The organism is Anaerocolumna aminovalerica (genome assembly GCF_900115365.1).
In the GTDB taxonomy this organism is placed as follows: domain Bacteria; phylum Bacillota; class Clostridia; order Lachnospirales; family Lachnospiraceae; genus Anaerocolumna; species Anaerocolumna aminovalerica.
The window spans coordinates 1-115343 of record NZ_FOWD01000010.1 but is presented as its reverse complement, the minus strand read 5'-3'; the positions used below and the strand labels follow the sequence as shown (position 1 = coordinate 115343).

Below are 115343 nucleotides of genomic sequence, written 5' to 3'. Positions count from 1 at the left end.
ACTGATATTATCTAACCGCAACAGCTGGACATCTACCCATAATTCTTCTGCTGCTACCAATAAATTAGCAAGGCAGACTCCTATATCAATTAATTTTATTTCACTTAATACACTGGATAAAAATATATTCTTTTTACAAAAGACATGAATTCTATTATTGTAAACAACAAATCTCCAAGGTTGGCTGTTCATGCTGGAGGGTGCAAGGCGTGCAGCTTTAATTAGAGTTCTCACCGGCTTTTTCACTTCGGTTTTGTATACTGCAATATCACTTTCAGGTAAACGCTTTGCTTTCTCAGCAGTTCTGTATACCTCCTGATCTCCCTCCCCAAAAGCCAGTGCCATCACATATTCATGTTGCAGACCGGCTAATATATCTTTTTTAGGTTTTGCAGATCCAAGATAACAGGAACCTAATCCTTTCGCAGTTAGGTATAAAGAGATTTGCTGCAATAAATATCCACTGTTAATTTTATAATTTTGGGAAGTATCAGATGCTATAATAAGATAATACGGTGCTTTTACCAGAAAAGCTCCGGACAACCCTTGATTTTGCTCCGTATTATCGATAATTTTATATTCCACTGATATACCCTCAAATAACATGGGCAAACTTTCAGCAAAATGAAGGATACCATCCAATCTTGTTTGATCAATTGCCTGCATTTTATATTTTCTTACACTTTTTCTCACAAATATAGCCTCGTATAAATTCATATGGTTCTCCTTCCTTAAGTATTTTTATACTAGTTCCAGATATATATTATGCTCAGAATACATGAAAGATATATTGTATTATAATAAATTTTTAAAATTTAATTAATAAGTTCGAAATAATATTAGAAAAATCTTGATAAATAATTTTCGTCTTAAATTAAACTGATTATATCACTTTTTTCCAAAATGAGAAACAGTATTTCTATAAAAATAATAGGACTTTTTTCTTATTTCTTTGTTTAAAATTAAGGTTTTAGTCTATATGATGAATGCTGCATGCTTAAAAAGGGTATTTTTTCCATTTATATATCCTTGTAGTTAAAAAATAATATTATAAAGAAATTATCTGAAGTATAAAAAATGTGGAAACTTATCATTATAAATAAGTTTCCACATTTTATGTATTTTACGATTACTTATGGTTATCAGGAGAAAAATTAAGTTATATAAATTTAACCTCCTGGTTTACAAGTAATATATTTATATTATTTCTATTTAGTTTGGTAATATTTTAAGCTTCTGGCCAATTTGGATTTGATCCGGATTCTTAATGATGTCTTTATTCCATTCATAGATCTTCTTCCATTCGCTCTCTTTACCAAATAAGGTTTGAGCAATCTTCTTTAAATAATCACCTTTCTTAACAACATAAATTTTAACCTTATCTGTTTTTTCTTTTTCTTTCTCTTTTTCCGTTCCTTTTACTTCTTCCTTCTTCTCTTTTTTCTCTTCTTTCACTTCTTTAGCCGGTTCTTCTTTCGTTACTTCCGGCTTTTTAGTTTCTTCTACCGGTTCTTTCACCGGTGCTTCAGCAACAACTTTAATACGTCCGTCTGTCTGAATATTAACAACACCTAGTTCTTTAATATAAGCCATAAGGATTTCTTCTAAAGCACCAAATTCATTTTCTGTTGCAAAGTCTTTAAACATTGTATATCCGTCACCGCCTACTGCCATAAAGTCATTGGTAGCTAACAGATATTTTGCTTTTAAATCAACAGGTGATCCGTTTACTTTAACATCTTTTACTCTGCTTCCGGCAGGTTTGGATGCATCAATACCAAATGATATACCAGATACCTGAGGGAATGGACCTGATGGTGCAGGATATCCGCTTACACCTAACTCAAGAGCCTGAACTAATGCTTCGCCTGTAACGTATTTTGTAACAACATAGTTACCAAATGGGAATACGGTTACCATATCAAGTTTTGTAATATCACCAATATCTATGGAAGCACGAATTCCTCCGCCATTAGTTATGGCAACATCTGCTTTGGTTCCATGTCTCATTGCATCAGCAGTTAAATCACCAAGGTTTGTTTCCTTTGTACGGGCATTTTCACGTACACCATCTAACACAACTTTGGTTTTACCAATTACTTCTGAAAGTACGGATTCATTCTCTTTACTTAATTTCTCAATAACTTGGTCTACACTTGGATCAGTTTCTGTAAATGTTGACGCATTAACAGTACCTGCACTTAATTTTCCTTCTTTATTAAAAACTGCAACACCGATATTTTTTAAGTGTTCACCTGTACTTACAATTAAAGTATCTTTTACTTTCAAACCTTCCTCATGTAATGAGTGGCTATGGCCATCAACGATTAAGTCAATTCCATCTACTTCTTTTGCAAGTCTTTCCGTAGTAAATTCACTGCTTCCATCGGTTCCTATGTGTGCTAAAGCGATAATTACATCAGCACCGGAAGCTTTTAAATTAGCTACTTCCAACTTAGCTGCTTCTATTGGATTCTTAAATTCCAATGTCTCTACATTCTTAGGATTGGTTTTATAAGCAGTTTCCGGAGTGGATAAGCCAAAAATACCATAATCAACGCCATTTTTAGTAATGATTATATGATTCTTTAAGAAGTTTTGACCATTTTCTTTTACCAATACGTTAGAAGAAAGCAATGGGAATTTCATAAGTTTTGATAATTCGCTTAATCTAGCAGAACCATAGTTAAAATCATGGTTTCCTGGAGCCATAGCATCATAACCTATTAAATTCATAAGTTCAACTATACTTTCTCCTTTTGAAACTGTAGCAAAAGGTAACCCATGTAAGGTATCACCTGCATCAAGTAGAATAACTTGTGCACCTGCTGCTTCAGCAGACTTTTTTAATGCACTGACAGCTGTATATCCCATGTTGCCGCCAGAACTATCAGGTATAGCTCTTCCGTGAGTGTCATTGGTGTGTAAAATTACTGTGTAACCGGTTAAGTCTGTGTCCTTTGTAGATATCGCCGCTGCAGATGCAGGAGCAACTGGTGTTAAAACTAACACAAATACTAGGATTAAGGATAAGAACTTCCAAATCCGTTTCATAAAACTACCACCTTCCTGATTCATAATAGTAAAAACGAAAAGACGAACACGTCTTTTTTACATTATATAATATATTTGTAAGAAATTCAACCATATTCTGGTACTATTTTGTTAATTTTATGTATTATTTTCGTAAATTTTAATGTTTATTTATGCATAATTACTAATATTTATATTCTATCAGAAAACTTACATTTCTTATTAAATACCTTGACAAATACTCCAATACCCTTTAGAATAAATTTGATTTATATTAACAATTTATAATGTATAGAATTGTTTTTATAAAAATGAATTTGAACGCTTCCTGAAAGGAGTGATTTATTATGACAGTATTTTATATGGTGATTTTAATCTAACTAAATACGGATGAGCATATGAGGTCTTATTCTATGCTCAGCATAATACCTTTCATGAAATGTAAAAATAGTTCTAATATTAATTGCAAAATCTATTTTAAATTACAACATGCTTAGGCGTGTTTTTTTTATGCTCTTTTTTACCTAATTTCTAATAATTTTTTTCAATATCCCATTTCTGAAAGGTAGAACTAATCTGGTCATTTGTGCTATTCATAGAATCGGATTAACCCAATGAATAACAAATGGCAAAAGCAAACCTGAGTATCTGAACCTGAGGTGAAGGAATCAAACTAAATTTTATTTTTTAATTGGAGGAATCAAAATATTGATCAATTTAAAGGAATATGGATTTTATGATTATTTTGAGAAACAAATAAATAGCGAAGAAAAAGAGGAGGGAATAATTCCGGCAAGAGTTGTCTCTGTACAAAAAGAGTCTTATAAAATTGTTTCTGAATATGGCGAGAACAATGCAAAGCTGAAAGGTTCTAATTTTTATCAGGATTCCAAATATCAAATCTATCCGGCAGTTGGTGACTTTGTACTGATAAAACCCAACAGCATGGGGGATGACATTATTTACCGTGTTTTGAACCGGCAGTCATACTTTTCCCGCCTAAATCCTACTTTGCGAAATAACATTGCCAGCGCAAGCGAACAAATTGTTGCTGCCAATTTTGACTATGTATTCATTATGGCCTCTCTAAACCATGATTTTAATATAAGAAGATTGGAACGTTATCTGGCTGCTGCCTGGCAAAGCGGCGGAACCCCCGTTGTATTGCTGACTAAAGCGGATTTATGCAATAATTATGAAGATATGGTGTATCAGGTAAAAGAAATTGCCCCGGCTGTGGAGGTACTTGCCATCAGTGCACTGACAGGACTGGGAATGGAAGATCTGAACCGGTTTTTAAAACCTTGCAAAACATTAGTTTTCTTAGGTTCTTCCGGAATCGGTAAATCCTCCTTGGTAAATGCTTTAGCAAAAGAACAATTAATGAAGGTAAATATCATTCGTGAAGAAGATAGTAAAGGGCATCATACTACTACTTACCGCCAATTATTTAAATTGGAGAATGGGGTTCTTATTATTGATACCCCGGGTATGCGGGAACTTGGAATGTGGGATGTAGAAGTCGGACTTGGGGAAACCTTTTCTGATATTGAAGAACTAACAAATCAATGTCGTTTTCATGATTGCAGCCATAAGGCTGAACCTGGCTGTGCTGTGAAAGAGGCTCTGGAAAATGGTACTTTAACCACAGAAAGATGGAAATCTTATGAGAAATTATTAAAGGAATCAAAATACAGTGCAAAAAAAGCAGATTTTATGAAACGAATGTCCAAAAATAATAAAAACGCTATGAAGCTTCAACATAACCCAAAGATAAAATATGATGGAGAGTAAGATATTGACTTGTGTTTAATTTAAACAATTAGCCTGTCTGGAGTCTTATAATAAATCTTCCCCCTGTACCTGACTTAGGAATTAACAAGGCTAATCCGCCGATGTTTAAAGAACTGCATGAATCGGAAACTCCATGTAGTTCTTATAAAGTATGCCGGATATTAGTTACAATATCCGGCATAATCACTTTTGCAATAAGCACCTTTGTGGTTCTTATAAACTAAAAATATCTATTCTATCGGAATAATTTCTTATAACATCAACAGATTTCTTAAACTTCATAAATTCTTCATCCGTCATATGAACTTCTACTATGTCTTTTACTCCACCCCTGTTTAAAATAACCGGAACACCACAGAATACTTCATATTCACCAAATTCACCTTCCAGAAGTGTAGAAACCGGGATAATTTTATTTTCATCGTTTAAAATGGCTTTTGTAATACCTGCAACGGTGGTTGCTATTCCGTAACAAGTGGTACCTTTAACCTCCAAAATTTCGAAACCCACACGGGTAACTTTTTCTACTATTTCATTTAAATCAACATTCTTATACTCATCATTATCTTTCAGAATATCCACGATTCTTTTTCCACCAACTGTTACATGGGACCAAGGACACATTTGGCTGTCACCGTGTTCCCCCATGGTATATCCTTGCACGCTCCTTGGATCAACATGAAGCATTTCCCCAATAAAAAACTTTAATCTCGCTGAATCCATAGCCGTACCTGATCCGATAACCTGATTCTTTGGTAAACCGGATAGTTTATACACATAGAAAGCTATAATATCTACCGGGTTGGATACTACAATAAAATGTCCTTCAAAGCCGCTGTTCATCACTGGTTCAACTATGGTTTTTACAATCTTAGCCGATTGTTCCAGTGTATCCAGCCTGGTTTGATTCGCTTTTGGCGGGGCACCTGCTGTTATCACAACTATATCTGCATCACCACAGTCTTTATAATCTCCTTCTGTCACTTTAACATTGCGATTCAAATACTCAACACAGTGACACAAATCCGTGACTTCTCCCCTGGCTTTATCCTTATTAATATCAACAATCATTACTTCATCACAGATGCCTTGAGTGATCAGGCTGAATGCAGTAGACGAACCAACTAATCCAGCCCCTATAATAACAACTTTACTTCTGTTAACAGTCATATATTTTTAACTCCCTTTTCAAAATAAAAAGTATTTAATGCAAATGATACTTATTATATAATATTTAATTATTGGAAGTAATTTATACCTGATTCAAATATATGTTGATTCTGTTCTCCCCTAATATTAATCCCAACTCCATCTCCCCGTCTTTCAGAGTGAGTCATCTTACCTAGTACCCTTCCGTCGGGACTTGTAATACCCTCAATAGCATAATATGAACCATTGGGGTTAAAATCTTCTTCCATTGTAGGATTACCGTCTAAATCTACATATTGTGTGGCAATCTGTCCATTGGTGATTAATTTATCAATCCATTCTTTACTTGCAACAAACTTTCCTTCTCCATGGGAAGCCGGGATGGTATAGATTCCTTCAAGCTGTGCCTTTTGCAGCCAAGGTGATTTGTTGGAAACCACTTTCGTATATACCGATTTTGAAATATGTCTTCCTATGTTGTTAGAAGTCAATGTTGGTGAATCCTCCAGTTGGGGCATAATTTCACCATATGGTACTAAGCCTAGTTTAATCAAAGCTTGAAAGCCATTGCAAATTCCTAAAATCAGACCATCTCTTCTGGTCAGCAGATTGTTCACTGCTTCCTTAATTCTTTCATTACGAAATATAGTTGCAATAAACTTACCGGAACCGTCCGGTTCATCTCCTGCTGAGAAACCGCCTGGAAACATAAGAATCTGTGCATCATTAATAGCCGTTTCAAAGGCTTCTATAGAATCCCTGATATGCTCTGCATTGAGATTCTTAAATACTGCCGTTTTTACAGAAGCTCCGGCATGCTCAAAGGCTTTCCTGGAGTCATATTCACAATTAGTCCCAGGAAATACCGGTATAAACACTCTGGGTTTTGCAATTCTTTCTTTGGATACATATATATTCTTTGCCTGATATAAAACAGGTGCTATTTTTTCTCCTCCCTCATTAGAATGGGTTGGAAATACCTTTTCAAGAGTACTGTTCCATGAAGTCAAAGCTTCTTCCATAGTAATCTTATTATTGCAATATAGGAATTCCGGATAGGATATAACGGTTCCAATTTTTTTATATTGTATATTTAATTCATTTAATTTATTTAAATTAGCTTCCTTAATTTCAGCAATAATATCTCCAAATGCAGGTGCAAATAATTCCTCCTGACTTACTGTTTCTGATATTTTTACTCCTAGCTGATTTCCAAATGCCATTTTACTGATTGCTTCTACAAGACCGTAGCCCCCTAATGCATAAGCGGATTGCAGGGCTTTCTTTTGTGAAAGGGTATGGATTTTATGGTACAGTACTTTTAGATATTCATAATCAGGAAGGTGGTATTGGTCTTTCTGGATGGGGAATCTTATAAGTACATTTCCGGCATTTTTTAATTCCGGTGACACCACATCCTGCACTTTTCCTGTTGTAATTGCAAAAGATACCAAAGTAGGCGGAACATCGATATTATTAAAGGTACCTGACATACTGTCTTTTCCTCCGATAGAGGGCAGTTCAAGATTCATCTGGGCTGAATATGCACCTAAGAGTGCAGTTAAAGGTTCTCCCCATCTTTCAGGATCCTTTCCAAGTTTTCGAAAGTACTCTTGAAAAGTGAAACGAATCTTTTTATAATCACCACCGGAAGCTGTAATTTTAGCAACAGATGAGATAATGGCATAAACAGCCCCATGGAATGGACTCCAGCTGGACAAATACGGATCAAATCCATAACTCATCATGGTTACCGTATTACATTTACCTTCTAATACAGGCAGCTTGGCAACCATAGTCTGAATTGGTGTCAACTGATACTTGCCTCCTAAAGGCATGGTAACTGTAGCCGCTCCAATGGAACTATCAAACATTTGAATAAGGCCTTTCTTGGAACATACATTCAGATCTTTTAAGGTATCCAGCCATTTTTCTTTTACATCAATCTCTTGATCCTGATTTAATATTTGATTATTTGCTAATTCAATTTCTCCGGTACTATTAACCTTTTGATTCTTTAATGAATTCCTGCCATAAGCCTTTTTAGTAAAGTTCTCTTTATTAAAGTAATTATCTTTTTCTTCCGGCATAGTGAGAAAAGCCCTGGCTTCCTGGTGGGCACCATTGGTATCTAAAAATGCTCTTGATATATTAACGATATCAGTCCCTCGCCAATTCATAACCAGCCTTGGCTCCTTCGTAACTTCTGCCACAACTACAGCTTCCAGATTTTCTTCATCTGCAAAGCTAAGCATCTTCTCCACATCAGCTGCATCCACTACAACAGCCATTCTCTCCTGGGATTCTGATATTGCAAGTTCCGTTCCATCAAGGCCGGCATATTTTTTCGGCACTTTATCCAGATTAATATTTAAGCCATCTGCCAGTTCACCAATGGCAACAGAGACGCCCCCTGCACCAAAGTCATTACATTTTTTAATTAATCTGCTTACTTCTTCTCTGCGAAATAGTCTTTGTAATTTTCTTTCCGTAGGAGCATTTCCTTTTTGTACTTCTGCCCCGCAGTTTTCAATAGATTCCGTAGTATGAACTTTCGAAGAACCAGTAGCACCTCCAATACCGTCCCGACCGGTTCTTCCCCCTAATAAAATTATCTTGTCCCCCAGCTCTGCTTTCTCACGAATAACATTTTTTCTGGGAGCAGCACCCATAACTGCTCCAATTTCCATTCTCTTTGCTGCATAATTTGGATGATATATTTCATCTACCAAACCGGTAGCAAGTCCAATCTGATTTCCATAGGAACTGTATCCCCTTGCTGCTCCCGTAACTATTTTTCTCTGAGGTAATTTACCTTCTAAGGTATCTTTAATTGGAATATTGGGATCTGCTGCACCGGTAACACGCATGGCCTGATATACATAGCCCCTTCCTGATAAAGGGTCCCGAATGGCACCTCCAAGGCAGGTGGCAGCACCCCCAAAAGGTTCTATTTCCGTTGGATGATTATGTGTCTCATTTTTAAAGAACACCAGCCACTCTTCTTGGATTCCGTCTATTTCAACAGGTACCACAATAGAGCAGGCATTTATCTCATCAGAAACTTCCATATCCTCCAGTTTTCCTTCCGCTCTTAATTTTTTCATAGCTATAAGAGCAATGTCCATAAGAGAAATATACTTATCTTCTCTACCTTTATACAGTATGTTTCTATCCTCTAGATATTTATTATATGCATCCAAAATCGGCTTCTGATAAAAACCCTCACCAATTTCAATCTCTTTTAATTCTGTTAAAAAGGTGGTATGACGGCAGTGATCAGACCAATAAGTATCTAATACACGAATCTCCGTAATAAAAGGCTCTCTCTTTTCTTCATATCTAAAGTAATTTTGTATATGACAAAAATCTTTGAAAGTCATGGCAAGATTCAAAGATTGGTACAGTTCTTCTAATTGGTCTTCTTTCATGGAAATAAATCCATCTACTAAGGACACGTCTGCCGGCTCCTCAAAATAGGACTCTAACGTATCCGGTTTCTTTTCCCCGGCTTCTCTGGAGTCAACCGGATTGATGCAATAGGCCTTTATTTTTCTGAATTTTTCTTCATCAATATCTCCTGTAAGAACGTAGGTAATTGCAGTCTTAATAATAGGCTCTTCATTTTCATCTAATAATTTTACACATTGTTTGGCTGAATCCGCCCTTTGATCAAATTGTCCGGGCAGATACTCCAAAGTAAACACTTTATCTTCTTTATCACACGGAAAAGTCTCTTCAAACAAATAATCAATCGGCGGTTCTGAAAATACAGTACCCAAAGCTTTCTCATACGTTTGCATACTGATATTTTCCACATCGTATCGTGCTAAAACTCTAACCTTTTGTAAGGTATCTATGTCCAAGTAATTGATTAGTTCCTCTTTTAATTCCTTTGCCCGAATTGCAAAAGGTTCTTTTTTCTCTACATAAATTCTTTTTACTTTGCTCATAATGTATCCGCTCCTTATTTGATGATACAATTCCTTCATTCCGTTTGTATTATATCATGAACAAAAAGAGTGTTCATGATCTTGGCACTACACTCAGAATTACAAGCAAGCTTGCAATTCTTCATTCCGTTTGTATTATATCATGAACGAAAAGCGTGTTCATGATCTTGGCACTACACTCAGAATTACAAGCAAGCTTGCAATTCTTCATTCCGTTTGTATATATCATGAACGAAAAGCGTGTTCATGATCTTGGCACTACGCTCAGGATTTACAAGCAGGCTTGCAAATCCTTCGCTCCGTTTGTATTATATCATGAACGAAAAACGTGTTCATGATCTTGGCACTACACTCAGAATTACAAGCAAGCTTGCAATTCTTCATTCCGTTTGTATTATATCATAAGAAACTTTATAAATAAAATTAATAAATGTTTTTTATTTCATTAGTCATGCTAATAAAATATGTAATATATCTGTACAAATCAAAATAATTGAGGTAAAATGATAATAAAAGCGGAAGGAGGAAACCTATGCATATAACCTATATTCACCATAGCTGTTTTAGTGTTGAAATGGAGGATGTTGTATTATTATTTGATTACTATAAAGGAAATCTTCCAGCCTTTGACTCTAAAAAACATATTTTTGTATTTGCAAGTCACAAACACCCTGACCATTTTGATTTAAAAATATTTGATTTAGCTAAGGAATATCCTCATATATCCTATATTTTATCCAATGATATTAAAATGAACGATACTTACATGAACCGAAAAAACATACCTGAGAAAGCTCGTAGTAACATCTTTTATATCGGCAAAAATGTATACTCTTCCTATCCCATCACCATTGAATCCAATTTGCATATAAAGAACGGGGACATCTCAGAAAATCCTGCTTCTATTAAGGTTGAGACGCTAAAATCCACTGATGCAGGTGTTGCTTTTATTGTTTCCCATAACGACAAAGTCATATATCACGCAGGAGATTTGAATTGGTGGTCTTGGCAAGGGGAAACGGCAGAAGAATATCATAGTATGACAGATGGTTTTCAAAAGGAAATGGATCATATAAAAGACAGGGAATTTGATGCCGCCTTTGTTCCGTTAGACCCCAGACAGGAAGAACGTTTCTTTTGGGGATTTGATTATTTTATGAAAAATACCAATACCAAAAAGGTTTTTCCTATGCATTTTTGGTTGGACTATTCTATTATATCCAAACTAAAAGAAATGGACATTGCAAAAGATTACGTTGATAAGGTAATGACTATTTCTGAAGAAGGCCAACATTTTAACATATAATTTAAATAAGGCTGATACTAATCTCTCATTAGAACCATACTAAAAACTATTAAAGAAATTCAAGGGTTTTAAACAAGCTTTATTCAGGAATTTTAGAGGTTTTAATCGAGATAAGTATAAGACTGAAAGAAAATAAAAATGGAAAGGAAGCCACAAATAATCTTTCAGTCTATATATTGTGGCAGTATCACATTTGTAAATCGATGTGATATGGGTTTAAAAAATGAAATTTACATTTGCTCATAATAACATTAACGTTCGAAACTTAGAAACTTCTATTCAGTTTTATGAAGAAGCCTTGGGCTTAAAAGAAACCCGCAGAATCACACCGGAAGACGGAAGCTTTATCATTGTATATTTAGGTGACAATGAAACCAGTCATCTGCTGGAACTAACCTGGCTTAGAGATTGGGATAGGCCTTATAACCTGGGAGATAATGAATTCCATCTTGCTTTTGTTGTAGATGACTTTGAAAGTGCCCTAAAGAAACACAAAGAAATGAATTGTGTATGCTTTGAAAATCCTGGAATGGGAATCTATTTTATTAATGATCCGGATGGTTATTGGTTGGAAGTATTGCCAAAGAAACACTAACTAAATGATAAGATTAGAAAGGAGCTTACTATGGATATTAATTATGAATTGTATAAAGTTTTTTATTATGTAGCAAAGACTCTCAGCTTTTCCGAGGCTGCTTCCTCACTTTTCATCTCACAATCTGCAGTAAGCCAATCTATTAAAGTATTAGAGAAGCGTCTAAACCAAACCTTATTTATTCGAAGTACTAAAAAAGTTGCTTTGACAAAAGAAGGAGAACTTTTATTTAAACATATTGAGCCGGCAATTAATTTAATTAATCGTGGGGAAAATCAGCTGTTAGAGGCAATTGCACTTGGGGAAAGCCAATTACGCCTTGGGGCCAGTGACACTATATGCCGATATTATCTGGTTCCTTTTCTGGATGAATTTCACAAAAAGTACCCGGATGTACACATTAAAGTAACAAATGGTACCTCCTTGCAATGCGCCAAAATGTTAGAGAACAATGAGGTGGATATTATCGTTACCAATTCTCCAAATTCAGCGCTGGTGAATAGTATGCACATTGATCCCATTTATGAATTCCAGGATGTATTCATTGGCAATCCAGAATTTTTTAAAATTGGAAAAGAACCTCTTACTTTTGATGAATTGCAAAAACATCCTATTTTAATGCTTACAAAACAATCTACAACCAGTGAATTTCTTCATAACTTATTTATTCAGCACTCCTTGGAATTAGTTCCTGCTGTTGAATTAAGCAGTAACGATCTTTTAATTGATTTAGCTAAAATCGGCCTCGGTTTAGCCTTTATTCCCGATTTTTGTTTAAAGGATGAGGATATAAAACTTGTGAAAGTGCCAATCACAGAGGAATTGCCAATAAGAAAATTAGTGGTCGCTTATAACGAAAACATACCTTTATCTTCTGTTACACAATATTTTATAGAGCTTTTAGGCAAATAATCCAAACCTCGATAAACTTGTTAATTCCAAGCTTATCGAGGTTTTTATTACTCAAAACCTATGAATAAGCTCTTTAATCAATCTTATAATTAACTCTGTTTCATCTTTTGTTGTCAATTCAATGGCAATGAGCCTTGAATCTTCTGTAACAAAGTTGGAGTAATTTAACTTGCACAGTCTGATTTCGTCAACAATTTCAATATTACTTTCATTTGTGCATTTCCCGCAACGAACACATCCAAATCTCTCAATACATTCCCGAATATTTTGAGGAAGTTTATCCCTTGTCATAATCAACTCTTTAGCCAATTCGTATGATAAAGGCAGTCTTACGAATAACCTGTCAACGCCAATATTGAAAGTACAAACCGTTTTCTTTTTATTTAAGAATTTGAAATTCCAACCGGGAAAGACATAAGGATTCAGCAAAATATCATAGTTCATTTTCAGTTGGTCGCACAATGTGCTCATTATAAAGGACCAAAGCTCCCCTTGTGTACCTAATGTTTTGGATATACCGTATCTGTGGGGGCACATTTCTTTTCTTCTTGTAGTTTTATTCAGTAATGCACTATCATAATCAGCTATGTAAAATAGTATATTGGTTTGTGCATAATCTTCCTTCACATTTTTTTCAGTTATGTTCTGAACGAAATATTTCATAGCACTTACAAGAAAGTTACTATTATCATAATAAACATTAAATGTATCGCATAATTTGTAAGAGGAAACCTCTTTTCCGTTTTTCAGGTATCTGAAATAAAAAGAATGTTTTTCAAGGATTTCAAATGGAAAACTAATTGATTTTTTAAATTCTTTCTTAAAGACATCTTTCTGAACAATAAGATAAGAATCCATTCCATCTACTTGTAAAATGCCACCTTTAGCAATACCGTATAAGCAGTCTATTGTTTCGGTAAGATTGTGATAATTCTCCAAATCATCTGCCATAATACCGATTTTTGTTGGTACCCTTTCAGCAGTTGAGATCTCAAAAGAGCGGTAATCACTGTATATGTTTCTTAATAAGCTGCTAATTTCCCGTAATCCATCTACCATACTATTATCAACATTATTTTTTTGTTGAATGGCCTTAAGGTCGCTTTCGCAAACATTTCTCAGCCAAAACATTGCTTGGTATTCAATGGACATATTTTTATAACCTCCCTTCGTCCCCTAATATGCATTTTTACAGCTTGCATATTTCTTTTGTGAATATTTTATCATATTCGTATCTTTTTGAACATAATTTTTTATTAGATTAAACTTATTCATAAAATTTATGAATTTATACACAGGAAAACCCAAAATATTTCAATTTAATTATACATACTAGTTATTTTCGACATATATACTGAATTATGATTGTTTTTTCTGCCATAACATGCTATGATGATAGTTGGTTCTTAATATCATTTTTAAGGAGAATTTTAGCATGGATATACTTCATCACGTTTTAAATAATGTTGTAGATTATACAATATTATTATTCGAATTTATGGGGGTTTGTGTTCTGATTTTAACTGGAATAAAAGGAGCCTTAAGTTACATACAAAAAAACCCCTACACAAGATTAAATCTTGCCAAGGGAATGGCCATGGGTCTGGAATTTAAATTAGGCGGTGAAATTCTTAGAACTGTAGTCGTACGTACATGGAAAGAAATATTAACAGTAGCCGGAATTATTGCACTAAGAGCTAGTCTTACCCTTCTGATTCATTGGGGAATAAAAAATGAAGAAGCTCAGCACGAAAGTGCTGAATTATTAGATAAACAACATAAAGATTCTAACAAGATTAAAATAAAAAATAAGGTAAATGGATTAGAAAACCTTAAATTGTCTATAGTAAAATTATCTAATAGGAGTAGAGTATAATGGTAGAAGTATTACATAATTTATTATCAAAAGTAGTGGACTATGCAATTTTTTTCTTTGAATTTATGGGTGTTATAGTACTTATCCTGGCAGGTATCCGGGGTGTAATTAATTACTTCCGCAAAAATCCACTAACACAGCTTTATCTGGCTAAAGGCATGGCAATGGGTCTGGAATTTAAATTAGGTAGTGAGATTCTTAGAACTGTAGTTGTCCGTGATGTTCAGGAATTTTTAACCGTTGCTGGGATTATTGCTTTAAGAGCAACTTTAACTTTCTTAATCCATTGGGAAATTAAGAAAGAAGAAGCCAATGGTGAATTAGAAGAAAAATAAAATTAAAAAAGGACTACCATGACCAACGAGAGTATGTGATGCTGCGTGGTTTTTGGGACTTTGGGAAATTCGTTATTGTTTTTATACTACAGGAATCGCGCCAATATTGTTTGACGAAGCGAGGCTGAGGAGTTAGCAATTTTTAAACATACTCTAAGCGATTACTGTAGTATTAGAACAATCGAATTTTCCTATGGAACAAGAACCATACAGTATCACATACTCTCGTTGTCTTGATACCTCTATTGGGCAAAGCTTCCTACTACAGTGAATTATTTACCACTTTCCATCATACTTAATCGGATTTGCCTTCTCATGACCTGCTTTCGCTTTTCCTTGGATCTCAGGAACTGGTTTTACTATATTCTTTGGTATGTTAATTCCTGGTCTGTTTTCCGTTCCGTGAGGTTCTTTGGGATCCGGACGTCTCATTCCTGCTTTTGCCATATATACCTCCTGCTATACATCATTATTTGGTATAGATTGTTTCTTTGCATTCTTATTATGATTTTGATTTTCACGTGTAATTGGTGTTTGTCCATTGGATTTTTGCATTCTTACCTTCTTATTATCTGGTTGACTATCTTTTGGCATAATAACCTCGCTTCCGGCATTTTAGTGCCTTTTAATAAGCTGGATAAACTAGTTTCACTAAAAAGTATCCCAAATATACTGAAAGTATATACATGCAATAAGAGGCTGTCGCAAACAATGCTGTCATTTCGGGAGTGCAGATTCAGAATAATGAATTCTATGTTTTAAGCTCTCACTTTTATGTGATTCTCACTTAAAATTCAACTATGCTGAATGTACACTCAAAACGACAGTTTTGCAACAGCCTCTTATTGTATATATTTTTTTATATATTTTTATTTTAAAATTTCAACTTTCAATTGATAAGAAACTATAAATCATAGTCCATAAAACTTATTTATGCTCTTTAGAAACGCATAGGTAATATATCACAATACTCTTCCAGAGAACCGTCTCTCATAAAGCAGTCAATAATTTGCTTTCCTAATGGATTCAGATCTTCTGTATTATATTGAGCAAGTTCTTTCTTAAAGAAATCTGTTAATATCTCAGCTCCTTTATCATAACCTTCCAGACCAACTTCGCTTTGCATTTCCGGTTGTAAGAATGCTCTGCGGATATAGTGTCCGTCTAATTTTAAGGTATTATGACAATATCCTAGTAATTTGCAGCGGGCTTCTGTTAAATGTTCTTGTTTGAATTTAGCACTGCCTCTTCTTGCAATATACTCTCTTGCAATCCATTCCGGCATAAATCCAACCTCATATGCACCGATATGCTGGTTAGGAATCAATACATATCTGGTATGGGTAGAACTTGTAATTTGATTTAACAGCAGATTAGCCTGTGTTACTTTTTTACCTGTTGCAAATGGCCAGTAAGAACCAACACCTTCACTGGTCATGCCCTGAGTAGAAGTTATACTTGGATTATTATATCCTCTTGGAGCAACTAATCTCCATAACCATGCAATAGCAGGAGGAAGAATATGGAACAGTCCTATAATTCCATAACTTGGCTGCTCTTTCGTACAAGGCGGTACTCGAACACCAAAACTTCTTACATCGACCTCTACCGGTTCACTTACAATACCCTGTACCATTTTTCTAGGTAGAATAACCCTTGGATTAGGGCAAGGTTTTCCGTTAGAATCTAAAGTATGTTCCCATGGAAGACAGGTTGCATTGGATACCCCGTCTAAATTAAAGAATAAAAGTTTTTCAGAAGGCTGAACAATGATGCTTTCATACTTGGGTGAAGAACCATATTTCTTAATATTATCAAGTCTTAAGAACCAGCCTTGTTCTGCATCTTGTACAACTAACTTTTTGCTTTCATTTTGCATTTTCGGATGACAAAGAGCCATATCGTCCGTAACCGGTTGCACTTCACAAGTATCAACTATATCAATATAATTCTTTTCGCCGGTTAGTGTATTTGTTCCTAATACAATCCTTCCGTCTAATTCACGGTGAATATCTTCTGTCATTTCACTTTTACCGCCACCGGAAGCACCTTCATGTAAAATAACAAGTTCATTATCATAAGGTGTAATCACTCTTACTGTAGAAGCATGAACTGTTGTCCACCCTTCTCTTTCACCAATATTTAAAAGAACTCCATAGATGCCTTTCTTAGCACTTGGTCCCGGGTAAAGGTTATAGGAAAATACTTCATGAAGTTCCATTGATCGATTATGAACTACTACTTGTTTTCCGCCAAAATGTGTGTGTCTGAAGGGTGGTGCCAGATAAACAATTGCTTTTGGTGAAAATCCTTCCGGAATTTCATCAACACTTATATAACCTTGTATATCTGCTACTGCACATGCAAAGAAAGCTGCATTCAAAGGTGCAATAAGCAAGGATTCATATCCGTATTCCTTACCACCGGACATAAATGGCAATACAATTAGTTCCTGTTCCTTTAACCAATCAAATGTTTCCTGGCGCAATGGTTCAAAATCCGCTTTATAAAAATCCTTAAATTTAGGTTTGTCCGTTCCAAGTTCATCGGATACGATTAAACAATCCGGATCTCTTCTGCGCATATAATCTTCAAGATAATTTACTACTGCTCCATTTTTACAGCGATTAACGGTTACTTCCTGTACAGACCCTTTACCTTTTACATCATAGGAAACATGAAATTCATCATTTTCAGTACTGCCGTAAGATAATTCCAATAATTCTTCCCTATTTTTAGCTACAACAACTTTTTTGCTGTTTTGGATAATGCTTTGTACTTCATTCGGCAAATTTAACTTTTCTAATAAACTTTTCATTGTGTCCTCCCTTTCCAGCTTTGTATATAAAAAGGGGCCGCTGCATAACCATCATTCTGAATAAAAATTCTACGAAATTGAATTGTCGAAGGATCCTTTTATAATATAGGTGAACTTCTTCCTGTACAGAATTCATACAGCTGTAATCACCCTTTCAGAATACAGTTTAATGTCTTGCGGCAGCCTTTAGCTTCCAAGCAGCTAATTCAATATATTATCTTCAATTTTATATATTTTAATAAAACACAATATCCATATTGAATTATCAGTATTTTTATACAAACAAATGTGATTTTAATCACAACGTATATTAGGTTAGATTGTATCGTATTTATCAATCTATGTCAATATAGCATTTTATAAAACCAGATAAAATGAAATCTATTTTCCTATATTATTCATATAAAAGCAGGGAATATAAACTTATTATAAATAAATTATAGATTTTTACAATTTATTTTCATTAGTAGCATATAATTTAAAATAACATATAATAATAAAAACTGTATAAAGGGATATGACCTATGAGATCTAAGAACAGCCTGACTGCCAAAATAAATCTGATTAATCTTTTTAGGGAACTTTGGCAAGAACATATTTTTTGGACAAGAAATTTTATAATTAGCGCCGTGGCAGGACTAGAGGATTTGGAATTTGTGACAAATAGGCTACTTCGTAATCCAACTGATTTTGCTAATGTACTGAAATTGTACTACGGTACTGAAATTGCAAAGAAATTTGAAAGTTTATTTAGAGCACATCTGACTATTGCGGCAAGTTTAGTTAATCACGCAAAAGCCGGAGACACAGAAGCTGCAAATGAAGACAGAAGAGATTGGTTTAAAAACGCTGATGAAATTATAGATTTACTTGGAAGTATAAATCCATATTGGAATATGAAGAAATTTAAGTCTTTATTCTATCAGCATTTAAAGATGACAGAAGACGAAGCTACATACCGGTTAAACGGGAAATACGCTCAGGATATTATTAATTTTGATTTGATTCAGGCAGATGCTTTAAAAATGGCGGATATTATGTCTTATGGAATATTAGAACAATTCTATTATTAGAACTATTTGAACAGGTTTCTCTTTAAACTAAAACAGCAGTTGAAAATATGATAAATTATTTTCAACTGCCTTGTTATTTATTTATATTTTAAACAATTTCTCTTATGATTGTTGAACTATTTCTTCTCTTGGTCCAATATAAAGTTTTATTTTATCTATGCGCTTTTTCTTTACACTTTCAATCTTAAATACCAATCCATCCAATTCAATGGTACGGTCATCATGGTCTCTGGGTATTTCTCCAAGTGTATCGATTAATAGTCCAGATATGGTTTCAAAATTTTCCGAACTAATATTTAAATCCAATTTATAATTTAACTCATCAATTGGTATCATGCCATCAATTAAATAAGTAGAATTATCGATTTTTTTAATTTTAGGTGCATTGTTATCATATTCATCATCAATATCACCCATTACTTCTTCTACTAAGTCTTCCAGTGTTACAATACCGGAAAATCCACCGTATTCATCAATTAATATGGCAATTTGCGTCTTAGATAACTGCATTTCTTTAAATAACTCATCAATATTTTTACTATCCGGAACTAAAAAAGGTTTATTCATAATAGATCTTATATCAATTTTGTCAAATCCTTTTTTGATAGCTTCACGCATAAAATCTTTCATATATAAAACACCAATAACGTTATCAACATCATCTTCATAAACAGGAATCCTTGAATATTTTACTTCCAATAATTCATCAAGATACTCTTCCATGGGTTCTAATACATCTATGGCAAAAACATTAATTCTTGGTGTCATTACTTCTTTTGCCAAGGTATCATCGAACTCGATAATAGAATCGATCATCTCTTTTTCCTTTTTATTAATTACGCCTCGTGCTTGTCCTTCTTCTACAAGGGACTTTATTTCTTCTCTGGAAATCATGTCCTGTACATTTTCATTTTCGCTACCGAAGATTTTCATTACTAAATTGGTGGTTGCCGTTAACAGCCTGATAAAAGGATATGCAAATTTGGAAACGGCACGAATCGGTTTTACTGAAAACATGCTGATTGCTTCCGGATTATGCAATGCAATCCTTTTTGGTACTAACTCACCAAAAACCAAAGTAAAGAATGAAAGTATTAAAGTAACGGTTATTAAAGAAATTTGTCCGCTGTATGGAACTTGCAGTTCAGTCAATCGTCTGCTTAAAGGATCTGAAAGTCCTGTTGCAGCAGATGCACTTGAGAAAAATCCAGCAAGTGTAATTGCAACCTGAATCGTTGATAAAAATTTGGTCGGTTCATCATGAAATTTTTGAACCAAGATGGCTTTGTTGTTTCCAGCGTCTACTAACTTTTTAATCTTATTCTTGTTAACAGATACCATAGCCATTTCGGCACATGAGAAAAAACCATTGATTAGAGTTAAAAATAAAAGCAATAGTATTTGTATGAAAATACTATCCCCGTCGGGGTCATCGTCCATGTATCGTTTCCTCCTAAAAAAATAAAAAATATAATTGGTTAATAAATGATTATGTATTATATCATATTTAAATTACTTTTGCAAGTTTTGCGAAGAATAAATAAAAAAAGGCCCAGAATTACCACATAAAAACACTAGCTAAGATATAGTTTAAATATGTGATAATTCTGATAGCCTATAGATTTATATTAACCAAATAATGAAAATGTTAAAAATAAGGTTGCAGTTAAAGAAGCCACTAAGGAAACTACTGTAATCTGGGTATTAATGGACGGTCCAGCAGTATCTTTAAAGGGGTCACCTACCGTATCACCTACTATCGTTGCTTTGTGAGTTTCTGAATTCTTTCCTCCGTTATGGCCGGCTTCAATATATTTTTTGCTATTGTCCCAAAGTCCCCCTGCATTAGACATAAATAATGCAAAAATTAAACCACTGACAATGTTACCTGTAATAAAGCCTCCAATAGCCTGTACTCCCCCGATAAATCCAACTATAATCGTTGCCAGTATGGTCATTAATCCTGCCGGTATTAATTCTTTCAAAGCACCATCTGTAGCTATACGAATACAATTATCATATTCGGGAACCGCATCTTTATGCCCTTCTTTAAGACCTTTAATTTCTCTGAATTGACGATGGATTTCTTCCACCATTCGTTGGGCATTCCTGTCTACACCAAGCATTAACATAGCGGAAAAAACAGGGGGTATTGCTGCTCCTACTAATAATCCAAAGAAAACAGCAGGATTTAATACGTCAAATCCAGTCAGTACTTCTTTTCCCATCTCTAATGCACTTGCATTCACTTCACTAATAAAGGCCCCTAACAAAGCAATGACCGTAAGCCCTGCTGCTCCAATAGAAAACCCTTTTGTAATTGCTTTTACCGTATTTCCTGCGCTGTCTAAAGAGTCTGTAATTTCAAGCGCTTTATCTCCAAGGTCACCCATTTCAACCAGGCCTCTTGCATTATCAACTATAGGCCCATAAGCATCGTTGGATATAATCATACCTACGATAGAGAGCATTCCTACTGCTGCCATAGCGATTCCAAACATTGGATATCCTTCCCCTAAAGGTTCGCAGATTTTATAAGCTGCCAAGGCAGATAATCCAATACCGATCATAGAAGGCAACGTACTCATTAGCCCATAAGAGATGCCGGATAATATAGTAAATGCAGGTCCTGACTCAGAGGCTTTTGCCACTGCATGAACGGGCTTTTTTGTATCATTGGTAAAGTAATCACTGGCAATACCAATCAGAACACCTACGCATAAGCCAATTGCACTGGCTAACCAAATCCGCCATTCAAAATCAAAAAGATAAGTAGCTAAAGCGGTGAGAACACCATATATAATTGTAGTCACATATGTATTACTGTTTAATGCTCTTGTAGGGTTTTCTTTGTCATTCATCCTTGCTGTTAATACACCGATAATGGATGCAAACAAACCAATTGCAGCATAACAGAAAACCATGCTCATATTCAGGCTTCCACCGGTAATTTTATCTAAGGCAGATGCCATAACCAAAGCAGCTGACATGGAAGCAACATTGGAATCAAATAAATCTGCTCCCATTCCTGCTACATCTCCAACATTATCGCCTACATTATCCGCTATAACAGCGGGATTTCTTGGGTCGTCTTCCGGTATTCCAAGTTCCACTTTTCCCACTAAGTCTGCACTAATATCCGCTGTTTTGGTAAAAATACCGCCCCCTGCCTTTGCAAATAATGCCATAGAGCTTGCACCAAAACTAAATCCCAAAAGTGCAGTCGTATTATCGGTAAGCATCAGAACCAGGGTTACACCAAGCAAACTGGAGCCAACTACAGCCATACCCATAACTGCTCCCCCGCGAAAACCGGACATAAAAGAAGGTTTGATCCCCTTTGTAGAGGCTTCCGCTGCTTTAATATTTGCAATGGTTGCAATACTGATACCAACCTTTCCTGCAATAGCAGAGAAACAGGTTCCAAACAGATAGGATACAGCCATAGATATATTATCCCTAAAGTTACCAACCCATATAGGAACAGGTAATAGGATAAATATAATAATAGCCGCAACTGCACAAAAACGTCCTAATGTTTTGAATTCCTTTGTTAAAAAGGTATTGGCACCATTACGAATCAATTTACCTACTTCCTCTATCCTTTTGTTAGAGGAGGGTTGGGAAGCCACCCATTTGTAAAGCCAAAAAGCAGCTCCAAATGCAAGTAATGAAACTATAATCGATGCATAAAAGAACCATGAAACTTCAATTTTCAAAATACTCATCTCCTTACAATTTATATAATTGTTTATAACAATAACGCTCTGGTATTTTCAAACAAGTTCATTTTTTCTTTCTGCAGTTTATTATGTCTTAATCTATTGGCATCTGTGTCCCTATCCGCTCAGACCTGTATGCCCGTCTCCTTATTTTCTAATATTTACATTACATATATATTATGATTTGTAAAATTTAAATAGTATTACAGATAAAACAAACTTATCTTCAACAATTATTACAAATTTCTGGAAATAATTATTCATAATTTACAAATCATCGATATTTTTATGTTATGTATCACTAGTTATTACTTATATTTCTTCGCTCTGAATAGCCGGTTTTAATTTCGTCCAATCCGTATAACACAAATCAAAAATCATGCCGCCTTTGCTGTTTTGATAAACCGACTGAAAACCGTTACGTAGTTCCTCCGGTGTTTTCAAATCAGGAAGGCTGATAGAACCTATTAAATCTACTTTCTCATTGGTCAATATATTACCAAGAGTTACATATTTTTCAATTTGCTCTTTGGTATCATAATAACATCCAATCATAATAAAATCAATATTATTTAAATAACTTGTTTTAGCATATTCCCTTGTATAAAGTGCCGGCTGGGGAAAATCCAGTCTTTCATTATAAACAAAACTTTCGTCAGCCCAATTGACACCATTTTGATAGTAGGTTTCATACCAGGAACCTACATATGCAGCAAGTTTTATGTCTCTGTTCTGATCTCTGCCATATTGATCAACCAATGTCCTTAACCGTTTGGAGAAACTACAAATTACCGAACTTCTAAAGGTTATCCATTCAAAATAATGCTTTCCAAGTACCATGGTACCGTCCGCCCCGATGGAATAAATATCGGCAGGCCAATTATCCAAATTCTTATTCTTGCTTGCTAAATAAGCTATAAACTTTTCTTTTGTTTCTTCGCTAAAGTCCGCATATTGATGATCATATCTGGCTCTATCCATAATAACACCATCTATAGGATAGTTCATAAGAACTTCTTCTACTCTTTTCAATTGGAAATCCTGTACTTCATCATTAGCGGGATTAACATACAAAAGCATAGAATTTCTCTTGGTTTCTAATACGCTTTTAAGTTCACCCTTATCTTCCGGTGCCTGAATTACTTCTGCCCACCCCCGGTGTTCTTCCGGGACATTAATAGCATAGTCTTCCTTGGATATATTGCCTTCCACAAAGAAATTAAAACTGGCATACACTTTCATATTATATTTATGAGCTACTTTTAAGAATTCCTCCAAGAAATCAATATCCATCTCCGCTTTTTTTCCGGGATCCCTTGTTTCAGTCATGTAAGGAGCATGAGTGAGGGTAGTTTTTTTATATGCGGCAAATCCTTCACAACCCTTTACATCAACAGCAAATTCAGTAATTCCTGCATCTTTGGCAGTAGCAACTACTTTTTCCATTTTCTCCACCGTATTTAAGGTTTTGGCGTTCACAAACTGCTCTACCCACATAATAACTTTTTTATCTTTATTTAAAGTTTTTTGTTTCTTTTTAAATACAATCCGTTTTTGATTAGCATAGCTTAATAGTTGTCCATCTTCATAAAGAAGCAGGTCTATGTAATTCACACCATTATTTAGTTGAAGAGTTATAATAAAACCATAATTATCCTTATTGGTAATCTCTGTAGTTTTTTCTTCCAATAGTTCTTCGGAAGCACCATATTTCTTTGCCTTAATTGTATATTCAGATGATTTTAAAGGATTCCTTATGAAACCTGTAATTTTTAGATCCTTTTCCTCTATAGTACAGTATTCGTTGTTTAACAAAGACATGGATGCTTTCTTATCTGCCTGTCCTGTTAATTGCAGAATTTCTTCCAAAGAGATTTTTGTATTGTTAATTCTTAATTTTACAATATCTCCATTGTTAAATTTCTCAGCAAAGAAACTTCGGATTCCTGCATTTTCATAATCTGAATCATAAGAAAGAACTGCGAACCCACCACTTGGAATCTCTACATCCGGGGTTTCGGTAAAAGAAGGTCTTATACCCTTATCAGGGGCCTTGTTAATAACTTTTGTTACGGCCATATTAGAATCTACGATTACCCCAACACATTTGGATGCAATCTCACTATTTATATTAATGGGATTCCCTTGGGTAAATAGAATAACTGCATTTTCTTTATCCTTAATAATATCCCTATTATCAGGATTAATATAATCGATTGATTTTACTTCACCTTGACTGATAAAATCATATACAAAAGAAGTTTCTATTAATAATCCCGGTAGACTGTAATTTTTATTCATATTCATATCCAGTGTCAAATCTGCGACACTGCCACACAAAATCAAGTTGAAAGATCTTTTCGTGGCAACCTTTCTTATGATATATTTTCTTTCAACCTTTCCAATACAATGCTGTTTAGGGTGCAAAACAAAAGGCTGCTGCAAAATTGTTATTCTCAGATCGCAAATTCAGAAAATTGAATTTTCAGTTCATAAAATCTTACCTTTATAAGATTCATCCCTTAAAATTCAGCTATGCTAAATTTAATCTCAGAATGACAGTTTATGTTTTGCAACAGCCTCTCTGAATTATAACAACTGATTTGATATAGATTCCGTTGTTCTTGATTTATTTTCTCTTGATTGATTATAGTGCTTAATAAAATATTGCAGATACAATACATCCAATATATATAACTGTACCATGGTTGTAGAAGAAGCTCCGCCCTCCAATGGTCCTTCATTGGACCCGCATAATAAAACCACATCAGCAATATTGGTTAAGGAAGATTTCGCGAATCTTGTTATACATATTGATTTACATCCATTCTTCTTAATAAGCTTATGAATTTCAATCATGTCTTTTGTTGAGCCGGAGTATGAGACTATTACCGCTAAATCTCTGCTATCAAGTAAAGATGCAGCCATATATTGCATATGACAATCAGAAACATATTCCACATTAGGAAGAATTCTCATGAACTTTTGCTTTCCTTCTAAGGCAATTACACCGGAAGAACCCATTCCAAAAAAATGGATTCGTCTCGCTGCAGAAATTAAGTCTACTGCTTTCGAAACAGCATCAAAATCCAGAACATGAAAGGTTTCATTTAAAGCTGCAATGTTGGTGGATAACGCTTTCTCACAAACGGTTTTTACATCATCATCCGGATTTATAGTTCCAACCAATACATTATTACTACCGTTGGAATTGGATATATCCTGGGCCAGCAGCATTTTAAATTCCTGATAACCATTTAACTTAAGGGCTTTGCAAAAACGAAACACGGTAGTATCTCCTACTCCGCACATTTCTGCTAAATCTGTTATAGAAGTATATAATACTCTCTGTGGATTCTCAAAAATAAAATCTGCTACCCTCTTTTCAGATTTTGTAAATTTTGCATAGTTTCCTTCTATGGTTGCAAAAATCCCGTTCATTATCCAACTCTCCTTTTATCCTTTAAACTTCCTGATATAACTCCGGTATAAAGATGCTTTTTCTTCACACTTGTGTTATGGCCTCTCTAGTTACCACTTTACAGTTTCCGTCTCACACTTTTATAGCGTTAACAAATCTCTTAGTAATCTCCATAGGACGAGTGATGGCAGTTCCGACTACAGCAGCATGTACACCGCTATCAATTGCCGCTTTTAATTCTTCCGGAGACCATATGCCTCCTTCAGCAATAACTGGTATCTTTAATGTACTGGTCAGTTGCTTCATTAGGGATATATTAGGAAGTTCTGTATCTTGTGTATCTTTTGTATACCCGCAAAGAGTAGTCCCCACAAGATCAAATCCTAATTCTTCCGCATGAATTCCATCTTCTAAGCAAGAACAATCACCCATGAAAATCATATCCGGATATTTACTGCGAATCTTTTTAAAAAACTCATCCAATGTGATACCAAAGGGACGAAGTCTATTTGTGGCATCTATTGCAATAATATCCGGCTTACTTTCTATAAGTGCATCTACACATTCTTCTGTAGGTGTTATGTAAACCTCGCTGTCATTAAAATTATTTTTATATAAACCTATTACTGGCAAATCAACTGTTTCTTTAATCTTTATAATATCTTCAGGAGAATTTGCTCTGATTCCGCAAGCTCCTCCTAACTGAGCTGCATATGCCATTCTGGACATTATATAAGAGCTATATAGAGGCTCATTATCCAGTGCCTGGCAAGAAACAATTAACCCGCCCTTAATTTTGCTAAAAACTTCTGTCTTCTTATTCATTGCTTTGACCTCCAGATATATATATATACCTAAGCGTTGGGCTAAAGCTTAAGCTTGGTCCAATCCGTCAAATCAATTCTACCTAATTTTACTATATAGTATATTCTTTTACAATAGATATTGATTTTATAGTATATATGTAGTTTATTTTTATATTTTATAATTGGCATCAATGCCAATCTCAAACATTCTTCTCCACGGCATATATACTTGATTGATACATACCTTTTCTGCTATAGAAGATAATTTTGAATCAACAAATTCCTGTAACATTTCCCGAATTAAAGTACTTGCAATACCATTACTTTCTTTTACATCAAAGTAATTCATTCCAAGACCTTCTAATTTATGTTCGGTTATATATTTTCGAACAACCCCACAGTAACCTGCATCTTCAATATACCTTTCCACCAGAAAATCTCTGTGCTCCTTACAATCATTTCTATAAAGATATAAGACACCCTGACTGATAGCAGTTCCAAGTGTATTGGATGAAGTATTCCATCCCGCATATCCTGCAACTTTCATTAACAGATTTCTCTTATTGAGTAATGCAATTAATTCTAAATCTGCTCCATTTGCAAAGGCATTATCACCAATAGTAACAGCCTTACCTTTTTTTAGCTGTTCTTCAATATACAGAACAAACTCTGTCAGATTTCTTTCTACACAATAATTCTGGTTTTTTACCGGCTGTGCAGATGCTTCCAACATTTCACCAGCAGGTGCACTGACTGCAAGAATAAGATCCGCTTCCGGGGAGGATTCTGTTTGCATACATCCGGCAGCCATAATCTGATATTTTAAAGTTTCACCTAATGATCTGTCTTCATATGCAGGGATTATATATGGAGCATGAATGGAAGCATATTTTATATAAATATTAGGTGTTCTTCCATTTAAATTATTAATTACCCTTGTAAGGAGAGTCATCGCAACTTCATCTGCACCAGGATACATAAGTACCTGGTCTTGTAGTAATTCCTTGGTTATCTTTTCTCTTACAATTTCCTGATCCATTGCAGTAAAACCATATTTAGCGGAATCATCCTGGGGTATAATCAGAAAATCAATATAACCTTCTTTTACATAATCCAATGATAATAAATTCAAAGATAGATTAACTTTACGTCTTCCTGTATAATCCTCCAGATACTGGCTTTTTACTTTTTTGTATAAATCGTCCAGCTCCTTACCAATATCCATGCCTAATCTGGCTTTATGTTCTAATTCGCCTATTTTGTGAATTTCTGCACCGCATTCTTCATAATAATCTGGTTCTTCATCATTAGAGGAATATTTAGGGCATCTCATAATACAATGGAAAGCGTAGATTTTTAATTTTTCATTATCTTTCTTTAATTCTTTGATAATTTCTAATCTTTCCCGGATTTCTTCTGCACTGGAATGATGAAGTCTGGATGGAATCAAGCCACCGTAGGCAAGAGTATCAATAGAAATTACTAATCCATCCGCATCTTTACAGGATTCTTTAAGAAATTTCTGTATTTCCATTGTATTTGCAGGTGTTTTTTTATCTCCTAATTTATCCGGTTTTATAATCTGAAAATCCAAATCCATATTAGATGGTGCTAAAGCACCGGTATTGCGGTTTTTATTAAATAATTTATATGGAAAATTATAATTACAAGGTCTCTCATCAAGCGGAAGTAATACAATTTTCTTCATAATTTAGACCTCCATCTTCGTATAATCCCAATGTAATTGAATTCCCTCTTTAACTAATACTTGTTGGAAATCCTCCATTCTATTTTCTAAAATTTCTTCTAAACTTACCTTGCAATCCAATGCATATGCTGCTAATAAGCCGGCAACTTCTCCAACATTCCATTCCACCGGATGAAGACGGTAGCATCCATTGGTAAGATGGGTACATCCAATATTCTTACATGCCGGAATTAAATTCTTAAGTCTTACCGGAATCATAGCAGACAATGGAATTTCAAAAGGATAAGTGGCATCATAAAGGAAAGAGTGGGTTTTGGTAGTCAGGTGAATATCAATAGCATAATGTCCCACTCCAACAGAATCTTTCACAGTAGGAGGTGTTTTATTAAACTTTTTACTTACATCCTGTTCACAAATAGTTTTCTTTGCAACGATTCTTCTGGATTCTCTTATATATGGTGCTTTGGCAATCCCATCCTCTGTTCCCATAATATCAGGTCTTAATCCAACCGGATATCCGAACCCGCCATCTGCCCTTGGTGCGTCATTTTGAAGCCAATAAACAAGACACATGGTTTGTTCTTTGGCCAGCCTTTTGTTTTCCTCTGCATCTTTGTCGTCATATATATTACCCAGACTAAAATCATTTTGAGGTATATTAATCAGTGAAACTTCCTTCACAGATGGGTCTTTATAATTCTTTGTATCAATAATTCTTCTATAGCTCCATAAACCTAAAGGTTTTCCGGGCACTTCATTGTCAAACATAGAAAATAATACTTTTTTCTGGGTTTCTGCTTCAGGAGCATACCAGCTGAATAATTTATTATCATCATAAGATACATCTAAATTCTTAAAGTACTCATACTTTTCCGGTTTTGGAATCTTATAATCGCCTTCTGGGTTCAACTCCAATGCTACAACCCATGTAATCGGCTGCATATCATGTGGATTTCCAACTTCCGGAGCATGAAGTTCTCCTGTTTCTTCTTTGCTTTCTGCACCGGTTCTATATTCAGCATGAACAATTGGCAATAAGTCTCCGCAATCGGTAGCATCTAAGAAATAATCTGCTTCTATTACTTTTGTTTCATGATTCTTTGTGCTTTTCACGGTAACTGATTGAATTACATCGTTAACCACCACACTATCTACTGGGACGGTATGATAATCAATTATCAGGTTTCCATTTTGTATAAATGGTTCTAAATAGGAATTTAGAATCTTAAGTGCTACTTTGGGTTCGTGTGCAATTCTGGATACCCAGGAATTACCCGGACAAAATCTGTCCTTATTCTTAATTTCATCACTAATATTCGGTAAATTCCTATAATGATCCCTTACATCCTGTCTGTATTTTAAATAGCTCCCTGCGGCACCAAATTCTTCTATCCATTTATGCTCGTCAGGTGGAACTGCCTGAGTAGTCAACTGACCTCCTACCCAGTCCGTTTCTTCACACATATATACTTTCTTTCCTTTTTTTGCGGCACTTATTGCTGCCTGCACTCCGCCTAAACTGCCACCTATTACGGCAATATCAAACTTCATCAATTCTCTTTCCCCTTTTCTTTATTCTTTCGATGTTTACATCCATCTGCTTGCAGATGTTATATTTATCCTATCAGCCTTTTACAGCACCTGCAGATACATCATTTTTGATATATTTGAAGATAAAAGGATATGCACATAGGATTGGTATAATGGAAATTAAAATGTAACTCATCTTAATGTTATCCCAAAATGGTAATAACTCCGGCATAGATTGAGCTACGTCCATAGGATTTCTGCTTAAAAAGTTCTTAATATACATAGGAACCGGATATATACTTTGATTTGAAGTAACATAAAGTATGGAACTGTTAATATTGTTCCAAAAACTGATTGCAGTAAAGAAAGTTACAGTTGCAATCATAGGTGATGCAATTGGGAATATAATTTTAAATAGTATCTGGAAATTATTTGCACCATCTAATTTTGCAGATTCCTCCAGTTCAGCAGGAATACTTTCATAAAATCCTTTTAGTAAAAGTAAATAGTAAACCATAACTACTGTAGGCAATATAAGTCCCCATATGGTATCTGTTAATCCAAGTGCATTAACTACTAAAATATTAGGAGCAATTCCGCCTGAGAATAACATAACAATCATAAAGAACAGCATCATTGTTTTTCTAAGGGGCATATCCGGTTTTGATAAGGGATATGCAGCCATTGCCATTGAAGTTACCGATATTAAAGTACCTACAACGGTAATAAATATAGAATTTCCGAAAGATTTTATAAATCCCATATCTGTTAGTACATATTTTAATGCAAAGAAATTAATTTTTTTCGGGAAAATATTAATGATTTGTCCCGGTGATGATAAACTTACTGCTATTACATTTAAAAATGGTACGAAGAAAAAGGCTATTAACAATACACCAATGATTTTAGTTATCACCTGGAATACCTTTTCATCATTAAATCTTCTAAATAGATTTGGCAGTTTTAACAGAATAATCCACCTTACTGCTTTTAATGACGGTATCACAAAAGATAAAGGTACTATAATAAGTGAAACAATAAAGTATAGAATTTCAGCTTTTTCAAATTTTACATAATAAATTTTATCTGATTTGGTTTTTAATTTTGTAAATCTATTAATATTTTCAAGTGCAAATACCAGCCAAAATACTGCATAGACCATATCCAGCTTAAAATTAACAGATGCACTTAATTTTGCATAAATGATTTGTTCTAATAGAATTCCTAAGGAGATAATACCTCCTGTTAATAAAACCCTATCAAGAATTCTTTGTTGTTTTTCAGCTTTCGTTAATAATTCTTTACGTCTTGACTTCTCCATGATCACGCCTCCTTTTACCAAATACCTTTGTTGAAGAATTTTTTAGAAATAAAATTACCTCCAACAACAAGCATCAACGCTACTATAGAATTAAAGAATCCTACAGCTGTGGATAGGGCATATTGAGGGATTAAAGCGGATTGACGAATTAAGCGGTAAGTATAAGTACCTAATATATCACCAGTTTCCTGAACGAATGGTGAATAAAATACAAAAACTTGCTCGAATCCGGCATCCATCAGGAATCCGATTCTTAATATAAACATAACCGCAACCACCGGCATAATTCCGGGAAGTGTGATATATTTGATTTGCTGCCATTTTGAGGCACCATCAATTTTTGCAGCCTCTATCTGATTTCTGTCCAGAGCGGTGATAGCTGCCAAATATGTAATGGTACTCCAGCCAATATCTTTCCAAGCTGTTGTTGATACGATAACAGACCGGAAAGAAGCGTTGCTGGTTACAAAATTAAATCTTCCATGTCCCAGCCATTCCAGAATGTTATTTACTAAACCGGTCTCTTTATTCAAAATTGCAATAAAAATACCTCCTATGGTAGCCCAGGATAAAAAGTAAGGAAGATACATGGTAAGCTGTAAGGATTTCTTTACGATCTTTCCTTTCATTTCACTAATTAAAATAGCAAGTACAATAGGTATAGGAAAGACTATTAATATTTTCATTGTACTGATAATTAAAGTATTACGAAGAGCATTTAACACCTGGGGATTACTAAAAATCGTTTTAAAATTTTTAAGTCCCACCCAATTCGCCTCCAAAATACCTGCTAATGCTGAGCTGCTGCCAAATAAGTTTGGATTTTCCTTAAACGCCATAACCAATCCAAGCATTGGAGTATAATAAAATAAGATGGCAAACAATACCGCTGGTATGTAGAATATAAACAAGTTACCATTGCGCTTTAATTGCTCACCAAAGCTAACCTTTACTTTTTTCTCTTTCATCTTTTTCACCGGTTTTACCTCCTGTTTTTAAATTTTATAACTCACCAAAATACGTAGTGGACAAATGTTATAATTCACACCATTTTAAAGTTGTCACCTACGTATTTTGGTGAATCCATCTGCCTGTAAACAGGCAGATGGTAATAACAAGTACAATATTATCTAGGTTCTACGGCATTAAAGGAATCTTTTAATTCCCAATTCTGGTACCATTCATTTACAGAAGCTGTAATTTCTTCACCTTGTAATCCGTTAAATACAGCTTTAATATCATCAACAGACAAACTAGTACCCTTTTCAAATAAAGTAGTTACTAAAGTATCTTTTACCTCAATATTAGCAGCTGTGTAGTAAGTATCATAAGCTGTATTTGGAGGCATTACAGTAATTGGATTTTGAATACCGGTTTTTTCAATATTGTAGTTTGCAATACTAAACATCTTATCTTGAGCTTCTGTTTTTCTTGTACGGCATAACCAATAGGTAGCATAGTCGTCTTCTCTTATACCGTCCATGAATTTGTCAGCCAAACCTTGTTTTTCATCAAATGTAGGTAATATTGGATAATACTCTCCGTTTTCCACAGTATAAGTTTCACCTTCTGTACCTAATACCATTTCTAAGAAGAAATCTTTATCAAGTTTTTTATCTGCCCAGTCAATAACTGCTGCAGCTTGTTCTGGTGTTGAATACTTAGGAATAACAGTATAAAAACCGTAGCCTTGTTGAGCAAATACTCTAACTGCGTTTGGATCTCCTTTGCTTTCATCTGGTACAAGTGCCTGAATGTAAGAAATGCTGTCATCTGTAGCAGCTGTATCAGTTGCTTCTATAGTTGCTGCATTCCAATGAGGAATACGTCCTGCACCTACGGTTCTGGCTTGTAAAGATTTAGCAGCACCTGCATCATTAGCAGTAGCCTGGTATTGGATTAAACCGTTATCAAACAGATCTTCCATGTACTTCATGTAATCTTCAAATCCTGGCTGATTAATAGCATATTCTAATTTACCATCTACTTCAGCCCATTCATTGTAGATACCAAAAGCAGGCAGGATGTTTTCCTGATAAACAGTCTGTACATCAATTGCCATTGCTTTTCCACCAGCAGGTACCTTTGTAGCAAAGTATGTTAACATAGTTTTGAAATCAGATAAGGTCATAGAATAATTGTTTTCTTTTGACGGAACTGGAATCTGAGCATTTGGATTTGCTGTATTGTACTCATTTAACCAATCTAATCTGAAAGCAATTGCTGTATTAGATGCTAAACGTGCATTTTTTTGTGGAATTGCATAGATTTCACCATCTTTTGTTGCAGTTTGCCATCCAAAATCTGTTATTACTTCTTTTAAATTAGTAGAAGCATTTACATATTCAGTAATTGGAAGTAATGCATCCATTTCAAGTAATGTATAGAATTGCTCTTTAGATACTTTTACAGCTTGATAATCAGACTTTAACATAAAAATGTTAGTGATTGCAGTCTGTGCATCAATTGGATCAGCCGGTGCCTGATCATAATATACATCGTAACCGGTATGCTCTTTTACAAGCTGTGCTGTTGGGCTATTGTTGAATTGATCTGTTTCAACCCCTGAACCCATACCGAAATACTTAAAAGTATTTACTTTTTCGTAATCTGCTAATGCTTTTGCAGTTCCCTCTCCCTCTTTAGAGGTTTCTGCAGTTTCTGTTTTTCCTGATGTTTCTGTCTTTGTTTCAGTATTGTCCTCCTCACCTTTTTTGCTGCATCCAACCATAGAAAACATTGTTGCTAAAATAAGCAGCATAGTTAATACTTTTGCGATTTTTTTCCCTTTCATCACAATACCTCCATATAATATTTATTTTAATTATTATTCAATACAAGAAAAGCAATCCGTTGTATGTAATAAGAATAGATTTTCTTCTATATGGAATAATAATTAGAATCACATGTTACATAACAGATGGTGTTACAATTACATTCCATAAATTGTAGATTATTTTGTTATTATCTAATGTTTCAAAATAGCCAAAGGGTTTTCTTGGAATTTCTAATTCTTCTATGTTAAGTATCTCTCCTCTTAAGTACTGCTCTATGCGTTTTTGAACATATTCCATTCTGGTTTTCAAGCCGCCCAGCCTTACAACCTGAACCTCAAAACCAAAAGATTTGTTTTCCTTATGCCATTGATAAAAGAAGCTGTCATAGAAGGAATCTAATTTACTAATTAACCGGGGTAAAACGGCATCTTTAATCTCTAATAGCATTTGCCTGTCATTTTTGTCATAAGCAGCTTTTAAATCCACACCTAATTTTGCTTTTAATGAAAGTACATCACATAATTTATACAGCGTATCAAACAGGTACCCGTATCTATCTGTTTTCTGACAGATTTCTTTTAATTCCATTGCATTTTTTTCATATACTTCGTCAATCTTATCAAATACCAAAGAATCAAAGGTACCTATAAGCAAATCGTTATACAATAAAAACTTACTCGCATTGTTCCTGTCATAATCGGAAGGTTCCATAATTCTGTTAGGTAGATCCAGCTTCATAAAATCATCAAAATCAATTCCGGTTAAAGATAAAAAGGAATCTTTTTCAAACTCATTGGAATATGCTTCTTCCGCATAATAGTAGATAGAAGGCAGTATGGAATATACACTTGCTTCCGCTCCATTATCACCCCAGCAGGTTAATAAAAAGCTGTCTGTTCCAACATTCTTGCATGCTTTCATGGATTGCTCTCCTGTCTTTATGCTAAACAGGTTATCCGGTGCAAACCCGGTCCACTTCCATGCACCTCCTGCAAACCCTACATTATCTGAAATCTTTTTATGCAGCTTCAGGTTATTCTCATATCTGCTAGAATCTAAGGAATAATAATCCCAATAAATAAGTTTCACTTCTTTTGGAATCTTATCAAATAACTCTTTTACCTCCCCATCAATTTGGGTGTTATAGTAATCTCCTCCGGAAACCAGTCTGAAGAACATATCACTCCACATTCGTGGTTTAAAACCATATTTGTCACATAGCTCCAAAACTTTTTTCAGATGTTCCAGCATAATGTCAAAGCGGTTTCTATACCCGTTCTTATCCAGATATTTGCCAAGCCCCACCATATGGGCTTCATCCATACCAATATTAATATTTCTGCTGGTAAAATGTTTGGATGCTGTCTTAAAAATATTCTCCAGCAATTCATAGGTTCTTTCTTCACCAACAAGGAGAATATCTGCATAATCTATAATCTTATCGTATCTTTCGTATCTGGTTATCTGGTTAAGATGTGCCAAGGTCTGAATACAAGGTATTAACTCAATTCCAAATAACTTACAATAGTTATCAATTTCTTTTATTTCCTCTCCTGTTAAGGCACCCCTCATATAACCGAAATATTCTTCATTCTCAACTTCCAGGGTATCCTCCGTGTATAACTGCAAGGAATTATACCCAAGCAGTGCAAGATGCAGGACTATATCTTTTATGGTCTCTGTTTTTAATACAGCATTCCTTGATACATCCAGCATAATTCCAAAATCTTTGAAACTGCACTCTTGTGTTATATGTAAGTCTTTCTTATCTCCTTTTGCATATAAAAGGAATATGCCCCGGAATAAGGTATGTAAACTACTGAATTTTATTTTATAACCTTCTTCAGTACTGTCAACTGCAAGCCCCGATTGAGTATTTTCAAGTTCCACACAGATTCCGTCACTTGAAATTGTAAATGGTAATAGTCTTTGTAATTCTGTAATAGCATTCATCTGCAGCTCATTGCAGTTTTTAAAATGATACTTTCTCATAACCATGCTCCTTTCAAAACCTGGAAACATTGTGCATTAGCACAAATCTCCGGTTGAGAGAATTTCAACCTTTGAGAAAATGAAATTCTCTAAAACCTTTCATTTAAAAAAGAATTTTTTTAAGTACTTCATGTAAACCTTCTGCCATTTTCCAAAAACCTAAATCTGTGGGATGAATGAAATCTACCGTATATTCATCAAAATAATCATCGTAGAGGTCATTTCCATTATAAAAATATATATTATTATCGCCCTGTTTTCTCTTTTCTTCTACTGTATCTAATTGGAATTTACGATAATGTTCTCTTCTTTTCTGTAAAGTTTCATCATAAAAATCAGCTAAATATTGTATTCTTGATAAAACAAGAATTGGAATGTGAGGGTGTTTCTTTCGGATAATATCTATAAAACCAGAAAGAGAGGCTTCTAACCTGCCGGTTGTAGCTGCGTTAGCTTCATAATCCAGTACTACCATAGAGGCATCTTCAATATCTGCAATTAATTCTGCCATTTCATATTCTCCAAGTCCATTGGCGGAAAAACCCAGATTAATAACTTCTCTATTCAGCCATCTGCTTAATATATTGGTATAGGCCATTCCCGGACGAGTAGCACAGCCTCCCTGAGTTATGGATGTTCCATAGAAAACAATTTTTCCAGGTGCAGCAAAGGGTTTTGGCGGCAATACTTCTGCCCCATCATCTACACCTATTTCTACATATTCCACACCATCATATAAAGGGAAGTTAAGAAGTACATCTCTGATTTGACCCACAGGTAAATTTGCAATAATTTCACATTGGTACTCTTTGTATTTTACATCAAATTTGGTAATACCGTAAAACTTAAGGCGTTCCCCGTTTTGTCCCAGATATAAGTCAAATCCATTCTGTCCGCTTGCAGCCATATTAACCATATCATGGCCGATTTTATTCTTTGCTCTTACCAGTATTCTAGAAGAATTGGTCCGGAAAGCAACTTGCCCTCCGGCAGTATCTTCACTTAATATGTTTAAGTTATTATTAACCCTCTCAAACAGCACTTTTTTACTAAGAGGCAATCTTCGATAAACTCTGTCCTCTGAAAAATATTGAAAGCCGCTTAATCTTAATGGCTCTTCATATGGTTTAAACCATTTAATACCTTCTGTTGCAGTCAATCCGTTATTCGACATATTCTTATCAATATCTCTAATATCTTTTTCCATAATAGCTACCGACTTCTTTCCAAATTATTATTAATTTGCCTAAAATTGTGAAAATAATTTTTATTTCGACTTCATAAATGAAAAATATTTTTTTTATTAGTATTATCCTATAACTTTTTCACCAATAAGTCAATATATTTCATAAAAATAAATAAAAATTATTTTCAAAACCTTTTATTTTGAAAAATATTTTTATTTTCGCTTGCTTTTTCCTATATTTATACTATAATTTTTAATAAAGAAGTATTGGATAACTTATATGTTTTAAGAATTTTCAATGTGAAAAAGCAAAAATGAAAATATTTTTTTTCAAACCAGGTGAAAAAGAAAATTTTGAATGAAAGGCTGCCACTAGAATTCTTTTGCACCTATATTAGGCAGTGTCGTAAGTACTTCTTACGATATGGATTTGGTCTTGTTATGAATATATTAGCCTTAGATGTTGGGGGTACTGCAATTAAGTCTGCACTGATTAATAACGGTGAGATATTAAAAGGGGATGAATGTTTATCGGAAGCCAGGCTTGGTGGTCCCAGGTTAGTTGAGAATATTATGAAAACCATTGATTCTTATTCTGATTATGATGTAATAAGCATAAGCACTACCGGGCAGGTGGACAGTGAAAAAGGATGTATTATATACGCTAATGAAAATGTACCTGATTATACAGGAACTAAATTAAGTATGATCATAAAGAAAAAATATAATAAGCCAGTTTTCCTAGAAAACGATGTAAATGCTGCTGCCATTGGAGAAGGGTTCTATGGTGCCGGTAAAGGTGAAAAAAATTTTCTATGTCTTACTTATGGTACCGGCATTGGAGGTGCTATTGTTTTTAATGGTAAGATATACAAAGGCAGTAATGGCGTAGCTGGAGAAATGGGCCATATGGTCACTCATATAAATGGCTTATCCTGTAATTGCGGCCATAAAGGATGCTATGAACAATATGCATCCACCACTGCCCTTTTACGTAATGCCATGGCCTATGATAATACTCTAAATAATGGATATCTGATTTTCTCAGAATTGGAACAAGGCAATAAAGAGATAAAAGATATAGTAGATAACTGGATTGATGAAATTATATATGGTTTAGTTAATTTAATACATATTTTTAATCCTTCCTGTATTATATTGGGCGGCGGAATTATGAAACAAAAGTACATTATCAATTCTATTAATGAAAAAATCTTAAATAAAATTATGGATAGCTTTCAGGGAATAAAAATAGTTCCTGCCCAATTAGGCAATAATGCAGGCGTTTATGGTATGGCTGCCATAGCCGAACAAAGGTTGAAAAAATGATATTTTTTTGCAATTCATACAAAAAGACAGTTTTTAAAATTTTTCCCCCTGTTATAAATACAAGTTTTATATTATAATCTGTTATAATAGGAATTATTATTTAAATAAGCATAAGAAAGGAAATAGAAATGAAAATTATTGAAGCAAAAGATTATAAGGAATTAAGCAGAAAAGTAGCAAACATAATCTCCGCACAGGTTATATTAAAACCAAATTGTGTATTAGGCCTTGCAACCGGTTCCACTCCTATTGGAACTTATAAGCAGTTAATTGAATGGTACGAAAAAGGAGATATTGATTTTTCTAAAGTTACCAGTGTAAACTTAGATGAATATTGCGGTCTAGAAACCACCAACGAACAAAGTTACCGTTATTTTATGAATCACAATCTTTTTAGTCACATAAATATAGACATTAAGAATACAAATGTACCTAATGGGTTAGCTGCTGATGCAGAAGCCGAATGTAAAAGATATGATCAATTAATTGAAGATTTAGGTGGAGTTGATTTACAGATACTTGGAATCGGACATAATGGCCACATTGGCTTTAATGAACCGGACAGTGTATTTGAAAAAGGAACCCATGTTGTTGAGTTAGACGAAACTACCATTAAAGCAAATGCAAGATTCTTTGAATCCATAGACGAAGTTCCAAAGAAAGCTATCACTATGGGTATCAGATCCATTATGTCTGCAAAGAAAATTATTTTAGTTGCCAATGGTCCGGATAAGAAGGAAATTATAGACAAAGCAATCTACGGTCCTATAACCCCGGAAGTTCCTGCTTCTGTTCTGCAGCTTCATCCGAATTTAACAGTGGCTTATTGCTTTAATGCTTAATGGCATAAAGATTTTAAAAGAAAGGATGTGGAAAGTATGAAATTTATAAATGCAGAAGTATTTGTAGATGGTAAATTTCAAAAAGTGGATTTCGAAGTGAAAGAGGATAAATTTACACTTATTAAAGATGGTTTGACCTCTGATGACCACAAGGATTGTGTAGACTGTGAAGGTAAATTAATTTTACCCGGATTTATTGATATCCATTCCCATGGCTGTGTTGGTTACGATTTTATTAGTGCCAATGTGGATGAAATTGAAAAAATGTGTGAATTTTATGCCAGTAATGGTATTACTTCCATCTTAGCAACTACTATGACCATTGATCCTGAAATTCACAAACAGGCAATGAGAAACATTAAGGAGGCTATTGATACTAAAGTAAAGGGAAGCCGAATTGTAGGAATCAATATGGAAGGTCCTTTTCTTGGAGTAGACAAAAGAGGTGCTCATGATCCAAAGTTTTTAATGGATATTGATAATAATTTTTTTGATGAATTAAACCAGTTATCCGGTAACAACATAAGAATTGTGGACATTGATCCAAAACTCCCACATTCCAATGAATTTATTGAAAAATACTCAGATTCCCTAACCGTTTCTCTTGCACATACAAGCTGTACTTATGATACAGCCAACAAAGCAATTGAATCCGGTGCATCCCATGTAACCCATCTGTTTAATGCAATGAACGGTTTGCATCACAGAGAACCGGGAATTGTAGGGGCTGTTTCTGATAACGATGTTCATGCAGAAATTATTTGCGATGGCATACACATTCATCCAAGTGTTATCCGTCTTATGTTTAAAGCAGAATCAGATAAACTGATTCTTATTTCTGATTCTATGTGTGCAGCCGGTCTGGAAGACGGTATTTATGAACTTGGTGGTCAAAAAGTTATTGTAAAGGACTACAAAGCAACTTTGGAAGACGGAACCATTGCAGGTTCTACCGTTAATGTTTACGAAGCGTTAAAACGTGCCATTCATTTCGGAGTACCAAAAGAAAAAGCAATCCTTAGCGCAACTATGATTCCTGCCAAGTCTATTAAAGCAGAAGATCAAATTGGTTCAATTGCAGTTGGCAAAAAAGCTGACTTTGTAATATTAGATCAGGATTACAATATTGAGAAAGTTTATCGGGATGGTCTTTTAATATAATATTTTTTTATAATAGAAAGGGTACCCTGTCAGGTAACACAACCTCTTATACTGTGTCTGACTGACAGGGTACCCTTTTTCTCAATTTATTTTAAATATTCTCTGCTATTACTGATCCAAGTATAGATTCATAAGACATGCATCAAAGTACTTTCCATCAATAAGAAAGAATTTCTCATAATATCCTATTTGTTTAAATCCAAACTTCTTATAAGTATGTATGGCCCTTTCATTATCTGCTTTTACAGTTAATTGAATAACAGAAAGTTTCGCTTTCTCTTTTCCAAATTGTATCAGTTCTTTTAACATAGCTGAACCAACACCTTTATTCCAATATTCTTTTTTAACTGAAATAGCCAATTCTCCCCGATGGGATATTCTTTTTCTCCCAAAGCCAGATAAGCTACCTACAGATACAATGGCATCATTATCTTTCGCCAATAACATAACGGAGTTTAAGGAACCATTGAACTCTTTTATAAACTCCTGTTCCTCTTCTACTGTCATATAAAACTCATTTTTACCAAATAAAAGATTATCACTTTCTCCGCCTACTATATTTAAATATTTTATAATAGCTTCTGCATCTGCTTCTGTAGCTTTCCTAATTAATATGTTTTCCATGAAATCTCCTCCTCTTTACCATGAAAATCTATATTCTTTCTCTTTCACGGCTATTTAGCAGTCAGCTGGAAGTTGTAATTACTTATCTTTTTTTAAGATTCGGTTCTTAATGAATAAAGCCGCGCAAATAAGGAAAATAAGCCCCAAAACAACAATAGTAATCTGGGTAAAGGTATCTGTTCCCTTAACTATCTTTTCCCAGGAAGCACTGGCTACTACACCTAAAATTACTAATACCGTATTCCATATAAGAGAACCTATGGTTGTAAAGATCATAAAAATTCCAAATTTCATATTTGCCATTCCGGCAGGTATGGATATTAAACTTCGAACAATTGGTATACATCTGCAAAATAAAACGGTGCTTTTACCTTTGCTGTTAAACCAATCACAAGCTTTATATACATCCTCTTTTCTAAAATGCAGTATCTGACCAATTTTTCCATCCAGAATTTTACCCAGACGTTCCGCTGATAAAATACGTCCTACTCCAAATAAAACAACCGCACCCAGTAAAGAACCTATGGTAGATGCCACCACAACCCCCCATGCATGTAAGTTTGTATATGTTGTCATAAATCCGCCAAAGGTTAATATTACCTCAGAAGGTATCGGCGGAAATATATTTTCTAACATAATTAACATGGATATTCCCAAATACCCAAAATCGTCCATAATGTTAATAATCCAATCCTGCATAATCAAACTCCTCTTACTTTTTTTATTAATTCAATTCATTATATTGTATATTGTTATTTTTTACAACCCTTAATATATTAAGATACTGATAGCAAATATAAACCTTTTGTGTTATTATTTACATAAACAATTGTAAAATATTTTTGACTAATTTGAAGAGAATGGAGAGTTTTTATGGGTTTTTTAGATAATATGGGCATATGGATTTATTTTATTATTTTCTTTGGTAAAATTCTGGAAGTAACCGTTGCAACCGTCCGTGTTGTACTCATTAACCGGGGAGAAAAAAAGATCGGAGCATTTATTGCATTTTTTGAAATTTTAATATGGTTATTTGTTACCGGAACCGTTTTAGATGGATTTCAAGAGGACATATTGCGAGTTGTAGTGTTTGCATTGGCGTTTTCCATAGGGAATTATTTGGGTTCCTGGATGGAAAACAAATTAGCTTTTGGACTCAGTTCTATTCAGGTTATTGTACCAAATAATGAACAAAGCCATGAGTTGTTAGATGATTTAAGACAAAGTGAATTTGCTGTTACAATAATTAAAGGACAAGGTAAAGATGGAGAAAGAGACTTAATGGTACTTCATCTGCTTCGTAAGCGAATACCGGAAGCAATGAAAATAATTCATTCTCATTTAGAAAATGCCGTAATCATTATCAATGATGTAAAAACCTTAAAGGGCGGATATATTAAAAAGTAACAAAAAATAATTTTTATTCTACATAAAAAATCAAATTAGAAAATGGTTTCGGAAAATAAGCCCGGAACCATTTGTTTTATAAAAATTTGATAAAAGAGTAACCTAATAAAATGTTTACTTGTTGACTAGTATACCAGTTGAATGATATAATTATTCCCATCATAAAAACAGCTTATAATACAAATCCTATTAGTGTCCTAAAAATCTGCATTTCAATAGGAGGAATCTTATGAACAGAATACACTATAATGTATCCGGACTACTGAATAATTCTATAAAAACTCAGGTTAAAAACGTTTTAAGTGAAATTGACGGAGTTCATAAAATTAATGTGGACTTAGGCAGAGGTTCTATAGAGGTAGGTTATAATGATTCCACGAATGAAAATGAAATCAGAAATAGTATTGAACATGTAGGATGCAGAATTGAATAAGTGTTATCATATCACTATAGTAATTCAATAAAAATTTACTATTTGAAGCTGTTGCAAAAAATAATTTATTCAGAGAATTCAGTATAACTGAATTTATTCAGAATAACAATTTTGCAGCAGCTTCATTTTTTACATTATTGTTATTGCATTTTACCAGGAGGGTAAGTTTATGAATTTAAAAGAAGAAGCTAATAGATGCTTATTATGTAAAAATCCAAGATGCTCCAAAAGATGTCCTATCAGCACTCCTATTCCGGAAATTATTCAACTTTTTAAAGATGATCAAATTGAAAAAGCCGGTGAAATGTTATTTGAAAATAATCCATTATCTGCAATATGCGCCATTGTCTGTGCCCATGAAAATCAATGCATGGGTAATTGCATAAAAGGTATTAAAGAAACACCTGTTGAATTTTATGAAATTGAAAAATATATTTCATCTGCTTACCTGGATTCCGTCCAATTAAAAGCTAAAACTCAGCTTGAAGACAGAGTAGCCATAATAGGCTCAGGACCTGCCGGCCTTACTATATCTTTCATGCTTGCTTCCAGGGGTTATAAAGTAACCCTGTTTGAAAGTAAAGAAAAAATCGGCGGTGTATTAAGATATGGTATTCCGGAATTTAGATTACCTAAGAGATATCTGGATCAAATAGAGGATAAATTAATTCAATTAGGAGTTAAAATCAGACCTAACCGTTTGGTTGGTCCTGTACTTACCATTGATAAACTTTTTGAAGATGGTTATAAAGCAATTTTTCTCGGAACCGGTGTATGGAATCCAAAGCGGTTGAATATTAAGGGCGAAAGCTTTGGTAATGCACATTATGCCATTGATTACTTAAAGAACCCAAATGTTTATAGATTAGGCAAAAAAGTATGTGTTATTGGAGCAGGAAATGTTGCAATGGATGCTGCCAGAACTGCCAAAAGAAGTGAGGGTGTTGAAGAAGTACGTGTCTTTTACAGAAAAGATTTTGAAGATATGTCTGCAACAAAGGCAGAGATTCAGGAAGCAAAAGAAGACGGCGTTTTATTCGATCTATTTAAAGCTCCTGTTGAAATATTAGACAATGGTATAAAATATATTAATACCAAAAAAATAACTGATGAAAATAACAAAGTAAGTATAGTTAATGTTCAGGGTTCTGAGGCTGTTTATGAATGCGACTCGGTAATCATTGCTGTCAGCCAGTCTCCCCGTAATAATATTGTATCTAATACAACCGGTTTGGACACAGACAAACTGGGATTACTCCTTGCTGACGAAACCGGACATACTACCCGTGAAGGAGTATTCGCTTCCGGAGACGTAGTTACCGGTGCCAGAACCGTTGTTGAAGCAGTAAATTATGCCAAGATGGTAGCCCAGCATATTGATGAGTATTGTAAAAAGACTCATCAGAAGGTATAACACCTCTTTACAAATTCACTGAAAAACCTGTTTTGTCATTCCTTCTATTTTAATTCTGAATCTTTAACAAGCATTTCAGAATACTTAGATCCGCTGCGTTTTTTAATTTCAGCTTCACGGAACAGGCTTATTATGACAAAGCAGGAGTTTTTCAGCTCTTTCTCTTCTTGTTTTTCCACAAAAGAATCATATTAATAGTTCTACAGCATCCCTTCCGGAACATTTGTGTTTGTGTAATTTTCCTTTATCAACCTATATTATTACAAAACAAAGGTAATTTTTGATATCTTTATACATATATTTTCAATTCTCTTCGATTTTTTAATCTATTTCTAATCTTACTCTTATTTACTCACTCCAAATATTATAGTAAAATTATTAAATAAGTATAAAGAAATTAGTTTAAAGGGAATAATGTAGTATAACTTCCTTTAATTAATTTATTATTTTCTTTTACACAAAAAACTAAAATTAGAGAGGTGTTTTTATGTGGTTTTCAAAATCAAAAGATGACGTTACAAAAGAATTGAACGTCAATCCTTCAACCGGTTTGACCACTCAGGAAGCGAAAGCCAGACTTGAGAAATATGGTCTTAATAAGTTGAAGGGAAAACCAAAGAAAAGTTTAATTTCCCTTTTCTTTGCACAACTTAAGGATATGCTAATTTATGTTCTGTTAGCAGCTGCTGTTATTACAATATTCATTGGTGAATATGTTGACTCCATTATCATCCTTTTAGTTGTACTTATTAACGCAGTCATCGGTGTAGTTCAGGAAGCTAAAGCTGAAAAAGCAGTAGAAGCTCTTCAGAAAATGACAACGCCGAAATCCCTTGTTAGACGTGATGGGGAAGTTAAAGAAATTAATTCCGAGGAAGTTGTTCCTGGTGATATTGTTATATTAGATGCAGGTAGATTCATCCCTGCTGATTTACGTTTGTTGGAAAGTGCGAATCTACAAATAGAAGAATCTGCACTTACAGGTGAATCTGTACCTTCTAATAAAGATGCAGATGATATACATGAAGATCCAAAAACACCAATTGGTGATAAGTCAAATATGGCATTTATGTCTACCCTTGTTACTTACGGCAGAGGTGAAGGTATTGTTGTAGCCACTGCCATGGAAACAGAAATCGGTACCATTGCTAAAATTCTGGATGAAGATAATGATGAATTGACTCCATTACAAAAACGTTTAGAAGAATTAGGAAAAGTCCTGGGATATTTATGTATTGGTATTTGTGTTCTTATCTTTGGTATTGCTCTTTTACAAGGAAGAGATTTATTTGAGATGTTCTTAACAGCAATCAGTTTAGCAGTAGCTGCAATTCCAGAAGGTTTAGCTGCTATCGTTGCTATCGTTTTAGCATTAGGTGTTACTAGAATGTCTAAGATCAACGCAATTGTTAAGAAACTTCCTGCGGTTGAAACCCTTGGTTCTGTTAATATTATCTGTTCTGATAAAACAGGTACATTAACGCAAAATAAGATGACCGTTGTAAAAAATTATACAATTGGCAATTTAAAAGATGTTTCCGTTACAGGTGAAAATCTTACACCTTCTACCGACGAGGCAGAATTAATTCGTTCCTTAGTACTTTGTTCTGATGCCACTTATGAGAATGGAGAAGGTACCGGAGATCCTACTGAAATCGCACTTGTTGTATTAGGTGATAAATATAACATGAAAAAATCGGATTTAAATACAAAGCATAAGAGAGTTTCTGAAAATCCATTTGATTCAGATAGAAAATTAATGTCAACTCTAAATGTGGAGGGTTCCGGTTACAGAGTTCATACAAAAGGTGCTATTGATAATTTATTAAAAATATCTACTACTGCACTTGTTGATGGAAAAGTAGTTCCATTAACAGAAAACTTAAAATCTGATTTATTAACGAAAACAGAAGAAATGTCCGACGGGGCATTAAGAGTTCTTGGTGTTGCTTACAAAGATACCACAAGTATGATTGCACCTGAAGATATGGAAAAAGATTTAACTGTTATTGGTATTGTAGGTATGATTGACCCTCCAAGGTTAGAGGTAAAAGATTCCATCAAAGAAGCAAAACTTGCAGGTATTACACCTATTATGATTACAGGTGACCACAAAAATACCGCTGTTGCTATTGCAAAAGAATTAGGTATTGCCGAATCAATTGAACAAAGTTTAACAGGTGCTGAAATTGATGAATTATCCGACGAGGAATTCTCTGACAAAATTAATAATTACAGAGTATTTGCCAGAGTTTCACCGGAGCACAAGGTTAAGATTGTTAGAGCATTTAAAGCTCATGGAAATATTGTTTCTATGACAGGTGATGGTGTAAATGATGCTCCATCCTTAAAATATGCTGATATCGGTGTTGCTATGGGTATTACAGGTACAGACGTTGCTAAGGGTGCCAGTGATATGATTTTAACAGATGATAACTTTACAACTATCGTAAATGCTATTGAAGAAGGTAGAAATATCTATAATAACATTAAGAAATCTGTTATTTTCTTACTATCCTGTAACTTAGGTGAAGTTATTACCGTATTACTATCCATCATCTTCAAATGGCCGATACCTTTAACAGCTACCCAACTCCTTTGGATCAACTTAATTACTGACGCACTGCCAGCCATTGCATTAGGTGTTGACCCAGGGGATAAGGATGTAATGAAGAAGAAACCAAGAAATCCTAAGGAAAGCTTTTTCGCAGGCGGTGCCGGTGTCAGAGCAGTAATTGGCGGCGTGTTAATAGGTTCTCTAACCTTACTTGCCTTCTATTTTGGTTTAACAGAACGGGGATATTTATTCGGTGCCGGAGATCCTACTGAAGAACAGTTATTGTATGCCAGAACAATGGCTTTTGTGGTACTTGCCGGTTCCCAATTGTTCTACTCTTTATCTGTAAGGAATTCATCAAAATCCATTTTCAAAATTGGTTTATTCTCTAATATGAAATTAATCGGTGCTATTATAGTTGGATTTATACTTCAAGAAGTTGTTATTTCTATTCCGGTATTAGCAAATGCATTTAACGTACACAATTTACCGCTTAATGACTGGGCAATTGTACTTGGATTTGCATTGATTCCTCTTATCGTAAATGAAATTATTAAATTTATCATGAAAATTCGTGAAGAAAAAGAAGAAGCAAACTCTAATTAATAACAAGTCTTATTTAATTTTAAATAACTTATCCTAACAGTGCTTTGGCTCTGTGTATGGAAATGAGGTGGGATTCCCTGAATCCCACCTCATTACTGTACTTAGAGACATTCACTTAAGTCTGTACCTTCTTATATTTTTGTAATATCTACTAAGGTAATATGATCTTTATCTGCATTTTCCAGACTGGTAAGCAGGGCATTGGCCGTATCAAGAGAAGTTAAGCAGGTTACCCCGGTCTCAATGGAGGTACGGCGAATCAAAAAGCCATCCCTTGTCTTATCTCTGCCCTGGGTTGGGGTATCAATGACTAAATCAATTTCATGACTTAGTATTAGATCTAATATAGTTGGTGCTTCTTCATCCACTTTATGAACGGGAATGGCTTCAACTCCATTCTCATTCAATACTTTTGCAGTATTTCTTGTTCCGTAGATTTCATATCCCAAAGCTTGAAAGCGCCTTCCAACTGTAACAGCTTCCTGTTTATCTCCATCTTTTACCGTTATGATCATTTTTTTATTCTTAGGAAGGTTTATGCCTGCTCCTAAAAAAGCTTTGTATAGGGCTTCATTGAAAGTCTTTGCGATACCTAAGCATTCTCCGGTGGATTTCATCTCCGGTCCCAGACTGATGTCAGCACCCCGTAATTTCTCAAAAGAGAACACCGGCATCTTAACAGCTATATAGTCAGCTTTCGGAGCAATTCCAGTTCCATAGCCTAAATCAGATAATTTAGCTCCCAATATGACTTTTGAAGCAAGCTCTACAATTGGTATTCCGGTAACTTTACTTATATAAGGAACGGTTCTGCTTGAGCGGGGATTTACTTCTATTACATACACCTGATTATCAGATACTATAAATTGTATATTTATCAGCCCTATAACTTGAAGGGAGCGTGCCAGTTTTCTTGTGTAGTCTACAATTATTTCTTCTGTCTCATGGGATATGCTCTGTACCGGATATACGGAAATACTGTCGCCGGAATGAACCCCTGCTCGTTCCACATGCTCCATAATGCCTGGTATTAATATATCCTCTCCATCACAAACTGCATCCACTTCCACTTCTTTACCCATTAGGTACTTATCTACCAGAATGGGATGTTCCTGCACATTCAGATTAATAATGCTCATAAACTCCCTGATGCCTTCATCAGATATGGCTATCTGCATTCCCTGACCTCCTAATACATAGGAAGGCCTTACCAATACCGGATAACCTAATTCATTGGCAGCTATAACAGCTTCCTCTGCTGTAAATACCGTACGACCTGCAGGCCTTGGTATTCTGCATTTTTCTAATATTGCATCAAATAATTCTCTGTCTTCCGCAGCATCTACATTCTCAGCCGATGTACCAAGAATCTTAACTCCCATTTTCAACAGGGCTTCTGTTAATTTAATGGCTGTTTGACCACCAAATTGTACCACTGCACCTTCCGGCTGTTCTAAATCCACGATATGCTCCACATCTTCCGGTGTTAAGGGTTCAAAATATAGTTTATCTGCAATATCAAAATCTGTACTGACTGTTTCCGGGTTGTTATTTACAATAATAGTTTCATAGCCACTTTTACGTAAAGCCCATACACTATGAACAGAGCAATAATCGAATTCAATACCTTGTCCAATTCGAATAGGGCCGGAACCTAAGACTAATATTTTTTTCTTATTATTAATTGCTGCCCCTTCGTTTTCACTTTCATAGCAAGAATAATAGTAAGGTGTAGCTGCTTCAAATTCCCCAGCACAAGTATCCACCATCTTAAAACTTGGAATAATCTTATATTCTTCTTTGCGTAATTTCTTAACTTCCTCTAAGGATTTTCCTGAAAGTTCAGCAATTACCCGGTCCGGATATTCCAGTCTTTTGGCTTCCAGCAATAATTCTCTTGTTAAAGGCTTTTGCTTTAAATCCGATTCTATTTCCAGTAAATACGAAATTTTATCTAAAAACCAGATGTCTACTTTAGTGATGGAATGGATTTCTTTAAGGGAAATACCTCTTCGAATGGCTTCTGCTATTACAAATATTCTTCTGTCGTCTATAATATGTAATTTTTCTCTTATTTCTTCCCTAGTAAATACTTCATAATTACCATGGCGGAAACTATAAATGTTTTGCTCCAACGAACGGATGGCTTTCATCAAAGCACCTTCAAAATTGGTACAGATGCTCATAACTTCCCCTGTTGCCTTCATCTGAGTCGTTAACGCTCTTTTTGCCATAATGAATTTATCAAAGGGCCATTTTGGTATCTTAACAACAACATAATCAAGCGCCGGTTCAAAGCTGGCATAGGTTTTACCGGTAACGGCATTCTTAATTTCATCCAAATTATAGCCTAAAGCAATTTTTGCTGCAACTTTTGCTATAGGATATCCGGTAGCTTTGGAGGCCAAAGCGGAAGAACGGCTTACTCTTGGATTTACTTCTATTACACAATATTCAAAGGTATTGGGATTAAGTGCATACTGTACATTACATCCGCCGGTAATATTTAACTCTGTAATAATATTCATGGCAGAAGTTCTTAACATTTGATATTCTTTATCAGAAAGTGTTTGAGAAGGAGCTACAACAATACTGTCTCCTGTATGAATTCCCACGGGGTCCAGATTTTCCATATTACAGACTATAATACAATTCCCCTGACTATCTCTCATTACTTCATATTCTATTTCTTTCCATCCTGCAATGCTTCGTTCAATTAAACATTGCCCCACACGGCTTAGTCTAAGACCATTGCTGCAGATATCTGCAAGCTGCTCTTCGTTATCTGCAATTCCGCCACCACTTCCACCTAATGTATAAGCAGGGCGTACAACAACAGGATAACCGATTTTATCTGCAAAAGCTTTTGCCTCTTTCACAGTGTTTACCACGGTACTTGGAGCGCAAGGCTCTCCTATTTTCTCCATGGTATTTTTAAACTCCTGACGGTCTTCTGCTTTTTTGATAGTTTCTGCTGTAGTTCCAATGAGGCTAATCTCATTTTCCTTTAAAAATCCGGATTCCTCTAATTCCATAGCTATATTTAATGCTGCCTGGCCTCCCAGTGTAGGCAATACACTGTCCGGTTTTTCTTTCAGAATAATCTTTTTTACCAACTCAGGTGTTAAGGGTTCAATATATACTGCATCTGCAATATCTTTATCAGTCATAATAGTAGCTGGATTGGAATTCACCAATACTACCTTAATACCTTCTTCTTTTAAGGATCTGCAGGCTTGTGTACCCGCATAATCGAATTCTGCTGCCTGTCCGATTACAATTGGACCGGAACCAATTACTAATACTTTCTTAATATTATCTATTTTGGGCATTATTTTGACACCTCCATCATCTGCATAAACTCATTAAAGAGAAACTCCGTATCCTGTGGCCCGGAACAGGCTTCCGGATGGAATTGGACAGTAATTATATTCCTTCCCAAATAATGAAGTCCTTCTATAGTTCTGTCATTGGCATTTATAAAGCTTGGTTCGGCTATGCTGTCACTTATATCCTCCACTACATATCCATGATTTTGTGTAGAAATATACACCCTTCCGGTTTTTAGATCCTTCACCGGATGATTGGCACCTCTGTGGCCATATTTCATTTTTCTTGTATTACCGCCGTTAGCAAGAGCCATTAACTGATGTCCTAAACAGATTGCAAAGATAGGTATATTACTATCATATAATTTCTTTACTTCCTTGATAATATCAGCGTATTCTTTAGGATCTCCAGGACCATTGGATAACATAATTCCATCCGGACTATCTCCAATAATTTCTTCTGCTTTTGTAAATGCCGGGTACACCGTAACATCACATCCTCTTTTTAGCAGACAAGCTGCTATGTTATTTTTAGAACCAAGATCCAATAATGCTGTTTTAAATTTACCGGTTTTATAAGGATGTACTTTAAGTCCCCTTCTTGCTTTTTCTGCCTCTGTTAACTTGTAGTCTTCTGAAAGAATAGTTTTCTTCTCCTTACAGGTCACTAAATTCACTGTATTAGTAGAATGGTGATTCTTTAATTTTTCAACAACTTCCTGTAGGTTAAAGTTCCCGTTGATAGTAATCATACCATTCATGGTACCTTTCTCTCTTAATATCTTTGTTAATGCCCTGGTATCAATACCTGCTATTCCGGGAATATCTTTTTCTTTTAAGAATTCCTCAATACTACTCTCACTTCGGAAATTACTTGGATGCCTTGCTAATTCTTTTACAATATAGCCCCCTACCCATGGTTTTGTTGATTCCATATCTTCATAACAGATACCATAGTTGCCTATCAACGGATATGTCATCACAACGGACTGACCGGCATAAGAAGGATCCGTCAGTATTTCCAGATAACCGGTCATAGAAGTATTAAATACAATCTCGCTAATTATTTCCCGGGTTGATCCAATACTTTTTCCCATAAAGACATTACCATCTTCCAGAATCAAAAATGCTTTCATAATTTTCTCCCTTTCAAAAACTTGTCTATAGTAACAATAAATTTGCAAATTTATAAAAGTAAATACGATTCTATTTTCTTATTACCGGTATTTTATTTGTAATACTAATTTCATGAAAAATGTTATATAACATGATATTTACTTACGCAAAGAATAGGTATGAACCCAATTGTTATACTTCTATTCCTATGCTAATTATAGGTACCCAAATTGATAAGATTCTATCACAACTTTTTTTTAAATACAATAGTTTATTAATTTTTATTCAAATGTATTTATTATTATTCATAATCTTATTTATAAATATATATAATAAATAATTTAAGTTTCATTTGTTTTTTAGATTAAAAACTGAGTAATTTTTGAAAAAACCCACTCGATTTAAAGTAATCGAACCTTTTGAAATGATATAACTTTCCTTATATCTTAAAGCTTGTCTTTTAATAAATTATTGACATTCTCCCGCTGATATATATCCGAATAATTCCCTTTTATTTCTTCCTGTTTCAAGACCGGTTTAAATACAGGGCTGTAAATATTAAGAGGCATATAAATGGATGCTATTATCTTTCTAACTAATACATCTATTTATATGCCTCTTAATTATTTTAATTATCTATCAATCTATTTTATTAAGTCCTTGAATAATTTGTTTTTATAATTCTGCAATACGGGTTACTGCTACATATAATTCTGATATTCGATACCATGTAGGTAAATCAACAATTCCATTAGCAGGCAAACCAAAAGTTCTTTGAAACGCTCTTACTGCCTCGGCAGTACCTTCACCGAAATTTCCATCCACTGCAACTTTTGGTATGATGCTATAGACATTGGCAACTGCATTTAGCTGTTCCTGAATGGTTCTTACCGGCTGCCCGGTGGATCCGATGGTCAAATTACTGCCCGGCCAGGAGGAAGGTACCCCTGCTACTTCCGGTGCTGTATTAATGAATATAGTATCGCCGTAATAATTACGTAGGATTTGGATGGCTTCATAACCCTGATCTCCAAGATATTTACTTCCCCATTGGGTCATCCTTGTAGTAATAGGGTATGAATTATAAAACGTATTATAAAGAATATAGTGTGTATTGAATAACTAAAAATCGCTATAAAGCATTTTAAAACATGTAGTATTATGTTAATATAAGTTAATAAAATATTGTACTAATACAAACGTCAAAAAAGCTATTACACTGCACTTTTTACAAATGTGCAGGACATTTGTAAATTTTCGTACAAGTAATAGGGTTTGTTATTATTTTTCTTTCAACTATGAATATGACCTGTAGCAATTTACTATACTATGTAGATAGCTATTGAGGAGGATATGACATGTGCGGCAGATATTATATCGATGATGAAACATCAAAAGAAATTGAAAAAATTTTACAGAACATTGATAAGAAAAATTCTGGAAAAAGTTATAAAACCGGCGAAATATTTCCAACTGAAACAGTTCCTATTTTGGTAGCGCAAAAAGATGATATGGTTCCAGATTTACTTACCTGGGGATTTCCTAATTCTAAAAGTAAGGGAGTCATAATTAATGCCCGATCCGAGACGGCTTTTGATAAAAATATGTTCCAGGAAAGTCTGATATCCAGGCGCTGCATTATACCGGCAAACGGGTTTTACGAATGGAATAAAAATAAAGAAAAAATCTATTTTACTCAACCGGACAGTGATATTATTTACATGGCCGGGGTATACAATGTTTTCAACGAAGAAAGCCGGTTTGTAATTCTTACTACTAATGCCAATGACTCTATTCTGGATGTACATGATCGGATGCCCCTTATTTTGCAGAGAGAGGAGCTTCATTCTTGGCTGTTTGATAATAACCGGACTCAAGATTTTTTGAAACAGGTACCAACTATCTTAGAAAGAAAATCTGAATACCAGCAAATCACGCTGGAATTTTAGCCAAGCTGATTTTCCACTTGCCTACAAGCAAGTTTATCCGCTTATGCTATTTACTCATAATCCCGTTACCACTCCGTGGCATTTCAGCAGGATCCCTGACTCCTGCCTGAAACAGGCAAGTTCTTACCCCCGCTTACAGAAGCAGAGGACTTCCCTGATAAGGTTAAATTTCTAATTATCTCATAAACTTACATTCATTCCCTCTTTACATCAGAACATGTGTTTGCTATACTTTATTTTAACAAACGTACGTTCTTTTTATGTGAGGTAGCAAAATGGAAAAAGTAATATTTCATATAGACGTTAACTCAGCGTTTCTAAGCTGGGAAGCGGTCTATCGCCTAAAACATTTAGGAAGTACAAAAGATTTAAGGAAAATGATTTCTGCTGTTGGCGGTGATATGGCTATGCGCCATGGGATTATATTAGCAAAATCAGTTCCTGCAAAGAAGTACGGAATTCAAACTGGTGAAAGCATTATGGAGGCAAAACAGAAATGTCCGGCACTTATTCTGGTTCCTCCTAATTATAATTTATATGAACGTTCCTCTGCTGCATTTATGCAAATTCTTAGGGACTACTCTCCCGACGTGGAGCAATACAGTATCGATGAAGCCTTTATGGATATGACCGGTACCGAAAGTCTTTTCGGACCACCAGTTATTGTAGCCAATATGATAAAGGATCGGATTTACAGAGAACTGGGTTTTACCGTAAATATCGGCGTTTCCTCCAATAAACTTCTTGCCAAGATGGCGGGAGATTTAAAGAAGCCTAATCTGGTACACACCTTATTTCCCAATGAGATAAAAGAAAAAATGTGGCCTTTGCCAGTATCAGAATTGTTTTTTGTTGGCCGGGCAACCACAAGAAAATTATTCGGACTTGGGATACGCTACATTGGTGAATTAGCAAATGCAGACCCCCTTATGCTTAAATCACATTTTAAAAAGCATGGTGAAGTCATTTGGGCATTCGCTAACGGTTTAGATATGTCCGTAGTGCAGTCCTCTCCTCCTCCTAACAAAGGATATGGCAATAGTACTACAATTCCATTTGATGTAACAGATTCCAGCACCGCTAAATTGGTCCTTTTAGCCCTTGCAGAGACTGTGGCTGCACGTTTACGTAAACATGAAGTAAAAGCTGAAGTTATTGCCGTGGGAATAAAAGATTATAATTTTTCATATGCTTCCCATCAAAAAGTCCTTACTGCTGCCACGAATATAACCATGGAAATTCATAAGACCGCCTGTATTCTATTTGATGAACTTTGGAATGGTTCTCCCATAAGACATTTGGGTATCCATACAAGCCGTATAAAGGACTTTGATTTTAACAGGCAAATTAATATGTTTGATACAGAGGATTATGAAAAACTGGAATCTGCAGACCAAATGATTGATACCATTAGAAATAGGTATGGAATCGACTCCGTTAAAAGAGCCGTATTTTTGAACAATCCCATAGACCATATGTCCGGCGGCATTTCCCGGGAAAAGAGAACTGTAGACTATAGTAAATTAAAAATAGATAATTGATGAAAGGAGTATTGTCATGTCTGCTTTTGGAATCGGTACAAATACCCAAAGCACTAATGATGGAGAAATTCACGGTACTCAGATGGAAATAGCCTGTGCTTGCTGGTTTACAAGCCAGAGAAAACCTACTCCCTACCTAATAAAATTTATAGATGAAAATGGAGAGATACAGACCGTAAGAGAAATTAAGGTGATTTATATGGAGCCAAAGAATTATTCAGGGATTCCTTCGTTGGAATATACCTGTGAAATAGTAATCAATGAAATCCGCCATAATATTAAATTAATTTTTTTCATGCAAGAGTGCAGATGGATAATGACTTTTCTATAATGTGCCCGGAGGAACAACCTCCGGGATTATTTTATATCTTTTTAAGGGTATTAATAGTGCCCTGGCCTACTGCGTATCCGGTGGCCCTGCTCCAATCCCAGCCTTTTGTTTCTGCAAAAATTAAAGCTGCTATACGTGTCTTAGGTCCGTATTTTCCATCTACAGGTATTGTATAATTAGGATTAGCCTTATTAAGATGCTCTTGTAACCATTTGATAGCCTTGGTATCGGACATCTGATTGATAGGAGCGGCAGGGACATATTGATCCTTTTCCGGAACGTATTTTATGCCTGTATATTCACATAAACCCTTGGCAATTTCTATGGCACTTTCTTTCCAGTAAGCTTCATTAGCCATTAATTCTACAGCCTCTCGCTTATTTGTCATAAAGGCAAGTTCAATTATAATGGCACCTTTTACATCCATGTTATTGCAGTTGCACATTGCAAGACTGGCAGGAGATACCCCTCTATTCTTTTGGTAACTGCCTTGTAACAAATGCTTTAACACGATATCAGCTATCTTTTTAGATTGACCTACATACTTACTATGTATGTAGATTCCGATCCCCTCGGCACTGTTAAAGCTGTTTCCATCACCAAATGCATTGAAATGGATTGATATACTATAATCACAATCAGCTTTTGCTATGGCTGTTTGTCTAGCTGATAATCCAGTATCTTCATCATCATAAGGGTTGTCATCATCCCATCCGGTACGCATTGTATCAAATCCACAACGGAGTAATTCTTTTTCAAGGTAATAGGCTACTCCCACACTCGCTATGTGTTCTCTAAACTGTTCACCCTTCTTAATGGTTATTTTATCATTAACCTTTATGGTTTCCGGTATTGGAGGTGTTCTCTTGCCTGCAGTATTGGCTCCGTGACCTGCGTCAATGTTTATTCTCACATTATTCACCTTCATTCTTTTTCTTCTCGCTTTGGGTACCAAAGTAAAAAGCTATAATTGTAGTGAAAATCATTAGGAATTGCTCATTGGTAACATCTCCTCTAACTGACAAAAATGCAAATATGCCAGTTAGAATTATAGTTACGATGGATTTTACATTAATAAGTTTCGCTACTTTTTCTATCATAATATTCACCCTTTCATAAGGATTGTATGTACCAAATAATAAATCCTACGAGAGTTGTTATTAATAATCCCATAGACCACTTTATTGTTGATATGAGGCTTTTAATTTGTTCACATAGGTTGCTTATTTGGACTTCTGATCTGGATTGGTATTGCTCTAATTTATCAAGTCGATCTCCATGGTTATTTAATCTTTTTTCGTGGGTTTCCAGTTGTTTTGCGACATATTCTTCATTCATGGACTATGTGTATCATCCTTTCGTTGGCATTAAAAAAAGAGCCTTAGGGCTCATAAGTTTCTCCGGTGATTTCTTTGTACTGTTTATCTGTAATAACACCTTTAATTACTGCGGTTTTTACCATTTGTTTGTTCCAAAGTTTTCTTTCGTAATTTTTTTTAATTATTTCAAAAGTCATATTGTAGACCCCCTTTACATTGATAATAAGTTTTGATATTCTAAGGCAGCTGCAATCCTGTCTTCCGCAGTTGGCTTAGGGACAGGTAAAGGTTCATTCATTTTGTATTCAATTTCTTTTAAAATATCTTCATCTTCTTTACCTGCCACATCTATATGATATTCATCAATATAGTTTGAAAGTATTCCGTATCCTTTAAAAACTGTATGCGTTGCGTCTGTCATAATTACGCATTTTAAATCAGGATTTGCAATAGCTGGATAATTTACCTGTATTAAATCAGGAGTAGCTACTACTAAGTTTTGAAACACATAAGTTTTAGTTGGGTCATAAAATTCTAAATATATCATTTTTGTTCCTCCTTTAATTTGCATATACTTCTAAAAGTCTACCTCTACCAAAAACAGCATAATCACGAAATTTACCCCCAGTTGGGTTATTGCTATTATAAGATAGAGCAGTTCTTTCTATGACAACTCCATAATCATCTATTGTAACTACTGCGTCTGTTTTTGAATAATTATATGTACGCCCACCAATCCATATTACCCCCTCCCCATCAACATGTTTAGACGAGCTACCGAGCATACCCTCTGGTGTGCTAATAATACTTTTAGCTAAATTTCTATCATACTTTATTATTTGTGTAACGCCAAGATGACTATTTGCTTTAATAATCATGCTATCTCCTGTAGATGCCCCTAGGTAGCCAGTTGTTGGTGTAGTATCAATTTTAGTTGCGGATTCATTTGCATCCATAAGCACTACGTATGCATTCCAATAAGATACAGCAATTAGGCTGTTTCCGACTTTAGATACAGAGCATTTTCCAGAAGCTGGAGAGCTAATCTCATTTACTGCTAATGATTCATCACACTTGTATATACCTGACATATTAGCAGCATTATTTCTGATTTGTCCCCCAAAGAAATAAGCTTTATTATTTAGAGTAGCACCATACATGTATGACCTTGCACCTAATCCTGAAGCAACTTTAGTAGTGTAATTTAAAGAGTTATCCCAAGCATCAATAACCCTAAAATCTTCATCAGTATTTGTTCCCATAAAGTTAAGTGCATAATTTCCTGCTCTAGCTCCTCCAACACCATACATAGTACCGGCTGTTTTTGATAACGATAAAGTAGTCAAATTTTTATCTAGTGCAGCTGCCTTTGCCATACCGTTAGTAGAAAAAATAATATAATTATCATTATAGCCAGGTGCATTTGTTTCGTACACATACTCTGGAGAAGTATAAGAGCCAATTTTACGCGGGTCACTTGCTGTATAGCATAATCTTGCTTTACCTTCTACTCCAAAGTACATTTTCTTTATTTTCCTCGCTTTACCATCAACGCCAAAATATAATCTTTTAACTTTTCTTACTTTTCCATCTACTCCAAAATATATACCTTTAGCCATTTACACCACCTCTATTCATATACTATATAAATGGCTCCACTGCTTAAGCCTGATCCAACAGCAATGTCACCGGTTCCTGCATTAATATTTCTCAACCTTGATACATTATAGTCAGTTCCTACTGAAGCTGTAACTCCGGTTTGTAATGTTCCCGCTGTGATACTAGCTGCTCCGTGTGTATGCCCCTCATTAGAAATGCTTAGCCATGAACTCCATGTAGTCCCACCCGTTCCATATCTATATCTCATTGAGCTTCCTGAAACAACAGTATACTGAAACGGGTAACCTCCAGATGAGTCACTATAAGGAACAACGGTTATTAATCCTACATAAGTTGCACCTGACAAACCTATGGTGCTACTATTTTTAAATTCAACAACAGTACGTTTAGGATAATTGGTAATGTACCACTCTGGTGTATTGTTTGCAGACCTTGTATCTTTAGCCATTATTACATCTGCAGTACCTCCATTGGCTGGTAAAGAAGTTGGAAAGTCACTTATTTCTGACTTTGTATGGGTATGTCCTACCATAGAAATTTCTTTCCAAGGTGATTGTGTGAAATTTGAAGGACTAGCCTCAGTAGTAGTTCCAGATCTAATATATATAATAGTTGAACTATAAGGAAGTACAATTTGACTTATTGTATCTGAACCTCGTGAAACTATCATTTGCCCATAACTATAACTTGATCCAGGGGCATTGGGGTGAGTAGTATTTAACCTGTAAAAACCACTTTCTAAAATAGTGTTAAGATCTGTTCCACTAGACAGATTAATACTCTTTTCAATAAAAGCAGTAGCTTTCTTACCACCTAAGGAATCTGCATCTCCACCATCGGCAGATATAATATAAAAGCAATCATTTACCTGACTATACCACACTGTAACAGCTTTCCCGACTTTCAAGCTTGGTACTATGTTTGTACTTGGTTTATATAATTTCTTTCCATTAATTGTTGTTGTTGCACCGTTATTATTTGCTGACACTATAAAAGTTTTACTGGCGCCATCTTCTAATATAATACCGCTCAATGTTATGGCTGTCCCTGTTCCGCTTGCCTTTTCAAACCTTGAAGAATTTCCTAACGCAGTATCGATTTTGTCAAAATTCTCATTTAATCCCTCGATACTTATATTGTCATTTCCTTGCTGCTTTTCTAATTTGTAATTTTTTGTATATTCAGCCATTTTTTTCACCTCACTCTCAGTTGTTCCCACGTATAAGCACTTGCTTCATCCCAAGTCATATTAGCAATGTCGTTCCATGTGTTGTAAGTATACTCGAAAGAAAAAGACAAATGTGCTGGTTTTATCTCATTTATAGTTAATGTCAAATCTGCCATATTATCCGGAATCCCTTTTGTACCTACAAATTTAACCTTGAAACTATAATCTTCGGTATTTTCTATAACCTCAACTTCTCCGTTACTATAGCTTTTTGCAACATTTTCAATCATCTGCTTAGTTACAGTACCGGTACCTCTTATTTTTGCCCTGATACGTTCCCGTCTAAATTCATTGGATTTACTTACTTCAACTTGTATTCCATATATTTTTTCATACCGGCTTAATAATGCTGTAGCAGTGTTCACGAAGCACTGATCTATAGCAGTATTGATATTATTTGCAAGATGGTTGATATCAGTACTTAGAATGCCTTGCAATTCTTCCATAGTCTTATTGCCTTTATAGTATTCCGGAAGTAATGTTATTAACTCCATCTTATTCCACCTCCGTTAATGTAACAATGCCCAGAATAGGCATTTCTGTATCCAGCAAAGTTATATTTGCAGTTCCACCATTAACAAGCAGATCAGAGTAATCTGTAACTCCCGCAGTAGATAGTAATAGGCTTCCAATACGTGCGTAGCTGATGGAATAAGTCTTAAATACAATTTCCTTTAGATAAGAGTTTAAAGCCGATGTAAATGCAGCTTTAACTTCATCCATTGTCTTTGACCCATCTAATATAACATTTGCCAGCACATTAATTGTTTTTACTTCAGGACTTTCTACTGTAACTGTGGCTCCTATGGGCCTTACTGCTTCAATATAATTAAATACTTTCGTTGGTAAAGCCGTATCTAAATCCATGTTCTCATCCACTACAATGACTTTTATGGTACCGTTGCCATTCCATAACGGAAATACTTTCGCATCTCCAACTCCCGGTACTTCTAAAGCCCATTTCTTATAGTTATCAGCATTTCCGGATGTGCTAGGGGCCTGTATCTGCATGTAAAATCTGGCTCTTAAGTTATCATCCGACTCTTCGTCCTCTCCTGGGGTTATAATATCCGTCAATGTGGCTGTAACTCCACTTACATTGTCTATATTTTCAAGTTGGCCTGAATAAGTATTGCCTATTGATCCTAATTGCTCACATTTAGCCTTGTAGATGTTTGGAGAGATTAATTCAGAAATCTTGTAGGTTGTATCATTCAATCCCCATCTGGTACCAATTTTAACCTCTCCTGTAGTTCCTACCCGCCTGATTGCATAGGTAGGAGGCTTCCTTGTAATACCATGATCAGCAACAACTCTATCCAAAAATTCTCCTACCGCCGTATCACCACTCACCAAGTCAAGAAAATTATTAAGTTGGTAATATGTTTCTGCTAATTTAAAAGCACATGGAGCGAGAGCATCATAGATTACAGAACCCTCTCTTTTATCTACATCACTTTTAACAAGACTTAACATATCATCCAATATATTTTCAAAGCTCATATCTTCAAACATTATACGCTCACCTCCTTCATAATTGTGGTATTTCCATAAATACTTGTTACATCAAACCTACATAACAAGCTATCTCCGGTAACGGTGCATTGAAAATTGTCTACACCGGTTATTCTTTCATCTTGCAATAAGCATTCCTGAATTCTTCGCTGAAGTTCAATCTGCACATATATAGGATCTTTTCCAATAAGGCTTTCCAATTCTATTCCATAAGCAAAGCTATATATGGGGTATTCATACTTTTCTGTATTCAATACCTTATATATAGCTTGTTGTAATGCTTTTAATTCATCTGTAAAGCCTTGGATATTTATATCAGTTAATCTGTAAGTTTTAGTGGTTTCTATGTCTTCTATAACTTCTAATTCGGCATCAATTATTTCTTCTGGTATCATTTCACCACATCCTCTACTTTGTATTCATATAAGTTGCCATCTCTGGATAATGTGACCGTACTGCCCTTGATGAGAAAATTTTTATCGATTATTTCAATGATATAAAATTCTTTTCCGCCATGATTACGGATTAGCCTAACTTTAACCCCAGTTGAAGTATAGTCCATTAAATTACCTTTGATTAATTCATTTGGAATTACTATTTTTTCACTTATCCTTATTCCGCCATTTTCCACTACTCCTGTCATGACGTTACAAAGTTTGGCATTATTAAGGTAGTTTTGCACGATTGCTTTTATTTCATTTATCATGAAATAGCCACCTCCAAACTCATGGTATGATTTGGCAAAAACTTATGGGTAACGGATTTCACAAATAATGGCTTAAATAATTCAATCCCTTCTATAAGAACATAAAAAGTAGAACCGGCTCGAACAGAGGTGTCACCCAGGCATTCTAAGCTTAAAGATTCAACTTCCTGATTATATAATCCTAAAAGTGCTTTCGCTTTCGCTTTGACCTGTGATATATTTACTTCTTTATCTAGAGATTCAAAATACTGTAAAAGTCCATATTTTTTAATGGAACTATTGCTATCTTCCACTATAAACTGTCCATTCTTGCCTTTATCGCCTTTGACATATATTTTAATTCGATTATAAAACTCATCATCAATTGATTTTTCATAATTAAAATCATAGCAAAGACTATCATCACCTAATATAAGATTCAGCTTTAAATCTTCAAGGTTCCTAAGAGAAATAGCACCAAATTCATCTCGTAAACAAAACTTTTTACCTGTATTCATTAAAGTTTCACTTATGCCGTCATAGACAATATCCAGCCATGTCTTCCCATCTTGCACCCCTGTAGCCAACACATATTTTGTATCCGTTAGTGTGCCAGCTCTTAATCCAAAATAATTACACATTCTTTTCGTTAATGTGGTAGCCGTATCTTTTAGCACAACAATTTCATCCTTGGCTTTACAGTATCTTAACTGATCGTATGAAGTGACTGCTATTTCTTTATCTTTTGTGTGCCTATGACTAAATGCGATTCCAGAAAATATATTTTTATTATCATATTTAAAACGAACAGAACTGCCATTTTCTATTGTCAATTTATCATCAATATAAGAAAATTCAAGCTTGCTGCATCCATCATTCAGCTTGTCTGTATATGATATGGATGTTACAAGCTCGCTTATTTCGTACATTTTATCATTTACATTAACCAACAATTCAACCTTTATACCTCTCAACTCCTCTCAATAGAACGGAGCCTTCTCTGCTGCTTTCTCCGTTTTCATTATCGGCAGTGGTGTGGAATATTTGTTATATTAGCTTTCTTCCGGAATTTTAAGTTTCCATCCTACCTTTAACATGTTTGGATTCTTAATAATATTTTTATTAGCGTTGTATATTATATTGTTTTTTGCTCCATTACCATAATATTTTTTTGCTATTGCCCAAAGTGATTCTCCCTGCCTTACTATATGATATCCGTTTGATTTAGGATTTGATGTTTCATTACCCTTTACTTTTTTCTTTTTCGCTACCGTTTTACCGGATTCATTGGTTTCAAATGTTACGTTATCAGGAGTTTTCTTACTATACGGTATATATTCCAGCAATTTGAATCCTACGTATTTATCTCCTTCTTCTCCGGCTTTTTCTGTAATGGTTAATTCTTCAATTAAAACAAGAGAGTTTATACATTTGTTTAGATCAATTTCTTCTTTATCAACTATTTCATTATCATTATTATCCGTAAATCTTCCGGCAATAAAGCGTACGGGTATAAGCTTTCTCTGTAACCGGCTGAAAAAGTCTATATAAAAGTCTGAACCATGAAACTCATTTGGCGTTTCAATATAGTGAGGGCGATATTTTTTACTGTACTTTGGAAATTCTGTTTCAAATGAATATTCCCGCAATTCTAAATGTGTGGGAACTGCAATCTGACCAAGACTTAGAATTTCATATTTTTTAACTGCCTGGCTGCTGGATATTTCAATTTCTTCTGGATTTACCGGAATCCTGTATGTTTTTTTATTATATTCAAAAAACACTGCATAATCTCTCATTAATAAGCCCCCTCTGCTGCCGTTGCAATTTCTTCCTGGAGTATCATTTTTATTCTTCCCGCTACTTTATCAGCGTCTGCTTCCTGATGTACATCACCGAAAGATATAGCTACATTTGGTGCCAGGGTATTCGTACTGAATTTATTAATATAATCCCTCTCTGCTATATCCCTAAGGTATTTTATGTCCTCATTTTCCATGTTTACTTCAACAGAATTATTTTCAGCGGTTCCATTTACAGTAATTGGATCCATTTTAAAATCATCGGGGAAAAAAACTTTATCTTTGTCTATATCCATATCCAATTTCTCTCCAGACACTTTATCTAACATATCTTCCATCTGCTTTATCTTATTAGCACCCCAATCCGCCCCGGATTGATAGGCCTCAGGCAACCATCCATCCTGGAATGTATCAAATGTAGAATATCCTTTATTGAAAGCGTCTGAAATACTGGCGTATTCTTTTTTATTCCCAGCTGCTTCTGCAGCTTTTGCAGCATAATCGTCTGCGGCAGATGTGACTCCGGAATAATCAAACTTTACGAATGGTAATTTGTTTAATTCCTCAGCGATTTTTCCTATCACTGTCAAGGCAGTAGAAAGCATACCATACCACCAGGATTGCACGGAACAAATTGCATTATGGAATGCGGCTTCTATGTTTGTTCCAAGAGCTCCAATTGCACTGCCTATTCCGAGTGCAATATTGGCAACTTCAAGACCTAAATTTTTGAAAAACTGGATTACAACATTTATACTTCCGGTAATTGCAGAAAATACATCTGTTGCAGTAACTCCTGCATCTGTTAAAGCATAAATAATTAGTGCAATAGTTGCTATCATCATAATCATAGGTGCATTAGCCGCAATCCAACCTGCAGCTATCTTTAAGCCACTAATTAATCCAGCCATACCTACCTTTATAAATCCTGGTAGTAGGGTCACAGCCAAGTAAAGTCCTATAGCCGTAAGAATCGACTGTATCAACGGCCAATTTGCAACAATAAAATCAATTATTCCGCTAACGGCCGATGATAAGAAATTTATCCCAATAATAATGCTGTCCACTATATCTTTAAATGCGGCACTATTAATTAATTCACTAACAGCTCCAATAATTGGCTGAATTGCTTTTAAAGCCGCGTTCTTTATGCGGCTCCATATTTCTGCAAATGTAACGTCCATAGAATCAAACTGTTCATTTATTTGATCGCTTGCTATAAACATAGCATCTTTTATAATGTCAGCCGTCATAAGACCAGCAGATGCTAAGTTATTAAGCTCTTCCTCTGACTTTCCTGTGGCTGTAATAAGAGCGTCCATAATTGTAGGGACCTTATCCGTGATTGAATTAAAATCACCACTAGTTAATGTACCGTTGCCCATTGTTTGCGCTACTTGCCCCATAGCGTTGCTTTGTTCTGCTCCACTTAAGCCACTTACTTTCATTGATTTTTGAAGCAATTCAGTAAAAGCTATTGCTTCGTCATTGGTCTTAAATACATCCTTTGCATTCGATCCGAGTGTAGACACCGTACTTGCCATATCTGAATAAGAACCACTTGAGCGATCGGCAGCTTGAAATATCTTATCTTGCAATTCAGATTGTGTCTGTAGTCCATCATTGACTAATTCCAGCCTGGAATTTATATTTATAAATTCATCCGCTATTTCCATACCTTTAATAGCAGCTTTAATTAAATTTGCAGCATTTAAGTATTTACTAAGTTTGCCGCTAGCTTTCTCTGCACTTGCTCCTGTAGCTTGAAGTTTATCATTAAATTCACCTGTACCTTCGCTTGCATCCGTCAATTTTTTTGTAACTTCATCCGTACCTTCGCTTGCATCCATTATTTTTTTTGTAAATTCATCTGTGCCTTCACTTACATCTGTTATTTTTTTTGTAAATTCATCCGTGCCTTCGCTTATGTCCGTTATTTTTTTTGTAAATTCATCTGCGCCTTCGCTTACATCTATTATTTTTTCTGTAAGTTCATTTATGCCTTCACTTATATCCGTTATTTTTTTTGTAAATTCATCTGCACTTTCGTTTACATCCGTCATTTTTTTTGTAAATGCATCTGTACCTTCGCTTGCATCCGTTATTTTTTTTGTAAATTCATCTGTACCTTCGCTTGCATCCGTTATTTTTTTTGTAAATTCATCTATTCCTTCGCTTACATTTATTATTTTTTCTGTAAGTTCATCTGTGCCTTCGCTTAAACTGATTATTTTAGTTGTAAGTTCATCTGTGCCTTCGCTTACATTTACTACTTTAGTTGTAAATTCATTTGTGCTTTCGCTTAAATTTACTACTCTAGTTGTAAATGCATTTGTGCTTTCGCTTACATCCGTCATTTTTTTTGTAAATTCATCTGCTTTAATATTGAATTCACTAAAGATAGCTAAATAATTATTCATTGTTACAAACATCTCATCTAATGTGGCCATTATCTTCCCCCCTTCGATTTTATTTTAGAGGCTTGATTCTTTTCTTGTTCAACCCGAACCAATATACTGCCATAGGTAAATACCCTTTCCTGATACCCCATAGGTTCGTTTGCTGAACATAACCCCAGTAAAACTCCCGCTCGAATTTTTAATTTCTGTAATGCAAAGTGAGCCAAATTTGCCTCCGGATCACCTTGCATTATTAGTTTTTTGCTTCTTCAATATCATTATTAATATCTTTATCCAAACCGCTTAATTCTTGTACTGCAATTGCTAATTCAGCATATTCACCTACGTATAGCATTTTTTGTAATAAACTAGATTCACCTAACACACCATATGCATTTTGTAACTCTGCATTTTTCAGGTCAGGAAAAACAACTGCACTGGCAGTTAAGGCCTGTACATATTCGGCTCTGTCAAAGACTTCTGTACCTTTTTTATCTTTTTTTGTATATTTTTTGATTAGTAATTTATTTTCTTCCTGGGTAATGGGTCTTATAATAAAAGGAACCACTTTATCGTTTTCTTTAAATCGATTGGATACAATAACTTCTTTGTTTTCTACTTGTACTGGGTTTAAAAATGCTTTTAATGATTTCATATTATTTTCCTCCTTGAAAAGGGAGCCGAAGCTCCCATATTATCTAAAATTTGCAGGTGACTGAAAGAACGCTAAACCGGTCAGATCATCAAATATAAATTTCAATTATAATTGGGTCATAGACTGGTTAGTTATTGTAATTTCCAGGTAATCTAAAGAACTCTAAACCAGTTAAATCGTCAAATGTAAATTCCGTTTCAATTGTAATTGGATCATCAGACTGGTCGTCCAGCGTAGCAACTGGAATTGTCTTAAATAAAACATTCATTATTTTTACTTCTTGTTTCCCAACGGTAGATTGTGCATCTTCATTTACAACACCAAGCGTTATACCACTATACCTACCTTTTTGTATGTAAGCTATGGCTAAATTAAGCATCTCCGAATTCATAAAATACATTGTCATAGAACCGGTACCAGTTGCTCCAATTACTTTATGCTGCGTCATGCGGTGCCCCAGCATCTGGCGCTCTTGAACCTTTAATTCTAATTGTGCCTTAAGACTGGAGATTTCAAAAAGTTCTCTACGCTGTCCATCTACGATAATATACGCCCTACCCTCTTTTGCGGATATAGTATCACTTAATCTTACATAATTATCTGCCATGATCTAGTTCCCCTTTCTTATGCTAAATTCACTGAGATATAAATCTTCTCAATGCTGTCCACAGGTTGAATGTAGCAATCAATAACCACTGCGTCAGAATTTGTTCCGGATGCAACTGTTACATCCTCCGGTGTGAAATTCTGAATCGCTCCCATTCTTTGCAATTCGTTGAAATACTCAATTAATGTTGCTCTTAAGAATGATCTGCCGTCTGCGTTGTTATTTACTTTTCCCACGTAATTAGATTCGAATATTTCTGAAACATCCTTATGGATTCCATCAATGGTACGAACAACACGATTCTTCTTGAATATTTCACCCTTTTCAACTGTTTTGGTAGTTAATGAGTTAATATCATATACCGCAGTAACATTCTGGGCAGCATCCACTTTAAAGATAAATTCACCGGCAGTAATGGCCGCTTCCTGCTCCGTTTTTGTCATACGAGGAACAACATCAATGGCGCCATCATATTTTCTTCCGGTGTTGGATTGATTAATGTTTGCACCGGCACTAATACCGCCTACCCATGCAGTACACTGCTGTGGAGTTAATGTGATTCCCTCTGCTAATTCCACACCCTGTGTAACATTAATAATGGATTCACCATCACCTGCATAGTTAGCCATAACAGCTTGAATTTTTACACCCTCTTCTGAGCGCATCGTATTAATCCATGTTTTAATTGCAGCCTTATTCCCTTCATAAGCAGTACCATCATAAGGATAAACCAGTACATTGAATACTACCGTCTTTAAAGCATCTAGCGCAGAGCTAATTGTATCGGCAGTATGTTCCGTACCAAGATTATATAGGATTACTGTCTTTGCTCCTTTTAATGCTTCCTTGACAAGCAGCTTGTCCTCAGCCGGCATATCAGACGGATATTTTGATTGATCTAATGCAGAGATAACATACATTTCACCTGCTGCACCTTTACTGATTTCCTGTAGCAATACCACAATTCCTCTATCACCGGGAGTAATAGAGAGAGGCGCGTTTGTACGGAAATTTAAATACGCACCAGGTAAAACTTTATTTTGATTATTCCATGTTCCTGCCATTATTCACCCTTCTTTCTTAAATATTTGTATTTGTTGTTTGAGATTTCATTTGTGCTTCCATTTCTACTTTCATTTCCGAGTATTTAATATCAAATGTAAAATGCAGAACATTATCTACAAACTCTGATTTCTTGTTTATAGCTCTGAATGTTCCCATTAAATCAAACTCACGAAACAGATTTTCTTGTACTGTTTGGGAATCCAGCTTAGTCTCTGCAGTTGGTTTATCCGAGTAGTAAGAAATATCAAATCTGATTCTTCCTGTGTACTTTGAATTTATTCGTTTTTTATACTCCTGTTCTATTAGGAAAATTATAAAAGCAGGTTTGGTAAGGCTCTGTGGAACATCATCCATGTATATTGGGTATGTTGGGTATAGTTCTTGGAGTTTATTGACTATGGCTTGTTTCATTTCACTTATCATGCTCTTTTTCACCCTCTCTACGTTTCCTCTTTTATAATTTTCATATTACGAAAAGAGGTTGTTCCATTTTTTAATTCATAATTAATTATGGTTTATGCTTTTACGGATAAACAAATCCACAACTTGCCAAAGTTTTAAGGATTACTAATTCATCGCTTCTTCTAAACATCGGATATCATTAAATTTCAGACTCTAAACCTTAACCTTTACAGCTAAATTAAAATGTTCTATGCTCCAGGGATTCTTTATCCCCTCCGGGCTTTTTTCTTGACAATTGAGTTCCTTATCTTTCATGTCAATAAATAAATCATTATACTGTTTTTTTAGCATAGTAAGTTGTTCATCAATACCGGATACTGTTTCATCTTCATTAACAACTAATACTGATTTATCAAACTTATCCAATAATAAATCTGAATACTTAACATTCATCAGCTTAGATTGGATTGCAGAAGTAATAGTCATATCTTTAATTTTAGCCTCGTAGGATTTCTTTGCAGACTCATACTCTTGTTGAAGCTTCTTTATAATCTTTTCCGCTTCTTCACAACCTTTGATTTTTTCTTCAAAGCTTATAAGCTGCTCATTTTTATTCTTAATCAGCTTTTCAAGGTCTTTTCTAGAGTCGTTTACTTCATCAAAGCGTTTTTTTGGTATGTAACCTTTTAAATCTTTTGCATAAATGTCCATGACTTCGCTTACCTGTTCCTCTGTTAAACCTAATGCAATTAAATTTTCTTTTTTCAATTTTATTCCCCTTTCAAATTCATTTTTTACCCGGTTCAGTCCGGTCCTATTTGTCTTTACAGTTAGCGTCCGAAGTACCAAAGTGACGATATGAAAAGGCACCCTGTCAAACAGACAGAATGCCTTTATGAATGGAAATATAAAGTATTAAAAGTGCCAAGCTCTGAGGAAGAATATAATATTTGCTAAGCTTTGGCATTTAATAACTTCCAGGTGGCTCTCACCTACACCTTTCCATAATACAATTTTAACAGGTAATATTATGCTATTTATGCAATATGGTAAGGTCCCAATCTCTCAGAAAAAATGATTAAATTCTAATCTTTTACACCAAATAAATACCAGGTGATTCACCCACAACTTTCCATAATACAATTTTAACACATAATATTATGCTATTTATGCAATGTGGTAAAGTCCCAATTTCATTGAAAGAATATAATAATTCTAAGCTTTGGCATCAAATAAATACCAGGTGATCCTAACCCACAACTTTCCATAATACAATTTTAATACATAATATTATGCTGTTTATGCAATATGGTAAAAGCTCCAATCTCTTAGAATGAATATAGGATTGCTAGTTTTGACACCAAAACTTCCCGCGACTCTCACCCACAGCTTTCCATAATACAATTTTAACACACAATATTATGCTGTTTATGCAATGTGGTAAAAGCTCCAATCTCTTAGAATGAATATAGGATTGCTTTTGACACCAAATAACTTCCTGGCGACTCTCACCCACAGCTTTCCATAATACAATTTTAACACATAATATTATGCTGTTTATGCAATGTGGTAAAGTCCTCTTTATATAGCTATGATTTCATATAATCCCTTATAAATATTTAATATAAAACTCTCAAATTAGTCATTTTCTTTTCGTAAGTATTGCTTAATCTTCCTTGATACAACACTTTGATCGTATCCGGTTCTGTTAGCAATCTGCAATTGGCTTAGTTCATCAATAAAATACATTCTAAATATAGTTCTTGTAGTACTATCGTTAATCCCAAATATGTAATTTTCAATCTCCATTTGTTTTTTAAGTAACTCATCCTTTTGTGCTTCTCTTTGTCTTAGAAGCTTCACAAGCAGCTCCTGACGCCTGCTTGCATCTTCGGGATCTATTCCATTAATATGAAAGTTTTTTGTATTGTATGGGAAGTTTTTGCTAGAACCTTTAACAATACCGAGATGTACTACTTCTCCTTCTTTTGTTTCTCTTATTCTTCTATTTAGGTCAGCAATTTCCTTTTTAATCGCTTTGTATTGATTTAAATCTTTCTCTGTCAAGATATCACTCCTTCGTTAATTGTTGTAACTACTGAAATATTCATTTCATACTGCATATTCAAAAGTTATGCAGCTTACAGTGCATAATCTTTAAAATAATTTAACGTTTAGTTCAATCCATTTGCGTTTTTAACCCGCACCTGTTTTTATATTCTTTTTCAATAACATTACAGATTTCCAAAAGAATCTTTTCGCACAACTTAAAAGGGAGCCGCCTTAGTAAGTCATGACATGCTTTAACTAAGCTCTGAAAATCCTGATCTGATTTAGCATTTTTATATTTGTCATATATCATATAGGTATATTTAAAAATTAGTCTTATTTGTTCAGGTGTTGGAATATTTTCCTTAGTATCCGCCATATTTCCCTCCTTGCAGTTCCAGAAGTTCTCAAGGTTCCCATAATCTTTTATATAATTGGGAACCGATTAACTACCTGTTTCTATTGGTTTTAGTAACAACGGTTCCCAAAGTTCCTGCATTTTTTTCCACGTACAAAAAGCAAGACATATACAGTACTTATTTTTAAGTGAATTTCTTTATATCCTTTTTCTCGGGAACTGTTATTTTAGGGAACCATATCGTTAAACTATTGCATTTACTACATTTCTTTGGTTCCCGCTTCTTTATTTTAATGGGAACTTATGGGGCTCAATGGTCGAGCTGTAGCTCTTATTTTCTATTTTCAAGTTACCTGGTTTCTTTTATACAAACACACCACTTTTTACTTCCATTTATGCTTACTCTTTTGTACTCTCTATCTTCTGATGTTTCTGTATAACTTCTCTGTTTCATCCATGATGCTATTGCTTTTGGATCATACCCGCCTTCATTACAGATCTTTTCATATATGCTTTTAATAATATTGATTTTTCCACCGGATACAGTTCCCCAATATTCGCTTATTGGAGCTTTACCCGGCTCAAAAAACTTATACTGATTTACCGCCAGCATATCTTTCAGGTACTCATACCCTCTTGCACATACATCAACGGATTCCTTGCTATGAAGATATTGCTCTATATCTTCAACCTTTAACGGGTTATCATCTGTGAATATCCATTTAGTGGCTAAAGTATCAGCGGTTAAAATCATAGCTGCGGCCATTGTTTGTTTTTCAGTGGAATCCCCCCTTAATGAATCATAGAATTCCTTATATAACTTCATTGCCATAGATTTAGCAAAATCATTATTTAAAAGTAAAACAAAGGCTTTACCGGCATGTCCATAATTTCTGCGCACTATATCAGCAACCTCAGGAGCATTATGAAACAATTTTGTTTTACATTCCATTTCAATAATTCTATTTACTGCACCTCCACCACTTGAATTATTAGTGATAGGTGATTCTCCTGATGTTAATGTACAGTTTTTCCATGTTGGGGTATCCTGCAATCCACCTGTCTTTTTACCTCTTAATCTGCCAATTCCCTCACATATCATGTAGACAGTATTTTCAAACATTTTCTTATCTTTAACCAGCTGGAATTCATCCATAATAAGGGGCAAGTTATTTAAAAATCCCTCTAAAAGTTCTATACCAACCTGAGTACCATTAAACGTCTGTATAAAACCATCTTCACCTGGATTTGCCCAAACGGAAGAAGCCAGGAAAAGTGAAAGGGTTTTACCGGTTTCAGTACTTCCCCAAAGATGGACCATAAAATTAAGCTTACCTAAAACTTTTACAAGAACACTTGCAAAACTTGCAGCAAGTACAATCCTGGCCGGAGAGTTAGTTGCCCTTACATCTCTTGCAACCTTTAACCATTCATCAAAGCTGCCTTTGGTCTTTATAGCGTTAAATATTTTTTTAAAATTATTTTCTCCGTCAAAAATCAAGTCCTTTATATATGGGCTGAATCCATCATTAATCCATCCCAATCTGCCTACTGAACTTTTTTGGGGAATAATATCATAGTTAAGGTTTTCAATGTCGTGGATATACCGTACCAGGTATCTGGAATTCTCAGAAGTAACAGCTACCCCATTATTAGCTAGATCTAATATATTATTAGCACTGGCTAATGTTCTTCTGTCATATATTTCTTTTCTCCAGGTATTCCCTTTCCGAAAAGCTATCTTTAATTTTTCAATCCCGGTATCAATATTAACAAGCCTCTCAACAGGCATTATGGGATGAACACAAGCTATATCTTCACCGTTTCGATCATTGCACCTGCGGACTCCAAAATCATCAGCAATCCACTCACCAGTCTTAAGTTCCATTTCTTGTCCTTCGAATTTTGTAATATTATCTATAACTACACCTTTGTCAGCCCGTTCTTCTGTAAATGCTTTAAACATTCTGCCAAAACCCTTAAATCCTACGTCAGAGGCATTTTCTGATAGTGTGGTAAATATTTGATTATACTTAAATCTGTTGTTGCGGAGTTGAAACAATAACCTATAGGGCTCTTCTGTGTTAAACTCTGCTTTTGTAAAATATTTAACCGAAATATTCTCCATATCTTAATAACACCTCCTCGCGCCCTTCTTCTGTCCATTATTTAGTATTTCCAGCCGGTAGTTATCTTTTTACTCATATATCTTCATCTGATAATGAAATAAAATTATAGCATCCGCTTATACATTGATTGATCTGATCCTAACTGTATTTTTCTAATCGGATACACTGATACCCACTGCCATCTTGTTTTCCTTCTGATTCCGTGCTATAATGGTCTTGTAATAATTTGTTATGTGCTCACTTTGGAATGGCGGTTCCGGTGAGCTTTTTTTCTCTCTACTGAATGAAACAACTTGTCCATTTCTTAAAACTGTAACTCTGTTCTTCTTTTCGTACATGTCCAAACAATCCTGGATTGTAATTACTTCATTGTTCAAACCTTTTTCCCTCCTTCATACAGACTAAGTAGTTTTTTCTTTTTTAACCGGTACATAACCTATAGCTCTTAAAGCTCTTTCATTTAATGATATACCAATTTCATTTTGCTTTTCACTTGACAGTGACTCCCATAATTGATAATCACCGTTAATTTTTACAAAGGTTCTTATAGTTAGCTCTTTCAAAAATAACCACCCCTTTATAAGTTATGTATTACTGCCTGTACTTGTTGCTATTCTTTTCATATGTGTATTTCATATGCATAACTTATCTTGGAATTACAGTTCCAGTGATTCCCTTGTTACCTAAATACTTTAAAAACTTAGTTATGGGTTTCTCCATTGATTTTGGAGAATTACATCTTCTATCCCACTCTCCTTTCTTGCGTTTACGTAACTTTTTCAGCAAAAAAAATTTTCATTGGGTCTTCAAAATTTAAAAAATCACACAACTTCTGAATTTCTTCTCTATAGAAATCACTTTCTCCATTCATCTTTCTATAAAGGGTAGCTGGATTAATCCCCAGGAAATCAGCTACCTCCTGAATTGTTTTCCCCCTTTCTTTGATTTTTCCTAAGAATTTTAGTTTATCAAACATTAGCCGTCTCCTTTCTTACGTTTACGCAACTTATGTTACCACCTCTAATTTTATATGTCAATACATAAACGCAAAATATTTTTTACTTTTACGCAAAAATTACTATTGCATATTGGTAAAAAATATGTTATTTTAATATTAATCAAGAAAGGTTGATGAAAAGTGGAATTTAAAGATAAGATAAAAAATCGGCGTTTGGAATTAAATATGACTATGGATGAATTAGCAAAAATAGTTGGAGTTAGTACACCAACTATACAAAGATATGAAAGCGGGGAGATCAAAAATGTAAGGCGGGATAAAATTAAGTTGTTAGCTGACGCCTTACAATGTTCTCCCTCATATCTAATGGGATGGGATGAAAAGCCCTGGGAGCAACCTCAGCTTTCCAAATCTGAGGAAGCACACCTATATAAATACCGTTCCATTGATAACAAAGGTAAACATACCGTAGATACTGTTTTAGAGATGGAGTATAACCGTTGTAACAAACCTCACCTGGTTGTAAATGCAGCTCATGCCATAGAAGGCGCAACAGAAGAAGAATTACAGCATGATAATGATATCATGAATGACGATAATTTCTAATTTTATTGGAGGGTGATGTTATATATGACATATGATGAACTGCTTGAAGAGGCATCCAATTATGGACTGATCGTAAAAGAAAAGCCTCTTCAGGGGAATAAGGGTAGAATTTTTGACAAAAAGATTGCAATTAAAAAAGATGTGCCTACATTAAAAGAAAAAGCTTGTATCCTTGCAGAGGAACTTGGACATTATCATACTACTGTGGGAAACATTATAGATTTACAGAATGTGAGAAATAAGAAGCAAGAATTAAGAGCAAGGTTATGGGCATATAATAACCAAATAGGGCTAACCGGAATAATCAGAGCCTATGAATATGGCTGCCATAATTTATATAGTATGGCTGATTACTTAGATGTTACAGAAGAGTTTTTACATGATGCTATTAAATATTATAGGGGTAAATATGGGGAATATACTGCAGTTGATAATTACATAATTTATTTTGAACCCTATCTCGGAGTTATGAAACTAATATAATAGATGTGAGTTTTGGTGAAAATAGTTTACGCTATACGATACTAAAATATATGCTCTGGTTCTCAAACCAGGGCATTTTTATGTCCTTTTCTCAATATAATGAAAAAAGGAGTTGATAATATGCAAACAGCATCTGCCAGGATAGCCGCCTTATATATCCGGGTAAGTACCGATAAGCAGGAAGAACTTTCTCCCGATGCTCAAAAACGTCTATTACTGGATTACGCAGAAAAAAACAATATGATTGTATCAGAACAATATATTTTCATCGAAAACGGTATATCCGGAAAAAAAGCGGACAAACGTCCACAATTTCAAAAGATGATTGGACTGGCTAAACAAAAAGATCATCCTTTCCATGTGATACTGGTTTGGAAATATTCTCGTTTTGCCAGGAATCAAGAAGAAAGTATCGTTTATAAATCCTTATTGAAGAAGAATGGTGTGGATGTTATCAGTATTTCAGAGCCATTAGTGGATGGCCCTTTTGGTTCACTTATAGAAAGAATCATAGAATGGATGGATGAATACTATTCCATCCGGCTATCCGGTGAAGTATACAGAGGTATGACGGAAAAAGCCCTCAGAGGAGGTTATCAGGCAAGTCCGCCCATTGGTTATAGGATTGAGCATCACGGAGCCATTCCAGTAATTGTTTCTGAGGAAGCGGAGATTGTAAAAACTATTTTTAATAAATACGTTTATGAAGGACTTACTTCCTTTCAACTGGCAAAATATTTGAATGCTCTGAACTTAAAAACAAAGCAAGGCAAAAAATTTGAACGCAGATCTGTTGAATATATTATTCAAAATCCCATATATAAGGGTTATATCAGATGGAACCGGGTTCATAATGATTCCAGAACAGTGAAAGATGAATCTGAGTGGATTATAGAAAAAGGAGAACAGGAACCAATAATTTCTGAAGAACTGTTTGAAAAAGCCCAGGAACGTTTCAATAGAGAATACGCTCCTTTAAGTAAATCACGTCCTGTTACGGAGTATAAGCATTGGTTATCGGGATTAATTAAATGCGTCCATTGCGGCAGGACCATGACCTCTTCCACCACAACCCGTTCAAAATACAGACAATTTATATGTAATGGCTATAATAAAGGCAAATGCCCCATAAGCAACAGCGTATCGGAAAATATTCTTATCCCCTATATTATGAAAAGCCTTGAAGAGATCATAGCTTCAGAACAAGTAGAATATGAAATAATCAAACATGAGTATAAGTCCGATACAACATTATTAGAGCAGCAATTAAATAAAATTTTATCTAAAGAAAAAAGAGTAAAAAATGCTTATGTAAACGGAATAGATACCTTGGAAGAATATAAACGTAACAAAGAAATGCTGCTAAAAGAAAAGGAAGATGTTATGAAACAGATTAACCAACTGAAAAATGATATAGATAAGGATCATACATCAGAAATGGTTCAAAGAATCAAAGAAGTTTATCAAATTATAACCGACGATAAAATAGATAACATCACTAAGAATAAAGCCATGAAATCTATAATAGAGAAAATAGTTTACAATAAAAGAGAAGGAATTATCGACTTTTATTATTACTACAGTTAAGCCACTATATTTTTTTCCTCTACATACATACCCTGTTACAATATGGTCATCCACCCAGGACACTGAACATTTTTTCCGTCACAATATTGTGTCAGAATAGGCTGTCTTACGTTCGGTCTGGAAAGATAGTTGTTGAATATAGAATCTACTATCACGCCTATATTATCATATATATTCCTGCCATTCATCCATTTATGATCGAAGGCAGTAGAGGAGGTTATTGTAAAATTGTAGCCTTGATTCCGGTACCACTCTGTATATACCCTGTTTAATGTAAATGACATAATTGCTAATACATTTGCATAAATGGTAGCCTCAGGCCAAGTAGCATAGATTTCACTGGAAGCTACATTCTTAATATAATCACGATACCTTACATAATGGTTGGTGGCAGAAGGATCAGAAGGAGGGCCGTCATGAACTACTACAAATTCAGGAACTACTACTCTTTCCAATACAATTTCACCGGTTTCAAACTCACTTTTTATCTCATCTTCTGCTATTTTAGGCGGATATTCATAATAAAGGGTATGTGGTAACACTACAAATAATTCACTGCCACTAACTTCACTTGGAGCCATACTTACCGGTTGGTCTGAAGTAACATCCGGCAATATTTGTGCTGCATTGACTTCAACTGGTGCAAATCCGGGAGCAGTTACTCTTATGTTGTATTCCGAATAAGGCTGTTCTATTACCGGTTCCAGACTATATTCAATGGGAGGTGCAGGAAGTTCTATTTCACCTGTCCGCCCTATTTCATTGGTAGTTATTGTTTCTATCACATTACCGGGATTTCCTGTAGAAGCTATTTCTACAGTTGCATTGGAAATTGGCCTAAAACCAACATCGGTAGTACAATCTACCCGTAATCTTCCAAAAGACTGGGTTTCCATCTGAGCCGGATAAACTCTATAATTCAAATTACTCATGCAAATTCCTTCAAACAATTGATCATATCCCATCAATCGTTAAAAAATTATTTTATTCTAATATATGCTATCTTTAACGGGAAAGTGATTATAATATTGTGTTTCATCCTTTCATTTGTTGGTTTTTCCAAATTGGTAAGGCTCTCTATTATTTAAGGTATCAAAATCATACCCTTTCTCACGAATGGATTTTATAACCTTTTTTAAAGAATTGGCAGTGACTCTATTGGTTGCAGAATCATGCATCAGAATTATAGGATACTTATATTTTTCAACATCTTTCATTACATTTTTCCAAACGTTATATTCCGTTGGCTTGCCTATTGAATCTTCTGCACTTACATTCCAGTCATAATAAGTAAAACCCCTTCTTTCCATCTCTGTAATAAGCTGATTATTTATATTCTTATTGTAACTGTTTATACTGCCCCATGGAAAACGGAATATTTTTGGCTGTACACCAGTAATTTCATAAATCTGCTCATATACGGTATAAAAATCTTCTAAATAAGCTTCAACAGAAGCATATATTTTTTTATAATTGTGAGAATAGGTGTGTATTCCAATTTCATGCCCCTGCTCAATCATCATTTTGAGACATTCTTCCCCATCTTCCGTCAGGGTAGAACCTATTACAAAAAATGTAGCCTTTATCCCTTCTTCCTCTAATATTTTTAATATATCTTTTGTAATTCTGCTGGGCCCATCATCAAAGGAAAGATAGGCAACTTTTCTATCCTTTAACTGAATAACCGGTTTTACTGTTTCAACATACATGTCTGGGAACAGATCCATATATGCAAAATGTTTATCCTGTGATACTATTTTTTCCTTATCCAAGTTTTTGTCATCAAATACTTTGTTATCAACTGTACCATCTTCTATATCCGTTTTTATTTGAGAATCCTCTAACTCATTAATTGCTCTTTTTGAATTTCCTTCTTCTGAATAAATTTCTTCCTTATACAGGTCATTATGTAAGGCTGCTTCATTCTCTAACTTTGATGGTAATTGAGTGGAGTTATCGGAAAACATATGTGGAGTTCCGGTATCCTGAATGGCTACCAAATCATTACCTTTCTTTAAAAGTAACAATCTGATCAGCAAAATTGCCAGTATTAGTAATAACACACCAATAATTATATTTTCTTTCTTATTCTTTTCCATTGCATATCCTTTTTCTAAACATTTCTAGCCCCCTGGTATCCGGGGCTGCCGCAAAAAACAGGTGGAAAGAAGCGGTATATAATTTTCTTTTCCTTTCTTCCATCAACCTTATATATTTAAAAGGATTGTTACAAAACGAAATGCGTATTACCTGTGGCTGTAGTGATAGCCTCAAGTTATCCCACAAACTACTTTGCAGCAACCCTTTCCTATATATCTATAATTTTATGCAATTAAAATCTAATCATTCCTGGCTATAACTTAATTCTGCGTCCTTTTTCTACACTTTCCTTGGCTGCTTTCAGAATACGTAATACATCTTTAGCCTGTTCAGGCTTAACTTCCAGTTCCCTTTCGCCTGTTAGAACTCCATAAATGTTATCATAGAATTTATGATAATTACCTCTTTCTGTCTCAATTCGTCCCCGGTAATTGACACCATCTGCTTCTGTATTTAATATGCCCCAGTTTTCTTCCTCATCCTTTCCCCAATCATCTCCCACAGGTAATTCACCGGCTTTTAATTTTTCTTCCTGTACATCCATTCCGTATTTTACAAAGGAACCCTTTGTGCCATGTACCACAATATGGGGTCCCACTTCCTTTACCAGTTGACTTGCCGACAAAACCGCCTTCATCTTATCGTAATATAGATATACTTGAAAATTATCATCACCTAAAGTTTCCTCTCTTTGGGAACGGATGTCCGCATATACTTCCTTTGGCATTCCAAACAGGCACACCGCCTGATCAATAATATGAACTCCCAGATCATATAGCACACCTACACCGGCTTCGCCGGTTTCTTTCCATTCTTTTGCACTCTTACCTTTTACGAATCTGTCAAAATGAGCTTCATAATCTACAACTTCTCCTAATCTGCCTTCTTCTATTAGCTTTTTTGCAGTTAAGAAACCTCCATCCCATCTTCTATTTTGGTAAACACTTAGTAGCACTCCTTTTTCTTCTGCTGTCTGAATTAATTCTTCTGCTTCCTCAGGATAAATGCACAGAGGCTTTTCAACAATAACATTTTTACCGGCTTCTAATGCCTGTTTTGCCATGGAATAATGAAGTTTATTTGGAGTTGATATAACAATCAAATCAATATCTTCTGTTAGCAATTCTTCAAATGTTGATACCACCTTAACATATGGATATTGTTCCTTTGATTTTGATGATTTTCTTTCAAATACCTTTTTTATATTAAAATTATTATGTACATGAAGAAAGGCCGCCTGAAAAATCTGTCCTGACATACCAAAACCTGCAATACCCACATTAATTACTTTAGCCATAAAAATCCTCCTTTTTTATATTGGCTCATACTGCCGCCAGCCATGAAACTGATTCTGTTATGGTTTCCCATTTATGTACTTCTATATTGTATCATAAAGAGCTCATTTTAATCCGAATAAAAATTATATCATGTACCTGAATGAATTGCTTTCCATTCCTGTTAAGAGTTGGTTCCATGGTATTCTTGACTCCATCACGCCAAAGCTGAACGAACTGCATGAATGGGGAACTTCATACAGCTCTCAAAACAATTCTTAGAACACAAAATCCTCAGAATGACAATTTATAAAAATATGTCATCCTAAGGATTTTATATACGAAAAATCGTTACTATTAAAATTTACAATTTGATAGTATTCCGGAACTTTCTTTTTTAGCTGTTAATTAATTCTTAATGATTATGTTAAGTTAATGTCTTAAATCTTTTTGCGAAGCATCATATGCTTTAAAATGCCATCCATATAATATTCCTGAGAGTACAAAACAGGAGTTCCTTTAAAGTTGTAACCCACTTCATCCATATATAGAAGAGGAGAACCTACATCAATATGGAAAAATTCCGCTACCGTTTCATCAGCTCCAACTGCCTTAACTTCAGTTAAATCCATATAAACTTCTACGTGGCAATATTTTCTTAAGAAATGAAATATAGGTAATTTTAGTTCTTCCGTATTATATTTCGTTTCTTTAAGTAGCTTTTTTGCAATGTGATCCGTACAAAGGATAGCTGGTTTATCATCGGCAGTTATCATTCTTACAACCTGGAAGATAGGTTCATCTTCTTTAATATGAAGCTTTTCAGCAATCTGTTTATCCGCATTTATATCTCTCACATCAGCATAGGCTATTTTGGCTTTTTGACCTGTGCTTTCTATCATTTCTAAAAATTCCTGTTCTAAATCTATTCTGGTTTTAACGTTTATAACATGACGGTTAATAATCGTACCAACACCATGTTTACGGCTAATAAAGCCTTCTCTTTCCAATACCGCTAAGCAGTCTCTGATTACAGTACGGCTAACCCCCAGATATTCAGCAATTTCAACCTCGGAAGGTAAACGGTTATAATTAAAGTATATTCCGCTTTGAATTTCCTGCAATAATCTTTGCGTTACTTGTTCTGACAGTTGTAAAGTTTGTTTCACTACTTAATCCCCTCTTTATCTTTTTAGGCCTTTCAGCCTAAATAAATATAACATATATAATTTTTTCCGTCAAATAACATTTCCCTATGGATAGGTTAGTTGATTGTGAGACTTACTGTCTATTTTTTATTCCAAAACCCCTTATGCACTTCTACAATTTCTTCTTCCATTTCAGGGATCGGACCAATTACCTTAATATCTTTCTGGCCTGCAGCAATGACCTTTTCTGCACCCATATTAAAGGTTGGATTTTTCTCATCACTTCCTGTTAATTCAAGGAGTCTTTCTTCAGAAATACCATATACAATCGTCCCTATATTGGTCCAATAAATTCCACCGGTACACATTGGACAAGGTTCCACAGTGGTATAAAGAGTACAGTCCCACAGGTAGTTTTTATCAAACATTTTACTTGCTCTTGAAGCTAAGGTAAGCTCTGCATGGGCCGTTGCATCATGGGTATCTCCTTCTGCGTTACCTTGCTTTAGTACCACCTTACCTTCCCCGTCAACAAGAACCGCGCCAAAGGGAGTATTTCCCCTGGCTCTTGATTCCTTTGAAACTTCCAGTGCTTCTTTTAAATATTCAATATATTTACTATTATCCATTCTATTTACCTCTCTATAATTTGATTATTTTCCTACCACCTTCTCAAGGGCATGAAGTATATTTTCATATCCTGTACATCGGCATAAATGTCCTGAAATAAGAGTTCTTAGTTCTTCTCTTGTATATTTTTTACCGGAGTTCACTAATTCCACTCCTGTCAATATCAATCCCGGTGTACAAAATCCGCATTGAATGGCAGCTTCATCAACAAAGGCCTGTTGAACAGGATGGAGATTTCCGCTTTTACCCCGAATACCTTCAACTGTAATTATTTCTTTATTCTCAGCCCATACTGTTAAATAAACACAGCTGTTCTTTGCCTTGCCGTCTATCAATACAGTACATGCTCCGCACTCCCCTGCTTCACAGCCCTTTTTTACACTTAAAAGTCCCAATCTGTTTCTCAGGGTATCTGTCAGGCATTCCCTTTCATCAATACCTAATTCCTCCAGTTTACCGTTTACTGTCATACGAATTACTTTAATCATACTGTACCTCCTGCATTTAAAATAGCCTGTTTGGTTGCTCTCCTGCTTAGCTCCTTAATTAGCTGAATACGCAGTTCCTTTGATGCCCTCCAGCTATCCCGTGGATTTACTTCATGTAAAACTTCTCTTCTTATAGTTTTAAAAAGTTCTTCTCCTATATCCATACCCCTAACCTTTTCCTCCAAAAAAGGACAGCGGATCGGGGTAGATGAAGCTACTCCAAATGCAATTCTATAATCCTCTATAGTCTTTTTATCATCACTTAAACTAAGATTAACGGCACAGCCTAATGTTGAAATTTCCATAGCATTTCTTTGCCCGAACTTAATATAGTTGGCACCATGATTTTCATAACTGTCCTTAGGAATAATTATCTTAGTCAGCAGTTCCTTTTGTTTTTTTAAAATAGTTTTGCCCGGTCCCGTGTGAAACTGCCTGATTGGTATTAATCTTGTATCATCAGGACTTGAGATTTCCAATATAGCATCTAAAGCAAGTAATGATGGTACGCTGTCTGCACTAACTGCTCCGTTACATATATTCCCTCCAATTGTTGCTATGTTTCTTATTTGAGGACTGCCTACCTGGCTGCAGGCATACCCTAAGACAGGAATATGTTTTTGGATGATACTGTTTTCCTCAATATCTGTAAAATTCGTACCCGGACCAATCAGTATGTCTCCATTCTCTAAAATGGTTACACCATAAAGTTCCCCTATATCCTGTATGCTGATTAATGTAGCATTCTTTAATTTTCTTTCTTTCATACGGATTAAAACATCCGTACCACCATCTATAATCGTTGCATCCTCATTGTCCCCAAGGAGCTTTAATGCCTCTTGAACAGATGTTGCTTTTAATACCGTTTTAATATCATACATATCGATTACTCCCTTCCGTCTTCTATGAGTCCTGCTTTAATAAACTCGTGCACAAGGTTTTGGGGTGACATAGGAAGTTTATAAATAGAAACTCCGGTTGCATGAAGTACAGCATTTCGAATAGCAGGTGCCTGAGGAATAAGGGGCGGCTCACCAAGTGCCTTGTTCCCATAAGGTCCCGTTGGTTCATAGGTTTCAACAAAATGTGATTCCATTTCCGGAATATCCATTGATGTAGGAATTTTATAATCAAGGAGATTATTATTTAATGGCTTTCCTGTTTTGGAATCAAAAAGTAATTGCTCGCCGATTGCATAGCCTACCGCCATTGCCACACCACCATGAACCTGGCCTCTGGCAAGCTGTGGATTCAAGATCTTGCCGCTGTCATTTAAGGAAATAATCTTACTTATTTTAATTTTACCAATTGGCACATCAACCTCAAGGTCAACAAAGCTTGCACCAAAAGCAAAGCAATTGCTAAGGCAGGTATATGTTGTCTCCGCAGTAATATGTTCTGTCTGGGAACTGTCGTTTATAAAGTTTATAAGGGTTGCAACATTCCCGATACTACAAATAATCTCCTTTGTTTTCCCAATAATAATATTTTCATTTTCTATTGTAAGATCGTCTATAGAAATCTTTGCTATTGCGGCTGCCTTTCCAATAATTTTTTCCTTCATAAGCAATGCGGTCTTCTTAACAGCTCCCCCTGTAACATAGGATTGTCTTGAGGCATAGGCTCCACTGTCATAGGGCGTTATATCCGTATCCTGTGTGGATATAACATGAATCTTGCTTTCCGGTATTGTTAAAATCTCTGAGGCCATCTGTGCAAATACGGTATCAGAACCCTGTCCAAGCTCCGTAGCACCTATCTGGACCTGAATACTTCCGTCTTCATTTAGAACCATGCGGCAGGCTGCATTTTCAAGCTGGATGGGATAAACTCCTGTTTTATAGCAGAAGATTGCCATGCCTACACCCTTTTTAATGTCTTTTGAGGTTTTATTGAATTGGTCATATTCTTTTCTTTTTTTATCCCAATCTATAAGCTCTCTGCCTTTGTCAATACATTCCTCAAGTCCATTACTTTTAACGTAAAACTTATCAAATGGATCCCGAAAGCCAAGCTTCATAATATTTTTCTTTCTAAAATCTATAGGATCCCAGCCCTTTTCCATTGCAATATCATCCATTTGGCTTTCCATGGCAAAATCGATTTGAGGAATTCCATAACCTCTTAAGGCTCCTGCAGATGGCAGATTTGTATAAGCCGTAGAGGATTCGCCTATCTGTATTTCTCCTGACGGATACAGTTCGAAGAAATTTGTAACAGCATAGGCTGTTATGGAATGTCTATGGGTACCGTAAGAACCTCCATTTGAATTAAGCTTAAGTCCCTTTCTTTTAATTTTTCCATTCTCATCAACCTCTACGGATGCATATATATCCATTCCGTGACGGGTTCTTGTGTTTACAAAGGTCTCCTCCCTGGTGAGCAGGATCGCAACACATCTGCCTCCAAGCTTCTTAGACAAAAATGCTGCTACCGGTTCATACATGGTATCCTGCTTGTTTCCGAATCCTCCTCCCAAATATGGCTTAATAATCTTAACATCTCCTATTGGCATCTCAATAGCTTCAGCAACATTTCTACGTAATGTATGGGGTACCTGATTACAAGTTACAACTATCATTTTTTTGCCCTCCATATAGGCAAAGCATGAATTATTTTCAATATGGCAGGCATGTACCGGGGGTACGGAAAAATAGGTTCCTTTTAAATCCTCTCTGCCTGCTATGTATGGATCATCTGAAAACTTCCCTTTATAAAAATCTACTTCTCCATCTTTAATTTCAAAATCCATTCTGGAAAGCTCGTTTGATGGACACTGTTCATGAAGTGATATTTTGTTATTTATTGCTGCCTGTGGCGTTAAAAGAGGTTCATATTCCTCATATTCTACTACAATTTTCTCCAGAGCCTTTTGTGCATTCAGTGCATTATCTGCAACAACGGCTGCTATGTCGTCACCATAATAACGTACACGTTTACTTAAAATTAATTTATCCTTTACATCCGGATGGTTTGGATCCAGTGAAAGGGGATGGCCGGATGTTGCATAAAGTACATCAGGTACATCAAAACAAGTAAGTATTGTTTCAACGCCAGGCATTTTTAATGCTTCCTCAATATTTATGCTCTTTACAATACCATTTGCAATAGTACTGTGCAGTACCTTTGCAATAAGGGCATTACTTGGCAGCATATCCTCAACATATTTAGCAGTACCTGTTACTTTCTCAATGGCATCCACTCTGTTAATACTCTTACCAACTCCCATATTGACACCTCCAAAATAATGTATTATTCCGTCTTTTCCTACTCAGTCAAAATCAAAATAGCTGTCAAGTGAATAAGGAATTGACTTAAATTTATCAAGATAACTTCCATCTATAAGATCTTCAAAGGCTTCCATACGATAATCACCCTCTTCATATACGAATTTGACTTCATATTCCATTCCGGGCAGTCTGGCCGCCTGTGAAAAATAAGCAATGCCCCTTAATTTATCCTCCGACATCTCAATTGATTCAAAATTGATGAAAAGGGGTGTTAAATACGGATAAGAACGCTCCTTTTCAAAAGCCTTAGCGAACTCTTCTCTGGTTATTTTATCTTTATACTCCTGAATTAAAAAATCATATATATTTTCAGGAGTCTCATAGTTATAATTAATTTCATCAGCAAAAGCTTTTACTCTTTCTTCTGCATTCTTTGCAGAAATATTCGATTTTGTACAGCCTGTAAGTAAATAGGCTGTGCATAATATACACAGAAAAGCCCATGATATTTTTATCATCTTTCCAGCCTCGAATATGGAATAGTATAAGCACTTGGAATCTCTGATTTCTTTGAAGCCAATATTAGTGCTAATACTGTCATAATATAAGGCAACATTAATAATAATTGATTGGCAATATTAATGCCTAAGGCCTGAAGCCTCATTTGCAGGGCTGATGCAAATCCAAAAAGCAAAGCCCCCAACATGGAACGTTTTGGTATGAATCTGGAGAAAATAACTACCGAAATAGCAATATAGCCACGGCCTCCTATAATTGCCTCCGTAAACTGATTTAAATAGGCAATGGTCATAAATGCACCTGCTGCACCTGCATAGGCACCACCGATCAAAACAGCACTGTAGCGGATTTTTGCTACACTGATTCCCTTTGAATCAGCAGCTCTTGGATGCTCACCAACTGCCTTAATTTTCAAACCGAAAGTGGTTTTTTCTAATACAAACCATGTAATAGGAACCAGTAAGAATCCAAGATAAACTAAAATATTATGTTGAAAAAATATTGGTCCGATTATTGGTATATCTGATAGTAATGGAATATTTATTATTGAAAAAGTTTCAACCTGTGGAGGAAGCTTTTGAATTCCAAATATTACACGGTAGGCATATACGGCAACACCAGCTCCCAGAATATTTAACCCAATTCCTGCTATAACCTGATTTGCTTTCATTGTAATACTGAGGCATGCCATTAATAAGCTCCACAGCATACCAAAGATAATACCTCCTAAAATTCCAATCCACAAATTACCTGTCAGGTAAGCAACCGAAAAACCAGACACAGCCCCAATGGTCATAGTGCCTTCAACACCCAGGTTCAAAATACCGGCCTTTTGTGTAAATATCTGGCCTAATGCTGGAACAAGAATAGGAGTTGCTAAACGAATTGTACTAGCCAGCAGGCTCACAAGAAATCCTAGTGTAAATATATTACTTAGCATAGTTTTTCCTCCTTCCAATCCACTCTTTCATCGTATATTTTATTGCAGTATTCCGAAATGCTGTTCTGGCTATTACAAAAATAATAATCAATCCCTTTATAACATCCACTATTGAATATGGTACATTGGTCATACGCTGCATGCATGAACCACCGACCATAAGAATAGAAAAGAAGAAAGAAGAAATAACGATGCCCAGGGGATTTAATTCGCCTAAAAGAGCTATAACAACTGCAATATCACCATAACCACTTGATATTCCTTCCAGTAAACGATATTGAACACCATAAGTTTCATTCCAACCGGCAAGACCTGCAAAAGCACCTGAAATCATCATTGTAATGATTATTGTTCTTTTCACATTTATACCTGCATAGGTAGAAACTTTTTCTCCCTGTCCGATTAAGTCTGTTTTATACCCAAGAGGGGTTTTCCAGAAGAAAAACATCAACAGGATAATTAAAATCATGATTACAATTCCGGCATGGATGCGATAATTACTAAACAGCAGAGGTATTCTGAGGGATTCCTTCAAAACCTCTGATTGGGCTAATTCACCCTGTGGATCCATCATAGGTCCATATACCAAAAAAGCAAGAAAATAAGTTGCAATGTAGTTAAGCATTAAGGTTGTAATAACCTCATTTGCATTGAACTTTGTTTTTAACCATCCTGCAAGACCTGCCCACAGGCCGCCTGCCAGTATAGCAGAAAGGATAGATAAAGGTACTATCAGAAAAGGCGGTAATTCCACATAGATACCAATAGCAGCTGAGGCAATAGCACCCATGGTAAACTGCCCATCTGCACCTATATTCCAAAGCTGGGCCTTATAAGCGATAGATATACCTAATGCCATTATAGTAAGGGGAATCATCTTTATAAACAATTCCGACAATCTTAGCTTACTGCCAAAAGCACCGGATATAATTGTGGCGTATGCTTCCATTGGTTTATTACCGGATATAAGGACCAATACTGCTCCAATTATAAGTGCCAGGGCTATCATAGCCACTGCACCGGCGGCTTTTTTTCCACTGTTTAATAGTTTAGTTTTCACAACTAGCCACCTCCTGCTTTTTACCCATCATCAATGCACCAATTTCATGAGTACTTGCACCCCTTGGCAAAATTCCCATTAACTTTCCGTCAAAAATTACTGCTATTCTATCTGATAACTGTAATATTTCTTCCAGATCTGCTGAAATAAGAAGTACGGAAGTTCCTGCATTTCTTGCATCCAGAACTTTTTTTCTCACATATTCGGCGGCACTTACATCAAGTCCCCTTGTAGGCTGATTGGCTATAAGAACCTGTGGATTTAAATTAATTTCCCTTGCAAGTATTATTTTTTGTTGATTACCGCCGGAAAGAGCTCTTGCCTTTTCTTCACCGTTAATTGATTTGATTTGATACTCCGACTTTGTCTCATTCCAATACTTATCAATGACCTTCGGCTGCAAGAGTCCATTTTTTACAAATGGAGCCTTATTCAGTTCCTTTAGAATCAGATTTCTTTTTAAGCTCCAATTTAAAGCAAGTCCTGTTGTATGCCTGTCTTCGGGAATATGTGAAACCCCCTGTTCTATGTAATATACCGGCTCTTTGTTTACCATTTTCTTATCATTTAATATAATTTCGCCACTGTCGGATTTTCTAAGCCCCGTTAATACCTCACATAATTCTTTCTGACCATTACCATCAACCCCTATAACCTCATTCTCTCTAATGTCAAGAGAAAACTCCTTTAATGCTGGCAATCCCTTATCATTTTTTGCACAAACATTTTTAATGCTGTACTTTACTTCTCCCGGTTCTATTGTATTCTTGGGAAAATCGAAAAGTACATCCCTTCCAACCATCATTCTTGTTAGGTCATCCTTGGTTACTGTAGAGTCAACTGCTCTTCTGCCAATCATTTTGCCATCTCTAAGAACTGTCACTTCATCAGCTATTGATGTGATTTCCTCTAATTTATGTGTAATTAAAATAATTGATTTACCATCATCCCTCATTTCCTTCAGGGTTTCGAAAAATGCATCCACCTCCTGTGGTGTCAAAACCGCTGTTGGTTCATCAAGAATTAAAATTTCTGCCCCCTGATACATGGCGGTCAAAATTTCAACCCGCTGCTGCTCACCTACGGACAATTGCCATATCTTTGAATATGGGTCAATTTCCATTTTATATTTTTCTGCCAACGTTTTTAATTCTTCTGCCGTCTGCTTCGTGTCAAGTAATATTCCCCGTCTGGACTTTCTTCCAAGCATCACGTTTTCCACAACAGAAAAAGGACGTGCCAGCATAAAATGCTGATGTACCATACCGATTCCCAGTGATATAGCTTTAACCGGTGATGATATATTTTCTTTTTTTCCGTTTATGAAAATTTCTCCATCTTCCTGATTATAAAGCCCGTAAAGTATATTCATTAATGTTGTCTTACCTGCACCGTTTTCCCCTAACAATCCATGTATTGAACCTCTTTTGAGTTTAAATTCTATACTATCCAGGACTTTTACGTCATTAAAACTTTTTGTTATCTTCTCCATTTTAACTGCTATAGTTTCCATATGCAGTCCCCCAGTCTTAATATAGTTTTCCTAAGCAAATCAGTATTATTTTTTGAAACTTACATTTATTGTAGATTATTTGTTTTGTGTAATCTCAGGTATTTCAATTTCACCTTTTTTTAGTTGTTGGAAAGTGTTCTCTATAAATTTCTTTTCTTCTTCCTTCAGCATACCTTTGGGATCATTGATTTCTGTGTAAACCAAACCATCATTTGCGATATTTATCCAGTAGATTCTTTTATCATCAGAAAGAGTTTTGAAGCTTCCTGATTTAATATCATCAAAGATCTGAGCTATAACAGCTTCCCATTTGTATTGAAGTCCTGATAATACATTCTTTTCTCCCAGGCTAACCTGATCTTCCACGTTACCTAAAGCATATTTGTCTTTCTCTACTGCTGCCTGTACAACGCCTAGACCAATCCCATCACCTGAGTGCCAGATTACATCTACTCCGGAATCATACATTCCAACCGCTGCCTCATAAGCACCTGCCGTATCAGTCCAGTCACCTGTATATACCTCTTGAATCTCTATCAGAGGATTAATTGATTTAGCGCCTAATTTATAGCCCTCATGTCCTCGGAAAATTTCAGAAGCATCTGCGCCGCCAACTACTCCTATTTTACCTGTTTCTGATGTAAGTGCTGCTATAACACCCATTATGTAACCGCCTGACTCAAGGTCAACATCATAAATGGCAGAATTTTCTTCGAATTTGTATCCTGTACCTAAAAGGAAACAGGTATCGGGATATTTTTTTGAAACAGATATAATTGGTTCCATGAACTGAAATCCATGACCAAAAACAACATCATAACCTTGGTCTGCAAAATCAGCCAACGCAGGTTGAATATCTGCCACTTCATAAACGTTCTCTACAATTTTTAATTCAATGTCTTCTTCATGTTCCTCCATGTATGCGGTCATGCCTTCATACATAGCTTGATTAAAGGATACATCATCCTTTTTGCCTGGAAGAATTAATGCAACTTTTAGCTTTTCTTTTGAGGCACCAACTGACTTTGATGGTGAAGCACATCCCGTAAGAGATACCAGAACCGTTACTAATACCATAGAAAATACTGCCATCGACTTAATAATTCTTTTCATTTTGACACTCCTTCTTTCTCACCTTTTGCAGGGAAATAATTTATTTATCTATAAGGCTGAACCTTTAGACAACATTTTTTGACGGCTTTTCCTTCTACACAACTGAAATTTTCTTTATTTCATTTAAAGATATTATCTTATAGGTAATACCTTTAAGGTATTACCTATTTTCCAAGTATAGATTATCTTGTTTTCTTTGTCAAGTTTTTATTAGTTATTTCGCTTATTTTTTTCCTTTTAAGTTGTTATTTATGTATATATTCACCATCCATTCTATTAAGCAAATATTGGCATTTGGCACTTTTGCTGTTTTACGGACTTATGCAAGGCATGTTATTGGTACTCTTGAAATATTTTGTAAATTAAGCTATTATAAAAAGTGGCTAACATAATATATTGATTACAGAAAAAAGTGGGTTTCTGAAGAAAATGAATAAGATTTGGTTTACAAAGATGGAATCCTATATACTATTCTGAGAATGCATTAAAGGAGTTTTTTATGAAGGAAGAAATAGGTTTTAAGGAATTAGAAAAAAATATAGAAACTACAATTTATGAAGGAATCTTAAAATTAGGATACAATCCTGATGAAGCATTAAGCATTTATTATGATCTTGACCTGCTGAACTATCTGTTACAGAAAGATTTCATCCACAATATCCAATGTTTGGATCATTTACAGGAATTTATTACTTACGTTAATCCACGTTTATATAATATCGATATCTTACTGGAAAAAGGCAGATTTAAATTCACAGTACCTAAGGAAGGTATTGCTTATATATACAAGGAAAACCAGAATAATAATTTTTTAACAGAATTAATTAAACTGGTTAAAACTCATAACTTTACACTGGAAGATGTCCTGGCTGTATTCGGCCATTATTCCAATGAGTTTGTATGTGAAGAAATGAATAATTCTGAATTTCAATATGTGATTTATTTTAAAGACAGTAATATTGACAAATTCAAATATTGCTTCTCCTTTGATGAAATGGGAGGATATTACCACCGCCTCCTTGACTACAGCTTTAATAGAATTATGGAAGAATAAGATTATATTAAGTCACAGTGATAAATTTCTGTATATATTAATTGTCCTCCGATGGTTTCTGATTTCATAAGGCTCACTCTATTAACAGCCATCTCCATTGGAGGAATTGTCTTTTTAAATTCTTCTATATCAAAAGTATTTTTGAACACAACTTTTCTCCCTAAAGTAAGGTGTGGCCTATATTCTCTATCTTCAATAATAAATCCACTATTTCTTAATTCTTTAACAATAGCTTTATTTAATTGAGATAATAGAGAATTATTCTTTATTCCAGCCCAGTATATATCCCCTTCTCTACGATTAAATTTTCCTAAACCTTCAATAGATAAAGTAAAGGATTTAATCTCTGGTTGTTCTATTGCCATATTCATTGCTTTTTGAATATCTTTTAAAGCATTGCTTTCACCTATAAAGGCTATTGTAAGATGAAAATTATCTTTTTTAGTAAAATTCCCTTTTATGGAGTTCTGTTTCATATATTGAGTTATTTTAAATAAATCGGATTTAATTTCAGGTGTAAAATTCACTGCAATAAATAGTCTCATATCTTAATCTCCTTTAATTATTATGGAAATCTTCTCTTCTTATTATGTCTATCTAATAATTATACTTATTTAAAAATTATGGTTATCTAATAATTAATGCCTATCAGCTGGCATGCCTATCTGTAAATATATTTATCTGTTCTAAGAATATCATGGCATTTGTGTAATTGCAATATAGCATTAAGATGTGAAAAATAAATAATATTATTCTTATATGCTTATACTAAATTAAAATTGTACTTATGAAACCCGTACAAAAGAATCTGGAATTAAGCAATTAAGATAAAAATCGGAGACTGTATAATGGACCTTTTTGAAACCAAATCTATCAAACCCATGTTAATAAAAGATATACAAGAACCTTTTAATTCGCCGGATTATATTTATGAATTAAAATTAGATGGCATAAGATGCATTGCTTATCTGAATGAAACAGCCACAGATTTAAGAAATAAAGAAAATGATCTACTGCTTCCCTATTATCCCGAATTAGCAGATATTCATGTTTTTACTAAGGGAAAGTGTATTCTGGATGGTGAATTAGTAATCATTAAAAATGGTGTTCCTGACTTTTTTGAAATGCAAAGAAGAATGCATTTAGATGATAAAATTAAAATTGAGCTGGCAGCCAGACAATATCCTGCCAGTTATGTTGCTTATGATATCTTGTATCTTAATAACAAAGAATTGATTGACTTACCCCTGCTGCGGCGGAAAGAGATACTAGAAGAAGTGATAAATGAAAATGCAAAATTAGCAGTAACCAGATACGTATGGGAATATGGAATAGAATTGCATGATTTTACAAAACAACAGAACTTAGAAGGTGTGGTGGGTAAAGGGAAAGACAGTAAATATTACTTTGATGCAGAAACAAGGAATTGGATCACATTTAAAAACTGGGGTAACAGGAATTTTGTAGTCTGTGGGTATATACGAAAAGAAAAAGGTATCACAAGCCTTATATTAGGCCAATATCGCGGTACTGAATTACTCTATAAAGGACATGTAACCTTAGGAGTTCCCTTAAATTTTGCATCGGAATACAATTTAAAAAAGATTGACTCTTCTCCATTCCGGTTAACTCCTTCCTGCGGCAAAGAAGCTATATGGCTAAATCCTGAGTTAGTTTGTGAGATACATTATATGCCTAATAAGAAAGGAAGGCCAGGTAAGCCGGTATTAAGAGGTATTAGAGAGGGTAAAAACCCCTTTGAGTGTCAGGAAGAACCAAAAAAATAAAAACGGCTTAATTTTATCATGATTTAAACCGTTTTTTATTATTAAATTTATTTTACTTCAACTGTCCAGTTAAAGGTATCTTGGATTTTTCCTAATTGAAGTCCGGTAATGGTATCATAAAATTTCTGACTATATTCACCGATTTGGCCGTCCCCAACCTGCATAATGTGATTTTCCCATCTTAGTTCTTTTACAGGTGAAATTACGGCTGCTGTACCTGTTCCAAATATTTCTTCCAATTTGCCGTTCTTATAAGCTTCATATATTTCATCAATAGAAATTTTTCTTTCCTCTACCGGTAAACCCCATGCTTTGCAAAGATTAATAACAGAATCCCTGGTTACTCCCGGTAAAATGCTTCCATTTAACTGAGGTGTTATAACTGTACCATCAATTTTAAAGAAAATATTCATTGCACCTACTTCTTCAATGTATTTGCGTTCTACCCCATCTAACCATAATACCTGAGAGTAGCCTTCCTGATGGGCTTTCACCTGTGATTTCAGGGAAGCTACATAATTTCCCCCTGTTTTTGCTTCTCCAATGCCGCCTCTTACTGCTCTCACATATTCATCTTCAATCCAAATCTTAACTGGATCCAATCCTTCCGGATAATAGGCTCCAACCGGTGATAAGATAATGATAAATAAATATGTATCAGAAGGTCTTACACCTAAATAAGGATCTGTTGCGATTACAAATGGTCTTATATACAAGGAGGTTCCGGGTTTTGTGGGAATCCATGCTTCATCTGTTTTAACAATGGCTTTTAATGCGTCAAGAAAGTCTTCTTCAGGAATCTCAGGAATGCAAAGTCTTCTATTTGATTGATTTGCTCTTTCAATATTCTTATTAGGCCGGAATAATAAAGTTCTTCCTTCTTCTGTCTTGTAAGCCTTTAAGCCTTCAAACATTTCCTGTCCATAATGAAATACCATGGCAGACGGATCTAAACAAAGGGATTGATAAGGAACGATTCTTGCATCATGCCATCCTTTTCCTGTTTCATAATTCATTAGAAACATATGGTCCGTAAATATGGTACCAAACTTTAACGGATTATCTGCCTTTGGAAGTTCCTTGGGTGTAGTTGTTCTCTCGATTCTAATATCTAACATGGTTTTCATCCTTCTTTCTAAAGTACATATTCATTCACTTTTTTTTATATAATTACTATATTAATCTTCCTATTCTTATTTTTCAAGTATTTTGTTCAGGAAACTATATAATAAATATATATATTTATACTTTTTCCGTTAATTATACAAAGTAGGCCTAAATCTTTTTAATTCTCTTTTGTAATCATTATGCATAAATATAGCTCTTATCAAAGAGCTATGATTGAAAATAGTTCTTGATAATGGGAATATAACTCCTAATTTAGGACTTGAATATATTGGAATTAATGTTATATTTAAAGGTAAATATTTGATTAAAATTGATTGTAGTAAGTGGAGTTGAAACAATAAGGAACAGTATTGTTTGGATATGCAAAGAAAACTTTTATTAGTAGTTGGATAAATGAATAAAGAAAGGTAGAATAAGTAATGATAATCACAGATTTTACACAGGAACACATAGAAGAAGCACTTAAAATCGCAAAGGCAAATTATGAGGAAGAACGCCGCTTTGTACCTATTCTTCCAACAGTTGATGTTTTGCCTGACTTAGAGGAATTTGCAGAAAACGGCCTAGGTGTCTCTGCATTTGAGGGTAATAAAATGGTTGGTTTCTTATGCTGTTATAAACCTTGGAACAATGCTTTTACAACATATGCAAGAGGTACATTTTCACCTATTCATGCTCATGGTGCTATTAACGAAAATAGAGAAAAAATTTATAAGCGGATGTACCAGTCAGCGGCTGAAAAATGGGTAAAAGCTGGTATCAGTAGCCATTCTATAGGTTTATATGCACATGACCCCCAAGGAATAAATGCCTTTTTTACATATGGGTTTGGGTTACGCTGCGTTGATGCAATTCGTCCGATGGAGGAAATACAAGAAAAGCCCTGTTCTGACTTTACATATTCCCAACTTAAAAAAGCAGATGAAAGTGAAGTTACAACACTTCGCCGAGAACTGAGTGCACACTTAGCTGAAAGCCCATGTTTTATGAAAACCACAACCCAGGATTTTGACCTGACTGACGCAAATGATCAAAATTCTCGTATATTTATTGCCAGGCATAATAATTCAATTATAGCATTTTTGGAAGTAACTGATAGTGGAGAAAATTTTGCTACTTCAACCCCGGATATGCAGAATATTTGTGGTGCTTACTGTTTATCTGAATATAGAGGCAACGGCGTTAGCCAAGGGCTGTTAAATTTTATGATTACAACTTTAAGAAATGATGGTTACACTCGTCTCGGAGTAGACTTTGAAAGTTTTAATCCAACCGCCTATGGCTTTTGGCTAAAACATTTTACAGCATATACACAGGGTGTTGTCCGCAGGATAGACGAAAAAGCACTTCCTGAAAATATGTTAAAATAGCAAAGCAAATATTTAGTTGTAGCCTAATTAAAGAATGGAATAAAATTTTTACATAGAAAATTTAGATGTATATTATTTAGCAGATTAGTACTATGAGAATATTATTTCAGATTATGTATAGCTGTGTGCATTATATACATATAACTCCTCACTGCTTTATAGTGGATTGATTTTAAAAACCAATTTCATATAAATAAGTGAGGAGTTATATTTTTTAATACTAAACTAGTAGTGTCTAACTATTTTATTTTAAGGGGGGAAATGTTTTATTTTAATGTTTTAATATAATGCTTTCAATTTAATGTCTTTAAGTGTAATACTTTCAATGAACACTTTTTCATTGACACTAAGAGTTTACATATAAGGTCTTATTTGTGTATGTTATATTCTTAATTATCAGGTTATTCGTATAGAAAGTGTAGATTATTTACAGTCTTAAAATTAAGAACAATATTTACTTTCTAACTCTTCCAACATAGTTTTATAATATGCCTGGGTTCCTTTATCTTCTGCTTCTTTTTCAAAAGCTTCCGTTTTTTTATTTATACCTTCTATGATTTCCTGTGGTAAATTTTTAGCTCCAAAGCTATATACAACTTCGTCTTCTTTTGCAATATGACGGGTTAAAAGATGGGTATAACCTACAGCATTACTAATGACGTCCAGTTTACTTTCTTCATCACCATTTTTTACTCTTTCCAAAGCTTCCTCCAAATCAGACATATACAATCTGCCCAGATCATGTTCCACCAACATTCCGTGAGTGATTAGATTATCCGCTATTTTACCAAGATGATTCTGCATTTCTTTAAATAATAGCTTTTCTTCTTTTCCGTGGTGATGTTTATCAACATAGCTTCGTACAAAATCAATCATCTTACCAAAATCCTCATAATCGATTTCCTTGCCCTGGAATATAGTATAACAGGCACTGCGGATTACTTTTAACATACGGGTTGCGTATTTGTGTTCTTCAACCATTAAATCAATACTGTTCATTGGCTATCCACCTTCTTTCTATCATTTTATCTTACTATTCTACTGATAGTTTCATCAAGCTTTTCATAAGTTATATCAGCATGTGACAATAATCCTTTGATATATTCTTCTCTTAATATATAGTAAATTTTAATATCTCCGCCAACTTCTGTCCAATAATTCTCATGTACACATAGGTTACGCTTCCATATAATTTCATTATCTTCCTGTGAAACCAACAAGTTAGCGTGATCACAGGGCATTCCGTCAAGCAGGGTATCGTTTAAGCTTTTATATGCTTCTGCTATAGTAGCGTCTTTACTTAAAATAGATTCTTTTTCCCCTAGAGTTCTAAATATTTCTTTTAGCTCCTCCAGGTTCTTAGAACCTTCCTTTAATAAGGTGGTAACTGCATCTGCCAGTCTATATTCTACTGTTGATACACATTCTTGAAGCCAGCCATGTATATTGGAAGTGTCTATCTGTTCTTCCAAGGGTCTTAAATCAATGGTTCCATATTGATTATCCAGCTTGCTTCTTAAATCATAATTTAAGTTTTTACTTTTCGCAAATTGAATGACTGCCTCCACCATGTTGTTTTGCAATTTTATTTTATTGTATAACCAATAATGAATTGGGCCAAGAAAAGCACTCATGTTACCTCCTTATATGTGAACATAACCGGGAAATTGCATTTTCACCGGTTATGATTGTTGTAGTCATAAACAATCTTATTTTATTATTTCAAAGTACTGCTTTATTATTCCAATAGTGTTATATTTATTGATTTCTTACTATCAGAATTTTACTTTCTTATTTAATTCAATGAATGTTTTTATCTCAAGGGATATTATTTTCATATCCCTTGAGATCTATATTGTCTCACATTCAAGTACTATATTTTACATAAGCAAATTATTATATCTCAGAATTATGCCATGAATAATTTTAAGTCGTCTTCTACTGTTCCAATTCCAGCAATGCCGAAGTTTTCAACTAATACTTTAGCTACATTTGGAGAAAGGAAAGCTGGTAATGTTGGTCCTAAATGGATATTCTTAACTCCTAAATATAGAAGAGAAAGTAGAACGATAACTGCTTTTTGCTCATACCATGCAATGTTATATGCAATTGGAAGATCATTAACATCCTCTAAACCAAATACTTCTTTTAATTTAAGAGCGATTAATACTAAGGAGTAAGAGTCATTACATTGTCCTGCATCCAGTACTCTTGGTATTCCACCTATATCTCCCAAAGGAAGTTTATTGTATTTGTATTTTGCACATCCTGCGGTTAAGATTACTGTATCTTGTGGCAATGCTTTTGCAAAATCAGTATAGTAATTTCTTGATTTAGCCCTTCCATCACAGCCTGCCATCACAAAGAATTTCTTAATAGCTCCGGATTTTACAGCGTCTACCACTGCACCAGCTAACTCAAATACCTGGTTATGAGCAAATCCGCCAACAATTTCTCCAGTTTCAATTTCAGTTGGAGCAGCACATCTCTTAGCATGTTCAATAATTTCAGAGAAATCTTTCTTATCTCCAGTGCCTCCCGGAATATGTTTACATCCCACAAATCCTGCTGCACCTGTAGTATATAATCTATCTTTGTAGCTATCCTTTGGAGGAACAATACAGTTTGTTGTCATAAGGATTGGTCCGTTAAAGGAAGCGAATTCTTCGTTTTGTTTCCACCATGCATTACCATAGTTACCTATAAAATTGCTGTATTTCTTAAATGCTGGGTAGTAATGAGCTGGAAGCATTTCAGAGTGAGTATAAACGTCTACTCCTGTTCCCTGGGTTTGCTCTAATAATTGCTCTAAATCTTTTAAATCATGGCCGGAAATTAAGATACCAGGATTTTTGCCAACACCAATATTAACTTTAGTGATTTCCGGATTACCATAAGAAGTTGTATTTGCTTTATCAAGTAAAGCCATACCGTCAACACCGAATTTACCAGTTTCTAATGTCAGTGCTACTAATTCATCAGCTGTTAGAGTATCATCCAATGTTTTAGCTAATGTGCTTTGCATAAATGCACATACTTCTTCATTTTCAAAGGATAATGCATTTGCATGTTTTACATAAGCAGCTAAACCTTTTAAGCCATAAGTGATTAATTCTCTTAAGCTTCTAACGTCTTCATTTTCAGTTCTTAATACACCAACTGTTGTGGATTTTGTATCAAATTCTTCATCTGTGCTGGCATCCCATGTTGCTGCATCTGGTAAATTTGCTGTGTTATTTAGTTTTTGTAATAAATCTCTCTTTACATTAAGAGTCATTCTTACTCTGTCATAGAATACTTTGTCATCAAAGTTTGCATTGGTAATAGTTGTAAATAAATTTAAAGTAACTAGATAATTAATATCTGTTCCAATAGTCTGCCCTTCTGCTCTAAGTCGTGTAGTCACTTCAGAAAGTCCTTTTGTAACATAGATTAATAAGTCCTGCATTCTTGCAAGGTCCGGTGACTTACCACAAACACCGAATTTTGTACATCCGGTACACCCTGCTGTTTCCTGACATTGATAACAAAACATTTTGTTTTCCATTTACTTACCCTCCAATTATATATTTATAATTTTAATGATTTTTTAACTTGGTTGCTTCATTTCTTAAAATGAAATCTTTTTTGTCTAAGTTGTTTTAACCGATGTCATTATATTATAATAATTGAATTAGAATTTCTGTAACATATGTTACGAATTAAAAAATAAATTTATATAATGAAAAAAGATATGAAATTCTGATCTTTTCATATCTTTTAAAAATGTAATATGCATTTTTCAGCCTGCATTCCCAAACAATTCTTTTGAACATGGTAGGTATGCATCGATCAATTCTGCTATATTATTGGGATCGGTATCTGGCATAACTAATAAATTGCTATTGGTCCATGAGGACCATCAATAATTTCTATTTTCGTTTCAAAAATATTAGTCAAAATTTCTGAATCCATAATCTCTTCTACTGTTCCAAAGGCGGCAATTTGTCCATCTTTCATGGCACAAATTCTATCAGAGTATTTGGCTGCAAAATTTATATCATGGAGAACAGTCAGAATTGTTCTACCAAATTCATTAGCAACATGCCTTAAATGCTCCATCATTTGAACAGAACGAGCAACATCAAGATTATTCAGAGGCTCGTCCAAAAGAACATATTCCGTCTCTTGGCACAAAACCATTGCTACATATGCCCTTTGCCTTTGTCCACCAGAAAGCTCATCTAAATATCTATTTTCCAGATCAGTCAAGCCTAAAAAATCGATATATTTAGAAATAATAACCTCATCCTCATTCGTTAATCTTCCCTTTGAGTGGGGAAAACGTCCAAATCCAGCTAATTGTCTGACAGTAAGCCTGGTTACAAAATGATTTTCTTGTCGCAAAATAGTTAAATGTTTTGCTAAATCTTCTGATTTACATTGAGAAATATCCATATTTGCCACCTTAATATGGCCTTCATCCATATTTAAAAGTCTTCCAATCATCAAAAGCGTGGTAGACTTCCCTGCACCATTGGGTCCAATTAAAGAAGTAAGTCCCGCTTTTGGTATGTCAATATTCAAAGGGCCTATTTTTACCTCGTCAGTATACACCTTTTTTGCATTGTCAATCCTTATCATAAAGTTCCCTTCCTTAAAAGTACAATTAAAAATGTTATTCCACCAAACATCTCAATAATAACTGAAACTACACCTTGAGCATTGAATACATGATACATAAAAAAGTATGAACCTGTTAATATCAAAAATCCAATTGCAAGAGCCATTGGAAATACATATCTGTGATCATAAGTAGGCACCACCTGATAGCTCAAAGTTGCAACTAAAAATCCATAGAAAGTAAGCGGCCCAACCAAAGCCGTTGAAATTGACATCAAAACAGAAACTAATATAAGCGTATAAATTATGTTTGATTGATGATTAACTCCCAATGAAGTACAGACATCTTTTCCAAGTGACAATACATTTAATTTCTTGGAATAAGCAAGAATAAGTATTGCTGCAACTATTACAATTGGAATTGCAATAGGAAAATATTCAGAAGCCGCATTATTCACAGAACCAAATAATTTTGCCTGTAAAATATCAAACTCAGACGGCGCGAGAAGTCTTCTCATAAAAGATGACAAAGACTTTAGCCCTGTTCCAATAATCACTCCAACCAAAAGCATAAGTTGTAAATTTCCATACTTTCCGGAAAGCAACCATCCATAAAGTATCAAACACATCAAGACCATAATAACAACTTGAAATACAAAAGATCCAATACCTCTAAAGCTTATGAATGCATTGGCGCCAAAGAAAAACATTGTACTCGTATGAATTGTTGAATAAAGTGCTTCAAAACCTAAAAGTGAAGGAGTGATAACCCTATTATTCGTAATCGATTGAAAAGCCACAGTGGACAAGCTCTGGCAAATTACAGCAATAACCATTGTAACAAGAGCAACCATCCTTCTTCTGGCAACTGGGATAAAAGAAGGGGAATCTACTGGAACCGGATTGTTATAAACCAAAAGTCCATAGGAAAATAGGATGCCCAAAACAATCAATGCTATGAGCAAAATCCAATAACGTTTTTCTTCCTTTTTTGAACGAAAAGCTCTAGCTGATCTGTTTTCATTATGAAGGCTAGATATAATTTCCCCATTTTTATTATTACTATATTCTAATTCCTTCATCTTAGTCTCCTTTGTCTCAATAAAATAACAATAAATACCACTGAACCTATTGTTCCAAGTATCAAAGAGACAGGTACTTCAAAAGGCATGATAATTGTCCGAGAAATTATGTCACAAACAGTTATAGTACCCATTCCTAACACACATACCCAGGGCAAATTACTTCTAAGATCATCGCCCCTAAACATTGAAACAATATTTGGTACAATTAAACCTAAAAAAGGTAAATTTCCAATAACAGCTGCTACAATTCCAACTGCAAAAGAAATAAGACCAGTGCCAAGAAGAACGATCTTATTATAATTTAATCCAAGACTTGTTGTAACATCTTCCCCTAGTCCAGCTAAAGTCAGCTTATCAGCATAGATAAAAATAAGAAATGTAATGATAACTATTAACCATAAATATTCGTATCTTCCAATTTGAACCGATGCAAAAGAACCTACAAACCAGGTTTCAATGTTTTGTGTCATTTGAAAAACTAGTCCAATAAATGTGGAAATTGCAGAAATGACTGCTCCAAGCATCATTCCAATAATGGGGACAATCAAAGATGAACGAAGTTTAACTCTTCTTAAAAATAAAAAGAAAATCATAGTTCCGATAAAGGAAAAAACGATGGCCCCAGTCATTCTTTGAACTAAAGTTGGTGCAGGAAAAAACAAATAAACAAAAACAAGTCCCAAACCTGCCCATTCAATAGTTCCTGTTGTGGTAGATTCAACTAAACGATTTTGCGTAATCAGTTGCATTACCAGACCTGACATTGACATTGCAGCTCCAGTAAGCATTAGTGAAGCTGTTCTTGGAACACGAGTTATGAAAAACATATTCATTCCATCCTCTTGCCCTTTTATATCATAAACTCCGGTAAACAGCGATATAATACCTAAAATAATAACAACTATAATTGCTAATATAAAGGGTTTTGTCCATATTCTATTGTGATTATAACGTTGGGGCTGAGAATTCTCAGCCCCAGCCAATTTTTGTATTGTATCTTTTGGCACTATTTTATACTCCTTTATACTACTTACTATTTAGCTAAAGAATTTGTAAGATTTTCAAATAACTCCAGATAAGTTTGTATTGATTCATTAGTATAAGTATCATTTGGTGCATAAACTATCTGTTCTTTAGAAACTGCAGTTGTATTTTTAAGAGCAGGTGAATTATCAATAACATCCTGAGCAGGAACTGCATCAGTTGTAGAAGAAACTGCAGCATCACGATCCAGTACGAAGATCCAATCCGGATTACTTTGTGCAATAGCTTCAACAGAAATATCATCACCTTGATGGTCTGAAGAAGAACCATCAACTTCTAATGCTGGAGTCCATCCAAAGATTTCATACATTGGTCCCCAAACACGTCCAGAATGTGGAGCTGAGAAACCAATATCTCCGCCAGAAACTACAACACTCATAACTGTATCCGTTCCATTATATGCAGACTTAGCATTTTCAATAGCTTGATCAAAATCAGCTATCAATTGTTCAGCCTCTTCATTTTTATCAAAGATTTTCCCCAAACTGATTGTAGAATTCTTAAGTCCATTTACTAAGTTTTCTCCAGGTGAATCTGCTTCCTCAGAAACATCAAAATTAAGATTAATAACCGCTGCATTTGGTACTAATGCTTTTATCTCATCATAAAAACTGGCAAATCTTTGACCAACAATTACAAGTTCAGGGTCTACCGCTGCCAAAATTTCAAGATTTGGTTCACGATGATTTCCAATATCTTGAACTGACTCATCGGCTACATATGGCGAATCCGCAGGCATTACACCCTTTGGAACAGCCGCTAATTCAATTCCCCAATCAGATAGAGTTTCAAAAGTTCTGTTATCCAAAGCAACTACATTCTTTGGTTTTACAGGAACAGTGACAGTTCCATAAATATCTGTGATTTCAACCGTTAAAACTTTCTCAGTTTCTGCATTGTCTTCCGTTCCAGCAGTTTCTTCACTTCCCGCAGCTTCAGTAGGATTATTTACTGACTTATTAGTTTCAGGGTCAACAGTGTCATTATTTGGTTTTGAACAACCTGCCAACATCAAAGTAAAAGCTGCTAAAATTACAGTTAATTTAATAAATTTTGATTTTCTCATAAATCTCTCCTTATATGTAATCGTGATCAATAACAGATTATTGAATTGATAAAATCAATATCTATGTTATATCCTCATCAGGTAAGCAGACTTGCCTGTTTCAGCAGGAGTTAGGGCTCCTGCTGAAATGCCACATAGTGAGAATGAGGTTAGAGCCGTAACGTAAGTAAATAAACTTGCCTATAGGCAAGTGGATTATTCTCTTTAACTACGTGATTTAATAATAATTATTCCTATTTCACTATAGTGCACAGCAACAATATAAACATTTTGACAATGATTATCAATTTCATTTCCTTTATTATTATAACAAATCAAAAGATATTGTCAACTGTTTTTTCTTTACTTATCTTTTTTATCTTTACTTATCTTTTTCATCTTGAATTATGAGTTATGAATTACATCTATTATTTAAAAACCCCTAACCAAGGAATATATATCCTGATTGACGGTCATACATTGATTTAATGCTTCTTCTATTAATTCAAACTGAAACACTGTTTTTAAAATTTTACCCCTCTTGCTTCTGGTCTCTTGTGCCAGGTATAAAGCTTTAGTTATGAAACTTCCCAATCTATTCCTTTTTTGCAAATGAATACTTATTAAAAAGGTTACAAAGTTGTATGGAAGTATGACAAGAAATGTAGTAGAATTTTTCTTATAACAATAAAGTTGTTATGAAGCAAATTTATAATAGGAGGGTTATTTAACAATATGTACATAAAATTAATAGAAACTTATAGCCCGGCAAATGCACAAGAGGCACAGGATAAAAAAGTTATCTTAAACTATATAAAACATTTTGAAAACAATGTTTTACTTAGAGATAATGAAATAGCTCACATAACCAGCTCCGGATTTATTATGAATAAGTCCTTGGATAAAGCATTGTTAGTACACCATAATATACGAAATGTCTGGTCTTGGACAGGTGGACATGCCGATGGTGACGAAGATTTACTGCATGTTTCATTAAAAGAGGCTAAAGAGGAAACAGGAGTTATTGATATTCATCCATTAACAGATGGCATAGCCTCCATTGATATCCTCCCTGTATTTGGCCATATGAAAAATTCAGAATATGTAAATACCCACCTGCATCTGTCTATCGCATATGTACTTATAGCAGATGAAAAAAATGAAGTGTGTATTTGTTCCGAAGAAAACAGCGGAGTAGAATGGTTTCCCATTGAAAAATTTACACAGAAATATTTTGATGAAGGTGATGTTTACTTATATAACAAACTAATTTCTTTCGCACATATAGCTGCTAATAAAACTACCAATTAATCTACATAAATAATTTTACTTCTTAATATTTTGAAGATTAAAACCCTCTCTTAATAAAGCACGAATATTTACATAACACCCTAGGAATACTATCTGCGAAAGGAGTGTTAGATATGAGTGAGTTTAATGATACCAAAGGTGTTCCAACAAAAATAACCGAAACAAACGATGAAACTCCAGATTCCGCAACCAAAAATGGCGATGTATATTCCAGAGAACTGGAACAACCTAACCGTTCCAATGCGACACCGGACATTCCACAAGAAATGCCAATACGTGAAATGAAGTAAATGTTATAAAAATTTAGCGTAGTAGGACGCTTTGCTCTGTAGTTTGGAAATCAGAAAGTGCTCATTAAAGCTTTCATAATGACTCAATTTATATGTTCAAGGACAACAGGGTGTATATTATAAATTTTGCTACCTTACCCTGTCGGCCGGATTACGCAAAATTTATAATATACACCCTGTTATCCAAATTTAGTTTATGAGAGTCATTAGGAAAGCTCAATGAGTACTTTCTGAGTTTAATTTATGTTGTGAAGCAAAGCTGTTTATAAAATAATTTAATTTTCATCAATCAAGTTTAAATATATTATTTACATTTAAGAAATAAATTCTCTGCGGACAATAACTATTAGGTAAGGTAGCAAAATTAATCCTATATAACCTGTTATCCTTGAATATATAAATGAGTCATTATGAAAGCTTTAATAAGCACTACTGAGTTCCCAACAAACTACAGAGCAAAGCGACCTACTAGAAATTTAGTTCAAACCTTTTACGCTCATAGTTAATTCGTCCAATTCTATAATTTTAACCATATCACGGTCTACCTCTATAAGGCCGTCTTCCTGCATCTTAATTAGCTCTCTTGATAAAGAAGGCCTTGTTACATTCAGATAAGCTGCAAATTGTTCCCGATTCATATTTAACTGAACATATCTTGTATTATTACAATTCTCTAACAGGTATTTGGCTATCTTTTGTCTTAAGCTTCCGCTGGTCAGCAGCTGAACCTTATTATTTAAGAAATATGCTTTTTGCGCTAATATTCCCAGCATATTTTTAATTATTTTAGAGTGCCCGTCACAAGTCTTACTACAAGTATGAAAGAAGAAATCTTTTGGTATTTCCAATACACAGGATTTTGAATTAACAACTACATAATAACTATAATCTGTATTTTCTAAGAAAACATAGACTTCTCCAAATATATCTTTTTCTTCTATATTGGTGACGATATATCTTCTTCCATCAGGTGAGTCCTTACATACTGATACGGATCCACTCATTAAAACATACAGAGCTTTTGGCGGATCCATTTGGCTGAATATGATTTGATTCTTTTTATATTCAACCACCTTTGCCTGGGAACAAACAAGTAAAGTTTCGATTTCGGAAGAAGTCAATCCCTTAAAAAGCACATTATATTCTAACATCTTTAATATATCTTTCATGATAACTCCTATCTGTAATTCCCTATCATATTGATTCCCAAATTCCATATTACATCTTTTTATTTCGGTATAAAAAGGTGATTATCATATTCAATCCTTTAAAAAGATTAATTATTTATATAAACTTTTTATTTTACTCCATACAATTTAGGAAACAATAAATTGCATCGTAGCTTCGCTAAGATCCATAGCCAGCTGTGCTAAATTTTCTGTAGTGTGGGCTACATCTTCCATTACGGTTACTGTATGTCCTAATTGTATCTGAATCTCACTTGTGCTGTCAAGAGATTTGCCAGTTCTATCATTTACATCAACAATTGCATTATTTACTGATGATACCGAATTTGAAATGCTATTAACCAAATCATTAAATTCCACTGTCATCTGATACAAGGATTCTGAATCATCATAATACTGTTCCCCGGTATTTAAATATGCATCAAATTGGCTTTGAACCTCTTCATCAATAAATTTTAACAAATGATGTCCATTTTCAGAAAGATTTATAAATGCATCCTGCACTTTTTCAATTGTGGTCTGAATAGTAGCTACCGTACTTTGAGTTTGTTCAGCTAATCTGCCTACTTCACTGGCAACAACTGCGAATCCCCGTCCATGTTCACCGGCTCTTGCAGCCTCAATAGAAGCATTTAATGCCAGTAAGTTGGTTTGTGCGGAAATATCTCCTATTACATCTGCCATTACCTTGATTTCTTCGACAACTTTACCTGCTTCAATTGCATCAATTATTTTCTTCTGTTGTGATTTATAAACCTCACGGCTGGCTTGAATTGCATCCTGGGCTGTTTTTTGAACTGCAATCGCCCTATTTTTAAATTTCTCCGAATTTTCACTTTGTTTATTTGTCTGGTGATTTAAATAATCCATGTTATTGGTAATTTCTTTTACGGCAGACATAATGTCTTTAACTGAATCCATGTTATTTTGTGAATCTGACACAACTGCTACAGTAGAAACATTAATTGTACCAAAACGCGATGTTATTTCTTCAGTAGTTGCAGTAAGTTCTTCACCTGCCGCACTTAATTCTTGGGATTTATCAACAATTCCGGCAATAAGTTTGCACATATTCTCTTTTGCGAGATTTAATGCGGTACAAGTTTCACCAAATTCATCTTTTCTATTCACATCAATTTGTTCTGTAAGATTTCCTTTCGACAGATTAAGTGCAAAAGTTTTCATCTTATTTAGAGGCTTTTTAATACTAATAGATATTACTATACTTACAATTATTCCAATAATAAGAAATGCTATTGTTATACTTATCATAAAGTTCTTTAGATTATCAATACTTTTTAGCCCTTCCTGGGATGGGAGGCATACTGCAAAAGACCAGGAAGTACCTTCAATAGGACAATAGGAAACAAAGTATTCGATATCTTCATATATGTACTCTGAAAAGCCTGCTTTCCCTTCCATCATTGCTTTCTGAACTTCTACATACTTTTCATATCCCGGCTCTGCTGCAAAGGTTTCAACATCCACTCTCTTTTCTTCAACAACAGCAATATCCTTGTCTGCAATTCTTACTCCCAGTTCATCTATAATATAGGCATAACCCCCCGTTCCAACCTCAATATTTTGAACGATCTCATTTAATTGGCTTGCTGTAATTACACCGCCAATTGTGCCTATAATAGTATTATTTTTATCTACAATAGGTGTTGTAACAATTATGATTAATTTATTATCGGATTCACTAAATAAAGGTTCTGTAATATTAGTAACACCGGTCATAGACAGTTTAAAGTTTTCTTTCTCAGATAAATCAAATGGATCCTTGCCTGCAACTCTTGTTGTTCCATCAGGAGCAGATATCTGAATCCTTTCATAGCCCAGTCGTTCTGCCTCACTTACAACAATAGGCTCCTGAATGGCCCAGTTCATACTTGTAATGCCTTCACGTCTTCCTAGGGTCTCCATCTCAGCTTTTCTTTGTGAAAGTACCTGAGAAAATAACTCTGCATTATTTTTCACACTGTTTGTAAGATTGTCTCTGATACTATTTTTCATTTCTGCCGAACTTTTTAAGTAAGATATTACTGTCAGTGTACTGCAAACAATTAAAAGCAATAAAAAAATCTGTATCATTAATTTAATCCCAATACTAATTCCTCTAGAATCCCTAATTCCCAACCCATTCTTTTTCAAAATAGATACCTCCATAGTATATAGTTTCTACAAAAATCTTAAAAATTCGACTAATTAATTATACTATATTAATAAATTCTATACAATTCTCAAATCAAAAATTAGGAAATTCAGACTACTTATGTGATTGCCATTTTGTAAGGGATTGATGGGAATTGAACCGGATTACTTAAAAAGTGCATTTTTATAATTAATTCCATGAAATTCTTCTTTATAGGAAAAAGAACCATGCATATATGAAAATAAATACAAACTAAAAGGATTGAACCAACGCTGTGATATACTACTCTGTGGCAGACAGTTTAAATAAAAACTGTTTATTTAAATACCATATCACTGTATCGGATTCAATCCTTAATTGTATAAAAATAACTAATTAATTGAGACTATAAACTTAATACAAAGCCACGATTTTTAAGAGATGCCGTAAAGCCACTTATTTCTTTTTTACATACTTAAAAAATTGATATTCCACATCATAATAAGTACGTTCATCCGATTCAGCAACTACTATCCAATCTTCTTTCTCATCCAGATTTGGAAAATAGGTATCTGCCTGATAAGCATAGTCAATCTTTGTAATATGAGCCACATCACAATAATCTAAAAACTGATTATAAATTTCAGCTCCTCCAATAATATAGACATCCTCAGATTTATATTTCTTTATCTCTTCCAAAGCTTCCTCTAAGCTATGAACAATAATAGCATCATCTGCCTTAAATTTCTTGTCTTTGGTTAAGACTATATTAATTCTGTTTTTTAGCGGTCTGCCGCTTGGGAAACTTTGCAAGGTGTGTTTCCCCATCACCACCACTTTATTGGTAGTTTCGTCTCTAAAAAAACGCATGTCTTCCGGGATACTGATTAATAACTTATTCTGATAACCAATGGCCCAATTTTTATCAACTGCTACTATAATATTCATTTATATTACCTAAACTATCACAAATTCTTTGTGAAGCCGCCACAATTGTAGTGAGAGAATTCATGTATGGCATCCTTTCTTTCCATTATTTTCTTTCACTGATTCTTTTTATTTTTTATACTGCAACAGGGATATTCTCAACCTTAGGTCCGGTTACGTAGTTGTCTAATCTAAAATCGTCAACAGTAAATTGATAAAAATCCTTAATCTCCGGATTCATCCAAAAGGTGGGAGCATCATAAGTTGGTCTAGTAATTAATTCTTGAATAATAGGAATATGTCTGTCATAAATATGAGCATCTGCTATTACATGAACCAGTTCCCCTACTTCCATATCACAAACCTGAGCTAACATATGAACCAATACTGCATATTGACATACATTCCAATTATTTGCTGCCAGCACATCCTGGGAACGTTGATTTAAAACTGCATTTAATTTTAATTTATCACTATTCTTTGACTTCGTTACATTAAAAGTCATACTATATGCACAAGGATACAAATTCATCTCATGAAGATCCTGATGCACATATATATTTGTCATAATTCTACGGCTATATGGATTGTTCTTAAGGTCATAAATTACTCTGTCAACCTGATCCATTTCCCCTTCTTTATACTTATGTTTAACTCCCAGCTGGTATCCGTAAGCCTTACCGATGGAGCCAGTTTCATCTGCCCAGCTATCCCAAATATGGCTGATTAATTCATGTACGTTATTGGATTTCTTCTGCCAAATCCATAACATTTCATCAATGCAGCTTTTAATCGCAGTCCTGCGTAAGGTAATGGCAGGGAATTCTTTGGATAAATCATATCGATTTACTACCCCAAATTTTTTAATGGTATAAGCATAAGAACCATCCTCCCATTTCGGGCGAACCTTCTCTCCTTCTGTACTACAACCATTTTCAAGAATATCATTGCACATATCTATAAATATTTTATCCGCTAAACTCATTGTTGGCTCCCTTCTGTATTTATGTTTTTTATCCTTAAGTTTTTCAGTATTTTAATCTTGGTATATTATATCATTTGATAGTGAGCTGGTCAAACTATGTAAAAAGGGAATTTATACTATTTATAAGGTATATATTTATATTGTACAGCAAAAACCATGTGGTATAATATACCATATGGTTGAAATATAACAATTAGCTATTTTTCAATTAAAGTACTAAACGAATATAAAGAAACAGATATTGGTATATGGAAATGTCCCCTGATAGTGATGTAAACTATTGAGTATTAATATATATAACTTTTCGGAATTAGACAGTTCTAATTCCTATACAGATTGAAAAATCAAGGCTTAGAGATTCCGAGAAGTTATTATTATAAATGGAGGAGTATATTTTATGAAAAAGTTTTCTTTATTAATAATGATTGTTCTAATACTAGTTTTGGCTACAAGCTGCAAAAAGCAAGTTTTTGATGGTAACCGTACAGGCAATAATGAACAATTTATTATGGATTATTCTGTTTTAAATAAAACAGATACACAAGAGATGGATTTAGAGGAAGGAACTATTATTGATGTTATCATAGAAGATGAATCTGGTCGCGTAGATATTCTTGTGGCTGAAGTCGATGGTGACGAAATTTATAGAGGTGATGATGCTTCTTCAATCAGCTTCTCATTAGAGGTACCAAAAACAGGAACATATAAATTTTCTGTTACAGGGACTAATGCAAAAGGAAGTGTTAGTTTTAGAGTTAGAAAATAACTTTTCTTTTAACTAAACATGCAATAGTTCACTATACTATGAAAAAACCATCCTCTACTAATGCTAAATAATAGCGTTAATAAAATTCCACCCTAAAGCATTCAAGAACTAATCAAAGTGCTTGATTACTTATATGTTAACTTATAACAGGACACTTGAAAAATCAAGTGTCCTGTTTATTAATATCATTTTTTATACACTATATTTATGCTTCTATCCCTACAGGTTGTTCCAATGCAAACTTTTTAATACTTGATACATTAGCATATTTTTTAACTTCCCCATCCTTTACAACAACAAGAGTAGGTGCCTGCATAATGCTATATGTGTTTGATAATTCCGGATTCTCTTCCGCATCAATTACAGTGTATGGAATACCTGTTAAAAATTCCTTTGCTAATCTACAGTTAGGACAGGTCTTGGTTGTGAATAAATATATCCCGTCTTCATTGGTAGCACACAGCTCTTCCTGTGTGGAATATTGGGAGGCTTCCGCAACTAAAGTATTATTTTCATTCACCTTTAAATTGGAATGCTCTGCATCATATACTTTTCTGTTCTTATATTCCTGTGATTTTCCTTCATTCCAGTTTTGAACCGGACGGTAATAACCGGTAATACGGCTGTATACTTCCGCTTTCGCTCCGCATTCCGGACAAACAAAATGTTCACCTGTCAAGTATCCATGATTTTTACAGATAGAATAAGTAGGAGACAGTGTATAGTACGGAAGCTTATAGTTTTCTGCAATAGTTCTGACCAGCTTAGCTGCTGCCATCCAATCCGGTAATTTCTCACCTAAAAATGCATGGAATACGGTTCCTGAAGTATATAAAGTCTGAAGTTCATCCTGAACATCCAGGGCTTCAAATACATCCGCTGTATAATTAACTGGTAAATGAGAACTGTTGGTGTAATAAGGAGTATCCCCTTCTTTTCCGGCAGTTTTAATATCAGCCCATTTCTTTCTGTCATGCTTTGCCAGACGATAACTTGTAGATTCAGCAGGAGTTGCTTCCAAATTATATAAATCACCATATTCTTCCTGGTAATCTGATAAACGTTCTCTCATATAATTTAAAACTTTTATGGAAAACTCTTGCGTTCTTGAATCAGTCATATCTTCTCCCAACCAATTTGCATTTAATCCTACTTCGTTCAAGCCGACTAAGCCAATGGTGGAAAAGTGGTTTTCAAATGTGCCCAAATAGCGTTTTGTATAAGGATATAAACCTTCCTCCAATAATTTCGTAATTACTTTTCTCTTAACCTTTAAGGAACGGGCAGATATATCCATCATTCTATCTAATCTTTTAAAGAAGTCCTTTTCATCTTTTGCAAGATATGCGATTCTTGGCATATTAATGGTAACAACACCAACAGAACCGGTACTTTCTCCGGAACCAAAGAAACCGCCTGTTTTCTTACGAAGTTCTCTAAGGTCTAATCTTAATCTGCAGCACATGGAACGTACATCGCTTGGCTCCATGTCACTGTTAATATAATTTGAGAAATATGGGGTACCGTATTTGGAAGTCATTTCAAATAGCAATCGATTATTTTCTGTATCGGACCAGTCAAAATCCCTTGTTATGGAGTAGGTAGGTATTGGATATTGGAAGCCCCTGCCGTTGGCATCTCCCTCTATCATAATCTCAATAAACGCTTTATTCACCATGTCCATTTCTTTTTTACAATCTTTGTATTTAAAGTCCATTTCCTTGCCGCCAACGATACAATTAAGTTCTGCCAAATCATTTGGTACCGTCCAGTCTAAGGTAATATTAGAGAAAGGAGCCTGAGTTCCCCAACGGCTTGGAGTATTTACACCATAAATAAAAGATTGAATACATTGCTTTACTTCACGGTAACTTAAATTATCAACCTTTACAAATGGAGCTAAATAGGTATCGAAAGAGGAAAAAGCCTGTGCACCAGCCCATTCATTTTGCATAATTCCTAAAAAGTTAACCATCTGATTACACAGGGTGGATAAATGGCTTGCAGGTGAAGATGTGATTTTACCCGGTATTCCTCCAAGACCTTCCTGAATCAGTTGTTTCAATGACCATCCTGCACAGTAACCTGTAAGCATGGATAAATCATGGATATGTATATCTGCATTTCTATGTGCATTTGCAATTTCTTCATCGTATATTTCAGATAACCAGTAATTTGCTGTAATGGAACCTGAATTATGTAGTATTAATCCGCCGACAGAATAGGTTACGGTAGAGTTTTCTTTTACTCTCCAGTCCTCTTCTTTTACATAACTATCAACGATTTCTTTATAATCAAGGATGGTAGATTTCATATTACGAATTTTTTCTCTATTTTTGCGGTATAAGATATACGCTTTTGCTACATCGGTATAGCCTGTCTGCTCCAATACATGTTCTACGCTGTCTTGAACATCTTCCACATGTATTTTATTATCTTCCACTTTATCTTGAAAATCAGCTGTAACTCTTAAAGCCAGTAGATTGATTATGTCATCGGTATAAAACTTGTCGGTAGCTTTAAATGCTTTTGAGATTGCTTCTGCTATTTTAGTCAGATTAAACCCTGCAATTTCCCCATCTCTTTTTACTACATTAATCATTTTAAATCTCCTTCCTAATTCCATTATTTACTAAAGCTTTTGGAAAGCCTATGGTTAATATACTATCAAAAATATAGTAGTTCGTCAATACATTAAAACTACAATATGTGCTTATTTTTAAAACCCTACCACTATATATTGTGGTCAATTTTAGTACATAATCCCTATTTACATTAGAAATATCAGATTATTCAGAAGAATTATGTTTATCTTTATTACACATGGCGCTATTTCATAAAATATTAGAATAAAATGAATTATTCATTTAATTTATAAGAAATATTGGTTAAATAAAAATTTAACTTATTAACGACGTACGCTTTGCCCTGAAGTTATGTGAAAAACTCAAAAGTGTTAATTGGGCCTTCATAATGACTCAATTTATATTTTGTAAGATAACGTGGTGTATAGGATAAATTTTGCTACCTTACCCTCGTGGGGCATGGCCTTGGTAGAGCCTCAAAGCTCATGACAAGTATCGCAGAGGGCGATACTTGTCATTGAGTCTCTAGTCGGCCATAAGCAGCCTTCTCGGCCGGATGACGCAAAATTTATCCTATACACCACGTTATCTAATTTACTTTATTAAGAGTCATTA

Annotated in this window: 102 protein-coding genes and 2 pseudogenes (1 of these 104 running past the window's edge); 26 read left to right on the top strand and 78 right to left on the bottom strand. The window is 34.7% G+C overall.

All coding sequences use genetic code 11. The features are described 5' to 3' along the window. A protein-coding gene (locus BM183_RS07745) for a nitroreductase family protein (protein ID WP_091685844.1) crosses the window boundary here: on the bottom strand, positions 1-717 show its 5' portion. Its footprint begins 51 nt before the window's first position; only the first 717 of its 768 coding nucleotides appear in the window; it begins with the start codon at positions 715-717; the stop codon falls past the left edge of the window. A 495-nt stretch (positions 718-1212) separates the two neighbouring features. Continuing rightward, entirely contained in the window at positions 1213-3054 is a 1842-nt protein-coding gene (locus tag BM183_RS07740) for a 5'-nucleotidase C-terminal domain-containing protein (protein WP_170847930.1), read from the bottom strand. A 687-nt stretch (positions 3055-3741) separates the two neighbouring features. Between BM183_RS07740 and rsgA the strand changes: the two genes are divergently transcribed. Next, positions 3742-4827 (top strand): ribosome small subunit-dependent GTPase A, encoded by a 1086-nt coding sequence (rsgA, locus tag BM183_RS07735; protein ID WP_330392362.1) that lies wholly within the window; start codon positions 3742-3744, stop codon positions 4825-4827. A gap of 213 nt (positions 4828-5040) precedes the next feature. Here the strand turns inward: rsgA and BM183_RS07730 are convergent, their stop codons facing one another. Both BM183_RS07730 and BM183_RS07725 read right to left on the bottom strand, forming a co-directional pair. Beyond that, the gene (locus BM183_RS07730; protein WP_091685841.1) at positions 5041-5997 is read right to left on the bottom strand and encodes an L-lactate dehydrogenase; all 957 of its coding nucleotides are present in this window, start codon (positions 5995-5997) and stop codon (positions 5041-5043) included. A gap of 68 nt (positions 5998-6065) precedes the next feature. Continuing rightward, the gene (locus tag BM183_RS07725; protein WP_091685839.1) at positions 6066-9929 is read right to left on the bottom strand and encodes a phosphoribosylformylglycinamidine synthase subunit PurQ; all 3864 of its coding nucleotides are present in this window, start codon (positions 9927-9929) and stop codon (positions 6066-6068) included. A 532-nt stretch (positions 9930-10461) separates the two neighbouring features. Between BM183_RS07725 and BM183_RS07720 the strand changes: the two genes are divergently transcribed. The 3 genes from BM183_RS07720 to BM183_RS07710 all read left to right on the top strand — a co-directional run bounded on the left by BM183_RS07720 (position 10462) and on the right by BM183_RS07710 (position 12742). Continuing rightward, positions 10462-11235, top strand: coding sequence for an MBL fold metallo-hydrolase (locus tag BM183_RS07720; protein ID WP_091685838.1), 774 nt, complete (start codon positions 10462-10464; stop codon positions 11233-11235). A 223-nt stretch (positions 11236-11458) separates the two neighbouring features. Then, positions 11459-11830 (top strand): VOC family protein, encoded by a 372-nt coding sequence (locus tag BM183_RS07715; protein WP_091685836.1) that lies wholly within the window; start codon positions 11459-11461, stop codon positions 11828-11830. A gap of 30 nt (positions 11831-11860) precedes the next feature. Then, a complete protein-coding gene (locus BM183_RS07710; RefSeq protein WP_091685835.1) occupies positions 11861-12742 on the top strand; it encodes a LysR family transcriptional regulator in 882 nt (293 codons plus the stop codon). Between the two features lie 51 nt (positions 12743-12793). Here the strand turns inward: BM183_RS07710 and BM183_RS07705 are convergent, their stop codons facing one another. Further along, positions 12794-13894 carry a hypothetical protein gene (locus tag BM183_RS07705; RefSeq protein ID WP_091685833.1) on the bottom strand — a complete coding sequence of 367 codons (1101 nt, stop codon included), beginning with the start codon at positions 13892-13894 and terminating at the stop codon, positions 12794-12796. A gap of 283 nt (positions 13895-14177) precedes the next feature. Here BM183_RS07705 and BM183_RS07700 point away from each other — a divergent pair. Further along, positions 14178-14483: pseudogene (locus BM183_RS07700) on the top strand (DUF1622 domain-containing protein); the annotation flags it as partial. Positions 14484-14617: 134 nt separating this feature from the next. Then, positions 14618-14953 carry a DUF1622 domain-containing protein gene (locus BM183_RS07695; RefSeq protein ID WP_091685830.1) on the top strand — a complete coding sequence of 112 codons (336 nt, stop codon included), beginning with the start codon at positions 14618-14620 and terminating at the stop codon, positions 14951-14953. A 276-nt stretch (positions 14954-15229) separates the two neighbouring features. On the opposite strand, the gene BM183_RS20695 is transcribed toward BM183_RS07695, so the two are convergent. The 3 genes from BM183_RS20695 to BM183_RS07690 all read right to left on the bottom strand — a co-directional run bounded on the left by BM183_RS20695 (position 15230) and on the right by BM183_RS07690 (position 17771). Continuing rightward, positions 15230-15400: a hypothetical protein gene (locus BM183_RS20695; protein ID WP_170847929.1), complete on the bottom strand. Its 171-nt coding sequence runs from the start codon at positions 15398-15400 to the stop codon at positions 15230-15232. A gap of 12 nt (positions 15401-15412) precedes the next feature. Beyond that, positions 15413-15547: a hypothetical protein gene (locus BM183_RS21230; RefSeq protein WP_276326323.1), complete on the bottom strand. Its 135-nt coding sequence runs from the start codon at positions 15545-15547 to the stop codon at positions 15413-15415. Positions 15548-15893: 346 nt separating this feature from the next. After that, entirely contained in the window at positions 15894-17771 is a 1878-nt protein-coding gene (locus BM183_RS07690; RefSeq protein ID WP_091685828.1) for a DUF4914 family protein, read from the bottom strand. Between the two features lie 524 nt (positions 17772-18295). On the opposite strand from BM183_RS07690, the gene BM183_RS07685 reads away from it, so the two are divergent. Beyond that, positions 18296-18844 carry an acetylglutamate kinase gene (locus tag BM183_RS07685; protein ID WP_091685827.1) on the top strand — a complete coding sequence of 183 codons (549 nt, stop codon included), beginning with the start codon at positions 18296-18298 and terminating at the stop codon, positions 18842-18844. A 102-nt stretch (positions 18845-18946) separates the two neighbouring features. On the opposite strand, the gene BM183_RS07680 is transcribed toward BM183_RS07685, so the two are convergent. The 12 genes from BM183_RS07680 to BM183_RS07625 form a co-directional block, all read right to left on the bottom strand. Continuing rightward, entirely contained in the window at positions 18947-20284 is a 1338-nt protein-coding gene (locus BM183_RS07680) for a hemolysin family protein (protein WP_091685825.1), read from the bottom strand. A 188-nt stretch (positions 20285-20472) separates the two neighbouring features. Continuing rightward, complete coding sequence (locus BM183_RS07675; RefSeq protein ID WP_242960916.1) at positions 20473-22563, bottom strand: sodium-translocating pyrophosphatase; 2091 nt, start codon at positions 22561-22563, stop codon at positions 20473-20475. A 315-nt stretch (positions 22564-22878) separates the two neighbouring features. Then, positions 22879-24867 (bottom strand): family 10 glycosylhydrolase, encoded by a 1989-nt coding sequence (locus BM183_RS07670; protein WP_170847928.1) that lies wholly within the window; start codon positions 24865-24867, stop codon positions 22879-22881. Positions 24868-25155: 288 nt separating this feature from the next. Further along, entirely contained in the window at positions 25156-26007 is an 852-nt protein-coding gene (locus BM183_RS07665) for a MurR/RpiR family transcriptional regulator (RefSeq protein WP_091685821.1), read from the bottom strand. A 112-nt stretch (positions 26008-26119) separates the two neighbouring features. After that, positions 26120-26812 carry an N-acetylmannosamine-6-phosphate 2-epimerase gene (locus tag BM183_RS07660; protein ID WP_091685819.1) on the bottom strand — a complete coding sequence of 231 codons (693 nt, stop codon included), beginning with the start codon at positions 26810-26812 and terminating at the stop codon, positions 26120-26122. A gap of 150 nt (positions 26813-26962) precedes the next feature. Further along, positions 26963-28501 carry a DUF4127 family protein gene (locus tag BM183_RS07655; RefSeq protein WP_091685817.1) on the bottom strand — a complete coding sequence of 513 codons (1539 nt, stop codon included), beginning with the start codon at positions 28499-28501 and terminating at the stop codon, positions 26963-26965. A 3-nt stretch (positions 28502-28504) separates the two neighbouring features. Beyond that, complete coding sequence (locus BM183_RS07650) at positions 28505-30052, bottom strand: FAD-dependent oxidoreductase (protein WP_091685815.1); 1548 nt, start codon at positions 30050-30052, stop codon at positions 28505-28507. A gap of 73 nt (positions 30053-30125) precedes the next feature. Then, positions 30126-31352, bottom strand: a complete 1227-nt coding sequence (locus tag BM183_RS07645) for a carbohydrate ABC transporter permease (protein WP_091685814.1) — start codon at positions 31350-31352, stop codon at positions 30126-30128. 14 nt (positions 31353-31366) lie between these two features. Continuing rightward, the gene (locus tag BM183_RS07640) at positions 31367-32320 is read right to left on the bottom strand and encodes an ABC transporter permease (protein WP_091685876.1); all 954 of its coding nucleotides are present in this window, start codon (positions 32318-32320) and stop codon (positions 31367-31369) included. Between the two features lie 158 nt (positions 32321-32478). Next, entirely contained in the window at positions 32479-34146 is a 1668-nt protein-coding gene (locus BM183_RS07635) for a type 2 periplasmic-binding domain-containing protein (RefSeq protein WP_091685812.1), read from the bottom strand. A gap of 115 nt (positions 34147-34261) precedes the next feature. Beyond that, positions 34262-36121, bottom strand: a complete 1860-nt coding sequence (locus BM183_RS07630; protein WP_091685810.1) for a beta-N-acetylhexosaminidase — start codon at positions 36119-36121, stop codon at positions 34262-34264. Positions 36122-36224: 103 nt separating this feature from the next. Further along, positions 36225-37328: an SGNH/GDSL hydrolase family protein gene (locus BM183_RS07625; RefSeq protein ID WP_091685809.1), complete on the bottom strand. Its 1104-nt coding sequence runs from the start codon at positions 37326-37328 to the stop codon at positions 36225-36227. Between the two features lie 420 nt (positions 37329-37748). Between BM183_RS07625 and BM183_RS07620 the strand changes: the two genes are divergently transcribed. The 3 genes from BM183_RS07620 (at position 37749) to nagA (ending at position 40639) form a co-directional block, all read left to right on the top strand. After that, a complete protein-coding gene (locus BM183_RS07620) occupies positions 37749-38636 on the top strand; it encodes an ROK family protein (RefSeq protein ID WP_091685807.1) in 888 nt (295 codons plus the stop codon). A 128-nt stretch (positions 38637-38764) separates the two neighbouring features. Then, positions 38765-39478, top strand: coding sequence for a glucosamine-6-phosphate deaminase (gene nagB, locus BM183_RS07615; protein ID WP_091685806.1), 714 nt, complete (start codon positions 38765-38767; stop codon positions 39476-39478). 36 nt (positions 39479-39514) lie between these two features. After that, positions 39515-40639, top strand: a complete 1125-nt coding sequence (gene nagA / locus BM183_RS07610; RefSeq protein WP_091685804.1) for an N-acetylglucosamine-6-phosphate deacetylase — start codon at positions 39515-39517, stop codon at positions 40637-40639. Between the two features lie 108 nt (positions 40640-40747). Here nagA and BM183_RS07605 read toward each other — a convergent pair whose 3' ends face one another. Further along, positions 40748-41263 carry a GNAT family N-acetyltransferase gene (locus BM183_RS07605; protein WP_091685803.1) on the bottom strand — a complete coding sequence of 172 codons (516 nt, stop codon included), beginning with the start codon at positions 41261-41263 and terminating at the stop codon, positions 40748-40750. Between the two features lie 78 nt (positions 41264-41341). Next, on the bottom strand, positions 41342-41962 hold the full coding sequence (locus BM183_RS07600) for a DedA family protein (protein ID WP_091685801.1): 621 nt from the start codon (positions 41960-41962) through the stop codon (positions 41342-41344). Between the two features lie 174 nt (positions 41963-42136). On the opposite strand from BM183_RS07600, the gene BM183_RS07595 reads away from it, so the two are divergent. From BM183_RS07595 to BM183_RS07580, 4 genes are all read left to right on the top strand, one after another. After that, positions 42137-42670 carry a DUF2179 domain-containing protein gene (locus BM183_RS07595; protein WP_091685799.1) on the top strand — a complete coding sequence of 178 codons (534 nt, stop codon included), beginning with the start codon at positions 42137-42139 and terminating at the stop codon, positions 42668-42670. 229 nt (positions 42671-42899) lie between these two features. Beyond that, positions 42900-43103 (top strand): heavy-metal-associated domain-containing protein, encoded by a 204-nt coding sequence (locus tag BM183_RS07590; RefSeq protein ID WP_091685797.1) that lies wholly within the window; start codon positions 42900-42902, stop codon positions 43101-43103. Between the two features lie 169 nt (positions 43104-43272). Further along, on the top strand, positions 43273-44517 hold the full coding sequence (locus BM183_RS07585; RefSeq protein ID WP_091685796.1) for an NAD(P)-dependent oxidoreductase: 1245 nt from the start codon (positions 43273-43275) through the stop codon (positions 44515-44517). A gap of 487 nt (positions 44518-45004) precedes the next feature. Beyond that, entirely contained in the window at positions 45005-47680 is a 2676-nt protein-coding gene (locus tag BM183_RS07580; protein WP_091685794.1) for a cation-translocating P-type ATPase, read from the top strand. 131 nt (positions 47681-47811) lie between these two features. Here the strand turns inward: BM183_RS07580 and carB are convergent, their stop codons facing one another. The 3 genes and pseudogenes from carB to BM183_RS07565 form a co-directional block, all read right to left on the bottom strand. Beyond that, entirely contained in the window at positions 47812-51012 is a 3201-nt protein-coding gene (gene carB / locus BM183_RS07575) for a carbamoyl-phosphate synthase large subunit (RefSeq protein ID WP_091685793.1), read from the bottom strand. Further along, the gene (locus BM183_RS07570) at positions 51012-52145 is read right to left on the bottom strand and encodes a carbamoyl phosphate synthase small subunit (protein ID WP_091685791.1); all 1134 of its coding nucleotides are present in this window, start codon (positions 52143-52145) and stop codon (positions 51012-51014) included. Before BM183_RS07570 ends, carB begins: the two co-directional genes overlap by 1 nt. 655 nt (positions 52146-52800) lie before the next feature. Next, positions 52801-53184 (bottom strand): annotated as a pseudogene (locus BM183_RS07565) (peptidoglycan-binding domain-containing protein); the annotation flags it as partial. 299 nt (positions 53185-53483) lie between these two features. Between BM183_RS07565 and BM183_RS07560 the strand changes: the two are divergent. From BM183_RS07560 to BM183_RS07550, 3 genes are all read left to right on the top strand, one after another. Continuing rightward, entirely contained in the window at positions 53484-54074 is a 591-nt protein-coding gene (locus BM183_RS07560; protein WP_091685787.1) for an SOS response-associated peptidase, read from the top strand. A 275-nt stretch (positions 54075-54349) separates the two neighbouring features. After that, a complete protein-coding gene (locus BM183_RS07555) occupies positions 54350-55615 on the top strand; it encodes a DNA polymerase Y family protein (RefSeq protein ID WP_091685786.1) in 1266 nt (421 codons plus the stop codon). A 16-nt stretch (positions 55616-55631) separates the two neighbouring features. Further along, complete coding sequence (locus BM183_RS07550; protein ID WP_091685784.1) at positions 55632-55946, top strand: hypothetical protein; 315 nt, start codon at positions 55632-55634, stop codon at positions 55944-55946. A 31-nt stretch (positions 55947-55977) separates the two neighbouring features. On the opposite strand, the gene BM183_RS07545 is transcribed toward BM183_RS07550, so the two are convergent. From BM183_RS07545 to BM183_RS07425, 26 genes are all read right to left on the bottom strand, one after another. Beyond that, on the bottom strand, positions 55978-56859 hold the full coding sequence (locus BM183_RS07545) for an N-acetylmuramoyl-L-alanine amidase (RefSeq protein ID WP_170847927.1): 882 nt from the start codon (positions 56857-56859) through the stop codon (positions 55978-55980). Position 56860: 1 nt separating this feature from the next. Next, entirely contained in the window at positions 56861-57046 is a 186-nt protein-coding gene (locus BM183_RS07540) for a hypothetical protein (protein WP_091685781.1), read from the bottom strand. Between the two features lie 13 nt (positions 57047-57059). Next, positions 57060-57284: a hemolysin XhlA family protein gene (locus BM183_RS21640; RefSeq protein WP_091685780.1), complete on the bottom strand. Its 225-nt coding sequence runs from the start codon at positions 57282-57284 to the stop codon at positions 57060-57062. A gap of 43 nt (positions 57285-57327) precedes the next feature. Then, a complete protein-coding gene (locus tag BM183_RS07530; protein WP_091685778.1) occupies positions 57328-57462 on the bottom strand; it encodes an XkdX family protein in 135 nt (44 codons plus the stop codon). 14 nt (positions 57463-57476) lie between these two features. Beyond that, complete coding sequence (locus BM183_RS07525; protein WP_091685777.1) at positions 57477-57812, bottom strand: hypothetical protein; 336 nt, start codon at positions 57810-57812, stop codon at positions 57477-57479. 13 nt (positions 57813-57825) lie between these two features. Then, positions 57826-58884, bottom strand: a complete 1059-nt coding sequence (locus BM183_RS07520) for a hypothetical protein (protein WP_091685775.1) — start codon at positions 58882-58884, stop codon at positions 57826-57828. 11 nt (positions 58885-58895) lie between these two features. Further along, positions 58896-60074 (bottom strand): pyocin knob domain-containing protein, encoded by a 1179-nt coding sequence (locus BM183_RS07515; RefSeq protein WP_091685773.1) that lies wholly within the window; start codon positions 60072-60074, stop codon positions 58896-58898. A gap of 5 nt (positions 60075-60079) precedes the next feature. After that, entirely contained in the window at positions 60080-60607 is a 528-nt protein-coding gene (locus BM183_RS07510) for a YmfQ family protein (RefSeq protein ID WP_091685772.1), read from the bottom strand. Position 60608: 1 nt separating this feature from the next. Beyond that, positions 60609-61628, bottom strand: coding sequence for a baseplate J/gp47 family protein (locus BM183_RS07505; RefSeq protein ID WP_242960915.1), 1020 nt, complete (start codon positions 61626-61628; stop codon positions 60609-60611). Next, a complete protein-coding gene (locus BM183_RS07500) occupies positions 61628-62023 on the bottom strand; it encodes a DUF2634 domain-containing protein (protein ID WP_091685770.1) in 396 nt (131 codons plus the stop codon). The genes BM183_RS07505 and BM183_RS07500 overlap by 1 nt, the downstream gene beginning before the upstream one ends. Continuing rightward, entirely contained in the window at positions 62020-62334 is a 315-nt protein-coding gene (locus BM183_RS07495; protein WP_091685768.1) for a DNA helicase, read from the bottom strand. The genes BM183_RS07500 and BM183_RS07495 overlap by 4 nt, the downstream gene beginning before the upstream one ends. After that, a complete protein-coding gene (locus BM183_RS07490; RefSeq protein WP_242960913.1) occupies positions 62331-63287 on the bottom strand; it encodes an XkdQ/YqbQ family protein in 957 nt (318 codons plus the stop codon). Before BM183_RS07490 ends, BM183_RS07495 begins: the two co-directional genes overlap by 4 nt. 78 nt (positions 63288-63365) lie before the next feature. After that, positions 63366-64112: a LysM peptidoglycan-binding domain-containing protein gene (locus BM183_RS07485; RefSeq protein ID WP_091685766.1), complete on the bottom strand. Its 747-nt coding sequence runs from the start codon at positions 64110-64112 to the stop codon at positions 63366-63368. Then, the gene (locus BM183_RS07480; protein WP_091685764.1) at positions 64112-66565 is read right to left on the bottom strand and encodes a tape measure protein; all 2454 of its coding nucleotides are present in this window, start codon (positions 66563-66565) and stop codon (positions 64112-64114) included. Before BM183_RS07480 ends, BM183_RS07485 begins: the two co-directional genes overlap by 1 nt. After that, positions 66565-66741: a hypothetical protein gene (locus BM183_RS07475; RefSeq protein WP_242960912.1), complete on the bottom strand. Its 177-nt coding sequence runs from the start codon at positions 66739-66741 to the stop codon at positions 66565-66567. Before BM183_RS07475 ends, BM183_RS07480 begins: the two co-directional genes overlap by 1 nt. A gap of 26 nt (positions 66742-66767) precedes the next feature. Continuing rightward, entirely contained in the window at positions 66768-67169 is a 402-nt protein-coding gene (locus tag BM183_RS07470) for a phage tail assembly chaperone (protein ID WP_091685761.1), read from the bottom strand. Positions 67170-67296: 127 nt separating this feature from the next. Then, entirely contained in the window at positions 67297-67776 is a 480-nt protein-coding gene (locus BM183_RS07465) for a phage tail tube protein (RefSeq protein WP_091685759.1), read from the bottom strand. A gap of 17 nt (positions 67777-67793) precedes the next feature. Continuing rightward, positions 67794-68840 (bottom strand): phage tail sheath C-terminal domain-containing protein, encoded by a 1047-nt coding sequence (locus tag BM183_RS07460; RefSeq protein WP_091685757.1) that lies wholly within the window; start codon positions 68838-68840, stop codon positions 67794-67796. Positions 68841-68856: 16 nt separating this feature from the next. After that, positions 68857-69264, bottom strand: a complete 408-nt coding sequence (locus BM183_RS07455) for a phage tail terminator family protein (protein ID WP_091685755.1) — start codon at positions 69262-69264, stop codon at positions 68857-68859. A 192-nt stretch (positions 69265-69456) separates the two neighbouring features. Further along, positions 69457-70011 carry a phage scaffolding protein gene (locus BM183_RS07450; protein WP_091685754.1) on the bottom strand — a complete coding sequence of 185 codons (555 nt, stop codon included), beginning with the start codon at positions 70009-70011 and terminating at the stop codon, positions 69457-69459. Positions 70012-70881: 870 nt separating this feature from the next. Then, positions 70882-71310, bottom strand: a complete 429-nt coding sequence (locus BM183_RS07445) for a DUF1492 domain-containing protein (protein WP_091685752.1) — start codon at positions 71308-71310, stop codon at positions 70882-70884. Positions 71311-71422: 112 nt separating this feature from the next. Continuing rightward, on the bottom strand, positions 71423-71671 hold the full coding sequence (locus BM183_RS07440) for a hypothetical protein (protein ID WP_091685750.1): 249 nt from the start codon (positions 71669-71671) through the stop codon (positions 71423-71425). A gap of 328 nt (positions 71672-71999) precedes the next feature. Then, positions 72000-73778: a DUF927 domain-containing protein gene (locus tag BM183_RS07435; RefSeq protein WP_091685748.1), complete on the bottom strand. Its 1779-nt coding sequence runs from the start codon at positions 73776-73778 to the stop codon at positions 72000-72002. 153 nt (positions 73779-73931) lie between these two features. After that, on the bottom strand, positions 73932-74156 hold the full coding sequence (locus tag BM183_RS07430; protein ID WP_091685746.1) for a hypothetical protein: 225 nt from the start codon (positions 74154-74156) through the stop codon (positions 73932-73934). A gap of 24 nt (positions 74157-74180) precedes the next feature. Beyond that, entirely contained in the window at positions 74181-74342 is a 162-nt protein-coding gene (locus BM183_RS20690) for a hypothetical protein (protein WP_170847926.1), read from the bottom strand. 203 nt (positions 74343-74545) lie between these two features. Continuing rightward, a complete protein-coding gene (locus BM183_RS07425) occupies positions 74546-74755 on the bottom strand; it encodes a helix-turn-helix domain-containing protein (RefSeq protein WP_091685744.1) in 210 nt (69 codons plus the stop codon). A 162-nt stretch (positions 74756-74917) separates the two neighbouring features. Between BM183_RS07425 and BM183_RS07420 the strand changes: the two genes are divergently transcribed. The 3 genes from BM183_RS07420 (at position 74918) to BM183_RS07410 (ending at position 77413) form a co-directional block, all read left to right on the top strand. Beyond that, entirely contained in the window at positions 74918-75343 is a 426-nt protein-coding gene (locus BM183_RS07420; RefSeq protein WP_091685743.1) for a helix-turn-helix domain-containing protein, read from the top strand. A gap of 24 nt (positions 75344-75367) precedes the next feature. Then, entirely contained in the window at positions 75368-75826 is a 459-nt protein-coding gene (locus BM183_RS07415) for an ImmA/IrrE family metallo-endopeptidase (protein WP_091685871.1), read from the top strand. A 120-nt stretch (positions 75827-75946) separates the two neighbouring features. After that, positions 75947-77413 (top strand): recombinase family protein, encoded by a 1467-nt coding sequence (locus tag BM183_RS07410; RefSeq protein ID WP_091685741.1) that lies wholly within the window; start codon positions 75947-75949, stop codon positions 77411-77413. 35 nt (positions 77414-77448) lie between these two features. On the opposite strand, the gene BM183_RS07405 is transcribed toward BM183_RS07410, so the two are convergent. From BM183_RS07405 to BM183_RS07345, 13 genes are all read right to left on the bottom strand, one after another. Beyond that, positions 77449-78345, bottom strand: coding sequence for a carboxypeptidase-like regulatory domain-containing protein (locus BM183_RS07405; RefSeq protein WP_330392358.1), 897 nt, complete (start codon positions 78343-78345; stop codon positions 77449-77451). A gap of 111 nt (positions 78346-78456) precedes the next feature. Next, entirely contained in the window at positions 78457-79512 is a 1056-nt protein-coding gene (locus BM183_RS07400) for a polysaccharide deacetylase family protein (RefSeq protein WP_091685739.1), read from the bottom strand. A gap of 254 nt (positions 79513-79766) precedes the next feature. Continuing rightward, entirely contained in the window at positions 79767-80810 is a 1044-nt protein-coding gene (locus tag BM183_RS07395; protein ID WP_091685737.1) for a Gfo/Idh/MocA family oxidoreductase, read from the bottom strand. 417 nt (positions 80811-81227) lie between these two features. Beyond that, positions 81228-81956, bottom strand: coding sequence for a GntR family transcriptional regulator (locus BM183_RS07390; RefSeq protein ID WP_091685736.1), 729 nt, complete (start codon positions 81954-81956; stop codon positions 81228-81230). 119 nt (positions 81957-82075) lie between these two features. Next, complete coding sequence (locus BM183_RS07385; protein WP_091685734.1) at positions 82076-82564, bottom strand: nucleoside deaminase; 489 nt, start codon at positions 82562-82564, stop codon at positions 82076-82078. Positions 82565-82588: 24 nt separating this feature from the next. Beyond that, complete coding sequence (gene xdhC, locus BM183_RS07380) at positions 82589-83053, bottom strand: xanthine dehydrogenase subunit XdhC (RefSeq protein ID WP_091685733.1); 465 nt, start codon at positions 83051-83053, stop codon at positions 82589-82591. Beyond that, positions 83050-83934 carry a xanthine dehydrogenase subunit XdhB gene (xdhB, locus tag BM183_RS07375; protein WP_091685731.1) on the bottom strand — a complete coding sequence of 295 codons (885 nt, stop codon included), beginning with the start codon at positions 83932-83934 and terminating at the stop codon, positions 83050-83052. Before xdhB ends, xdhC begins: the two co-directional genes overlap by 4 nt. Positions 83935-83939: 5 nt before the next feature. Beyond that, entirely contained in the window at positions 83940-86282 is a 2343-nt protein-coding gene (gene xdhA / locus BM183_RS07370; RefSeq protein ID WP_091685730.1) for a xanthine dehydrogenase subunit XdhA, read from the bottom strand. Positions 86283-86324: 42 nt separating this feature from the next. Beyond that, positions 86325-86801: a hypothetical protein gene (locus BM183_RS07365; RefSeq protein WP_091685728.1), complete on the bottom strand. Its 477-nt coding sequence runs from the start codon at positions 86799-86801 to the stop codon at positions 86325-86327. Then, positions 86798-87742 (bottom strand): ABC transporter permease, encoded by a 945-nt coding sequence (locus BM183_RS07360; protein ID WP_091685868.1) that lies wholly within the window; start codon positions 87740-87742, stop codon positions 86798-86800. The genes BM183_RS07365 and BM183_RS07360 overlap by 4 nt, the downstream gene beginning before the upstream one ends. Next, complete coding sequence (locus tag BM183_RS07355) at positions 87732-88802, bottom strand: ABC transporter permease (RefSeq protein WP_091685727.1); 1071 nt, start codon at positions 88800-88802, stop codon at positions 87732-87734. Before BM183_RS07355 ends, BM183_RS07360 begins: the two co-directional genes overlap by 11 nt. After that, positions 88792-90315, bottom strand: a complete 1524-nt coding sequence (locus BM183_RS07350; RefSeq protein WP_091685725.1) for an ABC transporter ATP-binding protein — start codon at positions 90313-90315, stop codon at positions 88792-88794. The genes BM183_RS07355 and BM183_RS07350 overlap by 11 nt, the downstream gene beginning before the upstream one ends. 75 nt (positions 90316-90390) lie before the next feature. Beyond that, positions 90391-91428, bottom strand: a complete 1038-nt coding sequence (locus BM183_RS07345; protein ID WP_091685724.1) for a BMP family lipoprotein — start codon at positions 91426-91428, stop codon at positions 90391-90393. Between the two features lie 499 nt (positions 91429-91927). On the opposite strand from BM183_RS07345, the gene BM183_RS07340 reads away from it, so the two are divergent. After that, positions 91928-92482, top strand: a complete 555-nt coding sequence (locus tag BM183_RS07340) for a DUF3877 family protein (protein WP_091685722.1) — start codon at positions 91928-91930, stop codon at positions 92480-92482. Positions 92483-92484: 2 nt separating this feature from the next. Here BM183_RS07340 and thpR read toward each other — a convergent pair whose 3' ends face one another. Beyond that, positions 92485-93027 (bottom strand): RNA 2',3'-cyclic phosphodiesterase, encoded by a 543-nt coding sequence (gene thpR, locus BM183_RS07335; protein ID WP_091685720.1) that lies wholly within the window; start codon positions 93025-93027, stop codon positions 92485-92487. Between the two features lie 303 nt (positions 93028-93330). Here thpR and BM183_RS07330 point away from each other — a divergent pair, with 303 nt between their 5' ends. Beyond that, the gene (locus BM183_RS07330) at positions 93331-94269 is read left to right on the top strand and encodes an ATP-dependent DNA ligase (RefSeq protein ID WP_091685718.1); all 939 of its coding nucleotides are present in this window, start codon (positions 93331-93333) and stop codon (positions 94267-94269) included. 47 nt (positions 94270-94316) lie between these two features. Here the strand turns inward: BM183_RS07330 and BM183_RS07325 are convergent, their stop codons facing one another. Continuing rightward, on the bottom strand, positions 94317-95387 hold the full coding sequence (locus BM183_RS07325) for a branched-chain amino acid aminotransferase (protein ID WP_091685717.1): 1071 nt from the start codon (positions 95385-95387) through the stop codon (positions 94317-94319). A gap of 429 nt (positions 95388-95816) precedes the next feature. On the opposite strand from BM183_RS07325, the gene BM183_RS07320 reads away from it, so the two are divergent. Further along, a complete protein-coding gene (locus BM183_RS07320) occupies positions 95817-96767 on the top strand; it encodes a GNAT family N-acetyltransferase (RefSeq protein WP_091685715.1) in 951 nt (316 codons plus the stop codon). 441 nt (positions 96768-97208) lie between these two features. Here the strand turns inward: BM183_RS07320 and BM183_RS07315 are convergent, their stop codons facing one another. The 7 genes from BM183_RS07315 to BM183_RS07285 all read right to left on the bottom strand — a co-directional run bounded on the left by BM183_RS07315 (position 97209) and on the right by BM183_RS07285 (position 104564). Further along, a complete protein-coding gene (locus BM183_RS07315) occupies positions 97209-97766 on the bottom strand; it encodes a hemerythrin domain-containing protein (RefSeq protein WP_091685714.1) in 558 nt (185 codons plus the stop codon). A gap of 26 nt (positions 97767-97792) precedes the next feature. Further along, the gene (locus BM183_RS07310) at positions 97793-98401 is read right to left on the bottom strand and encodes a hypothetical protein (RefSeq protein WP_091685712.1); all 609 of its coding nucleotides are present in this window, start codon (positions 98399-98401) and stop codon (positions 97793-97795) included. A 275-nt stretch (positions 98402-98676) separates the two neighbouring features. Beyond that, complete coding sequence (gene hcp / locus BM183_RS07305; RefSeq protein ID WP_091685711.1) at positions 98677-100314, bottom strand: hydroxylamine reductase; 1638 nt, start codon at positions 100312-100314, stop codon at positions 98677-98679. A gap of 323 nt (positions 100315-100637) precedes the next feature. Then, the gene (locus tag BM183_RS07300; RefSeq protein WP_091685709.1) at positions 100638-101390 is read right to left on the bottom strand and encodes an iron ABC transporter ATP-binding protein; all 753 of its coding nucleotides are present in this window, start codon (positions 101388-101390) and stop codon (positions 100638-100640) included. Beyond that, the gene (locus tag BM183_RS07295; protein WP_091685707.1) at positions 101387-102451 is read right to left on the bottom strand and encodes an iron chelate uptake ABC transporter family permease subunit; all 1065 of its coding nucleotides are present in this window, start codon (positions 102449-102451) and stop codon (positions 101387-101389) included. The genes BM183_RS07300 and BM183_RS07295 overlap by 4 nt, the downstream gene beginning before the upstream one ends. Continuing rightward, positions 102448-103461, bottom strand: a complete 1014-nt coding sequence (locus BM183_RS07290; protein ID WP_091685705.1) for an ABC transporter permease — start codon at positions 103459-103461, stop codon at positions 102448-102450. The genes BM183_RS07295 and BM183_RS07290 overlap by 4 nt, the downstream gene beginning before the upstream one ends. Positions 103462-103487: 26 nt before the next feature. Continuing rightward, a complete protein-coding gene (locus BM183_RS07285; protein WP_091685703.1) occupies positions 103488-104564 on the bottom strand; it encodes a siderophore ABC transporter substrate-binding protein in 1077 nt (358 codons plus the stop codon). A gap of 714 nt (positions 104565-105278) precedes the next feature. Between BM183_RS07285 and BM183_RS07280 the strand changes: the two genes are divergently transcribed. Together BM183_RS07280 and BM183_RS20685 are read left to right on the top strand one after the other, a co-directional pair. Further along, complete coding sequence (locus BM183_RS07280) at positions 105279-105854, top strand: NUDIX hydrolase (protein ID WP_091685701.1); 576 nt, start codon at positions 105279-105281, stop codon at positions 105852-105854. Positions 105855-105967: 113 nt separating this feature from the next. Then, positions 105968-106144, top strand: coding sequence for a hypothetical protein (locus BM183_RS20685; protein ID WP_170847925.1), 177 nt, complete (start codon positions 105968-105970; stop codon positions 106142-106144). A gap of 476 nt (positions 106145-106620) precedes the next feature. Here the strand turns inward: BM183_RS20685 and BM183_RS07275 are convergent, their stop codons facing one another. From BM183_RS07275 to thyA, 4 genes are all read right to left on the bottom strand, one after another. Then, positions 106621-107313: a Crp/Fnr family transcriptional regulator gene (locus BM183_RS07275; protein WP_170847924.1), complete on the bottom strand. Its 693-nt coding sequence runs from the start codon at positions 107311-107313 to the stop codon at positions 106621-106623. 147 nt (positions 107314-107460) lie between these two features. Continuing rightward, positions 107461-109485 (bottom strand): methyl-accepting chemotaxis protein, encoded by a 2025-nt coding sequence (locus BM183_RS07270; protein WP_170847923.1) that lies wholly within the window; start codon positions 109483-109485, stop codon positions 107461-107463. Between the two features lie 436 nt (positions 109486-109921). Further along, the gene (locus BM183_RS07265; protein ID WP_091685696.1) at positions 109922-110413 is read right to left on the bottom strand and encodes a dihydrofolate reductase; all 492 of its coding nucleotides are present in this window, start codon (positions 110411-110413) and stop codon (positions 109922-109924) included. Positions 110414-110528: 115 nt separating this feature from the next. Beyond that, positions 110529-111377 (bottom strand): thymidylate synthase, encoded by an 849-nt coding sequence (thyA, locus tag BM183_RS07260; protein WP_091685694.1) that lies wholly within the window; start codon positions 111375-111377, stop codon positions 110529-110531. Between the two features lie 397 nt (positions 111378-111774). On the opposite strand from thyA, the gene BM183_RS07255 reads away from it, so the two are divergent. After that, positions 111775-112143: a hypothetical protein gene (locus BM183_RS07255; protein WP_091685693.1), complete on the top strand. Its 369-nt coding sequence runs from the start codon at positions 111775-111777 to the stop codon at positions 112141-112143. 205 nt (positions 112144-112348) lie between these two features. Here the strand turns inward: BM183_RS07255 and BM183_RS07250 are convergent, their stop codons facing one another. Beyond that, a complete protein-coding gene (locus tag BM183_RS07250) occupies positions 112349-114745 on the bottom strand; it encodes a ribonucleoside triphosphate reductase (protein WP_091685691.1) in 2397 nt (798 codons plus the stop codon). Between the last annotated feature and the right edge of the window lie 598 nt (positions 114746-115343).

Excerpts from the sequence above, each read along its gene's own strand:
- BM183_RS07740 (WP_170847930.1), bottom strand. The coding sequence starts at position 3,054 with ATGAAACGGATTTGGAAGTTCTTATCCTTAATCCTAGTATTTGTGTTA.
- BM183_RS07730 (WP_091685841.1), bottom strand. The coding sequence starts at position 5,997 with ATGACTGTTAACAGAAGTAAAGTTGTTATTATAGGGGCTGGATTAGTT.
- BM183_RS07725 (WP_091685839.1), bottom strand. The coding sequence starts at position 9,929 with ATGAGCAAAGTAAAAAGAATTTATGTAGAGAAAAAAGAACCTTTTGCA.
- BM183_RS07720 (WP_091685838.1), top strand. The coding sequence starts at position 10,462 with ATGCATATAACCTATATTCACCATAGCTGTTTTAGTGTTGAAATGGAG.
- BM183_RS07715 (WP_091685836.1), top strand. The coding sequence starts at position 11,459 with ATGAAATTTACATTTGCTCATAATAACATTAACGTTCGAAACTTAGAA.
- BM183_RS07710 (WP_091685835.1), top strand. The coding sequence starts at position 11,861 with ATGGATATTAATTATGAATTGTATAAAGTTTTTTATTATGTAGCAAAG.
- BM183_RS07705 (WP_091685833.1), bottom strand. The coding sequence starts at position 13,894 with ATGTCCATTGAATACCAAGCAATGTTTTGGCTGAGAAATGTTTGCGAA.
- BM183_RS07695 (WP_091685830.1), top strand. The coding sequence starts at position 14,618 with ATGGTAGAAGTATTACATAATTTATTATCAAAAGTAGTGGACTATGCA.
- BM183_RS20695 (WP_170847929.1), bottom strand. The coding sequence starts at position 15,400 with ATGGCAAAAGCAGGAATGAGACGTCCGGATCCCAAAGAACCTCACGGA.
- BM183_RS21230 (WP_276326323.1), bottom strand. The coding sequence starts at position 15,547 with ATGCCAAAAGATAGTCAACCAGATAATAAGAAGGTAAGAATGCAAAAA.
- BM183_RS07690 (WP_091685828.1), bottom strand. The coding sequence starts at position 17,771 with ATGAAAAGTTTATTAGAAAAGTTAAATTTGCCGAATGAAGTACAAAGC.
- BM183_RS07685 (WP_091685827.1), top strand. The coding sequence starts at position 18,296 with ATGAGATCTAAGAACAGCCTGACTGCCAAAATAAATCTGATTAATCTT.
- BM183_RS07680 (WP_091685825.1), bottom strand. The coding sequence starts at position 20,284 with ATGGACGATGACCCCGACGGGGATAGTATTTTCATACAAATACTATTG.
- BM183_RS07670 (WP_170847928.1), bottom strand. The coding sequence starts at position 24,867 with ATGAATAAAAATTACAGTCTACCGGGATTATTAATAGAAACTTCTTTT.
- BM183_RS07665 (WP_091685821.1), bottom strand. The coding sequence starts at position 26,007 with ATGAACGGGATTTTTGCAACCATAGAAGGAAACTATGCAAAATTTACA.
- BM183_RS07660 (WP_091685819.1), bottom strand. The coding sequence starts at position 26,812 with ATGAATAAGAAGACAGAAGTTTTTAGCAAAATTAAGGGCGGGTTAATT.
- BM183_RS07655 (WP_091685817.1), bottom strand. The coding sequence starts at position 28,501 with ATGAAGAAAATTGTATTACTTCCGCTTGATGAGAGACCTTGTAATTAT.
- BM183_RS07650 (WP_091685815.1), bottom strand. The coding sequence starts at position 30,052 with ATGAAGTTTGATATTGCCGTAATAGGTGGCAGTTTAGGCGGAGTGCAG.
- BM183_RS07645 (WP_091685814.1), bottom strand. The coding sequence starts at position 31,352 with ATGGAGAAGTCAAGACGTAAAGAATTATTAACGAAAGCTGAAAAACAA.
- BM183_RS07640 (WP_091685876.1), bottom strand. The coding sequence starts at position 32,320 with ATGAAAGAGAAAAAAGTAAAGGTTAGCTTTGGTGAGCAATTAAAGCGC.
- BM183_RS07635 (WP_091685812.1), bottom strand. The coding sequence starts at position 34,146 with ATGAAAGGGAAAAAAATCGCAAAAGTATTAACTATGCTGCTTATTTTA.
- BM183_RS07630 (WP_091685810.1), bottom strand. The coding sequence starts at position 36,121 with ATGAGAAAGTATCATTTTAAAAACTGCAATGAGCTGCAGATGAATGCT.
- BM183_RS07625 (WP_091685809.1), bottom strand. The coding sequence starts at position 37,328 with ATGGAAAAAGATATTAGAGATATTGATAAGAATATGTCGAATAACGGA.
- BM183_RS07620 (WP_091685807.1), top strand. The coding sequence starts at position 37,749 with ATGAATATATTAGCCTTAGATGTTGGGGGTACTGCAATTAAGTCTGCA.
- nagB (WP_091685806.1), top strand. The coding sequence starts at position 38,765 with ATGAAAATTATTGAAGCAAAAGATTATAAGGAATTAAGCAGAAAAGTA.
- nagA (WP_091685804.1), top strand. The coding sequence starts at position 39,515 with ATGAAATTTATAAATGCAGAAGTATTTGTAGATGGTAAATTTCAAAAA.
- BM183_RS07605 (WP_091685803.1), bottom strand. The coding sequence starts at position 41,263 with ATGGAAAACATATTAATTAGGAAAGCTACAGAAGCAGATGCAGAAGCT.
- BM183_RS07600 (WP_091685801.1), bottom strand. The coding sequence starts at position 41,962 with ATGCAGGATTGGATTATTAACATTATGGACGATTTTGGGTATTTGGGA.
- BM183_RS07595 (WP_091685799.1), top strand. The coding sequence starts at position 42,137 with ATGGGTTTTTTAGATAATATGGGCATATGGATTTATTTTATTATTTTC.
- BM183_RS07590 (WP_091685797.1), top strand. The coding sequence starts at position 42,900 with ATGAACAGAATACACTATAATGTATCCGGACTACTGAATAATTCTATA.
- BM183_RS07585 (WP_091685796.1), top strand. The coding sequence starts at position 43,273 with ATGAATTTAAAAGAAGAAGCTAATAGATGCTTATTATGTAAAAATCCA.
- BM183_RS07580 (WP_091685794.1), top strand. The coding sequence starts at position 45,005 with ATGTGGTTTTCAAAATCAAAAGATGACGTTACAAAAGAATTGAACGTC.
- carB (WP_091685793.1), bottom strand. The coding sequence starts at position 51,012 with ATGCCCAAAATAGATAATATTAAGAAAGTATTAGTAATTGGTTCCGGT.
- BM183_RS07570 (WP_091685791.1), bottom strand. The coding sequence starts at position 52,145 with ATGAAAGCATTTTTGATTCTGGAAGATGGTAATGTCTTTATGGGAAAA.
- BM183_RS07560 (WP_091685787.1), top strand. The coding sequence starts at position 53,484 with ATGTGCGGCAGATATTATATCGATGATGAAACATCAAAAGAAATTGAA.
- BM183_RS07555 (WP_091685786.1), top strand. The coding sequence starts at position 54,350 with ATGGAAAAAGTAATATTTCATATAGACGTTAACTCAGCGTTTCTAAGC.
- BM183_RS07550 (WP_091685784.1), top strand. The coding sequence starts at position 55,632 with ATGTCTGCTTTTGGAATCGGTACAAATACCCAAAGCACTAATGATGGA.
- BM183_RS07540 (WP_091685781.1), bottom strand. The coding sequence starts at position 57,046 with ATGATAGAAAAAGTAGCGAAACTTATTAATGTAAAATCCATCGTAACT.
- BM183_RS21640 (WP_091685780.1), bottom strand. The coding sequence starts at position 57,284 with ATGAATGAAGAATATGTCGCAAAACAACTGGAAACCCACGAAAAAAGA.
- BM183_RS07530 (WP_091685778.1), bottom strand. The coding sequence starts at position 57,462 with ATGACTTTTGAAATAATTAAAAAAAATTACGAAAGAAAACTTTGGAAC.
- BM183_RS07525 (WP_091685777.1), bottom strand. The coding sequence starts at position 57,812 with ATGATATATTTAGAATTTTATGACCCAACTAAAACTTATGTGTTTCAA.
- BM183_RS07520 (WP_091685775.1), bottom strand. The coding sequence starts at position 58,884 with ATGGCTAAAGGTATATATTTTGGAGTAGATGGAAAAGTAAGAAAAGTT.
- BM183_RS07515 (WP_091685773.1), bottom strand. The coding sequence starts at position 60,074 with ATGGCTGAATATACAAAAAATTACAAATTAGAAAAGCAGCAAGGAAAT.
- BM183_RS07510 (WP_091685772.1), bottom strand. The coding sequence starts at position 60,607 with ATGGAGTTAATAACATTACTTCCGGAATACTATAAAGGCAATAAGACT.
- BM183_RS07505 (WP_242960915.1), bottom strand. The coding sequence starts at position 61,628 with ATGTTTGAAGATATGAGCTTTGAAAATATATTGGATGATATGTTAAGT.
- BM183_RS07500 (WP_091685770.1), bottom strand. The coding sequence starts at position 62,023 with ATGATACCAGAAGAAATAATTGATGCCGAATTAGAAGTTATAGAAGAC.
- BM183_RS07495 (WP_091685768.1), bottom strand. The coding sequence starts at position 62,334 with ATGATAAATGAAATAAAAGCAATCGTGCAAAACTACCTTAATAATGCC.
- BM183_RS07485 (WP_091685766.1), bottom strand. The coding sequence starts at position 64,112 with ATGAGAGATTATGCAGTGTTTTTTGAATATAATAAAAAAACATACAGG.
- BM183_RS07480 (WP_091685764.1), bottom strand. The coding sequence starts at position 66,565 with ATGGCCACATTAGATGAGATGTTTGTAACAATGAATAATTATTTAGCT.
- BM183_RS07470 (WP_091685761.1), bottom strand. The coding sequence starts at position 67,169 with ATGAAATCATTAAAAGCATTTTTAAACCCAGTACAAGTAGAAAACAAA.
- BM183_RS07465 (WP_091685759.1), bottom strand. The coding sequence starts at position 67,776 with ATGGCAGATAATTATGTAAGATTAAGTGATACTATATCCGCAAAAGAG.
- BM183_RS07460 (WP_091685757.1), bottom strand. The coding sequence starts at position 68,840 with ATGGCAGGAACATGGAATAATCAAAATAAAGTTTTACCTGGTGCGTAT.
- BM183_RS07455 (WP_091685755.1), bottom strand. The coding sequence starts at position 69,264 with ATGATAAGTGAAATGAAACAAGCCATAGTCAATAAACTCCAAGAACTA.
- BM183_RS07440 (WP_091685750.1), bottom strand. The coding sequence starts at position 71,671 with ATGGCGGATACTAAGGAAAATATTCCAACACCTGAACAAATAAGACTA.
- BM183_RS07435 (WP_091685748.1), bottom strand. The coding sequence starts at position 73,778 with ATGGAGAATATTTCGGTTAAATATTTTACAAAAGCAGAGTTTAACACA.
- BM183_RS07425 (WP_091685744.1), bottom strand. The coding sequence starts at position 74,755 with ATGTTTGATAAACTAAAATTCTTAGGAAAAATCAAAGAAAGGGGGAAA.
- BM183_RS07415 (WP_091685871.1), top strand. The coding sequence starts at position 75,368 with ATGACATATGATGAACTGCTTGAAGAGGCATCCAATTATGGACTGATC.
- BM183_RS07410 (WP_091685741.1), top strand. The coding sequence starts at position 75,947 with ATGCAAACAGCATCTGCCAGGATAGCCGCCTTATATATCCGGGTAAGT.
- BM183_RS07405 (WP_330392358.1), bottom strand. The coding sequence starts at position 78,345 with ATGAGTAATTTGAATTATAGAGTTTATCCGGCTCAGATGGAAACCCAG.
- BM183_RS07400 (WP_091685739.1), bottom strand. The coding sequence starts at position 79,512 with ATGGAAAAGAATAAGAAAGAAAATATAATTATTGGTGTGTTATTACTA.
- BM183_RS07395 (WP_091685737.1), bottom strand. The coding sequence starts at position 80,810 with ATGGCTAAAGTAATTAATGTGGGTATTGCAGGTTTTGGTATGTCAGGA.
- BM183_RS07385 (WP_091685734.1), bottom strand. The coding sequence starts at position 82,564 with ATGGATAATAGTAAATATATTGAATATTTAAAAGAAGCACTGGAAGTT.
- xdhC (WP_091685733.1), bottom strand. The coding sequence starts at position 83,053 with ATGATTAAAGTAATTCGTATGACAGTAAACGGTAAACTGGAGGAATTA.
- xdhB (WP_091685731.1), bottom strand. The coding sequence starts at position 83,934 with ATGTATGATATTAAAACGGTATTAAAAGCAACATCTGTTCAAGAGGCA.
- xdhA (WP_091685730.1), bottom strand. The coding sequence starts at position 86,282 with ATGGGAGTTGGTAAGAGTATTAACAGAGTGGATGCCATTGAGAAAGTA.
- BM183_RS07365 (WP_091685728.1), bottom strand. The coding sequence starts at position 86,801 with ATGATAAAAATATCATGGGCTTTTCTGTGTATATTATGCACAGCCTAT.
- BM183_RS07360 (WP_091685868.1), bottom strand. The coding sequence starts at position 87,742 with ATGCTAAGTAATATATTTACACTAGGATTTCTTGTGAGCCTGCTGGCT.
- BM183_RS07350 (WP_091685725.1), bottom strand. The coding sequence starts at position 90,315 with ATGGAAACTATAGCAGTTAAAATGGAGAAGATAACAAAAAGTTTTAAT.
- BM183_RS07345 (WP_091685724.1), bottom strand. The coding sequence starts at position 91,428 with ATGAAAAGAATTATTAAGTCGATGGCAGTATTTTCTATGGTATTAGTA.
- BM183_RS07340 (WP_091685722.1), top strand. The coding sequence starts at position 91,928 with ATGAAGGAAGAAATAGGTTTTAAGGAATTAGAAAAAAATATAGAAACT.
- thpR (WP_091685720.1), bottom strand. The coding sequence starts at position 93,027 with ATGAGACTATTTATTGCAGTGAATTTTACACCTGAAATTAAATCCGAT.
- BM183_RS07330 (WP_091685718.1), top strand. The coding sequence starts at position 93,331 with ATGGACCTTTTTGAAACCAAATCTATCAAACCCATGTTAATAAAAGAT.
- BM183_RS07325 (WP_091685717.1), bottom strand. The coding sequence starts at position 95,387 with ATGTTAGATATTAGAATCGAGAGAACAACTACACCCAAGGAACTTCCA.
- BM183_RS07320 (WP_091685715.1), top strand. The coding sequence starts at position 95,817 with ATGATAATCACAGATTTTACACAGGAACACATAGAAGAAGCACTTAAA.
- BM183_RS07315 (WP_091685714.1), bottom strand. The coding sequence starts at position 97,766 with ATGAACAGTATTGATTTAATGGTTGAAGAACACAAATACGCAACCCGT.
- BM183_RS07310 (WP_091685712.1), bottom strand. The coding sequence starts at position 98,401 with ATGAGTGCTTTTCTTGGCCCAATTCATTATTGGTTATACAATAAAATA.
- hcp (WP_091685711.1), bottom strand. The coding sequence starts at position 100,314 with ATGGAAAACAAAATGTTTTGTTATCAATGTCAGGAAACAGCAGGGTGT.
- BM183_RS07300 (WP_091685709.1), bottom strand. The coding sequence starts at position 101,390 with ATGATAAGGATTGACAATGCAAAAAAGGTGTATACTGACGAGGTAAAA.
- BM183_RS07295 (WP_091685707.1), bottom strand. The coding sequence starts at position 102,451 with ATGAAGGAATTAGAATATAGTAATAATAAAAATGGGGAAATTATATCT.
- BM183_RS07285 (WP_091685703.1), bottom strand. The coding sequence starts at position 104,564 with ATGAGAAAATCAAAATTTATTAAATTAACTGTAATTTTAGCAGCTTTT.
- BM183_RS07280 (WP_091685701.1), top strand. The coding sequence starts at position 105,279 with ATGTACATAAAATTAATAGAAACTTATAGCCCGGCAAATGCACAAGAG.
- BM183_RS20685 (WP_170847925.1), top strand. The coding sequence starts at position 105,968 with ATGAGTGAGTTTAATGATACCAAAGGTGTTCCAACAAAAATAACCGAA.
- BM183_RS07275 (WP_170847924.1), bottom strand. The coding sequence starts at position 107,313 with ATGAAAGATATATTAAAGATGTTAGAATATAATGTGCTTTTTAAGGGA.
- BM183_RS07265 (WP_091685696.1), bottom strand. The coding sequence starts at position 110,413 with ATGAATATTATAGTAGCAGTTGATAAAAATTGGGCCATTGGTTATCAG.
- thyA (WP_091685694.1), bottom strand. The coding sequence starts at position 111,377 with ATGAGTTTAGCGGATAAAATATTTATAGATATGTGCAATGATATTCTT.
- BM183_RS07255 (WP_091685693.1), top strand. The coding sequence starts at position 111,775 with ATGAAAAAGTTTTCTTTATTAATAATGATTGTTCTAATACTAGTTTTG.
- BM183_RS07250 (WP_091685691.1), bottom strand. The coding sequence starts at position 114,745 with ATGATTAATGTAGTAAAAAGAGATGGGGAAATTGCAGGGTTTAATCTG.